Raw genomic sequence first — 83,851 nt, forward strand, 5'->3', positions numbered from 1 at the left:
AAACTCGACGGCTACACCCTCGTCCGCCGCCAGGGCTGGACCGACACCGCCCCCACCCTGCCTCCCCACCACTCCCGCTCCTGACCCACGCCGAGCATCGAGGTCGCGGCCAGGGTGCACCAGCACAGCCCGCTCACTGGAGCAGTGCGGCGTTTCCGGTGGGGCCGCCGAACCACGCCCACGTCATGAGCCGTCAGCCCGTCCACCGGCTCCGCGACACCACACATCATCTAGCCCGAACTCCTACCCTCCACTGCTGTGACCGATGACCCGGCAGCGAGCTTCACCCGCGCCCGCGCGACTGTGGCACCAACGGGGTGCACGGTGACGAGGAACCGTTGTGTCGGGACGGCTGGTGGGGATGGCCGCGGGCTTGGCGATGTTTCCGCTCTGATTCCCGAGCGGTGTGACGCGGCCGGTCGTAGGGCCACGTGGAACGGCCACGGTGGTCGCGGAACAGGCTGGTCATTTCAAAAGGGTGAACGGGAGACGGTCGGCCGCGTGTAGTTGCACTATCCGAAATTCGGGCCGTTTCTCACCTTCGGTGCGGCACGCAGACTGGCGGCGGTACGGACATCCGAGGAGTGAACATGCCCGACACCGACCAGCCCGACTACGACGTCATCGTGGTCGGGGCCGGATTCGCCGGTATCTACGCGATCCACAAGTTCCGCGACCAGTTGGGCCTGCGGGTCCATGCCTATGACGTCGCAGGCGACGTCGGCGGAACGTGGTACTGGAACCGGTACCCCGGGGCAAGGGTCGACATCGAGAGCGTGCACTACTCCTATTCCTTCTCGGACGAACTGCAGCAGGAGTGGCACTGGACCGAGCGGTACCCCGCTCAGGCCGAAATCCTGCGCTACCTGCAGCACGTCGCGGATCGGTTCGACGTACGCAAGGACATCAGCTTCAACACGCGGGTCGCTTCGGTGACGTGGGACGACCAGGCGGACCTCTGGCGGGTCGTGACCGACGATGGCCGGACCGCTGCCGCGCGGTACTTCGTCTCGGGCGCCGGCACCCTTTCCGTGCCCAAGAAGCCGGACTTTCCGGGGCTTGAGACATTCGCCGGGCAGGCGCTGCTGACAGGCGACTGGACCGAGGACGTCGACCTCGTCGGCAAACGCATCGGCGTCATCGGCACCGGCTCGACCGGCATCCAGGTGATCCAGGAAGTCGCCAAGTACGCCGGCGACCTCACCGTCTTCCAGCGCACTCCCAACTACGTCACGCCGGTCGGGAACTACCCGACCGACCCGGCGGAGGAGGCGGACGAGAAGGCGAGGTACGCCGAGATCCGGGAAGCGGCTCGCAACCACTTCCTCGGCGTCGCCTACGACGAAGTGCGGCCGTCGGCGAAAGCGGCCACTCCCGAGGAACGGGAGGCGGTCTTCAACGACCGCTGGAACCGGGGCGGGCTGCGGTTCTTCATCGACAGTTTCGCCGACCTGCTGGTGGACGCCGAGTCCAACGAACTGGCTGCCGAATTCATCCGCGCCAAGATCCGCGAGAAGGTCAAGGACCCGGAGAAGGCCGCCAAGCTGACGCCCACGGACTACCCGTACGGGACCAAGCGGCCGCCGCTGGAGATCGACTACTACGAGGCCTTCAACCGTGACAACGTGCACATCGTCGACGTCAAGGCGAACCCGATCGACTCGGTCGTCCCGGAAGGCGTCCGGCTGGCCGACGGCTCGGTCCACCCGCTCGACGTGCTCATCCTCGCCACGGGCTTCGACGTCCTCACCGGGCCGCTGCTGGCACTGGACATCACCGGCCGGCGGGGACTGCGGCTGGCCGACGCCTGGGCGGAGGGACCCCAGACCTACCTCGGACTGACCGTGCACGATTTCCCGAACCTGTTCATGGTCACCGGCCCGCAGAGCCCCTCGGTGCTGTACAACGCGGCCCTCGGCATCGAAGATCACATCAACTACATCAGCCGGATCATCGGCTACATGCGCGAACGCGGCCACACGGTCGTCGACCCGACGATGCAGGCACAGCGGCAGTGGGTGACCGAGACCAATGCGATCGGCGCCATGACCCTTGTGCCCAACACCCCGTCGTCGTACTACATGGGTGCGAACATCCCGGGTAAGCCCCGCAAGATTCTGCCGTACGGCGGCGGAGCCCCCCGCTACCGGGCGATCAGCGACAACGTCGAGCAGAACGGCTATCGCGGGTTCCGGTTCGCCGCCACGAGCAGCGACCTGGACTCCGCGAGCGGCGCACCCGCGCTCGACCCTTCGGTCGCCTTCCTCGTGGAGGCCCTCAAACAGCAGGGTTACGCCGGTTTCCGTCACGCCGGTGTCGACGGCACACGAGCGGTAGTGGAGTCCTTCGCCGACCTGCAGGCGCCGAAGAAGGAGGTCGCCGAGATCTCCGACCACGCCTATGGTCCCGATCCCGCGCACAAGCTGCGGATCTACAACCCCGAGCCGGATGCGACGGGCCTACCCGTGGTGGCCTACGTCCACGGCGGCGGCTTCGTCGGCGGCAGCCTCGAAGTCGCGGACGAGGTCGCCCGCGATCTCGCCGTCCGCACCGGCGCCGTCGTCGTGTCCGTGACCTACCGGCGCGCGCCGGAACACCGTTTCCCCGCCGCGCACGACGACGTCTATGCGGCGGTGCGCTGGACGGTCGACAACATCGCCGAGCATGGAGGCGACCCCGCACGCCTCGCGCTGGCGGGAGACTCCGCCGGCGGCAATCTGGCGGCCGGAGCGGCGCTACGCGCAGTCCAGGATCGTGTGCCGCTGAGCGCGCTGCTGCTGATCTACCCGCTGGTGAACGCCACCATCGCGACGCCGTCACGCGAGCGGTTCGCTACCGGCTACCTGATCGAACTCGATGATCTGGCCTGGTGCGGCGAGCAGTACATGAGCTGCGACGACGACCTCCGCGACCCGCGGCTGGCACTCGACACGGCCGACCTGGCCGGGCTGCCGCCCACGTTCATCATCACCAACGAGCTCGACACCCTGCGGGACGAGGCCGAGCTGCTCGGCGAACTGCTGACCGAGGCCGGCGTCGATGTGGCGACACGGCGGTTCGACGGCCTCGCGCACGGCGTGTACTGGACATCCTTGGCCGTCTCACGCAGCGCGGAGCAGCGCGCCGCCGCGGCGGAATTCCTCATGGCGCATCTCGCGCCCGCCGAATCGTCACCCGCCGGTGCCGCCTCGAACGTCTGACCGCTTCCACCGGAGGTACGCGCGTGTACTACGCCCTGACGGTCCAGGACTTCCTCGACCGAGCCGAGCACGTCTACCCGGACCGAACTGGAATGGTGGACGAACCGGATCAGCCCGCTTCGCCGCTGCCGGCGCTCACATACCGGGAAATAGCCGAGCACGCTCGCGCGCAGGCGGCGTTCCTCGACTCGCTGGATGTGCCGGTCGGCGGGCGGGTCGCCGTCATCTCGCAGAATTCATCGCGGCTGTTCACGTCGTTTTTCGGCGTTCCGGCATACGGGCGCGTTCTCGTGCCGATCAACTTCCGCCTGGCGCAACCGGAGATCGAGTACATCGTGAGTCACTGCGGGGCGGACGTTGTCTACGCCGACCCGTCGCTGAAGGACGCGCTCGATACGCTGGACGTCAAGCACAGGTTCCTGCTGGGCGACGACGAATCGATGTTCCTGCACGGCGTCGAACCACGGCCCTGGGAAAGGCCCGATGAAGCGGCCACCGCCTCGATCAACTACACCTCGGGCACCACGGCCCGGCCCAAGGGCGTCCAACTGACCCATCGGAACCTCTGGCTGAACGCCGTGGTGTTCGGCATGCACACGACCATCAGCGATCGCGACGTGTACCTGCATACCCTGCCGATGTTCCACTGCAACGGATAGGGCATGCCGTTCGCCATCACCGGAGTCGGAGCCAAGCACGTCGCGCTGCGGAAGATCGACGGCAACGAGATTCTGCGTCGCGTCGAAGAGCATGGCGTGACCCTCATGTGCGCCGCGCCCGCGGTGCTGAACGCGATCATCGACGCGCTTCCGGCCTGGGAGGGCGAGGTCCCGGGACGTGGTCGGGTTCGGGTCGTCAGTGCCGGGGCGCCCCCGCCGACCAGGACCATTCAACGGGTCATCGATGACCTGGGCTGGGAGTTCCTCCAGATCTACGGCCTGACCGAGACGTCGCCCCTGCTCACGATCAACCGCGGCCGGGCCGAGTGGGACGGGCTGCCGTCGATCGAGCGGGCCAGGAGGCTCGCCCGCGCGGGTGTTCCGGCGTTGGGCGTGCGGATCAAGGTCGACGCTAGCGGGGAGTTGCTCGCCGCCACGAACCACAACCTGGACGGCTACTGGAACCAGCCGGAGGAGACCGCGCGGGCACAGACGGACGGCTGGTTCCACACCGGCGACGGGGGAGCCATCGACGACGAGGGCTACGTCGTCATCAGCGATCGGAAGAAGGACGTCATCATCAGCGGCGGCGAGAACGTCAGCTCAATCGAGGTCGAGGACGCGCTGATGTCGCACCCCGCCGTGCGGGAGGTCGCCGTCATCGGTATTCCGGACGACACGTGGGGCGAGCTGGTTACGGCACTCGTGATGACCGACGGCTCGGAGGTGGCGGCGGAGGATCTGATCGCGCACTGCCGTACCCGGCTCGCCGGCTACAAGTGCCCGAAGCGGATCGACTTCGTCGACCACCTTGCGCGGACCGCCACCGGCAAGCTGCAGAAGTTCAAGCTACGCGAGCCCTATTGGGCGGGGCGCACCCGCAAGGTCAACTGAGCCGGCCGGGATTGGACGTGGCCCGCGTCTGAACGACCATCCGCCGTTGCTTCATCTGAAGTCGTGAGTCTCGCATCCCCGCAGGCAGGAGGCGATTCTCAGTCTGAACGGATGATTCGCCAGAAAGGATCGACCGAGATGACGAAGACCACGAGTTCCACCACCGGATACCGCAGTCCCTCGCCGGAAGTGGGGGTCGCCGAGCGGTACACCTCGCCGGAATACCTGGGTCTGGAGTATGAGCGGCTCTGGCCCTACGTCTGGCAGCTCGCCTGCCACGTCGACGAGGTCCCGCACAGCGGGGACTACCTCGAGTACGAAGTCGGCCGCGAGTCGATTCTGATCGTTCGGCTTACCGACGGCCGGCTCAAGGCGTTCCACAACGCCTGCCAACACCGCGGGATGCGGCTCAAGACGGGCTGCGGCAACGCCACCGAACTGCGCTGCCGCTCCCACGCGTGGTGCTGGAACCTCGACGGATCGCTGAAGGAGGTCACCGATCCGCAGGACTTCGACCCGGCCGCGATCGACCCCAGCCGGATCGGACTTCCGGAGGTCCAGGTCGACACCTGGGCCGGGCTCGTCTTCGTCAACATGGACGGTGCCGCGCCACCCCTGCGCGACTTCCTCGGGGTCGTACCGGAAAAGGTCGCGCACTTCCGGATGGGCGAGATGAAGCTGCTCTCAAAGGTCACGACCAAGATCGCCTGCAACTGGAAGCTGGCGCACGAGGCGTTCATCGAGACCTATCACGCGATAGGCACGCACCCGCAGGCGCTTCGCTACGTGGACGATACGTCACTCGAATACGAGCAGCACGGCATCCACGGCATGCACCGCTTCGGGCCACAGGCGATGGGTACGCCCAGCAAGCGTCTCGACGCGGACGATCTCGACCGCGGTGACGTCCTTCTCGCAGCAGTGGCGGAACTTGCCTCCGCCAATCTCTACAGCGACGAGGACGTCGCGGCGATGCGCGCGCTGGTCCCCGTTGTGAACGCGCTGCCCGAGGACGCCTCGATGACCGAGTTCTTCGCGAATCTGCGTCGCGAAGAGGCGATCGCCAACGGCATCGATCTCTCGGCGTACAGCGATCGCGACATCGCACTTGGACCGCTGTGGAATCTGTTCCCGAACATCACGATTCCCTGCAACGCGGGCAACATCCTGGTCTTCAGATGGCGTCCGGACGGCCAGAACCCGGAGTCGTGCTACTGGGACAAGTACGAGCTCAAGTTCGTCGGTGAGGGCCGGGAGGCGCCAGAGCCCAGCTTCGTCCAGGTCGACGACTGGCGCGATTATGAGCACTGGGGGGTCGTGTTGGAGCAGGACCTGACCAACCTCCCGATCTGGCAGTTGGGCGTCCGCACGCGGGGATTCTCCGGTCCGATCTGGGGTCGCCCCGACGGCAACGTCGCGAACATGCACCGAGTCTTGGGCGAGTACCTTGCGAAGGAGCGCTGACGGGCTGCCGGTGCCGTCGCTGACCGTTCGGGTGGAGCCGTCCGGCATCGCCTTCGAGGCGGAACCCGGCGAGACCGTCATGCACGCCGCCGTGCGCCAGGGTCACCGATGGCCGACGCTGTGCCACGGCGAGGGAAGCTGCACGATCTGCCACTTCGAGGTGATCGGTGAGGCGGCGGGGCTGGCCCCGCCTTCGGCGACCGAGAGCGATGCCCTGCGGCACTGCGGGGCATCGCGGTGGTGTGCGGGTGAGGTGCGGCTCGCCTGCCAGGCGAGGGTTCTCGGCGACGTCGTCGTCCGCAAGAAGGGCGTCCGGCCGTTGAACGCCCCGGGGGAGTTCAAGCCGTGAGCCCGCGGCCGGTCAGCGAGCGGTCCAGCCACCGTCGACGGCGATCACCTGACCGGTGATGAACGTGCCGGCGTCGCTGGCGAGGAGCAGTAGCGTTCCCAGCAGCTCGTTCGGGTCGCCAGTGCGCCCCATCGGCGTGTTGCGCGTGACGTAGTCGTTGCCCGGTCCGTCCATGAGCTCGGTGGTCAGCTCGCTGGGGAAGAAGCCGGGTGCGATCGCGTTGACCCGGACGCCGCGCCGCGCCCACTGGACGGCCAGTTCGCGGGTGAGGCTGATGATGGCCCCTTTGGACGCGCAGTAGCTCGCCAACCGGTTGGGGCTCGCGGCCACCAGACCCAGAATCGATGCGATGTTGATGACGCTCCCCCGGCCGGCGTCGAGCATCGGCCGGGCGAGCAGCTGGGTGAGCTTGAAGGTGCCGTGAACATTGACGTCCATGACGTACCGGAAGTCCGGCATCGACTCGTCCTCGGCGCGGCCCGGCACGCTCGTCCCCGCGTTGTTCACGAGGATGTCCAGGGCGCCGACCTCGCCGTTGATCCGAGCCGCAGCTTCGGCGACGGAACCCTCGTCGGAGACGTCGCACGCGACTGCGGTGAGGCCGGGGTGCCGGGCACACAGGTCGTTCAGCCTGTCCACCCGGCGCGCCGCGACGTAGACCGATGCCCCGGCGTGTCGCAGCGCGATCGCGAAGTTCACGCCGAGGCCACTCGACGCTCCGGTGACGAGAGCGGTCCTCCCCGCCAGATCGAAGAGGTCCGCCGGGCCTGGAACCTTTGTGTCGGCGACGGTGTCGCGCCGGGCGGTGGTCACTGGGCGGCCCCGGCGAGCACTCGTGCCGCGGTCTTGACCCACAGGTCCGCCGACAGCCCGGCAAGCATCATTTCCGGCGCCCTTCGTTCGGCCTTCAACTCTTCCCGTCCGGCGATCAGCGCTCGGGTGGCGAGCGCGGCGTTGTCAGCGGCGGCACGGAACGGGTCGTCGCTGCCGGTGAAGGAGCCCGTCCGGAGGAACGCGGCATATCCGTGAGTGACCGCCGCGACACCGACGACCAGTCGCAGTGTCAGTTGCGGGGACGTGCCTTCGAGCGCGCGCGCGGGGACGACGAACGCTTCGACGACTGGGAGCAGTGCCTCGGCGAGTTCGACGTTGCCCGGAAAGAAGACTTCCTTGGCGTACAGGGTGTCGAACAAGGCCGGGTACTCGGCGGCGAACCGCACGTATCCCCGGGCCAGCAGCGCGAGATGATCGACGGGATCCGTCCGCTCGTCGGCAGCCGGCCTCAGGAGCGTGGCGAGGGTTTCGCAGCCCCGCACCGCGACGGCGGTGAGCAGCGCGCCACGGTCGGCGAAGTGCCGGTAGGGAGCGCCTCCCGTGACGTTCAGCCGCCGGCATGCCTCCGCCATGGAGAACCCGGATACCCCGGATGTTCCGATCATCTCGATGGCGACGTCGATGAGGGCGCCGCGCAGGTTGCCATGGTGGTAAGCCCCGCGTTTGGACTCGGCTAGTGCGCGTCGCGCCCTCCCTGACTTGGCCACCCGACAATGTTACCGACGCCCCGCGCCCGTTCTGGTGCTCGTTATAGCCATCTGAAAACCGGGGCCATCCGGCCCAGAACGTTTGCTTGTGGGCAATGTAAATCCCTCTTACACTTCGATGTACGCCAAATGTGAGAACCATCAACATGGTGAGCGTCGGAGGCGACGATGACGAGTGACAATCAGTCGATGGTGCGTTCTCTCCAGCGGGGACTGCGGCTGATGAACGCGGTCGGAGAGCAGGGCCCGGTGCATGCCAAGCAGCTTGCGCGCTACACGGGCGTCCCCCTGGCGACCGTCTATCACCTTCTTCGTACGCTGCTGCACGACAAATACGTTGTCCGGCTCGGAGACGGCTCGTACGTGCTCGGTCCGGCGCTCCACGCCGTCGGCGGTGGCGGCGCCCGGTCCGCGGTCGCCGCCGTGGACGCGAACCGATGCGAGACCTGATCCTGAAGACCGGGACCGCCGGGACGGCAGGCGACGATGCCGACGACGAGGGGGCGGGGCGGGGCCTCACACTCATCCAGAGCCTGCAACGTGGATTGCGCCTGGTCGAGGCCGTCGCGGAGCAGGGGCCGATGACGGCCCGGACCCTGAGCAAGGCCACCGGGCTCGGCCTGCCCACGACCTACCACCTGCTACGTACGCTGGTGTACGAGGGTTACCTGGGGCGGCTTGCCAGCGGCCTCTACGCGCTGGGCCCCCAATTTCGTTCCACCGCCGAACTCGAGCGTCAGGCTCGTATCGTGCGTGTGTTGAGGGAGACGACTTCGCAGTTGCGGGACCTGACCAACGCCACCGCCGTAGTCGCCGAGTTGGACGGTCGAGACGTCCTCTTGTCGCACCTGTCGCTAAGCCGGAAGGGCCCCGCCCCGGATCTGTGGGTGGGCATGCGCCTGCCGATACACGCCACGGCGGTCGGCAAGGCCGTCCTGGGGCAGCTGGATCCGGTGCGCCGCGACGAACTGCTCACCGCACCGCTCGCGCGATTCACGGCGCGCACGGTAGCGGACCCGCTGCTGCTCATGCGGGAGGCGGCCGGCTCGCCGATGGCCCACAGCCATGATCAGTACCGCTACGGCATCTCGTGCGTCGCCCTGCCGCTGCGCGGTCTGCGGTCGCCGTCCGCGCTGTCCATCTGCTTCCACTCCGGCCTGACGCCGCGCCGTCGGCTGCGGCTCGAAAAGGCGCTGGTGGAGACTGTTGAGGACCTCACCTGCCTGTCCGGCCCGGGGACGGTGTGACGGGCGTAGCCGGAAGCGCGATGATCCTGGGCGCCCTCTAGTCCCGGCCGGCCGCCCGTCCGGGGCGCCACGACGTCACCAGTACGCCGGCGCTGCCGAAGCCTCCGCCCAGGAAGGCGATGCCCAGGCCGGCCCAGCCATCGACATGGAACCCCACCGCGTGGTCGACGGACCAGCGACCCGAGCCGAGCGCGCCGAGCGCCGCCGAGGCGAGTGCGATCATCAGCACGTACTCATAGCCCTCTCCTGGCCGGAAGATGAAGAACCCGTTGCGCAGGTGGTTGGCGATCAGGGCAACGCCCATCGTCCCGACGACGGCCGCCGCCGCCAGCGGCGTGAGGGCGCCGAGCACCAGCAGCAGTCCCGCTCCCACCTCCGTCGTCGTTGCCGTCGCGGCGTGCAGCCTTCCAGGACGGATGCCGATGGACTCGAACCACCGTGCGGTGCCGGCCAGGCGGCCTCCGCCGAAGGCGTGATTGAGTCCGTGCGCCAGCATGGTTCCGCCGATCGCCAGTCGCAGAATCGCCGTACCGAGATCGACTTCGATCATTTCAGTGCCTCCACCCGTCCCCGCGGCTGTTCCGGGTAGATCGTCGCGTCACCGATTCCTGCCGGGAAGCGCGGCGTTTTCACATGACGGGTCGGCGGTGCCGGACGGCGAGGCGGAGCGTGCCGGCGTCGAGCCGGCGATCGTCATCTGAGATCTGGCCACTTGCCGGTCCTCTCAAGCGCGGCGCATTTTTGGTCGCAGCGCGAATGGCCGCCGTCGCGGCGATCGAACGCGGCGGCGATCACGATGCGCGCCGTGCTGACAATGACCCGAGGGAAAGGGGAGCGCGCGAATGCGGCCGGGTGAGAGCTTCGAGTGCGTCTCGTGCGACGCCATGGTTGTCGTGATCGGTGCCGCCACGGCGGACGGCGTGCTGGTGTGCTGCGGTATGCGCATGCGTACGGCGCGGCCGGTCCCCTGCAGCGCCCGGCTCGATACCGCCTCCGAACATGGAGTGGTCGCCGGTGTCCGGTACGCCGATCCGGTCTCCGGGCTAAGGGTGCGCTGTACCAAGAGCGGAAAGGGTCCGTTCGAGTTCGGATATCGCCGGCTCGTCACCGGGGCGACTCGTGCGCCGGCGCCACCGGAATGGGCCGAGGCCGACATTTCAGAAGGTGCGCCGGACGTTGTGCAGGAATCTGAAATGGCGTATCTGGAACGCCTACTCCACTAGGGCGAGGTTGGTGCTAGCAGCCTTCACGGGAGGATCACGATGAGCGCACGTCCCACCGACCACGACCGGGTCACGGTCGTTGAGTTGCTACGGCGGTGCGTGGAGAACGACCCTCACCGAACGTTCCTCGACCTCAACGGTGAGACCTACTCGTACGCCGACGTCTGGCAGCGCGCGCAGGATATGGCCGGTGGGTTGGCCGCGCTCGGCGTCAGCGCCGGACAGACCATCGTCAGCATGCAGGACACGCACATCGATGCCGTGGCGTCGTGGTTCGGCGCCAACCTGCTCGGCGCGGTGTGGGTGGGCACGAACACCGCCCTGCGGGGTGAGTTCCTTCGCCACGTCGTGACCGATGCCGGCTCCGCCGTGGTGATCTGCGAACAGGACCATGTCGAGCGGTTCACCGCGATCTCCGACCGGCTGCCCGGGGTGGCCCGGGTGCTGCACCGTGGCGAGCCGCTCGGCTGGCGGCGGGACGGCCTGCGCATCGAGCCCCTGGCCGACCACCTGCGGGCGCTCACCGCACCGGTGTACGCCCCGACCCCCGACGATCTCACCTGTCTCACCTACACCGGGGGAACGACCGGGCCGTCCAAGGGCTGCATGATCAGCCACGGGTACGCCGTCAACATCGCCCGGCGCGGCCTGGTCCAGACGCAGCGCACCTCCGCGGAGGTGAACTGGAGTCCGCTGCCGATGTTCCACCTCAACGTCCTGTCCATGACGATCATCTCCACGATGCTCGTGCGGGGCACGGCGGCACTCGCCCCGCGCTTCTCCGTGTCCGGGTTCTGGCCGGAGATCGAACGGACCGGTGCGCGAGTGGTGAACATGATCGGCGCCATGCCCGTGATGATCGCCCAGCAGCCCGACACCCCCGAGATGCGGCGGTGCTACGGGCAGATCCGCATGGTCCACTGCGTCCCGTTCTCGCCCGCCTTGCAGGAGGTCTGGCGCGAGCGATTCGGTGTCACGACCCCGGGATCGAAGGGGTACGGCATGACCGAGGTCTTCCCGATGACATTCCAGCCCGCGCAGGACGACTCACCTGCCGCGAGCGCCGGGCGCACCAACGAGACCGACTTCGAGGTGCGCATCGTCGATGAGAGCGACAACGAGCTGCCAGTGGGTGAGGTAGGTGAGGTGGTGTGCCGGCCACGTCGCCCGAACGTGATGTTCAAGGGCTACTGGCGACGCCCGGAGGCCACACTCGACGCGACCCGGAACCTGTGGTTCCACTCCGGTGACCTGGGGAGGTTCGACGAGAACGGCTACTTCTACTTCGTCGACCGCAAGCACGACTACCTGCGCCGCCGCGGCGAGAACATCTCCAGTAAGGAGGTCGAGGCCGCCTACGCCGCACATCCGGACATCCGGCAGGTCGCGGTGCACGCCGTCCGGTCCGAACTCTCCGAGGACGACCTGAAGGTCACCGCGGTGCGGGCAGCGGGATCGGACCTGAGCGCCGAAGAACTCTTCGAGTGGTCCAAGGAGCGCGTGCCGTACTTCGCGCTTCCGCGCTACATCGAATTCCGTGACGAACTCCCACTCAGCCCGACCGGGCACGTGCGGAAGAACCTGCTGCGCGACCAGGGATGCACACCCGCGACGTGGGACCGCGAGCTCGCCGACGTGACCTGGGAGCGGCGGTGACCGCCTCCGTCCGCGACCGGTGCGCCATCACCGGGGTCGGCACCACGGACTTCAGCCGCGAGTCCGGTCGCTCGGTGCTCACCCTCGCCGCGCAAGCGTCGCTCGGCGCGATCCGGGACGCCGGCCTGGCCCCGTCCGACATCGACGGCATCGTGCGCTGCGAGATGGACGAAGCCCTGCACGCGGACGTCGCCGCCGCCCTGGGCATGCCCAACGTCGCGTTCTGGGCGTCCGGCGGCTGGGCGGGCGCGGCGCCCTGCGGGATGGTCGGGCTGGCCGTCGACGCGATCCTCGCGGGGCGCGCGACCAACGTGCTGGTGTTCCGCTCGCTGAACGGACGGTCGGGCAGGCGATTCGGCCAGGGCTGGGCCGCCGGCGCCAGCGTCGGCGGCCGCGGCGCCTACCTTGAGTACCTGATGCCATACGGCCTGGTCTCGCCCGGCATGGCGTACGCGATGTTCGCCCGCCGTCACATGATCGAGTTCGGGACGACCGCCGAGCACCTGGGCCATATCGCCCTGGCCTGCCACGCACGCGCGAACGAGAACCCGGCCGCGCAGCGGTACGGCCACCCGCTGACGATGGCCGGGTATCTGGACGCGCGAATGATCGCGGACCCGCTGCGCCTGTACGACTTCTGCCTGGAGACCGATGGCGCCGCGGCGGTGGTCGTCACTTCCGCCGAGCGGGCGCAGGACGGCCCCAAGCGCGCGGTGCTCATCCGCGCGGTGACACAGGGCGATCTCCCCGAGCCCCGGCTGGGCGGTCTCTGGGGGAATCTGCTGAGCGGCCCGCTGATCAACCAAGGCGGAGCACTGGCGCGGCGGCTGTACCGCGACGCGGGCCTGGGACCGGCGGACATCGACGTCGCCCAGATCTACGACTGCTTCACCATCACCGTCCTGATGCAGTTGGAGGACTACGGCTTCTGCGCCCCGGGCGAAGGTGGTCCGTTCGCAGCCGGCGGAGCACTGGAACCCGGCGGATCGCTACCGCTCAATACGTCCGGCGGAAATCTCGCGGACGGCTACGTCCACGGCATGAGCCACGTCGTCGAAGGGGTTCGGCAATTGCGCGGCGAATCCACGGCACCCGTTCCCGGCGCGGAGACCTGCCTCGTCACATCGGGAATCCCCGGCCCGGGCTCGAGCGCGCTCATCCTGCGCGCGGGCTGACCTACAGAAGGGACGAGTGTGCCCACTCCGGTTTTCATACTCGGCGGATGGCAGTCGGACTTCGCCCAGAAGGCGCCCGGCGGTGACGTCTACCCGCTGATCGAGTCCGCGACGTTCGAGACGCTCGACGACGCGGGAATCGCGCCCGCGGAAGTCGATGTCATCCACGTCGGGAACTTCGCGGGCGAACTGTTCAACTTCCAGGGGCAGATGGGCGGCCTGGTCACCGCGGTCCATCAGGACCTGGCCGGCAAACCCGCCTCGCGGCACGAGGCCGCCTGTGCCTCGGGCAGCATGGCCGTCCTCGCCGCGATGTCGGACCTTGAGAGCGGCCGCTACGGCACCGCGCTCGTCCTCGGCGCCGAGGTACTCCGCAGCGTCCCCGGGCCCGAAGCGGGCGTTCGACTGGGATGCGCCGCCTGGACGGGCCGCGAGATCGTGGACGAGCCGTTCCCCTGGCCGAGCATGTTCGACCGCGTCGCGGTCGAGTACGAGCACCGGTACGGGCTCGACCACCGGCACCTCGGTCGCATCGCGGAGATCAACGTGGGCAACGCCCGGCGCAACGGCAACGCGCAGACGCGGGCGTGGGAATTCGCAGAAGGCTCCTTTCGTGCCGACGACGAATTGAATCCCCGTGTCGGCGCCATTCTGCGCAAGCAGGACTGCGGCCGGATCACGGACGGGTCGGCCGGGGTGGTCCTGGCGTCCGAGAGGGCCGCCGGCGAATGGGCCCGAGCGCGGGGCATCGCGCTGGAGTCCGTGCCGCGCATCCAGGGCTGGGGGCACCGCACCGGCACGATGCTGCTGGAGGACAAGCTGGCCGCCGGCGTCCGCGCGGAGTACCTCTTCCCTCACCTGCGCACGGCGATCGTCGACTCCTTCCGCGGAGCCGGTATCTCCGGTCCGTACGAACTCGACGCCATCGAGACCCACGACTGCTTCTCGATATCCGAGTATGTCGCCCTCGACCACTTCGGGGTCACCCCTCCCGGCAAGGCCTGGCAGGCGGTCGAGGACGGCACGATCGAGCCGGGCGGCCGCCTGCCCGTCAACCCCGGCGGCGGGCTGCTGGGACTGGGGCATCCCGTCGGCGCCACCGGCGTGCGCATGCTCCTCGACGGCGCCAGGCAGGTCGGCGGCCGGGCCGGTGACCACCAGGTTCCCGGCGCCCGGCGGGTCGGTCTGCTGAACCTCGGCGGTTCCGTCACCACCGTCGCCGCGTTCGTCGTCGGTGTCTGAAAAGCCTTTTGCGGTGGGCGGTCTTGCTTCATCTGAATTCGTGAGTCTCGTCTGATGCCACGACACCGGGAATTCTGGGAAATGTAGTTCTGACTGTGGAGGTTGTGATGAGTGTCCCGCTCATTATCGACACTGACACGCACGTGAACGAGCCGCGTGATCTGTGGACCAGCCGGATGTCCCGCGATCGATGGGGCGACCTGATCCCCGAGGTGCGCTGGATCGAGGACCGGCAGGGCGAATACTGGTGCATGGCAGGCAAACCGCTGTTCACCGTCGGCACCTGCATCATGGAGCCGGATGAGAACGGGCGGCCGATCCGCTCGCCGCGGTTCCCGGACTACGCGCAGACCTACGAGCAGATGCACCCGTCCGCCTACGACGCGACCGAGCGGCTGAAGGTCCTGGACTCCTACGGAATCCAGGCCGCCGCGCTGTTCCCGAACCTCGGCTTCGTGGGGCCGAACATCTTCGCGGCGGCCGGCTCCGACGCGCTCGAATTCCAGACCGCCGCGCTGCGGGCGTACAACGACTTCCTGCTCGACTGGTGCGGTGCGGACCCGGACCGCCTGCTCTCGCTGGCGCTGATCCCGTACTGGGACGTCGACGCCGCGGTCGCCGAGATCGAGCGCTGCGCGGCGCTCGGGCACAAGGGCCTGGTCTCGACCGGCAAGCCGCAGGAGCACGGCCAGCCGCTGTTCGTGGACCCGTACTGGGACCGGATGTGGGCGGCGGCCCAGGACGTCGGCCTGTCCATCAGCTTCCACGTCGGCGGCGGCGATCTGAGCCGGCACCTGAATCCGGAGCGCATCGAGAAGGAAGGTTGGCGGGCGACGCTGGCGCGACTGACCACGAGCTTCTTCATGGAGAGCGGAATCGGAGTCGCCGACCTGCTGATGTCCGGCGTGCTGGCCCGGTTCCCCCGGCTGAGGTTCGTGTCGGTGGAGAGCGCGATCGGGTGGATCCCCTTCCTGCTGGAGTCGCTCGATTTCCACTACAAGAAGTACGAGCCGTGGGTCGAGCGGCCCGAGTTCGCCGCCAGTGACCTGCTGCCCAGCGACTACTTCCGCCGGCAGGTGTTCGCGAACTTCTGGTACGAGAAATTGCAGCCCTGGCACGTGGAGGCGATAGGCACCGACAACCTGCTCTTCGAGACGGACTATCCGCACCAGACGTGTCTCGCCGGTGACGAGATCACCGAGGCGATCGACAACAGCCTCGGCGGCCTCCCCGAGGCGGATCGCGAGAAAGTCCTCTGGCGCAACGCCGCGTCGCTGTACAACCTCGATGTCGCCAAGCTCGAAGCGCTGAACACGCCGTGACGTCCGCGCCGCTGCCGGTGGTCGATGATCCGGACACCGGCGGGTTCTGGGCGGCGGCGCGGCGCGGCGAGATCGCGGTCTGTCGTTGCGCGCGGTGCGGTGAGCTCATCCAGTTGCCGCGCGGCATCTGCCACCGCTGCCACAGCACCCGCGTCGAATGGGAGGCGGTCGCGCCACGAGCTCGGCTTGTGGCGTGGACCGTCGCCGAACATCAGGTGCACCCGGCGTTCCCGGTGCCCTACACGGTCGTCCTCGTGGAATTGCGGGACGTGCCGCGGGTCCGACTGGCCGGCTACCTTCCCGGCCGTCCCGCGCTTGTGGCGGATATGGCGATGCGGGCTGTCTTCCGCGACGGCGCACCAGGCGTGTCGCTGGTCGACTGGGTTCCCGAAGCCGCTGACACCATTTGAATTCCGGCCGCTTGTCGGCCCGAGCGGCGGGCGTTTTAGTAGCGCTAGGAATCAGCCAACGAATTGGCGCGTGGATAGGGGCATGCCGTGATTTTCGATTTCGATCAGCATCTCTTCGAGTACCCGCAGATGTGGGTCGACCACACCGCACCGGACGAGCGCGATCTGGCGCTGACGGTGGAGCGGGACGAGCTGGGCTTCCCGTGGGTCTTCTCGCGCGCGGCCAATCAGCGGATCTACATTTACGCGAAGACCGTCCCGGAGGACGGTTTCGCCTCCCATGTCACCCCCTGGCAGCGCTGGAAGGACCACCTGTCGCCGGAGACGGACTACCTCGCCGACGTCCCGGAGGATCTGCAGTACCCGGGCGCGCGAGTGGGGAAGCTCGACGAGCAGGGAGTCGACAAGGCGCTGCTGCTGCCGCACTTCGGCTTCCTCTGGGGCCGCCAGCTCGGTGGCCGGCTCGACATCGTTCGGGCCAACCTGTCGGCGTGGAACAGGTGGGCTGCCAGCGTCAAGCAGGAGGGCGGCGAGCGGCTGGAGCCGACCGGACACGTCACGTTGCGCGGCGGCGACCCGGCCTGGCTGGAGAACGAACTGGTCCACCTGGCCCGCAACGGCGTCCGGTTCGCGCTGATCTCCTACGGGCTGGTGGACGGCCGGCGCATGTCGCACCCGGACCACGACCGTGCCTGGAAGGCCTTCGTCGACAACGGGATCATCCCCGTGTTCCACATCCAGGACGGCGACGTGCGCGCCTCCGGCCTGCCGGAGGGGTGGTTCGAGGCCGACGGTGACGCGCTGTTCGGCCCGCTGGATTTCGTCTTCAGCCACCTCGGCGTCCAGGTCGCCGTGGCCGACCTGATCCTCGGCGGCGTCTTCGACCGCTTCCCCTCGCTGAGGTTCGTCACCGTCGAGCTGACCGCCGGGTGGATCAACCCGTTGATCTCCGGCGGAACCGGCATCCCCGGCAGCGTCGGCGGCGTGGTGAACGGCCCCGGCCTGGACGTGTCGTACCGCGTGGAGGGCTTCTTCCGCCGTAACACGGTGACGTTGAAGAGGGCGCCCAGCGAGTACCTGTACGAGCACTTCCGCTCGACGGTGAACCCCGTGGAACCGCTCGCCGACTACGTCGAATCGGGCCTCGGCGGCAACATCCTGTTCGGCGGCGACTACCCGCACAGCGAGGGCTTCCTCAAGGCGGTCGACACCTTCCAGCCCGCGGTCGCCGACCTCACGGAGGAGCAGAAGTCGAAATTCTTCGGCGGGACCGCGGCGGCCCTGCTCACCGCGCCCTGACCAGTTCGCGATCAACCGTCCCGGGTATCCGGTCCGACAGATGTGGAGATCCAATGAGCAACATCGGAATCGTCAAGGCGTTCCTCGACGGCATGCACAAGCCGATCACACAGGTGCCCGACCACCTGCGCGCCTCCTTGGCCGAGGACGCCGAGTGGGGCAACAGCGGCTTCCCGCCGGCCGTCGGCATCGAGGACATCGTCGGCAAGCACGAAGCGAGCCAGCGGGTCTTCGGCGACTACGTGATGGACGTCCAGCTGCTCAACATCGCCGCCGACGGTGACGTCGTCTTCACCGAGCGGATCGATGTCGGCCGGACCCAGGCCGGCGAGGAGATCCTCACCGTCCCCGTCGTCGGCGTCTTCGTCGTGCGCGACGGCAAGATCGCGCGCTGGACCGACTACTTCGACCCGGCCGGCCTGCTCGAACACCTCGCCACGCTCCCGGACGTCGAGAGCTACTTCACCGGCAAGTCCGCTCCGGCCTCCTGACCGGCCGACGCACCGGGTCTTAGGAGGCGGTTCAGTGAGTGACCTGCTGATTGACGGACGACTGCGGCGCGCGACCGGGGGCCGCAGCTACCCCAACGTGAACCCGGCGACCGAGGAGCCGATCGGCGAGGCCGCCGACGCCGCGGCGGAGGATCTCGACGCCGCCGTCGGCGCGGCACGACGCGCCTTCGACGCGACGGACTGGTCGACGAACGCCGACTTCCGCGCGCGGTGCCTCCGCCAGTTGCGGGAGGCGCTGCACAAGGAGAAGGAGACGCTGCGAACGGTCACCGTCCAGGAGGCCGGCGTGCCCGTCGCGCTGACGCGTTCGATCTGGCTCGACACAGTTCTCGACGCCCCGGCGTACTGGGCGGATCTCGCGGTGAACTACCCCTATGAACGGGACCTCGGCGTGGGGGACACCTTCGCCGGCGTGCCGGCCCGGCGCAAGATCCTCCGGGAGCCGGTCGGGGTGGTCGCCGCGATCACGCCCTGGAACTACCCGCTGCCGCTGAACCTCTTCAAGCTGGTCGGCGCGCTCGCCGCGGGGTGCACCGTGGTGCTCAAGCCGGCTCCGGACACACCCTGGTCCGGGACGGAACTGGGAAGGCTGGTCGCGGAGCACACCGACATCCCGGCCGGCGTCGTCAACGTGATCTCGGGGCGCGACCCCGGTCTCGGTGCGGGGCTGGTCGCCGATCCGCGGGTCGACATGGTCACCTTCACCGGCTCGACGGCCACCGGCCGCACGATCATGGCCTCCGCGGCCGAACAGCTCAAGCGAGTATGCCTGGAGCTGGGCGGCAAGTCGGCGAACATCGTCCTGGACGACGCGGACTTCCCCGCCGTCGTCGGTGCGGCGGTCTCGGTGTGCGCGCATGCCGGTCAGGGCTGCGCGCTGCCGACCCGGATGCTGCTGCCGCGCAGCAGGTACGACGAGGGCGTGTCCATCGCCACGGCCTCGTTCGAATCGGTCAGCGCCGGCGATCCCACCGACCCGGCCGTGATCGTCGGGCCGCTGATCAACGCGGCCCAGCGGGAACGCGTACTCGGTTACATCGAGAAGGGGAAGTCCGAAGCGCGGCTCGTCGTCGGCGGCACGCCGTCTCCGCGGCCGAAGGGGTACTACGTCGAGCCGACCCTGTTCGCCGACGTCGACCCTAAGGCGGTCATCGCCCAGGAGGAGATCTTCGGCCCTGTCCTGTCGCTGATTCCCTACGAGGATGACGACGACGCGGTCAGAATCGCCAACGACAGCGTCTATGGCCTCTCCGGCAGCGTCCACAGCGCGGACCTCGACCGGGCGACCGCTGTCGCGCACCGTATCCGCGCGGGCACCATCAGCGTCAACGACGGTGTCTGGTTCGCGCCCGACGCCCCGTTCGGCGGATACAAGCAGAGCGGGCTCGGCCGCGAGTTCGGCGACGAGGGCTTCGGCGAGTTCCTCGAGACCAAGACCCTCGGCCTGCCGGCCTGACCGCAGAACCGCCGCCCTCGGCGCCTTCGCATCGAAGCGCCGAGGGCGGCGCCATGTTCAGTCGTCCGCGAGCGAGACGAACAACAGCCGCGCGCGTCCGCCGGACGCGGTCGCGCGATGACCGCTGCCTTCCGTGTCGGCGGCGAGGACGACGTCCCCAGGACCCATGCGCCGGGTGCTGCCGTCGCGCGCCTCGATCTCGATCTGGCCGCTGAGCACCACCACGTACTGGCGGCACGGCGCCCGGTGCCAGCCGCTTGCGCGCGCCTCCGCCGGTATCTCCACGAAGGTCGCCGCGACGGCCCGCTCGGGAGCGGTGGAGAGCAACGCCGCCTCACCCTCCACGAGCCCGGCGGCCTGCATCGGCTTGACCGTGTCCACCAGGCGAGATCCGCCCGTCGCGTCCGTCTCGCAGTGGGTGATCCGGAAAAGGTTCTCGGTCGGCACAGCGGCTCCTGTCCATCGGGGGATGTTCGATTCGAGTGAATCCGGCGCGCCCGTCGGCAGACAGAGAGACCTTTTCAGAACGGTGAATCGATCTGCGCGCTGCCCATTCCGAACTGTGCCGGATGGGGAATTCCGTTCAGGGCCGTGAGGGAATGCCGATGGCCTCGGTCCAGGCGAGGATGTGGTCGTCGAAGCCGGTGAAGTTGCCCCGACGGATCACGCCGGACTGATCGATGTGCCGCTCACCGGAGAGTCCGAAACGGCTCAGGACGTCCACCACGGACGGCCGGGCCACACCGGCGAGCCCGGCGGACAGGCATCGGGAGAGGTCGGCGACTCGGCGGCTCGGCTCCACGGCGACGAGCCGACAGCCCGCCGGACCATACGTGTGCCGGTCGTGGTTCCACACTTCGATCGGAGACGCGCCGTCGTCGCCGTAGGGCGTCACGGCGGTCTCGACCACCGCGCCGCCCAGGACCCCGGCGCGGTCGGCGTAGGCCGCCGCGAGGCGGAGCGCCGCGATCGTGATCCACGCGATGGCGCCCTCTCCGATCGCCCAGACCGGGACGCCATCGACGGGATTCTCACGGAACCCGCCGGCGGCGAGCGCGATGAGCGCTGAGCCGTCCGCATGGAACTCGCACCGGTACCGTGCGCCCGGTGCGTCGGACGACGGCGCCGACGCCGACGCCGACGCCGACGCCGACGAGAAGACCACTCGATCCGCTTGCACGAGCGGGGGCTCGTCCGCGATGGGGACGGGTCCCGGCCAGGAGGCGACCTGGTCCCGTGCCCAGTCCCGCAGCCGTGCCGAGCCCGCGTCGTCGAACGAGCCGTGCGCATCGCGGACGGGGGCCGTGACCAGGAGGAGCCAGGGCACGTCGGTGCTGAGCGCCGCGCTCGCGACGAGCCGCCGCACGCGCTCGTGCCCCCGCCGCACGGCGGAGCCGGTCATCCGGCCGCCCCGGCCGGAGCGGCTTCGGGGGACGCCGCGGGTTCCGTCATGCCTTCGGGCTCCGCACGGCGATCGCGTCGAGCTCGACGCGGGCGCCGTACGGCAGTTCCGCGACGGCGACGCACGTGCGGGCGGGCAGCGGTTCCGGGAGCGACCGCTGGTACACCTCGTCCATGGCGCCGCGGTCGGACATGGACACCAGGTAGACGGTGATCTTCACGACGTCCTCAAGGCCGAGCCCCGCCGAGGCGAGTCGGGTCCTCAGGTTCGAGAAGGCCTGCCGGGTCTGGCCGGCGACGCCGCCGGCGACGAGCGCGTCGCCGGCCAGCCCCAGTTGTCCGGAGATGAAGACGAACCCGTTCGGGGTCTCGCGGACCGGGCTGTACGGGTGCCGCGCCTGCGCGGGGCCGGTGGGGGCCGAGGCCGTCATGGGTCCTCCTTGCGGGGATGGGTGAACCGGTGGATCAGAGGTGGCTGAGGGAGGAGGTCTCCCTGTCGGCGGGGGCTCGGCCGGGCATCCTGCGGACCAGGAGCACCGCCGGGATCGCCGCCAGCACGAACACGCCGCCGACGTTGGCGATGTAGGCGTAGATGCCGGTCGCCGAGTTGACCGTCTCGCCGTCGGCGACGACGGCCGTCCCGCCGAGGATGGCGGATCCGACGAAGTTCATCGTCACCGAGGCGATGGCGACCATGACCATGACCAGGCCGGAGACGGTGGCCTGCCGTTCCCGCGGGGCGAGGACCGATGCCAGGTTGAACCCGGAGGTCACGAGATTGCCGGCGGTCAGGCTCAGCAGGAACGAGGCCGGCACGGCGACGGCGAGGTTGCCCGGGCCGTCGCCGAGGTACATCAGCGCGGTGCCGGTCGTCCCGGTCAGGATGCCCACCGCGAGGCACCACGCCGGGCCGACGCGGGTGGCGATGGCCCCGGCGCCGACGCCGCCCAGTGCGATGCCGATGGACGGGACGCCGAACATCAGCCCGAGGGCGAGGGGGCTTTCGAGCCCGTATCCCAGCCCGTCGTCGGGGGACGTCTCCACGAGGATGCTGAACAGTTGCAGCACGCTCTGGTAGGCGCCCGTGCCCATGACGACCACGAGCAGCCCGAGCCCGAGCGTGCGGGAGATGCCCCGGATGTCGATGATGGGTTCACGTCCGCGGCTCAGAACGGCGAACCAGTACACCAGGGCGGCGAGGCCGGCCGCGAGCACCAGGAGCGACACCGCGCCCGCCCAGCCGAAGACCTGGCCGAGGCTGATGTAGCCGAGGACGCCCGCCATGCCGCCGCCGAGGACGAGCGCGCCCCGGACGTCCACCGTGCCGGGTGTCCGGCGCCGCGTGTCGGGAACGACCAGGCGGGTCAACAGCGCGGCGGCGACCGCGAACGACGCCGAGATCACGAAGACGGACCGCCAGCCGAACACCTCGATCGCCGGCTCCAGGACGAACGGGGTCACGATGCCGAAGACGGCCGACCCGGCCGTCACGACGCCCGTGACGACCATCGAGAACTTCGGTACGCAGAGGTCGCGGATGATGGCGATCGACAGGAACAGCGCCGCCACCGCGGCGCCCTGCAGGAGGCGTCCCAGCACGAACACGGCGAGGTGCGGTGCGGCCAGGCACACGACCCCGCCGAGCGCGGCGACGAGCAGCGTGATCACGAGCACCCGGCGCTTGCCGTGGACGTCCGCGCTCTTCCCCAGCAGCGGTGACCACATGGCGCCCGCGAGCATGGCGCTCGAACCGATCCAGGCGAACTGGTTGGTGTCGAAGGCCCGCGCCAGGTGGGGGAGGACAAAGGTCGGCGCCGCGACCACGCTGTCGACCATGACGTTGACGAGGATGAGGATCGCGACATAGGAGACGACCCTGAGCGTCCATCCGCTGTGGATCGCCCCGGTATCCCGGCTGTCCGTGGTGGTTGAGTCGAGATCGGTCATGCGTGTTGTCTCTCTGCGTTGAGTCCACCGGCGGTGGGGTCACCGAGACGGCTGGCGCGCACGACGCCCTGCTGGGCGACGAGGGTGATCCGAGTGGGGTCGCTGAGCGCGCGGATGTCGCTGAGCGGGTCCGCCGCGCACAGCACGACGTCGGCGAGGCGGCCCGGCCGCAGGACGCCCAGCCGGTCGTCCACGCCGAGCAGCCGGGCGCTGGTCGCGGTGGCGGCGCGGATGGCGTCCATCGGCGACATTCCGAGCTCGACCAGGCACCAGAGCTCGAACGGGTTCTCGCCGTGCGGCGTGATGCCGGCGTCGGTGCCCACGGCGATCTGCACCTTCCGCTCGATCGCGCGGGCGATGTTCTCCTTGGCGATCGCGTTCCAGCGCAGCTTCTTCTGATAGCGCCACGGCGTGGTCGCGGCGGGGTCGAGCGGCTGGAAGACCGCGGACAGGGTCGGCACGAGGAACGCGCCGCGCTCGCCGAGGAGGTCGCAGCCCTCGTCGTCGATCCCGAAGCCGTGCTCGATCGAACGGACTCCGCCGCGGAGGGCGGAGAGGATCCCGGCGCGGCCCTGGGCGTGCGAGGCGACGGTGCGGCCGCCGTGGCGCCTCGCCTCGTCGACGACGGCCCGGATCTCCTCGGCCAGCAGGTCCTCGTCGTCGGGATCGTCGTGCGCGCTGCTGATGCCGCCGCTCGTGCAGATCTTGATCACGTCGGCGCCGGCGCGCAGCAGCTCGCGCACCGCGACCCGCGCCTCGGTCACGCCGTCCGCGACGACGCACGAGTCGAGGTCGAGTGCCCTGCCGCTCGGCAGCGTCGTGTCCGCGTGGCCGCCGGTGTGGCCGATGACGGCGATCGCGGTCTGGATCCGCGGGCCGGCCACGCGTCCGCGGGCGACCGCTTCGCGATACCCGGCCGGGAGCGCGCCGAGGTCGCGGACCGACGTGACGCCCGAAAGGAGCGTGCGCTCCAGGCGATCGACCGTGTCCAGGGTGGTGAGCACCGGATCGCTCATCAGCGCCACATCGACGATCGACCGGTCGGAGGGCATGCCGAGATGGGTGTGGCAGTCGAAGAGCCCGGGCAGCAGGGTGCCGCCCTCGCCGTCGATCTCGGGCACGCCCGGCCGGGCCGGTGGAGCTCCCGCGGCGGGTCCGGCATAGGTGACGCGACCCGCGTCGTCTGATTCGAGCACCGCGTCCTCGACCACCTCGTCGCTCAAACCGTCGATGAGGCGGACGCGACGGATCCGCAGGGCGGCGGCTTCGGCGGTCTGCATGGCGCGATCGGCCCTCCAAGGCATCGGTCCAGATGGTGGCGACGCTAGAGTTGTCCTTCACAATCGGCCGCAAATCGCAGGAAATCTCTCCTAGCGATGTCATCCATGCAGGAAAGGGATCCTCGTGGCCGTCACCGATTTCGACGAGCTCGACCTGGCGATCGTCGACGCGGTGCGCACCGCACCCCGCGCCAGCTGGCGCGATCTGGGGTCGGCGCTCGGTGTCAATCCCTCGACCGTGAGCCGGCGGTGGTCGCGCATGGAGTCGTCGGGCACCGCCTGGGTCACGGCACATCCGTCCGGCGGCGCCATGCCCGTGTGCGCCCTCGTCGAGATCGATTGTGAGCCCGGCCGGTCGATGGACGTGGCGCGTGATCTCGCCATGGACCGGGAGGCGGCGTCGATCAAGGTGATGAGCGGCCCCCGCGACCTGGTGGTGCTCGCCCAGGCGGTGAGCCTCCAGGCACTGTCGGGCTACCTGCTCGGCCTGGTGCCCCGCATCGCGGGCATCGCCCGCGTCCGCAGCCACATCCTCACGCGATCGACGCTCGAGGTGAGCAGCTGGCGGGACGGCTCCCTCAACCCCGAGCAGCAGCGTCGGCTGGGGTCGCCGCCGGCGGCCGGCGCCGCGAAGGCCGACGCGCTGGACGCTACCGACCGCCTGATCCTCGCCGCGCTGCACGCGAACGGGCGGATGTCGCTGGAGGGGATCGCGGGGTTCGCCGGTGTCGGCGCGCTCGCCGTGCGGCGCCGGCTCACGCGCATGCGCAACGGCGGGCTGGTGACCCTGCGCTGCGACGTGTCGCGCGAGCTGTCCGGCCGGTCGGTATGGGCCACGTACTTCGGATCCCTCGACGTCCAGGACCTGCGATCGGCCGAGCAGCGCATCCGTGTCCTCCCGGGCGTGCGGGCGGCGAGCTTCACGGCGGGTCCGTTCAACCTCGTGGTCGACGCGTGGCTGCACTCCACCGCCGAGGTGCACGATCTCGAATGGCGCATGGGTCGGGAACTGCCGGAACTGCGGGTCCTGGACCGCTCGGTCGTCCTGCGGGTCACGAAGCTGCTCGGGCGCGTGCTCGACGCCGATGGCCGGGCGGTCGGGGTCGTGCCGCTGCTGCCGGACGATCCTCAGGCGTAGGCGCGGAGGAACACGTCGACCCCGCGGTCCACGAGGCGGAGGACCTCGGTCTCGTCGGCGTCGGCGTCGAGCGCGTGCAGGGCGAGTTCGACCGTGAGGGCGGTGAAGTGCCGCGCGGCGAGCTCCGGCTCGTCGGCATGGAGCCCTCCGGCGGCGGCGAGCTCGGCGAACCGGGCGGCGAGCATCCGCTCGGGGCGGTCGCTCGTGGAGAGCGCGAGTCGCGGAGCGGCGCGCTCCGACGCGAGCCGGCGGAACGTCACGTAGTCCGATGAGGGGAAGGTGCCCGTGACGACGCGCCGCGCGAAGGCCGAGAGCGCCTCCCGCAGGTCGCGGCCGGGCTGCAGTTCCTCCTCGAGCGCGGTGCCTACGGTGCGGACCAGGGACGCGTGGACGCGCTCGACCACGCGGAGGTAGACGGCGCTCTTCTCCCCGAAGTGGTCGTACACGGTGCGCTTCGAGACCCCGGCGCGGGCCGCGATCACGTCCATGCTCGCCCGCTCGTAGCCGTCCGCCAGGAAGCGCTCCTCGGCCGCGTCGAGGATGGCGGCGCGCTTCGCCTCGGACCGCCGGCGCCGGCCCGGCGTCTGGACCTCGGCGATGGCTCTGGGCATGCCGGTAGCGTAGCGACCCAGAAAGCACACTGGCCAGTGTGCTTTACTGGCCGTCGGGACGTGCGTTCCCGGCTGATCACGACAGGGAGGCCCGATGGCGATCGATCTCCGCGAGCACTGGGAGGGGTACCTCGCCCCGTCCGCGTTCGAGGACTACTCAAGGAGGTACGCCGACTTCTTCAGGATGCGGCGCGAGGACGGCGTCATCGAGGTCCGCCTGCACACGGACGACGGGCCGTACGTGCACACGCACGCCGCGCACAACGTCTGGCCGCGCGTCTGGCAGGAGATCGGCAACGACCAGGAGAACCAGGTCCTGATCATCACGGGCACGGGCGACAGGTGGATGACCGGCGACCCCAAGGGCCACAACCCCAGGCCGGCCTCCGACCTGGACCCGGACCTCGTCTATCAGCGCCTGTACGACGGCTGGAAGGTCGTCGAGAGCTTCGTCGGCAACATCGACATCCCGACGATCGCCGCCGTCAACGGTCCCGGCGTGCACACCGAGTTCGCGATCCTCTCCGACATCACGCTCGCCGCGCCCGACGCCGATTTCATGGACCCGCACTTCTGGCTCGGCACCGCACCCGGCGACGGCCAGGCGCTGGCGCTCCAGGCGCTCATGGGGCCGAAGCGGGCCGCCTACCACATCTACGGAGCCAAGCCGATCCCCGCGGACAAGGCGCTCGAATGGGGCGTCGTGAGCGACGTCCTCCCGCGCGAGCGGTTGCTCGACCGTGCCTGGGAGATCGCGCGATTCATCATGCGGCGTCCGCGCTTCGCGCGCTGGGCCGCGCACAACATCCTCTCCCGGCCGCTGAAGAAGGCCGTGGCCGAGGACTTCGGCTTCCATATGCCGCACCAGATGCTGGCCACCGTGGCGAGCAAGACGGTGGTTCCCAACCCGGACTTGTTCAACGACTCCGAAGCCCGCAAGATCTTCTGACCGGAGCCGGCGAATTGAACACCACGCCATCCTCGCGAGCGTCCGCGACGGTCACGGCCCGCGACATCGTCCAAGCGCGAGCCCGGATCGCCGACGGTGCCGTCCGCACACCGCTGCTCGCGGCGCCGTGGGCTCCGGGGGAGCTTCACCTGAAGGCCGAGAGCCTCCAGCCGATGGGCGCCTTCAAGATCCGCGGCGCGCTCAACGCGGTCCGCCGGCTCCGCCCGGAGGCGCGGGCGCGAGGGGTGATCACTCATTCGAGCGGCAATCACGGCCAAGCCGTCGCGTGGGCCGCGCGGGCGGCCGGAGTCGAGGCGGTCGTCGTCATGCCGGATGCCGCGGCAGAGGTCAAGGCGAACGCGACCAGGGAGCTCGGCGCCGACGTGATCTTCGTCCCCGGAGCCCGCCGCGAGGCGGTCGCCGAGACGGTGCGGGCCGAACGCGGGATGGTCCTGATCCCGCCCTACGACCATCCCGACGTGATCGCCGGACAGGGGACGGTCGCCCTGGAGATCCTCGACGAGCTCGACTCCGTCGACACGGTGCTGGTGCCGATCGGCGGGGGCGGGCTGATCTCGGGGATCGGGGTGGCGGTCAAGTGGGCGTCGCCCGGCACGCGTGTGATCGGCGTGGAGCCGGAGTCGGCCGCCGACGCACGCGACTCCCTCGCGGCCGGGCACCGGATCGAGTGGAAGACGGAGGACACCTGCCGCACCATCGCCGATGGGACGCGGACACCGGTCGTCGGGGAGGTCACGTTTCCGCTCATCCAGGCGACGGTCGACGAGATCGTCACGGTGAGCGAGGACGAGATCCTCGCCGCGGTCGCGGTGCTCGCCCGCCGCTCCCGTCTCGTCACCGAGCCGAGCGGCGCCCTCAGCGTCGCCGCCCACCTCGCGGAGCCCGGCAGATTCGGACGGACCGTCGCGATCCTGTCCGGCGGCAACATCGACCCCGCTCTCCTCGCCCGCGCCCTCGCCCTTCCCTCCTGAAAGGAGTCGCACGCAGATGACCTACGCAGAGGCCGTCGCCGACGGCATCTGGGCGGCAGGAGCCGTACGGGTCGGGTACATCCCCTCCGTGACGGTGGCGCCCATCATCACGGCGCTGGTCGCCCACGACGGCGGCGCGGACGGGGTCTCACCGCGAGTCACCCCGCTCTCCCGTGAGGAGGAGGCCGTGGGCGTGATGGGAGCGGTCGCCTTCACCGGCGGTCTCGGCGCCGTGGTGATGCAGGACAACGGCTTCGGCAACGCCCTCACGGCCCTGACCACGTTCGCGCTCTCGTACCACCTCCCGCTCCTGGTCTTCGCGAACACGCGCGGGGGCCTCGGCGAGTACAACTCGATGATCCACTCCATCAGCCGGCCCATGCCCGCGGTCCTGCGGGCCGTCGGGCTGCCCGTCATCGAGCTCGACCGGCGGAGCGGTGCGGACGACTGGCGCGACACCGTCCAGGAGGCCGGTGTCCACGCCGTCATGACCTATCAGCCCGTCGTCGTCCTGGGTTCTTTCTGGAACACCGATGGAAAGGTCGCGTGATGAAGCGGATCGAAGCGCTCGGCGCCCTCGCGGACCTGACGGACCGGCATCCCGTCGTCGTCACCTGCGCGGCGACGAGCCGCGAGCTCGCGTCGGTCAAGGACGGCGACAACCACCTCTACCTGCTCGACTCCATGGGCCTCGTCGGCTCCGTGGCCACGGGCCTCGCGCTGAGCCTCGACCCCGCCCTGCCCAAGGTCGTCGGCGTCGAGGGCGACGGCTCGCTGCTCATGAACCCGAACGTCCTCCCCACGGGCGGATACCTCGCCCCGGACAACCTCCTGCTCGTACTGCTCGACAACGGCGTGTACGGCTCGACCGGCGCCCTGCCGACCTACTCGTCGAAGATCGACCTCGTCCGGCTGGCCGGCGCCTCCGGGTGGACGACCCGAACGGCGGACACGGTCGGCGGGCTCAGGGACGCGTTCGCGGAACTGCTCACGGTGAAGGGGCCGGCGTTCCTGTACGGCCGCATCGAGAAAGGCAACGCGCAGGGCGTCGCCAAGCTCCTCGTCGACCCCGTCTCGATCACGGGCCGGTTCTCCCGCTGGCTGCGGGAGCAGCATGCCGCTGGGGAGGCGGCAAGGTGATCCGGGAGGGAATCGCCACCGTCGACCCGTCGACCGGTGCGGAACTGGACTTCTACCCGTACATGACGTCCAAGGACGTCGACCGGATCATCGGCGCCGCCTTCGCCTCACGCTGGGGCCGGTCGAGCGTCGAGGACCGGATCGCCGCCATCCGCCGTCTCGGCGACATCCTGGCGGCACGACGCGACGCGCTGGCCACCCTCATCACGCTTGAGATGGGCAAGCCCGTCCGGCAGGCGCGGGCCGAGATCGACAAGTGCGTCCTGGCCTGCCGCTACTACGCCGCGGAACTGCGGGAGATCCTCGAGCCGGAGACCTTCGACGTCGACGGTGACACCGCCATCGTGCGCGTCGTGCCGCTCGGGGTCGTGTTCGCCATCCTGCCGTGGAACTACCCGTGGTGGCAGGTGATACGGGCGATGCTCCCCGCGATCGCGGCGGGCGACACCGTGGTCCTCAAACACGCGGAGTCGGTCACGGGGAACGCGCTGGCCGTCCAAGAGGTCTTCCAGACCGCGTTCGGCGCCGACGTGCTGCAGACGGTCGTCGTCGACGGCGCCACGGCGTCGGACATCATCGACGATCCCCGCATCGCCGCGGTCACCTTCACCGGCAGCGACCGGGTCGGCTCGATCGTCGGCGCCCGTGCGGGCGCCGCGCTCAAGAAGTGCGTGCTCGAACTCGGCGGCTCCGATCCGTTCATCGTGCTCGCCGACGCCGACGTCCCCGCCGCGGCGGCCGCTGCCGTGCGGTCGCGCTTCCTCAACAACGGGCAGAGCTGCATCGCCGCCAAACGGATCCTGGTCCACCGCGACGTGCGCGACGCCTTCGTGGACGCGCTCGTGCCCCATGTCCACGAGCTGAGAGTCGGCGACCCGGCGGAGGACACGACCGACATCGGACCGCTCGCCCGGCGGGACCTGCGCGACTCGCTACGCCGACAGCGCGACCGAGCGCTGGCGGCCGGCGGCCGCGTGCTCGCCGAGACGGACGCGCCCGAGCCCGGTCCGGGCGCGTGGTTCTCGCCCTCGATCATCGAAGTGGACGAACGCGACTCGATCCTGCTCACCGATGAGACGTTCGGCCCGCTGGGCGCCCTCACGACCGGTGCCGACGACGACGAACTCCTCGCCATCGCGAACTCCTCGCGCTATGGCCTGAGCAGCAGCCTGTGGAGCACCGACGATGCTCACGCCGCCGCCGTGAGCGCCGGAATCCACGCGGGAGCCGTCTTCGTCAACACGATCTCCGCGACCGACCCGCGCCTCCCGACGGGAGGCGTCAAGGCCAGCGGGTACGGACGCGAACTCGGCAGATGGGGCGTCCACGAACTGGCGAACCTCCAAGCCCTGCGCGTGCACGCCTGAAACCGAACCGTCCGCCACCGCGGTCGAGCAAGATCTGATACTCGGTGCCGGAGACGCCGAGGTGACGATCGCCGACCCGCCCCTGCTCGTCGTAGTGAGGCGGCGTCCGGCGCGGTCTGCGGTGGCGAAACAGAGCCGCGTGGCGGTTGTGGTGGTACCCCCTACCGGATTCGAACCGGCGCTACCGCCTTGAAAGGGCGGCGTCCTAGGCCGCTAGACGAAGGGGGCCCGGTGGTGGCGGGGACGGCCGCCACTCGACCTGGCCAAGTGTAGAGGACGGGGCGGGGCGGCGCGCAAACGGTTACCTGGGTTGGGTGGTGCGGGGGGACGGCGGGGGTGACGAGGGGGTCCGGGACGGCCAGTCGGACGGGAACTGCGACGGGAACGGCGAGGTCGGCGACGCGGGCGGGGACGGGGCGGGCGGGGACGGCTTGATGGCGCGGTCCGGCTTCGGTTCGAGGTGGCGTTCGATCTGGGCGGAGGTGAGGCCGAGGCCGCCGAGGCGGAGGTCGTCCCAGCCCTGGAGGCGGTGGGTGGCGCGGCTGAAGTAGAGGACGGAGAGCTCGATGGGGGTGGGTTCCTCGTGTTCGAGGCCGCGGAGGCCGGCGCCGCCGGTGGAGCCCTGGACGAAGAGCCGCGTGCCGGTGGGGAGCAGCTTGGTGGAGCGGGCGTGGGCGTGGCCGGAGAGGATGAGGGGCGTCATGCCGGAGAAGGACTCGCCCTCGGACGGGTCGTGGACGACGACCAGGTCCGGGGTGGTGCCGGAGGCGCGGAGGCGGTCGGCGACGACGAGGCCCTGGGCGCGCATCTGGTCGGCGCCGACGAAGTCGTCGCGGGTGCTCTTGTCGGGGGTGAAGCGGGGGTCGCCGATGCCGAAGATGCGCAGGCCCTTGACGTCGCGGGTGGCGTCGTCCAGGACGACGGCGTTCTTGTTCTTGGCGACGGCCCGCTGGGAGGACTTGGAGTCGTGGTTCCCGCGGACGTAGACGTAGGGGACCTTCAGGCTGGAGATCTCGCCGGCGAAGCGGTCCTCGGCCTTGCTGCCGTGGTCCATGAGGTCGCCGCTGTCGACGATGAGGTCGATCTTGAACTGGGTGGTGACCGACTTCATGACGTTCCAGGCGGCCGGGTTGAGGTGGATGTCGGAGACGGACAGCACGCGGATGGTGGACGGGTCCGGCTCGTAGGTCGGGAGGGTGGACGCGGCCGCGTAGAGCTGGGAGACGTTCCCGACGAGGTGGGCGAGCTGCGCGCGGTAGGCGGAGAACCGCTCGTAGACGTTGCGGGTGTCGCCGAAGATCTGCGGGGCGTTGCCGAGCAGGCCGGTGTAGCGGGGCTCGGCGACGGACTGCGGGTTGAAGGTCGTCCAGGTCAGGAGGGTGACGGCGACGAGCCCGAGGGCGGCGGAGCCGAGGCCGACCAGGGCGCGCCGCCAGGAGCGGAAGAGGAGGAGGGCGGCGACGAACCCGGCGAGCAGCGCGAACAGGACGGCGCGGATGAGCAGGTCGGTCAGGCCCTCCCGGAGCTGGACGGCGATCTGGTCGGTGAGCCGGTCCACCTCGGAGCCGTTCTCGATCAGCTTCTGCGCCTGCTCGGGACGGACGTCGGTCAGGCTCGCCTCCAGCGACACCGGGCCCCAGTGGGTGTCGAGGCGGAGGGAGCCGAGCGGCGGCAGTTCGAGGGTCGTCCCGCCGTGCAGGGACGGGTGGAGGCTGAGCTGGACGTCGGTGGGCCCGACCGGGGTGACGGCGCGCCCGCCGAGCAGGAGGCCGACGTAGCCGCCCGCGAGGCCGACGGCGACGACGAGGAGGAGCCGCGCCCAGCGGCCCGTGACGACGGGCCGGACGCGCCGCGCCGCCGGGGCGCCGACGGCGCGGACGCGGGCCGTGCCGGGGGCGGCGAGCCCGCGCAGGCGGCGCCAGGCTCGGACGGCGCCGCGACGGGGGGTCGCGAGGGCGGTGGTCAGCGCGGCGGGGGCCTTCGGCACGTCTGTCCCTTCTGTCGAGCAGAATCGTCGGTGTGATGGAGTTGTCGCGCGATGAGTTCGAGGACCTGGTCTCCGAGGCCCTCGACACCATCCCGTCCGAGCTGACCGCGCACATGCGCAACGTCGTCATCGTCGTCGAGGACGACGCCCCTGAGCGCGGGCTGCTCGGGCTGTACCAAGGGGTACCCCTTACCGAACGCGGAGACTGGTACGGCGGCGTCCTGCCCGATCACATTTCCATCTACCGCAATGAGATTCTCCGAATTTGCGACACCCCGGACGACGTGGTGGAAGAGGTTCGCATCACGGTCGTCCATGAGATCGCCCATCATTTCGGCATCGATGATCGGCGGCTCCATGACCTCGGATATTGATCCCTTTCGTCCGGCCTGAGCGGGCCCGTTGGATGGAAACGGGTCATGCCGGGCCATGATTTGCGCACTGTAGGTCACATAACTGCCACGCAGCGTGAGTTAATAGGGACGTCGCCCGAAGGCGGGGCGGCGGAACTGGAGCATGCGTGGCGGAAAGGCAGACCGGTCGGCATCGTCGTCCGCCGGAGGAGCAGGCGACCTACCGCGAGGTCTTCGCGGTGGGCGAGTTCCGTGCTCTCTGGCTGGCGCAGGCGCTGTCGTTCGTCGGCGACCAGCTCGCGCAGGTCGCGCTGGCCGTCCTGGTGTACGACCACACGAAGTCCGCGCTGCTCACGGCCGTAGTGTACGCGCTGACGTACCTGCCCCCGATCGTCGGCGGACCGGTGCTGTCCGGGCTCGCCGACCTGTTCCCGCGGCGCACCGTGATGATCGTGTGCGACGTGCTGCGGGCCGGGCTGGTCGGGTTCATGGCGCTCGTGGCGATGCCGGTGGGCGTGCTGTCCGCCCTGGTGTTCGTGACGGTCCTGCTGGGCACGCCGTTCACCGCCGCCCGCGCGGCCGTCCTGCCGGACGTCCTGGAGGGCGACCGCTACGTCGCGGGCACGGCGATCAACAACATCACCCACCAGGGCACGCAGATGCTCGGCTTCCTCGCGGGCGGCGCGGTCGTCGCCGCCGTCGGCACCCACGGGGCGCTCGGCCTGGACGCGGTGACCTTCGGGGCGTCCGCGCTCATCCTGGTCGGCGGGCTGCGCCGGCGGTCGCCGTCGGTCCGGCGGGAGCGGGAGGCGCTGCGGCTGTGGCGCGGGACGCGCGACGGCGTCCGCCTGGTCTTCGGCGACCCGGTGCTGCGGTCGCTGGTGCTGTTCGCGTGGCTGTGCGCGTTCTACGTCGTCCCCGAGGGCCTCGCGGCGCCGTACGCGGCGACGTTCGAGGACAGCGACGAGCGCGCGGTCACGGTGGGCCTGCTGCTGTCGGCGATGCCGACGGGGATGGTCGTCGGGGCGTTCCTGTTCAGCCGGTTCGTCCGTCCGGCGAACCGGCTGCACGCGATGGGCTGGATGTCGATGCTCGCCTGCCTGCCGCTGGTCGGCGCGGGCGCGCACCCGCCGCTGTGGGGCGTGGTGGTGCTGTGGGCGCTGTCCGGCGTCGGCAGCGCCTACCAGCTCGCGGCGAACGCCGCGTTCGTGGCCGCGGTCCCGGCGTCCGGACGGGGCCGCGCGTTCGGCCTCGCCCAGTCTGGCATCCTCGCCGGCCAGGGCCTCGGCATCCTCGTCGGCGGCGCCGCGGCCCAACTCCTCGGCCCGGAGACGGTGGTGGCGCTCGCGGGAGCCCTCGGCCTCTCGGCCGCCGCGATGCTCACCCTGATCTGGAACCAACTCCGCGGCGCCGTCATCACCGCCCCCCGAGACCGCACCGACCCCCTCGTCGTCGCCGCGCCCCCATCAGGCGGCGACGAGCTGTCGGGCGTCAGCGGGTCGGCGCCGGCTCCCTGAGCCATCCTCCGGTCAGGCGTGGGTGCGGTTTTTGTTTACGGCGTCTTTGGTCTTCTGCATGGCGTCCTGGACCTTCGGGGAGTCGCTCGCCTTCTGGACGAGGTCCTCGGCGATCGACTTCTGGGCGCCCTCCTCGGGGATCAGGATCCAGGCGATCGCGTAGAGGGCGACGCCGGCGCCGCCGAACAGGGTGAAGACGCCGAGGCCGAGCCGGACGAGGTTGGCGTCCACGCCGAGGAACTCGGCGGCGCCGGAGCAGACGCCCGCGATCATGCGGCCTTCGCGGGTGCGGCGGAGCTTCCTGTCGGTGGTGGTGTCCTTGTTCATGTCCATGCCTCGATGATGCCCAGCCTCGGAGGTGTGTGACATCCGGATTCGCCCTGATTCGTCCCTGAGTGGGTCTCTGGAGGGTCAGGGGCGGGCCCCGTCGTAGGCTCGGGGGAGCCGACAGGAGGAGGCCCCGCCATGGACGTGCTGCGCGTCGACGACCGGCTCACGGACGAGGAGCGGCTCGTCCGCGACACGGTCCGGGCGTTCGCGGCGGAGGCGGTCGCGCCGCGGGTGGCGGAGTGGTTCGAGCAGGGGACGTTCCCCGTCCGGGAATTGGCCCCCGAGCTGGGCAAACTCGGGCTGCTCGGGATGCACCTGACGGGCTACGGCTGCGCCGGGACGGGGGCCGTGGCGTACGGGGTCGCGTGCCGGGAGCTGGAGGCGGCGGATTCCGGGCTGCGCAGCTTCGTGTCCGTGCAGGGGTCGCTGGCGATGACGGCCATCCACAGGTACGGGTCCGAGGAGCAGAAGGGCGAGTGGCTGCCGAGGATGGCGGCGGGGGAGGCGCTCGGCTGCTTCGGGCTGACCGAGCCCGACCGCGGCTCCGACCCGGCCGACATGCGCACGCGGGCGCGCCGGGACGGCTCCGACTGGGTCCTGGACGGCGCCAAGATGTGGATCACGAACGGGTCGGTCGCGGACGTCGCGGTCGTGTGGGCGCGGACCGACGACGGGATCCGCGGGTTCCTCGTCCCGAAGGGGACGCCCGGGTTCACCGCCGGGGACGTCCACCGGAAGATGTCGCTGCGGGCGTCGATCACGTCGGAGCTCGTCCTGGACGGCGTGCGCGTTCCGGGTGATGCGGTGCTGCCCGGCGTGAAGGGGCTGAAAGGGCCGCTGGGGTGCCTTACGGAGGCGCGGTACGGGATCGTCTGGGGCGCCGTCGGGGCGGGGCGCGCCTGCTATGAGGCGGCCGTCGACTACGCCAGGACGCGCGAGCAGTTCGGGAGGCCCATCGGCGCGTTCCAGCTCACCCAGGAGAAGCTCGCGTGGATGGAGGTGGCCCTGGGGCAGGCCGGGCTCGTCGCGCTCCACATCGGGCGGCTCAAGGAGGAGGGCGGCGCCACCCCGCAGCAGGTGTCGTTCGGCAAGCTCGCGAACGTCCGCGCGGCGCTGGACGTCGCGCGCGAGGCCCGCACCGTCCTCGGCGCCAACGGGATCACGCTCGAATACCCGGTGATCAGGCACATGAACAACCTGGAGAGCGTCCTCACCTACGAGGGCACGCAGGAGATCCACCTGCTCACCCTGGGCAAGGCCGTGACCGGGCTGGACGCGTTCCGTTAAGCGAAGCTTGAACCCGCTGCGTAGGGTTATTGACTGGACGACCCTTCCGGCCTGGGCAACACTCCAGGTCACACCACCAGTCCAGGTCAAGCGATCTAACCAGAGGGAGCGGCATGAGAATCGGGATCGTCGGCGCCACCGGCCAGGTAGGGGCCAAGATGATCGAGATCCTGGCCGAACGCGGATTCCCGGTCGACGAGCTGCGGCTGTTCGCCTCCGCCCGGTCGGCGGGGCGCAGGCTGCCCTGGGACGGCGCGGAGGTCACCGTGGAGGACGCGGCGACCGCCGACTACTCCGGGCTCGACATCGTGCTGTTCTCGGCGGGCAAGACGACGTCCAGGGAGCTGGCGCCGAAGGTCGCCGCCGCGGGCGCGGTCGTGATCGACAACTCCTCCGGCTGGCGGATGGACCCGGACGTCCCGCTCGTCGTCGCCGAGGTCAACCCGCACGCCGCCGCGGACCGCCCGAAGGGGATCATCGCGAACCCGAACTGCACGACGATGGCCGCGATGCCCGTGCTGCGCCCGCTGCACGCCGAGGCCGGGCTGACCGCGCTCGTCGTGTCGACCTACCAGGCGGTGTCGGGCAGCGGCCTCGCCGGGGTCGCCGAGCTGCACGACCAGGCGGCGAAGACCGTCCAGGGCGCCGACCGGCTCACCCACTCCGGGACGGCCGTCGAGTTCCCCGAGCCGTCGGTCTACGTGCGGCCGATCGCGTTCAACGTCCTGCCGATGGCCGGGTCGATCGTGGACGACGGCCGCGCCGAGACCGACGAGGAGCAGAAGCTCCGCAACGAGAGCCGCAAGATCCTCGGCATCCCGGACCTGAAGGTGTCCGGGACGTGCGTGCGCGTCCCGGTGTTCACCGGGCACTCGCTGCAGGTGAACGCGCGGTTCGAGCGCCCGATCGGGCCGGAGCGGGCGAGCGAGCTGCTCGCCGGGGCGCCGGGGGTCGTGCTCTCCGACGTCCCGACGCCGCTCCAGGCCGCCGGGCAGGACCCGACGTACGTGGGCCGCATCCGCCGCGACGAGACCGTGGAGAACGGGCTCGCCCTGTTCTGCGCGGGCGACAACCTGCGCAAGGGGGCGGCGCTCAACACCGTCCAGATCGCCGAGCTGGTCGCCGCCGAGTAGGCGGAGGCCCTCAGGCGGAGCGGCGGGCGCCGCGGACCTCAAGGCTGTCGAGGAGGGCGGCGGTGCTGCGCGCGACCTCCTCGACCGCCCGGTCGAACGCCTCGGCGTTGTGGGCGGCGGGCGCGCGGAACCCGGAGATCTTGCGGACGTACTGGAGCGCGGCGGCCCGGACGTCCTCGTCGGTCACGTCCTCGCTGAAGGGCGGGCGGAGCGTCTTGATACTTCGGCACATGCTCCCATTGTGACTCCCGCCTCGGACGTTTCACGCCGGTCCGGTTCGCGCCCCGGCCGGTTCACGCCGGGCGCCGGACCGGGCGCCCGGCGTGGTTACCGGAAAGTCAGGGCCACGGCGCCGGCGGAGCGGCCGGCGCCGTGGCCCGGCGGGGGGCGGGGCCCCGATGGGGCGGCGGGGGGCACGGGCCGGGCCGAGATTCGTCCCGTGCGGCCGCCGGTTGTCAGCCCGGGGGATGGGGGGATGGGCTGTCCCAAAAAGAACACCGTGGCGGCCGGTACCCTGTCAACGAATCCATTCGCCACTGTATTTTCAAGGTTGTGAACGGAGCCTGTTGAAACTCTGAAAAAGGCTCCTGAGCTGCGCCGTCTCCGGCCCTACTTGGTGATCTTGAAGTTGTCCAGTCCGGCCTCGACGAGGCTCGCGGCGCCCGCGTCGGCGGCCTCGGCGACGATTCGGACGCTCTGTCCGGCGTAACCGGAGACATCCGCCGTCTGGGTCTGCCAGGCCCCCGCGCGGTTGGCCGCCGCGCCGGACTGGTCGAGCACGGTCGTGGACCCGTTCGGCCCCACGATCCGCACGCGGAGGTGGTCGTCCGCCCCGCTGTTGTTCAGGTGGGCGAAGAGCCAGGAGAACGAGAGCGTCCTCGCCTCGGCGGGCAGCGCGAGCGCCGACGACTGGACGGTGGTGACGCCGCCGTCGAGGTCGTTCGCCCCGGCGTCGGCCCCGGCGGCCGCGCCGGTCACGAGCGCGCCGCTGCCGCCCGCGGCGGCAAGTTGCAGGCCGGTGCCCGAGTAGGACGTCGGCTGCGGCGTGCCGCGCTCCCAGGCGCCCGCCGTGGCGGTGTCGGTGCCGGACGGGTTGACCGTCCAGCCGGTCGGGGCCTCAAGGTCGTCGGAGTACACGACCTCGCCGGGCGGCTCCTGCGTGCCGCCCGCGCCCGCGAGCGTCCAGACGGCGTAGGCGATGGCGTCGGAGTTGCGGTCCAGCGCGGTGTCGTTGATGTTGGACGTCGTGTCGCACGACGAGTGGTAGCAGCGGTCGAACGGCGTGTTGGCCTGGCCGCCCCACTTCTGCGCCTCGGCGGCCGTCTTGTAGTCCTCGGCGCCGGTGAACAGGCCGCCCGCCGCGATGCCGACGTCGATGAACGGGCCGTAGTCGGAGCGCCCGTCGAACGCCGTGTCCTCGACCGGCACGTTGATCTTGGCGAAGTAGTCGCGCAGCACCTTCTCGATCTCGGCGGACCCGGCCGGGCCGCCGCCGCCGCTCGTCCCGTCGCCGTCGTAGGCGAAGTAGCCGGGGTTCGGGGAGCCGACCATGTCGAAGTTCAGGTAGCCCTTGATCTTCGACCGCTCGGCGGCGGGCAGGCTGCTGACGTAGCGGCTCGACCCGATCAGGCCGAGCTCCTCGGCGCCCCACCAGCCGAACCGGAGGTGCTTCCGCGGCTGGAGCTTCTCCCGCGCGACGGCGAGCGCGACCTCAAGGTTCGCGGCCGAGCCGGACCCGTTGTCGTTGATGCCGGGCCCCGCGTTGACGCTGTCGAGGTGCGCGCCGGTCATCAGGACGTTGCTCGCGTCCCCGCCCGGCCAGTCGGCGATCAGGTTGTAGCCGGTGGCCCCGTTGTAGCTGAACGACTGGACGGACGTCTGGTAGCCGGCGGCGTCCAGCTTGCCCTTCACGTAGTCGATCGACGCCTTGAAGCCCGCGCGCCCGTGGGCGCGGTTGCCGCCGTTGGCGCTCGCGATGCTCTGCAGTTGCGACAGGTGCGCCTTGACGTTCGCGAGCGGGATGTCCGGCGCGGCGGCCGTCGCGGTGGAAGGGGCGGGCGGGGACGCCGCGGCGGCGGCGCCGGACAGCAGGGCGGTCGCCGCCAGGGCGGTTGCCCCGACGATCGCCGTCATGCGCGTTCTCATGTGTTCTCCTGGGAGGGATGCGGCCCGCGACGGGGGAGCGGGCCCCGTCGCGGGCCGCGGGCAGGGGGCGGTCAGGAACTGGTGACGGTGATGTCGTCGAGCCCGGCCTCGACGAGGCTCGCGGCGCCCGCGTCGGCGGCCTCCACGAGGATGCGGACGGACTGCCCGGCGTAGGGCGACAGGCGGTCGGCCGCGCCGCCCGCCGGGGCGAGCTGGAGGGTGGTGCCCGAGTAGCTCGTCGGCTCGGGGGCGCCGCGCTCCCGCGCGCCCGCCGTGGCGGTGTCGGTCCCGTTCGGGTGGACCGTCCAGCCCTGGCCGGACTCGGAGTCGTCCGAGTAGACCGGGCTGGGGGTCCCGGAGCCGACCGTCAGGGTGTAGGTGGCCGTCCGGTCGACGGACGCGCCGTCCGCGAGGACGGTCAGCTTGTAGGTGCCGTTAGCGGTTCCGGCCGGGACGGTCACGGTCATCGTGGCCGACTGCCCCGCCGTGACGGTGCTCGGCGTGAACGTGGCCGTCGGGCCCGCCGGGCTGCTCGTCGCCGACAGCGCGACCTGCTGCGCGCCGCCGCCGGTGACCTGCGTGGTGACGGTGGCGGTCGCCGTCCCGCCCGCGGTGGCGCGGCCGGACCCGGCGCTCAGCGCGAGGGAGAAGTCGTTCTGCTGGGTTCCGCACGACGCCTCGCCGCTCTGCGCCGGGACGTTCACCGCGTCCCACGCGGCCTTGACGGCGTTGCACTCGGTCGCGGAGCCGGGGAACGCCTGCAGCGCGGCGTTGATCGTCTGGACGCGCGCCGTGGCGTGGCTCCAGTTCGTCACCTTCCGGTTCAGGCCGCCCATGAAGACCTGCCCGGCCTTCTGGATGCCGATGCCGGTGACGGTCTTGCCGTTGCAGGTCGGGCTCCTCGGGTTCCCGTTGGTCGGGTTCGAGCCCTCGGCCAGCAGGTAGAACCAGTGGTTCTGCGGACCGGCCGCCGAGTGCACCTCGGTGCGCGGGATCTGCGATGAGTAGCAGTTCGGGTCGTTCAGCGCGCCCGGGTCGTACATGTTGCGGATCGGGCCCTGGCCGACGAGGTCGACCTCCTCGCCCACCAGGTAGTCCGGCGGGTCGAGGTTCGCGGGCTCGTTCAAGAAGTGCTCGGTCAGCGCGCCGAAGATGTCGCCCGCCGACTCGTTCAGCCCGCCCTTCTCGTTGCCGTTCCCGCCGCTGTCGCCGCCGGGCGTCGTGGTGAAGACGGCGTGGCCGTTCTCGTGGCCGACGATGTCCGTGGACGTCGCCTGCCTGTTGCCGGCCGAGTTGTGGCCGAAGCTCGTGTAGCTGCCGTTCCAGAACGCGTTGGCGTCGTTCAGGCCGACGCGGAGCGGGAACCCCCGGCCACCGCCGTCGATGCCCTTGCGGCCGAGCCACTGGCCCAGCATGTCCCATTCGTTCTGGACGGCGTACATGGCGTCGACGCAGGCGGTCTCCAGGTCGGTGCCGCTGCCGTTGCCCCAGGCGCTGTCGGGGCCCGTGAAGGGGGCGCCGTTCTGGCCGCCGCACTGGACGCCGGGCCGCTTCGGGTCCGTCATCGTCGTCGGGGCGGTGCTGAGGTCGACGGTGGCGTGGTAGAAGCTGCGGTCGTCGGCGACGTCCCTGACCTCGTCCCACGTCCGGACGACCTTGCCGCTCTTCGCGTCGACGAGGACGTGGAGCTTCGTCGGCGCGTTGTTCTTCCTCGCTCCGGTGACGACGGTCTCGTAGACGAGGCGTCCGGCCCCGTCGGCGAGGACGCTCAGCCGCGGCGCGCCGGTGCTCTCGACCTTGGCGACCTCGGCCCTGGACGTCTTCGCCGCCGCGGCGGCGGAGACCGCGGCCCTGGTCCCGAGGCTCAGCTTCGCGGACTGGCCGACCGACGTGCTCAGCACGCCGCCGCTCGCGTTGGTGGTGACGACGAAGTCGCCGCCGATGACGGGCAGGCCGCGGTAGGTCCGGGTGTAGGCGACGTGCTGGAGGCCCTGCCGCTCGGACGTGACGCCCAGCCGGACGACCCGCTCCTCGGCCGTCTTTTTGAACGCCGCCGGCTTCGCCGCTACCAGCCGGTCGGCGGACGCGGCGGCGACGGCGCGGGGGTCGGGCTTGGCGGGGGACGCCGGAGCGGTGCGGGGCGGGGCGCCGGCGGCGGGTGCGGACATCGCCACGGCGAGGCCGGCGGACAACGCCGCCGCCCCGATCGCGGTCTGGTGTCTCACGGGGGTGCTCCTTTACCAGGTGCCGGGCATGGCGCGGCGCCCGGAGGTCCGCGTGGGAACGCTCCGCGTGGGGGCCGCCGCCCGTCCGGCGGGGGGATGGGGGTACTCATCCGGATGAGCTGACCCGAAGTGCACCTCTAATTGTTAAAAGTGTCAATGAATCCATTTGGTGCTGGATTTTCAATTCCGCCGGAACTGTCAAATGGAATCTCGGAAAGAGGGGCGCTGAGCAGCGCGGACGGGCCGGGCCGATCGTGGATCGGCCCGGCCCGTCCGGTGCCCGCCGGATCGGCGCCGCCGCCCGGGAACCATCGCGGGGCGGCGCGCGTTGGGTTGCCCTCCCCGGGGTGGGGCGTCAGGGGGCGATGGCGCGGCAGAGCCAGGCGAGGGCGAGGGGGTAGCGGTAGTCGATGCCGCCGTGGCCCGCGTCGAACAGCTCGAAGCGGATCACGTCGTCCTTGACGCCCGCGTCCAGCAGTGCCTGGCGGAACGCCTCCGCGCCGACGTCGAGGAACCACTCGTCGCGGGTGCCGCCGTCGATCCAGATCGCGCGCTGCCCGCGCATCGCGTCGGCGTGGGCGGGCACCATGCGGACCGGGTCCCAGGCGAGCCAGCGCTCCCAGACGTCCTGCCGCAGGACGCCGGTGACGGGGTCGAACGGCAGCTCCGGCGTGCCGTCCTCGCGCGCGGAGTAGCAGACGGCCATGCCGAGGACGTTGAGCAGCTCCATGTCCTCGGGCTTCGTGAACGAGGTGCGGGAATTGAAGTCGGCCCACCAGCGCCAGATGTCGCCGTCGTACTTGCGCAGGTGCCGGACGCATTTCGGGAACTCGGGCAGGTAGCAGTACTCGAACAGCGCGTCGCCCGCGTGCGTCGCGAGCGCGCCGAACAGGTCGGGCCGCAGCATCGGGGTGATCATCGCGCCGTAGCCGCCGCTGGACTTGCCGCTGATCGCGCGGTGCTCGGGGGCGTCGAGGGTGCGGTAGCGGGCGTCCACCCAGGGGACGACCTCGTCGCAGATGTAGGAGTGGTAGCGGCCGGTGCCCGGCGAGTCGACGAACTGGCTGCCGCCGTGCGCCGTCCAGGCGTCGACGAACACGACGACCGCGGGCGGGGCCTCGCCGGAGGCGAACACCGCGTCCGCCGTCTCCGGGAACGGCTGCCGGTACGGCATCCGGTTGCGCCAGATGCCGACGTGCCCGGTGAACCCGGTGATCACGTACACGGTGGGGTAGCGGCGGTCCGGCTCGTCGTCGTAGCCCGGCGGGACGTACACGAGCACGGGCCGCTCGTGCGGGTCGTTCAGCGGGTTGCCGCGCAGCAGCTCGCTGCTGACGACGTGCTCCTCCAGGCGTCCGGCGAACTCGATCGACCACGGCAGCATCGGGGTACCCCCTCGTCGGTGATGATCACTTCGACGGTACCCCGAGATGGACCGCGCCACTGTCGGACGCGGATGTCACAATCGGGCGGTCGAGCCGGTCCCCTGGGGGAGGGAAAGGAACCAACCATGACCGATGACGCCGCCGCCGTCCTGCGCGCCCTGCACGTGCCCGGCGACCCGCTGCTGCTGCCGAACGTCTGGGACGCGGCGAGCGCCGCCGCCGTCCAGGAACTCGGGTTCCCCGCGCTCGCCACGGCGAGCGCGGCGGTCTCCGCGATGCTCGGCTACCCCGACCAGGAGGGCGCGCCCGCCGAGGAGATGTTCGCCGCCGCCGGTCGCGTCATCCGCGCCGCGTCCGTGCCCGTGACGGTGGACGCCGAGGCCGGGTACGGCCTGCCGCCCGCCGAACTGGTCGAGCGCCTGCTCGCCATCGGCGCCGCGGGCTGCAACCTGGAGGACTCCCGCGCCGGTGCGCTGGTCGAGCCGGAGGCGCAGGCCGAGTACCTCGCCGCCGTCCGCGCCGCCGCCGGGGACGCCCTGGTGATCAACGCCCGGATCGACACGTTCGTCACCCGGGCGCCGGACGCGCTGGACGCCGCGATCGCGCGCGGACGGCTGTACGCCGAGGCCGGGGCCGACTGCCTGTACCCGATCACCGCGCCGTTCGAGGTCCTCCCGGACCTGGTCAAGGGCCTGCCGGGGCCGGTCAACGCGAACAACCGGCCGGGCGTGACACCGTCCGACCTGGCCGCCGCGGGCGCCGCCCGGATCTCCTACGGCCCGCTCCCGTACCGCCGCGCCCTGGACGCCCTGAAGGAGTTCGCGACCCGCGTCAAGTCAGGCGAGGACCCGCACGCCTGACCCGGTCAGCGGCGCGCGGTGATGCGGGTGGGCAGCGCGGCGAAGCCGCGGTCGTTGGACGAGCGGACCCGCACCGCCGCGGCGGCGTCGATCTCGTAGTCCGCGACGACGCTCGTGATCTCGTCCAGCGCGATCCGCGCCTCCAGCCGTCCGAGGTTCGCGCCGAGGCAGTGGTGGCGGCCGTTGCCGAACGCGAGCGACGCGCCGGTGTCGCGGTCGAGGTCGAAGCCCTCCGGGTCGGGGAAGACCTCCGGGTCGCGGTTGGCGGCGCCGACGAGCAGGAGGACGCGCGAGTCCGCCGGGATCGTCGTGCCGTGCAGCTCGACGTCCTCGGTGGTGGTGCGGGCGAGCGCCTGGGACGGCGGGTCCCAGCGCAGGGTCTCCTCGATCCAGTCGGCGGTCCGCCCGCCGAGCGCCTCCTCGCGCTGCTCGGGGTGCAGCCAGGCGGCGTGCCAGGCGTTGCCGAGCGTCAGCATCGTCGTCTCGATCCCGGCGCCGACCAGCAGGATCAGGACGCCGACGATCTCCTCGGGGGTGAGCCGGTCGTTGCCCTCGGCGGCGTCGAGCAGGCCGGACAGCAGGTCGTCCGCGCGGCGCCTGGACCGCTCGATCGTCAGCTCGGTGTAGTAGCCGACGAGCGCGCCGATCGCCTGCAGCGCCTCCGGCGGCAGGTCGCCGCCCGCGTCGTCCTCGGCCCGGTACATGATCGCCATGCCCAGCTCGCGGACCTTGTCGCGGTCGGACTCGGGCACACCGACCAGCTCGGATATCACGTCCGTGGGGAAGCGCCCGGCGACGTCCCTCATCAGGTCGAACGTGCCGCCCTCCAGGTGCGGCCGGACGCACTCGCGGGCGATCTCCCGGATCCGCGGCTCCAGCTCCCGGACGCGCTTCTGCGTGAACGCCCGGGACACGAGCCCGCGCATCCGGGTGTGCTTCGGCGGGTCCATCGCGACGAACGAGAAGAACCGCTCCGCGTCGGGCCCCCAGAACGCCGGTTCGATCCGCAGGCCGTTCCGGCTGGAGAAACGCGCCGAGTCCTTCAGCGCGGCGACCACGTCCGCGTGCCGCGACAACGCCCAGAAGTCGTCCTCGTCGTTGCGGTACACCGGTGACTTCTCGCGCAGCCGCGAATACACCGGGTAAGGGTCGTCCTGAATCGCGAAGTCGAACGGACTGTAGAAGAGGTCCACTGCTGCCTTCCGGGTCGTCGCCGCCTTGTGGAACGATCCTTTACCGTCGCGCAACGGTTCGCCCACCATTTCACAGCACCCGCACCGGTGGCCCACCCCGGACGTGCGGAACGGCCGTCCGCCCTGCACAATGGGCTGTTGTGATCTCCATTTCCGGCGCGGGGGCGCGGCGGACGACGAATCGAGGTGGGGTGTGGAGGTTCCGCCGGGGATAGACCCGACGAAGGCGCATCCGTCCCGCCGGTACAACTACTGGCTCGGCGGCAAGGACAATTTCGCCGTCGACCGCGAGTCCGCGGAGACCGTCGCCTCGGCCTTCCCGACCGTCCGGCTCTCGGCCCGCGAGAACCGCGCGTTCCTGAAGCGGGTCGTTACCTTTCTGGCCGGTGAAGCGGGCGTTCACCAGTTCCTCGACATCGGCACCGGGCTGCCGTCGGCCGGGAATGTGCACGAGGTCGCGCAGGCCATCGAGCCGACGTCGCGCATCGTCTACGTCGACAACGACCCGGTGGTGCTCGTTCACGCCCGCGCGCTGCTGACCAGCGATCCAGCCGGGCGGACCGCCTATATCGAGGCCGACCTCCGCGACCCGGAGAAGATCCTCGCCGACACCGACCTCGCGAGCACCCTGGACCTGTCGCGGCCGGTCGCGCTGATGCTGGTCGCGACCATGCACTTCGTCACCGACGAGCACGACCCGTACGGGATCGTCCGGCGGCTGCTGTCGGCGCTGCCGTCCGGCAGTCACCTGGTCATGACGCACGCGACGAACGACCATCTGACGCCCGAGCAGTACGCGGAGAACGTGGAGGCGAACGAGCGCAGCGGCGTCCCGTTCCGGCTGCGCAGCACGGAGGAGTTCACCCGGTTCTTCGACGGGCTCGACCTGCTGCCGCCCGGGATCACGTCGGTGGTCGACTGGCGCCCGGAGATCCCGGCGGAGGAGCGGCCGTCCGTCGAGGACGTGTCCATGCTCTGCGCGGTCGCCCGCGTCCCCTGACCCGGTCTCCCGGCTCATCCGCGCGCGTCGTTCACCGCCCGGACGAGTTCCTCCACGTCGGCGGACGTGGTGCGGTGGCTGATGACGCAGGCGCGGAGCGCGGGACGTCCGGCCAGCTCGACCGGGCTGATCCAGGCCCGCCCTCCCTCGACGACCGTCCGCGCGAGCGCGTCGTGGCGCGCCCGCGTGCCGTCGCCGGGGTCGGCGAAGCAGACGACCGGGAACGGGCTGTCGTTGACGATCTCCCACCCCGTTTCGGCGAGCCGCGCGCGGAGGAGATCGGCCAGCTCGGCGTCGCGGTCGAGCTGCTCGGCGTATCCGGCGCGGCCCGCGACGGCCAGGCCGAGGAACAGCTTCAGCCCGATGAACCGCCGCGACCACTGCATGCCGGACGTGTACGGGTCGACGGTGTCGGGGACGTCCGCGGGCATGTAGGACGTCGTCACCCGGAACGTCTCAGCGAGGCCCGCCGCGTCCGTGCAGAGGAACGCGCCCGCGCCCATCGGGACGCTCAGCCACTTGTGCGCGTCCACCGTGATCGAGTCGGCGCGCTCGATCCCGGCGAGGGCTGGCCGCAGCCGGTCCGACAGGGCGGCCGCGCCGCCGTACGCGGCGTCCACGTGCAGCCGCAGGCCCTGGTCGCGGCACAGGTCGGCGAGGTCGGGCAGCGGGTCGACGGCTCCGGCGGCGGTCGTCCCGGCGGTCGCGACGACGAGGAACGGCAGGTCGCCGCCCGCCCGGTCGGCGGCCACCATCCCGGCGAGCCGGGCAACGTCGAGCCGCAGGCCGGGCCCGGTCGGGACGAGCCGCACGGCGTCCCGCCCGAGCCCGGTCGCGTGCGCGATCTTCAACCAGGCGAGGTGGCTCTCCGCCGACGCGTACATGACCGGACGTCCGGGCAGGGCGCGCAGGCCGTCCGTCCCGTAGCGGGGCCAGGTCCGGGTCAGCGCGAGCAGCACGGCGGTGTGGTTCGCCTCCGCGCCGCCGCTGGTGAACGACCCGGCGACCGCCTCCGCCGGATAGCCGAGCCGCCCGCCGAGGAAGCGCAGCAGGTGCGCCTCGATCTCGGCGGCGGCGGGCGCGTGCGACCACGCGGCGAGCTGCGGGTTGAACGCCGCCGCGAGCGTCTCGCCGACGACGCCGAGCGGCGTCGGCGCCGGGTTGAACAGGCCGAAGTAGCGCGGGTGCGCGGTGTGGACGGTCGCCGTCCGCAGCAGCTCCGCGACCGCGTCGAGCACCTCCTCGGCGGGCGCCGGGCGAGCGAAGTCGTAACCGCCGATCACGGTTCGCAGGTGTGCGAGGTCGACCGGCGGGCTCACCGCGCGCCCGGCGACGCCCGCGCGCTCGTCCTCGATCAGCGCGACGGCGCGCCGCCACAGCTCGTCCGCCGCGGGGCGGGACGGGCCGAACGACGCCCGTCCGACGGGAAAGGGCTCCATGGTCCGACTCTCGCGTGCGCGCATGGCCGTCCCCAAGTGGCAGGAGCGACCATCAGCGCTAAATTAGTGACATGCCGCACCGCCTGGCCGTCGCCGTCACCGACGGGGTGCCCATCTTCGAGCTGGCCATCCCGTGCGAGGTGTTCGGCTACGCGCGGCCGGGGCTCGCGGCCTCCTGGTACGACTTCCAGCTCTGCGCCCCTGCCGGGACGCGCACCGCCGCCGGGTTCGCCCCGGACGCCGCCGCCGGGCTCGACGCGCTGGCCGAGGCCGACACCGTCGTGATCCCCGCGTGCGCCAACCTGCTCGACGACCCGCCGCCCGACCTGGTCGAGGCCGTCCGCGAGGCGCACCGCGACGGCGCCCGGATGGTGTCGCTGTGCACGGGCGCGTTCGTCCTCGCCGCCGCCGGGATCCTGGACGGGCGCCCCGCCACCACCCACTGGATGCACGCCGGGCAGCTCGCCGCGCGCTACCCGAAGGTCCAGGTCGACCCGAGCGTGCTCTACATCGACGACGGCGACGTCCTGACCAGCGCGGGCACGGCGGCCGGGCTCGACCTGTGTCTGCACATCGTCCGCGCCGACCACGGCGCGGCGGTCGCGAGCGCGCTGGCCAAGCGGCTCGTCATGCCCGCGCACCGGCCGGGCGGGCAGGCGCAGTACATCGAGGCGGCGACCGCCGTCCGGGACGCCGACGACCTCGGCCCGCTCCTCGACTGGGCGCGCGAGCGCCTGCACGAGCCGCTCACCATCGCCGCCCTCGCGCGCCATGCCGGGCTGACGCCCCGCACGCTGATCCGCCGCTTCCACGCCGCGACCGGCACGACCCCGATGGCCTGGCTGCGCGGCATCCGCGTCGACTACGCACGGGAGTTGCTGGAGACGACGTCGCTGCCCGTCGACCGGATCGCCGAGCGCTCGGGCCTCGGCAGCCCCGCGAACCTCCGCCATCACTTCACGCGCGCCGTCGGCGTCCCTCCGACGGCCTACCGGCGGGCGTTCGCGGCCGACGCGGACCGCTGATTTTCACTGGTCCAGTCGCCATGCTGGACCGGTTCAGACTGTATGACACCGTTGAAATTCAACTCTTGCACACCGCCTGAGGTGCGGTTATTGTCACGACAATTTGTATAGTTTCCTAACTATTTGAAGGGACAGGATTGCCGTGGCCGCAAGCCGCTCCCCACTCCGGGCGATCCTCACCGGGTGTAGCGCCATACTCCTGATGCTCGGCATCACGGCGGTGCTGACGACACCCGCCAACGCCGCCGGGCCGACCGCCGCCTGCCATACCGTCCAAGAATGGGGCGGTGGGGCACAGTACGGCTGCACCATCACCAACGGTGGCAGCGCCTCCATGTCGAACTGGAAGCTGGAGTTCGACCTCGCCTCCAACGTGAAGATGGGCTCCTACTGGGACGCCTCGCTCGCCAGCTCGGGAAGCCACCACACGTTCACCAGCCGGGAGTACAACGGCACGGTCGCGCCCGGCGCGACCGCGACGTTCGGCTTCCTCGTCTCCTTCACCGGCACGCTGACCGAGCCGCAGAACTGCCTGCTGGACGGCCAGCCGTGCGGCGGCGGCACCGTGGACGCCCCGCCGAGCGCGCCCGCCAACCTCCGCACCACCGAGGTCACGTCGACCTCCGTCTCCCTCGCCTGGGACGGCGCGACCGACGACAAGGGCGTCAAGAACTACGACGTGCTGAACGGGACCGCCGTCGCCGCGACCGTCACCGGCACCACCGCCACGATCAGCGGGCTCAAGGCCGGGACGCGCTACACCTTCAGCGTCGTCGCCCGCGACACCGCCGACCAGCTCTCCGAGGCCGCCCAGGGCGTCACCGTCACGACCCCCGGCAACGGTGAGGACACCCCGCCGTCCAAGCCCGCCGACCTGAAGATCACCGAGACGACCAACGACTCGGTGTCGCTCTCCTGGGGCGCCGCGACCGACGACCACGGCGTCACCGGCTACGACGTGCTGCAGAACGGCTCGGTCGTCCAGTCGGTGACCGGCACCACCGCCAAGGTCTCCGGCCTGACGGCGGGCAGCTACAAGTTCGCGGTCCGCGCCAAGGACGCCACCGGCCAGGTCTCCGAGCTGAGCAACGAGGTCACCGCCAAGATCGGTTCCGGCAGCGCCGGCTGCCGTCCGGACGGCCTCTACCAGACGCCCGGCGTCACGCCGCCGTACTGCGACGCCTACGACAACGACGGCCGCGAGAAGATGGGCGACGGCCACCCGCGCCGCGCCATCGGCTACTTCACGAGCTGGCGGACCGGCAAGAACGGCGCGCCGCGCTACCTCGCGAGCGACATCCCGTGGGACAAGGTCACCCACATCAACTACGCGTTCGCGCACATCGACGGCCAGAACAAGGTCTCGGTCGGCAACGACGGGCCGAACAACCCGGCGACCGGGATGGAGTGGCCGGACGTGAAGGGCGCGGAGATGGACCCCGCGCTCCCGTACAAGGGCCACTTCAACCTGCTCAACAAGTTCAAGAAGCAGCACCCGAACGTCAAGACGCTGATCTCGATCGGCGGCTGGGCGGAGACCGGCGGCTACCTCGACGACAACGGCAAGCGCGTCGCGTCCGGCGGCTTCTACACGCTCACCGACAGCCAGGACAAGATCAACACCTTCGCCGACTCGGTCGTGGCGTTCCTGCGCAAGTACGGCTTCAACGGCGCGGACATCGACTACGAGTACGCGACGTCGATGAAGTTCGCCGGGCACCCGGACGACTTCACGTTCTCCAACGCGCGGCGCGCGAAGCTGATGGCCGGCTACGTGTCGCTCATGAAGACGCTGCGCGAGAAGCTGGACGCGGCGAGCGCCGCCGACGGCAAGTACTACATGCTGACCGCCGCCACGTCGGCGTCCGGCTGGATCCTGCGCGGTCATGACACCTACCAGGTCACCCCGTACCTGGACTACGCCAACCTCATGACCTACGACCTGCACGGTTCGTGGAACCACTTCGTCGGTCCGAACGCCGCGCTGTACGACGACGGCAAGGACAACGAGCAGGTCGAAGGCGGCGTCTACAACGCCTACGGAATGGGCTACCTGAACACCGACTGGGCGTACCACTACTTCCGCGGTTCGATGCCCGCCGGACGCATCAACATCGGCGTGCCGTTCTACACCCGCGGATGGCGCGACGTCACCGGCGGCACGAACGGCCTGTGGGGCAAGGCGGCGCTGCCGGACCAGACGAAGTGCCCGCCCGGCACCGGCAAGGACGTCGGCTCCACGACGCCCTGCGGAAACGGCGCCATCGGGCTCGACAACCTCTGGCACGACGATGACGCGGCAGGCGTGGAGCAGGCGTCGGGCAGCAACCCGATGTGGCACGCCAAGAACCTCGAAAAGGGAATCCAGGGCGACGACTACATCGGCGCCTACGGCCTCGACCCGGCGAAGGACCCGGACGACCGCCTCACCGGCACCTACACCCGCCAGTACGACAACACGCTGAAGTCGCCGTGGCTGTGGAACAGCACCAAGAAGGTGTTCCTGTCCACCGAGGACGACCAGTCCATCGCGGCCAAGGCGCAGTACGTGGCGGACAAGGGCATCGGCGGAGTCATGATCTGGGAGCTCGCCGGAGACTACGCCTGGGACCCCGCCCGCAACGGCGGCAAGGGCGAGTACTTCATGGGCCAGACGCTGATCTCGGCGATCAACGACAAGTTGAAGACCGCGGCTCCGTACCAGAACCGCAAGTCGGATCACACGATGCCCACCGAGGTGCTCGACGTGAAGGTGGCGCTGACCAACTTCCCGGTCGGCGACGCCAACTACCCCATCACGCCGAAGATGACCATCACCAACAACTCGGGCCAGACCATTCCGGGCGGCGCCACGTTCAAGTTCGACTACGGCACGTCCGCGCCGTCGTCGATGACGCAGCAGACCGGGTGGACGCTCTCCGTCCAGGCGGGTCACACCGGCAACAACGTCGGCGGCCTGAAGGGCGACTTCCACAGGGCGACGCTCACCGTTCCGAGCTACACGAGCATTCCGAACGGCGGCACCGCCACGGTCGCGCTGAGTTACCAGCTTCCGATATCGACACCGTCGAACTTCGTGCTGACGTTCGGCGGCAAGTCCTACGCGCTCGCGCAGGACTACCCAGTAACCGCGTCAGTAGGCGGCACACACCGCTGACCTGAGCGGCTCCATATAAAGGCAGGGCGTATGCCACCACCCGGCATACGCCCTGCCCAGCCGTTTCCGGCCCCGAGTTTCCCGGCCTGAGAACTGGAGAGTGTGCGGTGGATCGTGCGAGAAGCCGGATGGCGGCGGTGCTGCTGGCGGCCGCGCTGGGCATCGGGGCCGGCGGGTGCGGCGACTCCGGCGGAGGCCGGACGGGGGCGCGGGAGACGCCCTCCTATGCCACCCTCGCGGACGTGCCGGAGAGCCTTTCCCTGGACGGTTCGACGGTCACGGTCGGGAATCCCTCCGCGCTCGTTCTCGTCCATTTGTACGAGGATCCGCGCTGCCCGACCTGCAAGGCGTTCGAATCGATCGGCGGCGGGCCGGTGCTGCGCGACTGGGTCGTGCAGGGCAAGGCGAGGGCCGACTACACGATGGCCTCGTTCCTGGACGGACGATTGGGCGGCCACGGCTCCGAGAAGGCCGTCAACGCCCTGCGCGCGGCGTTCGAGCAAAAGAAGTTCGCCGAATACCACGACGTCCTCTACCGATACCAGCCCGAGGAGACCGTGGACGGCTTCACCACCGAGCGCCTCCTCGAACTGGCGAGCAAGGTCGAGGGGCTGCGCGGACCGGCCTTCGACTCCGCCGTGAAGACGATGAAGTACCGGGCGTTCGTCGACACGGCGCAGGCGGCGTACGTGCGGGCCGGGCGCAAGGGCGGAAAGGGCCCCGGCACCCCGACCCTGGAGATCGGCGGAGTCAGGGTCCCGGACGAAAGCTACAACTCCCTCTTCGACAAGACCGCGTTCACCCAGATACTCACCAGGGTGCACGAAGTAATGGCGCGGGAGACTAAGTCAGCGCGTGCCTGATCGCCGCGCCCACCGGCGCCGACGGGTCGATGGGACCGGCCGAGTGGAGCGGCGGTTGCCCGAGGAAACGCGGGACCGTGCCGTGATGCGGTTGGCCCGCGTGGACCACGAACGGGTGGCAGAGATAGACGGTGCCCGCCGGGCCGGTGGCGTAGGCCGTGGGGCGGTCGGCGCTCGCGGCCTCCGCGCGGCTCGCCAGTTCGCGGGCGTCCAGGCCGTCTTCGCCCTCCGGTTCCAGGAGGCGCGCCACGTCCAGATGGGAGCCGATCCGGAGGCGGGTGGGCGCGTCCTTCTCGGTCACGTCCGAGAAGAGGAAGAGCATCAAAAGCGCGCGGTCCTTTGAATGGACGTTCGCGCGCCAGGAAAGGTAGTCGGTCGGCGACGAGTCGGGACCGGCGAAACTGACGTCCACGTGCCAGTTGTCCACGACGGCCGGTTCTCCGCCGGGAAACCGGATGACGAACCCGCCGAGGCCGGTGCGCGGCGTCCAGCGGCCCTCGCCGACGAGCGCGTCGAACGCGGCGCGCAGCGTCGGCGTGTCGGCGGCGGCCGTGAACGGCGCCTGCCCGTAGCCCGGCCGCGTCGCGATGGGCCCCGGCCAGCTCGACGGATCGTCAGGGTCGGCGCCGAGGTCGTTCCAGATGATGGCGCGGCACTCGTCGGCCAGCTCGCGGGGGAAGGCGTCCTCGACCCGGACGAAGCCGTGCTCGATGAAGGCGTCCACGTCGATCATGGACCCACTCTGGCCTGGCCCGCGTTCGGCGGTCCAACGATTTTCGGCGCTCAGAACACGGGAGTGCCGTCGCGGACAAGCCTCCAGTTCTCCACATGGAAGGTCGCCGGGTCGATGGTCCCCGCCTTGGACGCGTACTCGACGATGGCCTCGCGAATGGCGACCTGCGCGTTGTAGACGACCGGCGCCGCCGTGATGTTCGGGAATCCGCCGCCGCCCGACTGGCGGTAGTTGTTCACCGCCACCACGAACCGCTGGTCGTCCGCGACGGGCTTCCCGTCATAGGCGAGAGCGGCGACGCGCGAGCCCTCCGCCTTGGCGATGTCCACGTCGTACGTGACGCCGGAGAGCTGGTCGTAGTTGTAGTCGGGACGGTTGTTCGCGTTCGTCCACGACGCGGGATCGACGGGCGCGCCCGCCGCGACCTGCTTGAAGTACCGCGCGGAGTATTCGAGGTACGCCTTGATCTGAGAGCCGGTCAACACGCTGGCCAGAAGCGTGTTGTCGTAGATGTAGAGCCCGGCGATGTCCCTGATGGTGACCTTTCCGGCGGGGAACGTCGCGGAACGGCTGAACGGCGCGGCTATCGACAGGACCGGGAGGGCGGCGTTTTCCGTCCCGGCGATGGCGGCCTTCACCGTCGCCGTCTGGACGAGGTGGATGTAGTCCAGGATCGCCGTGTCCTTCCAGCAGGACTCGGCCGCCGACATCTCCTCCGTGGAAGTGGCGACCTCCTTGTTCACATAGGCGACGACGGCGTCGTGCTGCTTCTTGACGAGCGTGACGAGTTCCGGGTCCTCCTGGACGGTGTTCGTGTTCACCGACGTCGCGGATTTCCCGGTCACCTTCCAGCGGCCCCGCTCGTGTGTGAGCGTGAGGTCGAAGACGGAGAGCCGCTGCCCCCAGCATTTCGGCTCGCTCATCACGACCGTCCGGCCGGTGGCCTTGTTGGTGACGAAGCGCTCCGGAATGTCGAGGTGCGCGTGCCCGAACAGGATGGCGTCGATGCCCGGCACCTGCTCGGCGACCAGCGCGGCGGCGTTCTCCACGGGCAGGTCGCCGGTGTAGGACGAGGTGCCGCTGTCCCCGGAGTGCGCGCTGACGATCACGACGTCCGCGCCCTGGCGGCGGATCACCGGCACCCACCGCCGCGCGGTCGCGACCAGGTCGAGGAAGTCGAGCCTGCCGGAGACGTTGCCCCGGTCCCAGATCGCGACGCCCGGGTTCGTGAGCCCGAGCAGGCCGACCGTGATCGGCGGGAACCCGCGGACGCGCATCCGCTTCAGCGCGTACGGCCGGAAGGCGGGACGCCGCGTCCCCGCGTGGACGGCGTTCGCGGCCAGCACGGGCGCGCGCATCTGCCGGATCCAGGCGTCGAGGAACGGCAGGCCGTAGTTGAATTCGTGGTTGCCGAGGGCCACCGCGTCGTAGCCGATGGCGTTCATCTGCCCCGCCATCGGGTGGAGGGCGCCGGTGTCGGTGATCGGCTCGACCGACGCGTAGTAGAAGCCGAGCGGCGTGCCCTGGATCGTGTCCCCGGCGTCGAACAGGAGGGTGCGCTCCCGCCCCCGCGCGGCGCGGATCTGGTTGACCAGGCTCGACACGCGCGCGAGGCCGACGACGTTCCCGTCGCGGTCGCTGTACGCGGCGTCCCGGTAGTAGTCCCAGTCGACGGCGTGGCTGTGGAGGTCGGACGTGCCCATGACGGTGATCGTCACCGTCCGGCCGCCCGGCGCGGCGTCCGCCCGGCCGGGCCAGCCCGCGAGGGCGAGGGCGCCCGCGGCGGTCAGCCCGCCGAGGACCCGCCTCCGGTCGACGTCGGGAACGTGGCAGGAACACCAGCGCGGCTGCATATCGGACCGTTCCTTCCGCAGGGGACGGGAGAACGATAAGGCCGCCGCCCAGGGCCGGGACTGGTGAAATCTTCCGATCCTCAGGGGAGATCGTTGGCAGTCCGCGCCAAACCGGACATCCCCTCCGCCCGGCGTCCGCCGGACCGAAACCACGGTGTGGGCTTCATCACAAAGAGCGGTGAACCGCCCTGGAGATCACTCTTGAAGCGCCTTCTCCCTTTTCGGGGCTGTTGCCGGGTATAGCGATTCGTGCTCATCTATTTACAGCGATGTCCGGTTGTGGACGCTCCCGCCGGTCCGCACCGTACGGCCAGCCCGCCAGCCAGCCGCCCGCCAGCCGACAAGCCACCCCGCCAACCGCCAACCGCCACCAGCCACCGACGACGCACGCCACCGACGACGACGCACACAGCGACAGCGGAGGTCCGGATGCGCAAGGAGACGCTGGAGAGCTTCGTCCTCGGGGACGTCCTCCGGTCACAGGCGCAGGTTCACCGACGGCAGACGTTCCTCAAGTTCCGCGACGGCGAGGTCACCTACGGCGAGGTGGACGACGCCGCCGACCGCATGGCCCGCGCCCTGTCGGCCGCCGGGATCGGGCGCGGCGACCATGTCGGCCTGATGCTGCCGAACTGCGCCGACTTCGTCCACCTGGTGTTCGCGCTGGCGCGGATCGGCGCCGTCGCCGTGCCGATCAACATCGCCTACCGGGGGGAGCTGCTGCGGCACGTCCTGGACAGCTCCGACTCGTCCTGGCTGATCGTCGACGGGCCGTACGCGGAGCGGCTGACCGAGCTCGCGGCGCGGCTGCCGAAGCTCGGCGGCGTGTTCGTCCGGGACGCGGCCGGGAGCGGCGTGCTGCTCGACCGGCTCGGCAAGCCCGCCCGCGAGCTGACCGCGCTGCCGGACGACGCCGACGGCGACCGCCGCGTCGACCTCGACATCCGCTTCGGCGACCTCCAGGCGATCATGTACACGTCCGGGACGACGGGCCCGTCCAAGGGCGCGATGGTGCCGCACGCGCTCGCGCTGACCTGCGCCTACGACTCGCTCGACTTCCTCGACCGGTGGGGCAAGACGATCTACTGCCCGCTGCCGCTGTTCCACGCCGCCGCGCTCTGGGACGGGATGCTGTCCGCCCTCCTCGGCGGCGGCTCGATCGCGATCGTGGAGCGCTTCAGCGCGTCGCGGTTCTGGGACGACGTCCGCCGCTTCGACGCCCGGGTGTGCATGAGCGTGTTCTCGATGATCCCGATCCTGCTGAACCGTCCGCCCACGTCACGGGACCGCGACCACCGGTTGGAGACGTTCTACATGGGCAAGTCCAACCTGGACGAGCCCATGCGGGAGCGGTTCGGCGTCCGGTCGGTGGAGACGTACACGAGCACCGAGGCGGGCATCGCGACCGGCAGCCCGTACGGGGAGTGGCGCGTCGGCTCCTGCGGGCAGGCCCACGACGAGCGGTTCCACGTCGCGGTCGTGGACGAGCACGACCGCGAGGTCGGCGCGGGCGAGCCGGGCGAGCTGGTGCTCCGGCCGAAGCAGCCCTTCGTCCTGACGACCGGCTACTACGGGAACTGGGAGGCGACGACCCACTGCTTCCGGAACATGTGGTTCCACACCGGAGATCGGGTATGGCGCGATGACGACGGTTACTTCTACTTCCTTGACCGGATGAAGGACGCCATCCGCCGGCGCGGCGAGAACATCTCGGCCTTCGACCTGGAGACGGAGATCAACCAGCACCCGGCGGTCCTGGAGTGCGCCGCGATCGGCGTGCCCTCGGAACTGGAGGACGAGGACATCAAGGTGTCGATCGTGGTGCAACCGGACACCGGCATGGACCCGGCCGAGCTGATCGCCTACTGCGAGGAGCGGCTGCCGCGGTCGATGGTGCCGCGCTACGTCGAGTTCGTGGACGCGCTGCCGCGCACGCCCACCGACAAGGTCGCCAAGTACAAGCTGCGGGCGCAGGGCGAGCACGGCGTGACAGAGACGACCTGGGACCGGGAGGCGGACGGCCGGTGAACTGGGACGACACGCCGCAGCAGGCCGCCTTCCGGGCGGAGGTCCGCGCCTTCATCGAGGACGAGTTCCCGGCGGGCTACCGTCCGGCGGGCGACGAGGAGCAGAGCCTCGAACCCGAGGACGTCGCGGGATACAACTGGCCCGTCGACCGCGTCGCCGACGACCCGGAACGCCGGGAGGGCGCCCGCGCGTGGGCGGCGGCGCTCGCCGCGCGCGGCTGGATCGCGCCGCACTGGCCGCAGGAGTTCGGCGGGGCCGGGCTGTCGGCGCTGGAGGAGTTCGTCCTGCACGAGGAGATGATGCGGGCGCGGGTGCCGACCGTGAACGGCATCGGCGCGTTCCTCCTCGGCCCGACCCTGCTCGTCCACGGGACGGACGAGCAGAAGGCCGCGCACCTGCCGCCGATCGCGAAGGGCGAGGCGACGTGGGCGCAGGGCTTCTCCGAGCCGGGTTCCGGCTCCGACCTGGCGTCGCTGCGGACGCGGGCCGTCCGCGACGGCGACGAGTACGTGGTCGACGGCCAGAAGGTGTGGACGTCCCTCGGCCAGTACGCCGACTGGCTGTTCGTGCTCGTCCGCACCGACCCCGACGCCGAGAGGCCCCACCGCGGCATCACGTTCTTGCTCATCAAGGCGGACGCGCCGGGCGTGACGATCCGCCCCATCGAGGACCTGCGCGGCGCCGCGCCGTTCTGCGAGATCTTCTTCGAGGGCGTCCGGGTGCCGGTGGCGAACCGGGTCGGGGACGAGAACCGCGGCTGGTACGTGGCGATGTCCGCGCTCGGGTTCGAGCGGGCCGGGATCGGCGCGACGATCAAGTACGAGCAGGCCCTCGCCGAACTGGTCGCCTACCTGCGCACCCCGGACGGCCGCCGCCACGCCCGCGTCACGCCCGCACTCCGGCAGGAGATCGCGCGCCGCAAAACGGAGATCCGCGTCCTTTACAACCTCGCCCGCTACACGGTGTCGCGGCAGGCGGCGGGCGCGGAGCCCGACTTCGAGGCGTCCGTCAACCAGCTCTTCGGCGCCGAGCTGCACCAGCGCCTCGCCCGGACCGGCGCCCGCGCGTTCGGCCGGTCCGCCGCGCTCTGGCAGCGCGCCGACGCGCCGCTGGCCGCCCTGTTCACCCACATGCGCCGCGACTCGGTGGCGTCCACCTTCCTCGGCGGCACCACCGAGATCCAGCGCAACGTCATCGCCACCCGGGGCCTGAGCCTGCCCCGCTGACCGACCCACCGGAGGAGCGACCCGCATGCCGGACGAGAACTCGTACGAGACCGTCGACCTGCAGATCGAGGAACGCGTCGCCTGGCTGACGCTGAACCGCCCGGAGAAGCTCAACGCGCTGACCCCGACGACGATGACCGAACTGCGCGACATCTTCACCCGCGTCGACGACGACGAGGACGTGTGCGTCGTGGTGCTGCGCGGCGCGGGCGAGCGCGCGTTCTGCGCCGGGATGGACCTCGGCTGGTCGGAGAAGCTGACCCCGCGCGAGCGGATCGAGCAGGGACGGCTCGGCGAGAAGACGTTCGCGATGATGGAGCGGCTGTCGGTCCCGGTGATCGCGGCCGTGCACGGCTACGCGGTCGGCGGCGGCCTGGAGCTGGCGCTCGCGGCCGACTTCATCATCGCCTCGGACAACGCGAAGATGGGGCTCGTCGAGATCACGCTGTCGGCGCGGCCGCCGTACCGGCCGAAGATGACCGAGGACGGCGACCCCGACCAGCCCGAGTTCGGCGGCTCCGCGCCCGGCTGGGGCGGCGTGAAGCGGCTCCCGGAGCGCATCGGGAAGGCCCGCGCGAAGGAACTGCTGTTCACCGGGGCGCGCATCGACGCCGAGCGGGCGCTGCGACTGGGCCTGGTCAACGACGTCTACCCGGCCGACGAGTTCGACAAGCGGATCGGCGAGCTGGCCGAGCGGATCGCCGCGATGAACCGCTACAACCTGCGTCTCGTCAAGGAACTGGTCACGTACGGCTACGACTGGATCGAGCCCCACCCGAGCTAGGAGGACACCGTGCAGATCTACCGCATCGATCACGTCGCGCAGGTGACTCCCGACCTGGACGCCCAGGTCGAGTTGCTGGAGCGGCTGTTCGGGTTCCGGCGCGTCCGGGCCTGGGACAACCCGGCCGAGGGCGTGCGCGGCGCCCGCCTGGAGATCCCCGGCAGCCGGGGACAGGCGTGGGAGGTGCTCGCGCCCGCCGGAGACGGCTCGGCGTTGCGGACCTTCCTGGACGAGCATGGCGGGCGTCCCGGCCTGCACCACGTCGGCGCGGAGGTGCCCGACCTGGAGGCCGTCCGCGCCGAGCTGGAGTCGCGCGACGTCAAGCCGACCGACGGGGTGCGCGGACGCTGGCTGGAGGCGTCGCTGACCCCGCCCGAGCACGGCCCCGGCGTCCTGTGGCGGCTGCGCGGCCCCGGCAGCCTCGACATGTGCGGCGACACTCCCGGTTCGGTGGCCGAGCCGGGCACCCCGGACGGCCCGAACCTCGGCGTCGTCGCGCTCGACCACATCTGCCAGGCGTTCCCCGACCGGGACGTCCTCGCCGCCTGGTACCGCGACCTCGCCGGGTTCGTGCAGGTCTGGCGGACGCCCGAGGACGAGCACCCGGACATGGCGGACCTCGTCCTGAACATCCCCGGCTCCGCGATCTGCTGGGAGGTGATCATGCCGCGCGGGGAGGACTCGTTCATCGACCGGTTCCTGGAGCGCAGCGGGCCCGCCGCCCACCACGTCACCTTCGAGGTCGACGACTGGGACAGGGCGCTCGCCGCCTGCGACCACCACGGCACGCCCACCTTCGACGACGAGGAGGGCGTCACCGACGGCGCGGCCTGGAAGCACACGTTCATCCACCCGAAGCACACCGGCGGCATCCTCGTCCAGTTGTTCTGGGAGGAACGGCCGGGCGTGTGGGTCCGCTCCGACAAGATCCCGCCGTCATGGACCTGAGTCTCAGCGAGGACCAGGAGCTCATCGCCTCCACGGCCCGCGAGCTGCTGGAGTCGCGGGCGGCGACGGCGGGCGCGCGGGCCGTGGCGGGCGACCCCGCCGGGTACTCGGCCGCGCTGTGGAAGGAGATGGTCGACCTCGGCTGGACGGGCCTCGCGTTCCCCGAGGAGTCCGGCGGCGTCGGCGGCGACTTCCTCGACGTGTGCCTGCTGTTCGAGCAGCTCGGGTACGCGCTGGTCCCGAGCCCGCTGCTGGCGTCGGTGGCGTGCGCCGGGATGCCGGTCGCCCGCTTCGGGACGGCCGAGCAGAAGGAGCGGTGGCTCGGCGCGATCGCCGAAGGGCGCGTCGTGACGGCGGCGCCGCTGCCGTGGGACCGTCCCGGCGAAGGACCGGTCGCCGCGCCCGACGGCGACGGGTTCGTGCTGACCGGGACGGCGACGTTCGTGCCGTTCGCCGCGTCCGCCGAGAGCCTGCTCGTGGCGGCGCGGCTCGACGGCGGCGAACCGCGGGCGTTCTGGGTGGACGCGTCGGCCGTGACGGTCCGTCCGCTGGACACGGTGGGGCTCGACCGGCCGTGCCATGTCGAGCTGGCGGGCGTCCGCGCGGACGACGCGCTCGGCTCGGAGGCCGTCGAGGCCATGGCGAGGTTCGGCGCGGCGGCCGTGTGCGCGGAGATGGTGGGCGGGGCGCAGCGCGTCCTCGACCTGACGGTCGCGTACGCGACGGAGCGGGAGCAGTTCGGCAAGCCGATCGGGTCGTTCCAGGCCGTCCAGCACCACTGCGCGGACATGGCCATCGACGTGCTGGGCTCGCGGTTCATCGCCTACGAGGCCGCCTGGCTGCTGTCGTCCGGACGCGACGCCGCCGAGGAGGTGGCGATGGCGAAGGCGTGGGTGAGCGAGGCGTACGAGCGGGTGTGCGCGCTCGGCCACCAGGTGCACGGCGCGATCGGCTTCACCGCCGAGCACGACCTGCACCTGTTCTCGCGGCACGCCGCGTCCGCCGCGCTGGCGTTCGGCGACGGCGACCGGCACTACGACGCGCTCGCCGCCGCCCTCGACGTCCAGGACACGTGACGGGGCGTCACTGGACGCCGGGCGGTTTCGCGCCCGGCTGCCAGCCCGCGTCGAACTTCTCCCGGACGGCCGGGAACCCGTGCAGGACCCGCTTCGCCTCGCCGGGAAGGGCGCTGGTGGCGGCGTAGCCGATGGCGAACGGCAGGCCGATGACGGCGAGCGCCATGAACAGGACGCCGAGCCCGCTCCCGGCGGAGATGCGGGCGCAGGCGAGGGCGAACACCGCGGCGTCCGCGCCGAGGGCGAGGGCCCAGACCTTGGCGCGGCGCTTCCGGTGCGCGGACGCGCAGCCCGCGCAGCGCGGCACCGTGATCGTCAGCTTCCGCCAGGTGATCCGGGTCGTGTAGTGCGGGGTCATCTCGCGCTTGACGTCGCCGTGCATCGGCACCTCGACCCCGCTGCGGTCGCCGCTCGGTTGGTCCCCGCAGAACCAGCAGGTGCCGTAGACCAGGTTGTCCCGGACGATCCTGAGGTTCTCCGCGACGTCCGCCCTGACGTTCGGGGAGTCCGCCATGGCCTCGGCGCGTTCGAGGACGCCCTCCGCCGGTCCCCAGTCCTCGGTCTCGTTGATGTAGCGGACGGCGCAGCGCATCACGGTGCCCGCGACCTCGTCGCGCAGCCCGGCGAGGACGGGATGCCCGGCGGGCAGCACGGCGGCGAGCCCGGCGAACACCGGCTCGGCCCGCTCGGCGAGGCGCACCGCCTCCCCGTACCCGGTCTCCGGGTCGGCGGACGCGCGGTCGAGGGCGTCGTCGCCGGACGACCTGAGCCGGGACGCCTCCGGCGCGGCGGCCGCGGACAGCGCGGCGTCCACCGCCTCCGCGTCGAACCCGGCGCCGCGCATCAGCCGGACATGGGCGGCGGCCTGGTCGTGCGCGCCCGAACTCGCCGCCCGCACGGCCAGCGCCGCGCTCACCGCAAGGACGGCGGCGGGCAGGCGTTCGCGCAGCTCGTCGGCCATGTCGGGGGTGACGCGTGGATCGGCGGCGGCGCGCGCGCGGGCGGCGACCAGGTCCCAGAAGGCGTCGGTGTCGAGGACGGCCCGCCAGCCGCGCAGCGCGCCGTCCCAGCGCTCGTCGCCGAGGTCGCCTGAGTCGAGCGCGCGGGCGTGGGCGAGGACGGCGAGGTTGTGCGCGGCGACGGCGGCCGGACGTCCCGGCCCCGGCTCGGACCAGAGCCGCTCGGCGTCCTCGGCCCGGCCCTCGCGGAGCGCGTCGAGGGCCTCGTCGCCGTTCGCGCGCGACGGCCAGAACCAGAACAGCTCGTCCGCCAGCCGGAGCAGCGGGTCGCGGAGCCGCTGGAACGCCTCCTGGACGGCGTCGGCGCCCGGCGGCGGATCCAGCGGGAGGAGCGGGGAGCCCGGGGAGGAGCCGTCCCCGAACCTGGCCCTGACCCGCAGTTCCTCGGCCCGCCTGCGGATGTCGCGGTCGGTGGCGTCCACGGGGAGGCCGGTGACGCGGAAGGGGTTGTCCCGGTAGAGGTCCGGGCCGATCCCGGCGAAGAGCGCGGTGCCGGTGGCGGTCATGGCGCGACCGCCGCGGAGATGCGCAGGCTGACCGTGCGGTTGCGCGGGTCGTCGGGCGCGGCGCGGTCCGGGAACGGCGGCAGCGCCCCGGCGAGGGTGGACGTCGAGAAGCGGACGGCCGGGATCCCGGCGGCCGCGCTCAGCACCTCGCGGACGACCGCCGCGCGCAGCAGCCCCAGCTCGGCGTTGCTCGCGTACCCGCCGCCGGGCCGGACGGCCGTCCGGTCGGTGTGCCCGATCACCGCGACGGCGAGCCGCCCGGCCTCGGGCCGCAGCAGTTCGCCCAGCTCCCGCAGCGTGGCCCGGCCGCGCCGGGTGAGCGTCGCGTCGCGGCCGAACAGGCCCCGCTCGAACGTGACGGCCAGCTCGCCGTCCCGGCGGACGGCCCGCACGCCCGGGGCCCGTAGGCGCAACCCGTCCAGCGGATCCGGCGCGGGCGACAGGGAGGGGGTGGCCGTGGCCGGGGGAGCGGCCACGACCACCCGTCCGGTGTCGTCGGCGCGGTCGAGCCACAGGTCGGCGAGCATGGCGAGGGCCAGCAGCGCCGCCAGCGCGCCGCCCGCCCGGACCGCCGCCCGCGCCAGGCGGACCCGTCCGGGCCGGGCCGCCCGCGCCCGGATCTCGGCGATCCGGCGGCGTCCCTCGGCGGCGGACCGGTCGCCGGGGGCGAGCGCGGCGGCCTCCGCCCAGCAGCGGTCGGCCTCGTCCAGGCGGCCCTGCTGCGCGTGGATCCGCGCCCGCAGATCCAGGACCGCCGCGCCGTGCTCGCCGTCGAGCAGTTCCTCCGCCTCGGTGTAGCGTCCCGCGCGGGCCAGCGTCCGCGCCTGGGCGAGCGCCGCCTCCCGGACGGCGAGCCGCGCGGCCGGTGCCGGTGCCGGTTTCAGGGCGCTCACCGGCCGAGCCTGACCGTGCTGAGCGGGTCGAGCCGCGTCCGCTCGGGCAGCAGGTCGAGCAGCGCCGAGTTCACCCGGCGCAGCGCGGCGGCGTCGTTCGCGTCGGCGGCGCGCCGCCCCGTGCCGATCAGGTGCGCGGCCTCGCGCTGGTCGCTCATCTCCGGACGCATCGAGCACAGCCGGTCGAAGAGCAGGAACGGCAGCTCGCCGGAGTAGTCCAGTACCTGGATCAGCACCCGGCGCAGCTCGGAGGTGCGCTGCCGCAGCAGGTCCGCGTCGTGCGCGGCCACCGCCTCCTGGAGCGCCTCCTCGGCGCGCCGCAGCGCCGACCGGTGGCTCTCCTCCCCGGCGTCCTGGACGACCTCCCGCACCGTCGGCAGCAGTTCGTTCGCCTCCGCGACCAGGGCGGGCCACTCGATCTCGTCCTCGACCTCGTCGACGGAGGCGCGCAGGTCCATCAGGCGGCGGCCCGCGGCGGCGGCCGCGTCGGGGTCGGCGGACGCCGCGTCGACCTCGGCGTCCAGGGTCAGCACGACGCGCTCGGCGTCGATCCGCGCCAGCACGCCGCCGCCGCGCGGATCGCCCAGCTCGTCCGCCTTCCGGCGCACCTCGGCGAGGCGCTCCTTCTCGGCGGCGACCTCGCGGGCCAGCTCGGCCGGGTCGGGCGGGGCCTCGGTCCGCAGGTCGAGGACGCAGTCGAACTCCTCGTCCAGCATCGGGACGTAGGCGCGGGCGACGACCGTCCGGGACTCGTCGACCGTGACGGTCAGCTCGACCGCGCTGCCCTCGGGGACGTCCCGGGCGACCTGGTCGGGCCGCACCTCGATGCGGCCGACGCGGCGGTTGCGGTTGGCGCGGGCGTGCTCGCCCTCCAGCACCGGAATCCGGATCATGCCCTGCCCGCCGCCGCCCCGGCTGACCGCGACCGTCGTGCGCAGCCGCGCCCGGCGGCGGGCGGGCAGCGGCGTGCCCTTCCGGAACAGCCGCTCGACCTTGTTGCCGTCCAGTCCGACGCCGATGGAGTGGGTGAGGGGCGGCTGCGTGTCCACGCCCCCGACCGTGTAGGTCAGCGTGTCCGGGGTGACGGGACGCCGCGCGCCGGTCGCGTCGGTCAGCTCGATCCGGAAGGCGTTGGCGCGGCCCTTCTCGGCCCACAGCGTCGTCGTGAACGTGCCGTCCGCCGACAGCGGGATCCGGCCGCTGCGCCACGGCGGCCTCGTCCCGTCGTTGACGAACTCGACCGAGCAGCCCGCGGTGTCGGCGCCGGTCACGCGGCCGCCGACGAACGGCTCGATCTCCGGGCCCATCGGCCGGTACTCCAGCTCGACCGCGTACTGGCCGCTCGGCGGCGGGGGACCGGCGAGCGCGGGGTCGAGGCGCTGCGCGCCCGCGAACACGGCGGCGCCGCGCGCCACGACGGTGATCGGGTCCTGGCTCCAGTCCAGCGGGACGCCGAGCCCGGCCCGCGGATCGGCGAGCCGTTCCCGCAGGTAGGGGGCCAGCGTGGGGCCGCCGACGAGCAGCGCCCGCTCGATGTCGCCCGGCCCGAGCCCGCTGTCGGCGAGCGCCTTGCGGCACAGGTTGACCGTCCGGACGACGAACGGCTCCGCCAGCCGCTCCACCTCCGCGCGCGTCAGGTCGTAGAAGAACTCGAACGGCCGGTCGGCGTCGTCGTGCAGCTCGACGACGATCTCGGTGGACGCGGTCCGGGAGAGCTGGATCTTCGCCGCCTCCGCCGCCAGCTTCAGCTTGCTGACGTGCCGCCGCCGCGCCGGGTTGCCGCGCCGCAGGTCGCTGACCGGGTGCTCGCGGACCACCGCCGGGATCAGCAGCTCCTCCACCACCGCCCAGTCGACCTGCTTGCCGCCGAGGTTGTTGTCCCCGCGGTGGTCGACGACCGTCAGCTCGCCGTCCCGGATCCGGACCACGGCGGCGTCGAACGTCCCGCCGCCGAAGTCGTACACCAGCCAGAACGCGTCGTCGTCCGCCGCCTGGAAGCCGTGCGCGAGCGCCGCCGCCGTCGGCTCCTGGAGCAGCGGCGCCTGGACGAGCCCGGCCCGCTCGGCGGCGGCGCGGGTCGCGTCGCAGGCGCTCAGCTCGAACGCCGCCGGGACGGTGATCACGGCCGCCTCGACCTCCGCGCCGAGGTGCTTCGCGGCGTCCTGGCGCAGCGAGCGCAGCACCTCGGCCGACAGCTCCTCCGGCGCCATCGACCGTCCGGTCGCGGCGAACACCTTCGGCGGGACGGCGATGCCCATCTGGAGCTTGAACTCCACGCAGGTGTTGTCGGGGTCCTCCTCGCTGCGCTGCTTGGCGGCCCGGCCGACCGAGACGCGGCCCTGCCTGTCCACCCGCACCGCCGACGGGGTGACGTCGGACTGCTCCGCGTCGTTCTTGACGATCCGCGGCTCGACGCCGTCGAGGACGGCGATCGCGCTGTTGGTGGTGCCGAGGTCGATTCCGACGTCGATCGTTGTCCTGGTCATCGTGTGCGCGTTTCCCTCATCGCTTCAGCGGGCGTGCCGGGCGTGCCGACGATCACCTCGGCGAGCTGGATCGAACGGCTCCCCAGGTACACGCCGGGCCGGACGGTCTCGATGACCTGCTCCCGGACGAGCCCCGGGGTGGGCTGGTAGGCGGCGACCGACATCGCGAGGCCCGGGTCGAACGGCTCGCCCGCGTGGTCCTTGATCTCGACGCCGCCGTCGGCGAGCGCGTCCCACGCCGTCTCGACGTGGTGGACGACCGCGCGGGGCGGGTCGTCCATCCGGGCGACGCGGGCGCGGAGCCGCCACACGCAGGTCGCGACGTCCGCCAGCTCGTCCTCGGGGAAGCCGCCGCCCGGCGCCGGCGCGGAGGTCGCGGCGGGTTCGGCGACGGCGGCGCGGGCGAGCGCGGCGAGCGCGTCCGCGGACCACGCGGACGGCTCGATCCGGAACTCGCGCGGATGCCGCCATTGCCGGAGCGCCGCCCCCGCCCTCGCTGCGACACGCCCCATGTCCGTGAGCCCTTCCGCCCGGCTGCCCCTGTGCGTGGCAACCGTGCCAGGCCGGCGCCGGGACCCCTCCCGGCGCCGTTCCGAAACGCGCGACGCCCGGCCGGGTTCGTCCCGGCCGGGCGCCTTTCAGTACGTCCCTACGGATAGACCGAATAGACCATCCGCTTCCCCGGATGCTCGCCCAGCGTCCAGATGGTGCCGAGCGTCGGGCTGTTGGGGTCGGTGCCGCCCTGCCAGTGCGACAGGTCCTCCGGGCCGATGGCGAGGTCCTGTTCCTTCGCCGTCGACAAGGTGACGGTGGACGGCGTCGCCGGGTCGGTCGTGTAGAGCGTTCCGGCGCCCGTCTCCCCGTGGCTGCGGCTGAGGTACCAGCGGCCGTTGAACCTCAGCGCGCCCTGGACGTTGCTGACCGGCAGCTTGTGCGCCTCGTCGGCGTTCCAGGAGTACTCCGGGTCGAGGATCAGCTCGCCGCTGGTGGTGAAGGCATTCGCGATGGGCCAGGCGGCGACCCGCCCCTTGGCCGTCTGGTCGCCGTCGCAGTACTCGCCCGCGATCACGTGGTCGGCGCCGCTGCGGTCGAGGGAGACGTAGGAGAAGTTGGGCGACCCGTCGGACGGGCTGCACGTGGTGCCGGTCGGGGCCGTCCGGGTCCAGGAGCCGACCTGCGGCATGATGTAGCGGTAGCCGTACCCGTAGTAGGTGTCGCCGACCTTGCCGACCCAGTCCGGGTTCGACGTCGTCCCGTTCGTGGACGCGCCCAGGTCGTAGATGCGGCGCATGTCGAACATCCGGTACCCGCGGTCGGTGTCCGCCACGAACAGGTGGTTGCCGTACCAGAGGATGCCGCCCGCGTGCAGCGGCTTGCTGTAGTCGGGGCTGGACGGGTCCTCCGACACGCGGATGGTGTCGTAGTCGCCGTTGGCCCGCGGATACACCAGCAGGACGTGCCGGTAAGCCCCGGTGTAGGGGTTGATGAAGCTGATCCGGACGCCCTTGACGGGGTTCTTGGTGCCTCCGGCGTGGTCGTACCAACTCACCAGGACGGGCTGGTACCCGTCGCCCCACACCCGGTCGCCCTGCATGTCGGCGACCGTGGTGATGCCCTGCGGGTACCACTCGGTGGTGTTGTTGTCGCCGCTGTTCCAGCAGACGCTCCGCTGGATGGCGACGGAGCTCCCGGACGCCAGCGCGGCGGGCTGGCAGGCGGACCCGACCGCGACCGGCCGCGTCGTGTCCTTCCGGTTCAGGTCGTTCATGATGGTGGTGACGGTGCCCTTCACCAGCGGAAGGGCGTCGGCGCGGTCCCGGAGGTCGGACCCGTAGGCGTTGGGGCGGAGCGCGAAGTTGGCGAGCGACAGCTCGTCGGCGGAGGCGGGGGCCTCCAGCGCGGCGACGAGCGGGGCGGCGAGGGCGAGGGCGGCGATTAAGGCGAGACTGCGACGACGGCGACGGCGCATGCGCACTCCTCACGGCCGGGTCCGCGGCAGTGCGACCCAGGGGGCGCGGACCTCCGACCAAGATCTTTTGTATGGCGACTGAAACATGACACGGATATCCGGATTAAGCCATACCGAGTATGCGTCAAAGTGATCAACCTCACATGCCCCCCACCGCGTGACAAGTAGGTTTGCCGAATGGACGTGGTAGTCGCCGTCGCCGCGACGTTGCTGGTGACGTGGGTTCCGGTGCTGGCGTGGCGGTGGTGGCGGCGGGGCCGCGGCGACGACCTCGGCGGGCCCGCGCGGCGGGCGACGTTCGAGACGCTGCACACCGCGTCCCGGGCCACGCCCGCGTTCCGCGCCGGGCTGACCAGGCAGGGCGCGCAGAAGGCGGCCCGGCATCTGCGGGCGCTGCTCGGCTGCGCCGCCCTCGCCATCACCGACGGGGAGCGGCTGCTCGCCTGGGACGGCGAGCACGACCACCACTCCGCCGGGAGCCCGGGGCACGCGGAGGCGACGCTCGCGACCGGCCGCACGCAGGTGCACGACGTCCCGTGCGACCGGCTCGACTGCCCGATCCGCCGCGTCGTGGTCGTGCCGCTCGCCACCGACGACCGCGTGGTCGGGACGCTCGCCGCCTACGGCGAGGACGTCCCGGCGGGCCTCATCCGCGCCGCCGAGGAGGTCGCGCAATGGGTGGACGCGCAACTCGAACTCGCCGAACTCGACCATTCCAGGACGATGCTCATGGAGGCCGAGATGCGGGCGCTCCGCGCGCAGATCTCGCCCCATTTCATCTACAACTCGCTGACCACGATCGCGTCCTTCGTCAGGTCGGATCCGGAGCGGGCGCGGGAACTCCTGCTCGAATTCGCGGGGTTCACGCGCTACTCGTTCCGGCGGCACGGGGACTTCACGACGCTCGCCGAGGAACTGCGCTCGATCGACCGCTATCTGCTGCTCCAGCGCGCGAGATTCGGGGAGCAGTTGCGGGTCACGCTGCGGATAGCGCCCGAGGTGCTGCCCGTCGCCGTCCCGTTCCTGTCGCTTCAGCCGCTGGTGGAGAACGCCGTCCGGCACGGGCTGCAGGACAGGTCCGAGCCCGGCCTCATCACGATCGTCGCCGAGGACGCCGGGTCCGACTGCGTGATCAGCGTGGAGGACGACGGCATCGGCATGGAGCCCGAGGACGTCCGGCGGCTGCTCGCCGGGGAGGGGCGCGGCGGGAGCGACGACGGCGAGACCGCCGGGATCGGGCTCGCCAACGTCGACGGGCGGCTCCGCCAGGTGTACGGCGACGAGTACGGCCTCGCCGTCGAGACCGGACCGGGCGCCGGGACGAAGGTCACCGTCCGGGTTCCGAAGTATCGTCCTGGTGTCACCGCCTCCTGACCTATTGACTCGGCGGACGTCCGTTGACTGAAATGTGGCGAGCGCTTTGGGAAGGACGGTGCGGTGGGCCTGCGTGTCCTCGCGGTCGATGACGAGGCTCCCGCGCTGGACGACCTCGTCCACCTGCTGCGTGCCGACCCCCGGATCGGCGAGATCCACACCGCCCGGGACGGCGCCGACGCCCTCCGCAAACTCGACCGGGCCCTCGCGGACGGACGTCCCATCGCCGCCGTCTTCCTCGACATCCGCATGCCGGGCCTGGACGGCACCGTCCTCGGCCGCGTCCTCGCCCAGTTCGCCCGCGCCCCGCAGATCGTGTTCGTCACCGCCTACGAGGGGCACGCCGTCGACGCGTTCGAGATCAAGGCGACGGACTACATCCTGAAGCCGGTGCGGCCCGAGCGGCTCCGCGAGGCGATCCGGCGGGTGTCGGAGTCCGCCGAGCTGGACGACGAGGCGCCGCCCGCCGTCCCGGCCGAGCCGGAGCCGATGCCCGTCGAGCTGGGCGGTGTCATCCGGTTCGTCACGCCGTCCGAAGTGCTGTACGTGGAGGCGCAGGGCGACTACGCGCGGCTGCACACGTCCGGCGGCAGCCACCTGGTGCGGATCCCGCTGGCCGCGCTGAGCGAGCGGTGGACGGGCGCCGGGTTCGTCCGGGTGCACCGCAGCCACCTGGTCGCGCTGTCGGCGATCAAGGAGCTGCGGCTCGACTCGGGCCGCTGCACCGTCCTCGTCGGCGACGCGGAGCTGCCGGTGAGCAGGCGGCACGTCCGGGAACTGCGCGACCTGCTGGTCCGCAGGGCGAGGCGGACCCCCTGACCGCGCACGGCCCCCGGCCGGAGGGCGCGCGGCGACCGGACGACCCGAAGCGGCCGGGCGGGATCGCGCCCGGGCGGGTGCTCGTCACCGGGCCGCGGACGCGGGCCGTCCGGCGCCCCCGCTACCCGGTCACGCGCGAGATCGACGAGCAGACCGGGCTCGGCGAGGCGTACATGCGGTCGCTGATCCGCACGCAGCTGCGCCTCGCGGCCGGGCTGTGCCTGGTGCTCGGCGCCGTGGCGTTCGGGCTGCCGCTGCTGTTCGAGGTGTCCCCGGCCGTCCGCGAGCAGGAGGTGCTCGGCGCGCCGCTGCCGTGGGTGCTGCTCGGCGGGCTGATCTACCCGTGGTTCGTCGGCTGCGGCTGGTGGTACGTCCGGCAGGCGGAGCGCAACGAGGACGACTTCGCCGAGCTCGTCGACCGCTCGGAACGCTCCGCCGCGGAGGAGCGGTGAGCGCGGCCTACGGGCTGGCGGGCGTCGTGCTGGTCGTCGTCGCGACCGTGCTGATCGGCGTGCTCGGGGTGCGCATCTCGCGGACGACGTCCGACTTCTACGTCGCGTCCCGGACGGTGACGCCGCTGCGCAACGCGTCCGCGATCGGCGGCGAGTACCTGTCGGCGGCGTCGTTCCTCGGCATCGCGGGCCTGATCCTCGCCTACGGCGCGGACATGCTGTGGCTCCCCGTCGGCTGGACGGGCGGCTACCTCGTCCTGCTGGTGCTCGTATCGGCGCCGCTGCGCCGCTCCGGCGCGTACACGCTGCCCGACTTCGCCGAGGCGCGGCTCGAATCCATGGCGGTGCGGCGGGTCGCGAGCGTGCTCGTCGTGCTGATCAGCTGGCTGTACCTGCTGCCGCAGTTCCAGTCCGCCGGGCTCGTCCTGCGGACGGTGACGGGCGCGCCGGTATGGGCGGGCGGCATCCTGATCGCGGTCGTCGTCGCGGTGAACGTGCTGGTCGGCGGGATGCGCAGCGTGACGCTCGTCCAGGCGTTCCAGTACTGGATGAAGCTGACCGCGCTCGCCGTCCCGCTGGTGTTCCTGCTGCTGGCGTGGCGGTACGACGGCGCGCCCGGCCTGTCGTCGGACGTCCCGCCCCGCTTCGACGACCGCACCACGGTCAGCGTCGGGCTGGCCGTCACCGTGAACGTGACCGCGCCCGTCCAGGTCGTCGTGGACGGCCGGGTCGACGGCCGCGACCACCGCGCCGACCCGCTGGTGCTGGCCCCCGGCGAGCACCGCATCGAGGAGGACACCGACGTCACGTTCCCGGCGGGCGCCGACGTCCCGCACGTCCGCGGCAGCCCTGTCAGCACCGACCGCGAATGGATGCTGCCCCTGGACGGCCGCGACCATTCCCTCTACGGCACGTACTCGCTGATCCTCGCCACGTTCCTCGGGACGATGGGCCTGCCGCACGTCCTCGTCCGCTTCTACACGAACCCGGACGGCCGCGCCGCCCGCCGCACCACCGTGATGGTCCTGTCACTGCTCGGCGCGTTCTACCTGCTGCCCGCGCTGTACGGGGTGCTCGGCCGCCTCTACACGCCCGAGCTGCTGATGACGGGACGCGCCGACGCCGTCGTCCTCACCCTGCCCGGACGGCTCATCGGCGGCCTCGGCGGCGACCTGCTCGGCGCGCTCGTCACCGGCGGCGCGGTCGCCGCGTTCCTGTCCACGTCGTCGGGGATCACCGTGTCCGTCGCGGGCGTGCTGGCGCAGGACATCCTGCGCGGCGGCGTCCGCTCGTTCCGGGCCGGGACGCTGCTCGCGCTCGTCGTCCCGCTGGCCCTCGCGATCACGGCCCGCTCGCTCGCCGTCGCCGACGTCGTCGGGCTGGCGTTCGCGGTGGCCGCGTCGACGTTCTGCCCGCTGCTCGTCCTCGGCGTGTGGTGGCGGCGGCTGACCGTGCCGGGCGCGTTCGCCGGGCTCGTCGCGGGCGGACTGCTCGCCGGGACCGCCGTGATCGTCACCATCGCCGCCGGACCGCCCGGCGGCCTCGCGGGCGCGCTGCTCGCCGAGCCCGCCGCCTGGACGGTCCCCATCGCGTTCACCGTCATGATCGTCGTGTCCTGGTGCACGCCGGGCCGGGTGCCGCCGGGGGTGGCGCGCATGATGGTGCGCCTGCACACGCCCGAGTCGCTCGACGTCGACCGGGGCACCTGGCGTCCGCGACGGGTCTGAGCAGGGCCTCGGGGGCCTCCGATCGGGGCCCGTTCGGGCCGACCGTTCATCGTGCCAGACGGACCGCTCATCGACGCGGCGCGCAGGCCGCCGACGATGAATGGCTGCTGACCGCAGCCCCGGGGCGGAACACTCGCCCGGCCCCTGGACCGTCCTTACGGTGGCGCGTGACCGGGGTCACAACACAGGAGGGTGGTCGTGTCCTTCGAAAAGAACGCCTCCGGCACCGTTTACGAACGGTTCCAGAGCAGTGCGGAGTTCCAGGATCTTCGCCGCAGATTCCGCCGATTCGCATTCCCGATGACCGCCGCCTTCCTCGCCTGGTACCTGCTCTACGTCGTCATGTCCGGATGGGCGCGCGGCTTCATGGGCAAGGAGCTGGTCGGCTCCATCAACGTCGCGCTGGTGTTCGGCCTGCTCCAGTTCGTGTCGACGTTCCTCATCGCCTGGCTGTACGCGCGGCACGCCGACCGCAGCCTGGACCCGGCCGCCGACCGCATCCGCGCCGCCGTCGAAGCCTCCTCCGGCTCCGGTGACGCCGACGCCCCCGAGACGGAGGTGGCCCGATGAGTGACGAGACTCTGTCGATCACACTTTTCCTGGTCTTCGTCGCCATCACGCTCATCATCACCGTGTGGGCGAGCCGGCACACCAAGGACGCCACCGACTTCTACGCGGGCGGACGCTCCTTCTCCGGCGCGCAGAACGGCCTCGCGATCGGCGGCGACTACATGTCCGCCGCGTCGTTCCTCGGCATCGCCGGGCTCATCGCCCTGAACGGCTACGACGGGTTCCTGTACTCGATCGGGTTCCTCGTCGCGTGGCTCGTCGCGCTGCTGCTCGTCGCCGAACTGCTGCGCAACTCCGGCCGGTTCACGATGGCGGACGTGCTGGCGTTCCGGATGAGCCCGCGTCCCGTCCGCACCGCCGCCGGCGTCTCCACCATCGTCGTGTCGATCTTCTACCTGCTGGCGCAGATGGTCGGCGCGGGCGCGCTCGTCTCGCTGCTGTTCGGGTTCAGCAGCGACTTCGCGAAGGGCGCCACGATCGCGCTGGTCGGCGTCCTGATGATCGTGTACGTGGTGTTCGGCGGGATGAAGGGCACCACCTGGGTGCAGATCGTCAAGGCCGTCCTGCTGATGACCGGCGCCATCCTCATCACGCTGCTCGTCCTCGGCCACTTCAACTTCAACCTGTCGTCCCTGCTGGACGACGCCGCCGGGCAGAGCGGCAAGGGCAGCGCGTTCCTGGAGCCCGGCCTGCGCTACGGCACCGAGGCGCAGGGCCTTGAGGGCAAGCTCGACCTGATCAGCCTGGGGCTCGCGCTCGTCCTCGGGACGGCCGGGCTGCCGCACATCCTGATCCGCTTCTACACCGTCCCGACGTCCCGCGACGCCCGCAAGTCGGTGCTCTGGGGCATCGGCATCATCGGCGTGTTCTACCTGCTGACCCTCGTCCTCGGGTTCGGCGCCGCCGCGCTCGTCGGCAGCAAGGCGATCGCCAAGGAGAACCCGGCGGGCAACACCGCCGCGCCGCAGCTCGCCGAGAAGATCGGCGACATCGTGTTCGGCAGCGCGGGCGGCACCATCCTGCTCGCGGTCATCGCGGCGGTCGCGTTCGCGACGATCCTCGCCGTCGTGTCCGGGCTGACGCTCGCGTCGTCGTCGTCCTTCTCGCACGACCTGTACGCGCACGTGTTCCGCAAGGGCAAGGCCACCGAGCGGGACGAGGTCCGCGTCGCGCGCATCTCCGCGTTCGTGATCGGCGCGGTCGCGATCGTCCTCGGCATCTACGCGCAGCGCCTGAACGTCGCGTTCCTCGTCGCCCTCGCGTTCGCGGTCGCCGCGTCCGGGAACCTGCCCGCGATCCTCTACAGCCTGTTCTGGAAGCGGTTCAACACCACGGGCGCCGTCGCCGCGATCTACGGCGGCCTCGGCTCCGCGATCTTCCTGGTCGCGTTCTCCCCGGTCGTCTCCGGCTCACCGAAGGCCCTGTTCACCGACGTGGACTTCCACTGGTTCCCGCTGGAGAACCCGGGGATCATCTCCATCCCGTTCGGCTTCCTGTGCGGCTTCTTCGGCACCCTCCTCAGCAAGGAGCACAACGCCGAGAAGTACGCCGAGATCGAGGTCCGCTCCCTCACCGGAGCGGGCGCGGAGGCAGCCACCGATCATTGAGCCCTTCCCGTCCACCGTGTGCCCGGAGCCTGCCCCGCACAGGCTCCGGAGACGCGAAGGCTCAATGACCCCCCGCGCGGGCACCCCCACCCAGCGCGGCCCGGCCCCGTCCCCCACCCCTGGGGACGGGGCCGCCCCCTACCTGGAGTTGCAAGGCCGAGGCACCCTCAGCGTGGCAACGTTGAGTAAAGAGATGACAACTCACGGTGGTCAAGGGTAGCCTGGGGCCGCCCGCGTCGGGGCGACGGGTGTCAACGGCTCACGTTGACACCGGTAGCTGACGTCTCATAACATCGAGTCATTATTCCCCGCCGTCCTCCGGGACTGGCGGGGCTTTTTCTTGGAGAGCATTAGTGCGAGAGCGTGTCGCTCTGTTCTTGGATTATCAGAACATCCACCTTGTCGGACACGGCCTCTTCGAGAACTACGGCACCCCGCCCACTGTTGCGTCCCTGACCCTGCCCGCGTCGCCGCCATCATCGAGCAACGGCGGTCCCGGCCGAGTGAGGTCACGGCGATCCGCGTCTACCGGGGCAGGCCCGACCCCAACCACCAGCCCACACCGACGTCGGCCAATGACGCCCAGGCCGCGCGGTGGTCCCGTGACCCGCGAGTCCAAGTGATCCGTCGCCAGCTCAACTACCGAGGCTGGCCCGACGCTCCGCCGCGAGAGAAGGACATCGACGTCGCCATCGCCGTCGACCTCATGCACCTCGCGCTACGCGGCCAGTACGACGCACTCGTGCTCTTCTCCGGGGACACGGATCTTCTGCCCGCCATCGAGGTGATCAAGCAGCTTCGACTGTGCCATACGGAAGTGGCCTGCTGGGCAGGCCACAAGCCGCTGCGACTCCCCGACTCGCAACTTCCGTACTGTCATTTCCTCAATAGGAATGACTGGAACGGTGTTATTGAGGATTGGCGCGACTTCACCTCCTGAGTTTCGTCCAGGTGGGGACGGCGCGGCGGGTGGGGGGACGGCGCGCCGGTCCTGGTTTAGGGGGTTGCGCCGAGGGTTGTGGCGACGCGGGCGGCTGCGGTTTCGGGGTCGGGGCCGAGGCGGGTGTCTTTGTGGGGGCCGTTGTGCCAGGTGTAGGACGTGCCGTCCCAGCGGATGAGCCAGGGACCCGCGTCGCGGTAGGTGACGATGACGCGGGTGAGGCCCGCCTCCTCGTCCTGGACGGGCGCCGCCGCGATCTGCGGGGCACACCTGCGGACGGCCGCGTGGAGCCGTTCAGCGGGCCCGAAGTCGTCGAACATGTCCACTCCGATGGTCAGGTGGCGATGAGGCCGTGGACGGCGGCGCGTAGCCACCCGTCATCTCTTTCCCGCCGATGCCGTGCGCGCCACTCGGGGCCGTGGTGATCTGGGCGCGCGAGTACCTCGGCCGATGAGGCTGGACGTTCCGCCGCGCGCTCAACTCGCCGAGCCGGTCGGCGCTCGGCGTCGGTCACTGGTCGCTCCGGCGCAGATAGCCGATGATGACGACGGCGGCGTCGGTGACGCGTCCGGCCTCGGCGATCGGCTCGTTCCAGGACGTGAAGAACCACGGCCGCCCGCCGTCCTCGGGGCGCGTGCGGCAGGTGATGACGTCGGACGGGCTGGGGACGTCCTCGCAGCAGCCGGGCCTACCGGCGTCCTCGACGCGCAGCCCGCGCGAGGTGAGTCGAACGTCCAGCCTCCGCGCCGACAGGTGCGCGCCCAACGCCGCGAGCCGGTCATCGGAGAACACACGATCAGCCATGGGTCGTACCTGCCTTCCGGCCAAGGCCCCGGCCAACGCCGCCGGGGCCGCCTTCGGTGGACGTCCTCCATGCATTTGGGAAATATCGCCGCGCAGTGCGGTCGAGTCGCGCATTGCGGACATCATTATGGTGGTGCGTCCATTGATCGCCGTGGAGCGAGAAGTGGTTCTGGGCATTCCTTCCCGTGTGCGGTTACGGGCTCTAGAGTTGGATAGGCGAGAGTGTCCTGCCAGCCGCATTGGCTCCGTTGTGAAGATTTGTGAAGAGAAAGGCCCGTCATGCACGGTGATCCGGGGCTCGGGGCGTTGTTGCGGAAAATGCGGCAAGCTCGCGGGCTCACTCTCGCCGTGCTCGCCCGCAGAGCCGGCTGCTCCGTGTCGCTGCTATCGCAGATCGAGACCGGTTCTCGCGTCTTGAAGCCCCAGTTGGCCGCGCGACTCGACGCTGCCTTCGGTGGCGGCGGGACGGTGTCCGTACTTGCGGCCGGTGCCTACCCTGGAGATCCGGAGCACCAGAACGGCCCGAATGACGGGGAATTCATCCTGGTGCGCGTCCCTCAGCGAGGATCGACCGTGCCTGTTTCGCGTCGTGAACTCCTGGCCGCGCTCGGCGTCGGCGCGCTGTCCGGCAGCATGCTCGGCGGGCTCCAGCGCGCGGCCGAGACGATCAGTCCTGATGAGGAATTGCTGGCCGAGCTTGACGACACCCTCGTTGGGCTCCAATCGGCCGGCCGAGTCCTGCCGCCTGGTCAACTCGTCGGCCCGTTGACCGGACAGATCGCTCTCATCGACGCCGTCCGTCGCCGGGCCCCGGCCGCTTTACGACCGGCGTTCACCCTTCTCCAGACTCGCGGGGCGGAGTTCGTGTCGTGGATGGCCGAAGAATCCGGCGATCTTCCCTCCGCTCTCTACTGGGCCGACCGAGTGCAGCAGTGGGCGGACGCCTTGGGATGGCCCTCGATGGTCGGCTATGCCCACGTCCGCCGCTCCATGCTCGCCATCAGTTACGCGTCCGACGGCGTAGCCGCCGTCGAACAAGCCGACCAAGCCCTCCATGTTCATGGCGCCGCACCGCGCGTCAAGGCGATGGCCGCCAAGCAGATGGCGTTCGGCCTCGCGCTCATGGGTCGGCCCGACGCGAGCAGACGCGCTCTCGACGCGACTCTTGCCCACCTCGCCGCGGCCGGTACCGGCGACGATGGAGGACGCACCGTCGGCCAGCGGAGTGTGGGCGACGCGGATCTCTGGGCCATTTACAAGGCCACCTGCGACGTTTACCTGGGAGGCGGCACAACGGTGATCGACACGCTTGAGCCGCGGATGGACGGGATCGCCGCCAGGTCGAAACGTACTCACGCGATCACCTCCGCGAAGTGCGCGCAGGCGTACGCCAACGCCGGAGAGCCCGGGTTGGCCTGCGCGACGGTTTTCGAGGTGATCGGGGACGCGGTGGCGCTTGATTCCCAATCCGCACGTGCCGAACTGCGGCGCGTTCTTCCCACCTTGGACCGCTGGCCACGCCGTTCGGACGTCCAAGAGGTTCGGCACCGGCTCGCCGGTCTGCTGTGAGGTCAGCGCAGACGGCGGGGCTCCAACGCCGTCTCGGCGACGCCGCCGTCGGCTTGCCGCTCGATTCGGTAGGCGCGCGCGTTTTTCCGGTCTGAGATGACCTCGACCAGCTCGGTGTTCTGGTAGACCAGCCCGGTGCCCGCGTCCGTGGCGAAACTGACGGGTGGGAGTTCGCCGGCGGCGACTCGGCTCTGAAAGTCCTCGCGCCGATGTTCGTAGTGGACGGCGTTGCCGTACGGAAGGAAGCCCAGCCCCGCGGCGGGCCGCACTTCGGGCCCGAAGGAATCGGTGGTTCCGGCTTCGTGCCAGCACAGTGATCCCGCTGACTCCCCGGCGAGCACCACGCCTGCCTCCCAGCTTTCCCGGAGTGCTTCGTCCAGGCCGTGGGCGCGCCATACCGCCACGAGATTGACCAGGCTGCCGCGATCGACCCAAATCACGTCCTGGGCGAGGAGGTGGGCGCGCACGTCCTCCACGTTGGGCTTGTCGAACAAGGCCAGATGGGAGGCTTGGATCTCATTCCCTGAAAACGCTTGGTAGAAGCGGTCGATCGTCGATGCCTGGTCGCCCCCGGCCGTCGCGATGAAGCACAACCTCGGTGAGGCGGCCGCCCCGGACAACTCGAACAGAAAGGGGAAGACCGGGCCAGGCGTCCACGCGGCTCCGCGCCGACGGAAGCCCATGCTGGTCGCCACGATCGTCGGGATGTCGACGGGCATGTGCCGATGATGCCATGTAAAGGCCGAGGCAGCGTGCCGGTCGGCGGGTGGTGGGTTCGGTTATGTGTCGGGTTGGGTTTGTTCGGCTTCTAGTTGGGTGGCTAGGGCCGCGCGTTCGGATTGGTGGCGGTGGAGGAGGGGCGCGCTGTAGGTCGTCCAGGCTTCTTCTTGGGCCTTGGTCATTTGGGCGTTGTGGAGTTCGGATTCCACGTCCGGGTGGGACTCCAGGAACTCTGTGAACAGTTGGCCCATTTCTATGCTGTGGCGTCGGTTGAGGGCGATGCGGCGGGGGTCCATTCTGCTCGGGGGTGGGTCTTCGGCCAGTGCTAGTTGGTCGTAGACGACCAGGGCCGTGCGGGTTGGGTCGCTTGGTGGGTGGACTCTTAGTGTGTGGTGGGGGTTCGGCTCGTCGTCGACAATGATTACGGTCTTGGTTCCGGGTGGGAGGTCGGCGGGCCAATTGGTTTCGTCGGTGGGTTCGGCTACGAGGACGTGGGCGAGTTTTCCGCGCAGGCCCTTCGCGTTGTAGGGCAGCGGCTTTCGTGGTTCTTCCTCGTTCATGGGCGGCCTCTTTCCTGTTTTCCGGGATTCTATTAGGGGCGGAAAGGGGCGTGCGGTTCGGCGGGGGAGGTTGCATGATGGGGGGATGAGCGATGATCGGCTGGAGGAGGACGGTCGGTGGCGGACGCTGCCGCCGCGGACCCCGTTGGACGAGTTGGTGGCCGGGCAGGAGGTTCCGCCCAAGCCCCAGGTGATCGCGGACCCGAGCAGTACGGAGGTGGACGAGGCGCTGAGGTATCCGGTCTGACCTGGCGGTCCAGCACCCTCCGTGTTGCGAGTCAGTTGCATTTGCGTATTAGATGCAACAAGCGACATGGGGAGGGTGGTGCACGGCGTGCGGGGCGAGAGCACTCGGCGTGGGTTCCTCGGGCTGGCCGGCGGCGCGGCGGGGGCGGTCCTGCTCGGCTCGTGCGCGAGCGGTGAGGACGGCGGGGCGACGACCCCGCGCAAGGGCGGGACGGTCCGCGCCGTCTTCCCGGGCGCGGGCGCCAAGGAGACGCTCGACCCGCACGCGCAGCGCCAGTTCGTCGACATCGCCCGGCACAAGGCCGTGTTCGACAAGCTCGTCGAGCTGGACGGGACGCTCCGCCCCGTCCCGCGCCTGGCGACCCGCTGGGAGACGAACGAGGAAGCCACGGTCTGGCGCTTCGAGCTGAGGGACGCCGCGTTCCACGACGGCCACCGCCTGGACGCGGACGACGTCCTCTACAGCCTGGCCCGCATCCTCGCCCCGGACGCCGCCGACCACAAGGCGAAGTCGTCCCTGTCGATCATCGACCTGCGCCGGTCGCGCGCCCTCTCGGGCGGACGGGGCGTCGAGCTCGTCCTCAAGCGCCCGAACGCCGAACTGCCGTCGCTGCTCGCCATGACCGGGACGGCGATCGTGCGGCGCGGCTACCGCGACCCGTCCCGTCCGATCGGGACTGGACCGTTCCAGTTCCGCTCCTTCACCGCCGGGCGGACGTTCACCGCCCGCCGGTTCGACGACCACTGGGCCGGGCCGCCGCACGTGGACGAACTGCGCATCCTGTCCGCCGAGACGGAGGCGCGGGCCAACGCCGTGCAGGCGGGCGAAGTCGAGTACGCGCACGAGATGTCGCCGACGTTCGCCCGCGTCGTCCGAGGCGGTTCCAAGGTGCGGATCGTCGCGACGCCGGGCAGCGGCGCCGAGGGGTTCGCCCTGAAGACCGACCGCCCGCCCTTCGACGACCCGGACGCGGCGATGGCGATGAAACTGCTCGCCGACCGCGAGAAACTCGTGAGCACCGTCCTCGGCGGAAAGGGCGAACTCGGGAACGACATCTTCGGCCGGGGGTTCGAGTACTACCCGGAGAACGTCCCGCAGCGCGGACGGGACGTCGAGGAGGCCCGCCGCCTGCTCCGCAAGTCCGGGGCGCTGAACAAGGAAATCACCTTCTACACCGCCACCATCGCGGACACCTTCGTCGACTCGGCCCACATGTTCGCCGAGCAGGCAGCGGAGGCGGGGCTGCGCATCAAGGTGACGACCGGCCCGCCGGAGAGCTATTTCACCGACATGCTGAAGACGGGAACGATCGGCAGCCACCGCAGCGGCGCGATGCCCATTCCCACCTATCTCAGCGAGCGGTTCCTCTCCGACTCCCCGCAGAATGCCACCGCCTGGCACCGTCCCGACTTCGACAAGCAGTTCGTCAAGGCGCAGTCGGAGACCGACGAGAAGAAGCGCACCGAGCTTTACCGCGACGTCCAGCTCCGCCTCCGCGACACCGGCGGGCTCGTCCTCTGGGGCCATCCCGATTGGCTGAACGCGGTTTCGGCGAGGCTGCACGGCGTCAAGCCCGCGCCGCCCAACACGCTCGAATGGGCGCGGTTCGACACCGTATGGCTCGGGTGACCGGTGGCGCGGCACGCACTGCGGCGGGTGTCGCTCGCGGTCGTCCAGCTCGCGGCGCTGGCCGTCCTGATCTTCCTGCTGACCGCGCTGCTGCCGGGCGACGCGGCCGAGGTCGCGTTCAACGAGCAGGCGAGCCTGGAGCAGGTCGCGCGGCTCAGGACGCAGCTCGGGCTGGACCGCCCGATCGCCGACCGGTTCGCCGACTGGGCGGGCGCGCTGCTGTCCGGCGACCTCGGGACGTCGCTGATCGGCGGCGAGCCGGTCGGCGGCATCGTCGCCCGCTCGCTCGCGACGACCGCGCTGCTCGCCTGCGTCACGGCCGTGCTGCTCGTGCCGCTCGCGCTCGTCCTCGGGCTGGTCATGGGCCTGCGGGAGGGCGGCCGACTGGACCGCGCGCTGTCGGCCGGAATGCTCGCGCTGAACTCCGTCCCCGACTTCGTGCTGGCGCTCGTCGCGGTCGCGGTGTTCGCGCTGCGGCTCGGCTGGTTCCCCTCCACCTGGCTGGACGCGGGCGCGGCCGACCTGCTGACCCGGCCCGGCCTGCTCGTCCTGCCGGTCGCCGTGCTCCTCGCCCGGACGGTGTGCCTGCTCGCCCGCCAGTTCCGCGCCGGGACGATCGCCGCCCTGAACGCCGACTACGTCGTCCAGGCGCGGCGGCTCGGCGTGCCGCGCGGACGGCTCGTGCTGCGGCACGTCCTGCCGAACGCGGCGGTGCCGGGCGTCCAGGAACTCGCCCGGACCGGCGACCAGCTCCTCGGCGGCGTGCTGATCGTCGAGGCGGTCTTCGCGATCCCCGGCAGCGCGACCGCGCTGGTGGACGCGGTGCAGGGCCGCGACGTGCCGGTCGTCCAGGCGCTGACGCTGCTGCTCGCGGCGGTCGCGCTCGCGTTCAACGTCGCGGCCGACCTGGTCAGCCACCGGCTGGCGCCGCGCACGGAGGTGCTCCGGTGACGCGCCGCCCCTCGGTCGGGACGGCGGCGGCCGCGCTGCTGGTCGCGGTCCCGCTGGCGGTCGCCGTGCTGGGACCGCTCCTCGCGGACGCGGTCACCCCGCCCGACGGCGCGCCCTACACGCTCGGCGCCGGGCACCCGCTCGGCACCGACCGGCTCGGCCGCGACGTCCTCGGCCTGCTCCTGCGCGGCGGTCCGAGCGCGCTCGGCGTCGCGTGCTGCGCCGTCGCGCTCGGCCACCTCGCGGGCGCGCCGCTCGGCCTCGCCGCCGCCGCGACCCGGCACCGCTGGCTGGACGAGCTGCTCATGCGCCCGGTCGAGCTCCTGCTCCCGATTCCGTCACTGCTCGTCATTAGTGTCGTCGGGGTCGGCTGGCGCGGGCATCCGGAGGCGATCGCGCTGGCGGTCGGGGCGCTGAACGTCCCGGCGGTGGCGCGGCTCGTGCGGGCGGCGGCGCTCGACGCGGCGAGCGGGCCGGTGGCGGAGGCGATGCGGATGCAGGGCGAGTCGCGGGCCCGCGTCCTGTTCGGCCATGTCGGACGCGCCGTCCTGCCGGTCGCCGCCGCCGACGCGGGCACCCGCGTCGGCGCCGCCGTGTTCACCGTCGCCGCCGCGAACTTCCTCGGCCTCGGCCTCGAACCGACCTCGCCCGACTGGGGCGTGACGATCGCGGGCGGCCGGGAGGCGCTGCTCGTCCAGCCGTGGGCGGTGTGCGCGCCCGCCGCGCTGCTCGTCATGTTCACGGTCGGGCTGAACCTGCTGGCCGACCGGCTGCTGCGGAGCCGACGATGATCGAGGTCCGGGGGCTCACGGCGCGGGCGGGCGGCTCCGTGCTGCTGGACGGCGTCGACCTCACCGTCCCGGCGGGCGGCGTGACGGCGCTGGTCGGGCCGTCCGGCAGCGGCAAGACGACCACGGCGCTCGCGCTGCTCGGCGAGGCGGCGCCGGGCGTTCGACTTCGCGGCTCGGTCAGGGTAGGCGGCGTCGCCGTGGTGGACGAGACGGGCGTCACCCGCGAGGCCGCGACGCTGCGCGGACGGACGGTCGCCTACATGCCGCAGCATCCCGGCAGCGCGCTGAACCCGGCCCGCCGGACGGGCGCCGTCCTCCGCGAGCTGGCCGCGCTGCACCGGCCCGGATCGGCGCAGGGCGAGGTCGCGGCGGCGGCGCTCGACCAGGCGCGGCTGCCGTCCGGCCGGGACGTGCTGCGCCGCTTCCCGCACCAGTTCTCCGGCGGGCAGCGGCAACGGGTCGCGCTCGCGCAGGCGCTGGCCTGCGGGCCGCGCGCCCTCGTCCTGGACGAGCCCGGAACCGGCCTCGACGCCGTGACCCGGATGGGCGTCGCCGACCGGATCGCCGCGCTCGCCCGCGACGGCATGGCCGTCCTGCTGCTCAGCCACGACCACGACCTGGTCCGGACGCTGGCCGAGCACGTCGTCCTCCTCGCGGACGGACGGGTCGTCGGGCAGGGCACTCCCGCCGAAACGCTTCCCGTCCGGCCGGTGCCGCCGTGGGAGGGGAGTGCAGCGGGGGAGCCCCGGCTGACCGTCGACGGGCTCAGCGCATGGCTGCGTCCCGGACGCCGTGGCGAAGTGCTCCACGACATCGCCTTCTCGCTGGCCGAAGGGGAGTGCGTCGCGGTCGTCGGGACGTCCGGGAGCGGCAAGACGACGCTGGCCCGCTGCGTCGCGGGCCTGCACGAACGCCGCACCGGACGCATCGCGCTCGACGGCGCCGACCTGCCGCCGCACCGCCGCCGCGACATGACGCGGAAGCGCCGCGTGCAGTACGTGTGGCAGGAGGTCCGCGGCTCGTTCGACGACCGGCGGACCGTCCTCGACCAGGTCGCCCGGACGGCCGTCCGGCTGCGCGGGCTGTCCCGCGCCGCCGCGCGGGACGAGGCGGCCGACCTGCTCGCCCGGCTCGGCGTCCCGGCGGCGACGGCGCGCCGGACGCCCGCCGCGCTGTCCGGCGGCGAACTGCAGCGCG

General features: G+C 71.2%; 76 protein-coding genes, 1 tRNA gene and 1 pseudogene. 49 read left to right on the forward strand and 29 right to left on the reverse strand.

All coding sequences use genetic code 11. The features are described 5' to 3' along the window. Positions 1-590 precede the first annotated feature (590 nt). From ACH01S_RS44650 to ACH01S_RS30985, 5 genes and pseudogenes are all read left to right on the forward strand, one after another. Entirely contained in the window at positions 591-3,200 is a 2,610-nt protein-coding gene (locus ACH01S_RS44650) for a flavin-containing monooxygenase (RefSeq protein ID WP_067899914.1), read from the forward strand. A gap of 23 nt (positions 3,201-3,223) precedes the next feature. After that, positions 3,224-4,309, forward strand: a pseudogene (locus ACH01S_RS46225) (AMP-binding protein); the annotation flags it as partial. Beyond that, on the forward strand, positions 4,283-4,753 hold the full coding sequence (locus tag ACH01S_RS46860; protein ID WP_342787072.1) for an AMP-binding enzyme: 471 nt from the start codon (positions 4,283-4,285) through the stop codon (positions 4,751-4,753). The pseudogene ACH01S_RS46225 and the gene ACH01S_RS46860, both read left to right, overlap by 27 nt. Before the next feature lie 138 nt (positions 4,754-4,891). Next, complete coding sequence (locus ACH01S_RS30980; protein WP_067899728.1) at positions 4,892-6,217, forward strand: aromatic ring-hydroxylating oxygenase subunit alpha; 1,326 nt, start codon at positions 4,892-4,894, stop codon at positions 6,215-6,217. Then, positions 6,201-6,566 carry a 2Fe-2S iron-sulfur cluster-binding protein gene (locus ACH01S_RS30985; RefSeq protein ID WP_218010458.1) on the forward strand — a complete coding sequence of 122 codons (366 nt, stop codon included), beginning with the start codon at positions 6,201-6,203 and terminating at the stop codon, positions 6,564-6,566. Before ACH01S_RS30980 ends, ACH01S_RS30985 begins: the two co-directional genes overlap by 17 nt. Before the next feature lie 12 nt (positions 6,567-6,578). On the opposite strand, the gene ACH01S_RS30990 is transcribed toward ACH01S_RS30985, so the two are convergent. Together ACH01S_RS30990 and ACH01S_RS30995 are read right to left on the reverse strand one after the other, a co-directional pair. Beyond that, the gene (locus ACH01S_RS30990; RefSeq protein WP_067899732.1) at positions 6,579-7,379 is read right to left on the reverse strand and encodes an SDR family oxidoreductase; all 801 of its coding nucleotides are present in this window, start codon (positions 7,377-7,379) and stop codon (positions 6,579-6,581) included. After that, positions 7,376-8,107 (reverse strand): TetR/AcrR family transcriptional regulator, encoded by a 732-nt coding sequence (locus tag ACH01S_RS30995; RefSeq protein WP_148344525.1) that lies wholly within the window; start codon positions 8,105-8,107, stop codon positions 7,376-7,378. The genes ACH01S_RS30990 and ACH01S_RS30995 overlap by 4 nt, the downstream gene beginning before the upstream one ends. A gap of 168 nt (positions 8,108-8,275) precedes the next feature. Between ACH01S_RS30995 and ACH01S_RS31000 the strand changes: the two genes are divergently transcribed. Both ACH01S_RS31000 and ACH01S_RS31005 read left to right on the forward strand, forming a co-directional pair. Then, positions 8,276-8,557, forward strand: coding sequence for a helix-turn-helix domain-containing protein (locus ACH01S_RS31000; RefSeq protein WP_148344524.1), 282 nt, complete (start codon positions 8,276-8,278; stop codon positions 8,555-8,557). Further along, complete coding sequence (locus ACH01S_RS31005) at positions 8,545-9,354, forward strand: IclR family transcriptional regulator (RefSeq protein WP_067899740.1); 810 nt, start codon at positions 8,545-8,547, stop codon at positions 9,352-9,354. Before ACH01S_RS31000 ends, ACH01S_RS31005 begins: the two co-directional genes overlap by 13 nt. 37 nt (positions 9,355-9,391) lie before the next feature. Here the strand turns inward: ACH01S_RS31005 and ACH01S_RS31010 are convergent, their stop codons facing one another. Next, positions 9,392-9,904: a DoxX family protein gene (locus tag ACH01S_RS31010; protein WP_067899743.1), complete on the reverse strand. Its 513-nt coding sequence runs from the start codon at positions 9,902-9,904 to the stop codon at positions 9,392-9,394. 292 nt (positions 9,905-10,196) lie between these two features. On the opposite strand from ACH01S_RS31010, the gene ACH01S_RS31015 reads away from it, so the two are divergent. The 9 genes from ACH01S_RS31015 to ACH01S_RS31055 all read left to right on the forward strand — a co-directional run bounded on the left by ACH01S_RS31015 (position 10,197) and on the right by ACH01S_RS31055 (position 19,649). After that, positions 10,197-10,577: a hypothetical protein gene (locus tag ACH01S_RS31015; protein ID WP_067899746.1), complete on the forward strand. Its 381-nt coding sequence runs from the start codon at positions 10,197-10,199 to the stop codon at positions 10,575-10,577. 39 nt (positions 10,578-10,616) lie between these two features. Then, entirely contained in the window at positions 10,617-12,233 is a 1,617-nt protein-coding gene (locus ACH01S_RS31020; RefSeq protein WP_067899748.1) for an AMP-binding protein, read from the forward strand. Continuing rightward, the gene (locus tag ACH01S_RS31025; protein WP_174564927.1) at positions 12,230-13,408 is read left to right on the forward strand and encodes a thiolase C-terminal domain-containing protein; all 1,179 of its coding nucleotides are present in this window, start codon (positions 12,230-12,232) and stop codon (positions 13,406-13,408) included. Before ACH01S_RS31020 ends, ACH01S_RS31025 begins: the two co-directional genes overlap by 4 nt. 18 nt (positions 13,409-13,426) lie before the next feature. Further along, positions 13,427-14,650, forward strand: coding sequence for an acetyl-CoA acetyltransferase (locus tag ACH01S_RS31030; RefSeq protein ID WP_067899750.1), 1,224 nt, complete (start codon positions 13,427-13,429; stop codon positions 14,648-14,650). Positions 14,651-14,826: 176 nt separating this feature from the next. Then, complete coding sequence (locus ACH01S_RS31035; protein ID WP_169809389.1) at positions 14,827-15,972, forward strand: amidohydrolase family protein; 1,146 nt, start codon at positions 14,827-14,829, stop codon at positions 15,970-15,972. Beyond that, positions 15,969-16,382, forward strand: a complete 414-nt coding sequence (locus ACH01S_RS31040) for a Zn-ribbon domain-containing OB-fold protein (RefSeq protein WP_067899755.1) — start codon at positions 15,969-15,971, stop codon at positions 16,380-16,382. The genes ACH01S_RS31035 and ACH01S_RS31040 overlap by 4 nt, the downstream gene beginning before the upstream one ends. Before the next feature lie 87 nt (positions 16,383-16,469). After that, positions 16,470-17,681: an amidohydrolase family protein gene (locus tag ACH01S_RS31045; protein ID WP_067899758.1), complete on the forward strand. Its 1,212-nt coding sequence runs from the start codon at positions 16,470-16,472 to the stop codon at positions 17,679-17,681. Between the two features lie 53 nt (positions 17,682-17,734). Further along, entirely contained in the window at positions 17,735-18,172 is a 438-nt protein-coding gene (locus ACH01S_RS46235) for a limonene-1,2-epoxide hydrolase family protein (protein WP_067899760.1), read from the forward strand. A gap of 34 nt (positions 18,173-18,206) precedes the next feature. Beyond that, complete coding sequence (locus ACH01S_RS31055; RefSeq protein ID WP_067899763.1) at positions 18,207-19,649, forward strand: aldehyde dehydrogenase family protein; 1,443 nt, start codon at positions 18,207-18,209, stop codon at positions 19,647-19,649. Between the two features lie 57 nt (positions 19,650-19,706). On the opposite strand, the gene ACH01S_RS31060 is transcribed toward ACH01S_RS31055, so the two are convergent. The 5 genes from ACH01S_RS31060 to ACH01S_RS31080 form a co-directional block, all read right to left on the reverse strand. Continuing rightward, positions 19,707-20,096 carry a cupin domain-containing protein gene (locus tag ACH01S_RS31060; protein ID WP_067899766.1) on the reverse strand — a complete coding sequence of 130 codons (390 nt, stop codon included), beginning with the start codon at positions 20,094-20,096 and terminating at the stop codon, positions 19,707-19,709. A gap of 136 nt (positions 20,097-20,232) precedes the next feature. After that, on the reverse strand, positions 20,233-21,051 hold the full coding sequence (locus ACH01S_RS31065) for a hypothetical protein (RefSeq protein WP_067899769.1): 819 nt from the start codon (positions 21,049-21,051) through the stop codon (positions 20,233-20,235). Positions 21,052-21,097: 46 nt separating this feature from the next. Continuing rightward, a complete protein-coding gene (locus ACH01S_RS31070) occupies positions 21,098-21,481 on the reverse strand; it encodes a RidA family protein (RefSeq protein WP_067899773.1) in 384 nt (127 codons plus the stop codon). Between the two features lie 34 nt (positions 21,482-21,515). Beyond that, on the reverse strand, positions 21,516-22,997 hold the full coding sequence (locus ACH01S_RS31075) for an MFS transporter (protein WP_067899776.1): 1,482 nt from the start codon (positions 22,995-22,997) through the stop codon (positions 21,516-21,518). Further along, positions 22,994-24,277, reverse strand: coding sequence for a metal-dependent hydrolase family protein (locus ACH01S_RS31080; RefSeq protein WP_067899778.1), 1,284 nt, complete (start codon positions 24,275-24,277; stop codon positions 22,994-22,996). Before ACH01S_RS31080 ends, ACH01S_RS31075 begins: the two co-directional genes overlap by 4 nt. Positions 24,278-24,401: 124 nt before the next feature. Between ACH01S_RS31080 and ACH01S_RS31085 the strand changes: the two genes are divergently transcribed. Next, positions 24,402-25,415 carry an Lrp/AsnC family transcriptional regulator gene (locus ACH01S_RS31085; protein ID WP_083981341.1) on the forward strand — a complete coding sequence of 338 codons (1,014 nt, stop codon included), beginning with the start codon at positions 24,402-24,404 and terminating at the stop codon, positions 25,413-25,415. Here the strand turns inward: ACH01S_RS31085 and ACH01S_RS31090 are convergent. After that, positions 25,406-26,026 carry a TetR/AcrR family transcriptional regulator gene (locus ACH01S_RS31090; RefSeq protein WP_067899784.1) on the reverse strand — a complete coding sequence of 207 codons (621 nt, stop codon included), beginning with the start codon at positions 26,024-26,026 and terminating at the stop codon, positions 25,406-25,408. The genes ACH01S_RS31085 and ACH01S_RS31090 overlap by 10 nt on opposite strands. 94 nt (positions 26,027-26,120) lie before the next feature. Here ACH01S_RS31090 and ACH01S_RS31095 point away from each other — a divergent pair, with 94 nt between their 5' ends. Genes ACH01S_RS31095 through ACH01S_RS31115 form a run of 5 tightly spaced genes read left to right on the forward strand, consistent with a single transcriptional unit; the run spans position 26,121 to position 30,474 of the window. Beyond that, on the forward strand, positions 26,121-26,975 hold the full coding sequence (locus tag ACH01S_RS31095) for an enoyl-CoA hydratase/isomerase family protein (protein ID WP_067899787.1): 855 nt from the start codon (positions 26,121-26,123) through the stop codon (positions 26,973-26,975). Between the two features lie 14 nt (positions 26,976-26,989). Beyond that, positions 26,990-27,967, forward strand: a complete 978-nt coding sequence (locus ACH01S_RS31100) for a threonine ammonia-lyase (RefSeq protein WP_067899790.1) — start codon at positions 26,990-26,992, stop codon at positions 27,965-27,967. Between the two features lie 16 nt (positions 27,968-27,983). After that, positions 27,984-28,517 (forward strand): thiamine pyrophosphate-binding protein, encoded by a 534-nt coding sequence (locus tag ACH01S_RS31105; protein WP_067899792.1) that lies wholly within the window; start codon positions 27,984-27,986, stop codon positions 28,515-28,517. After that, positions 28,517-29,107, forward strand: a complete 591-nt coding sequence (locus ACH01S_RS31110; protein ID WP_067899795.1) for a thiamine pyrophosphate-dependent enzyme — start codon at positions 28,517-28,519, stop codon at positions 29,105-29,107. Before ACH01S_RS31105 ends, ACH01S_RS31110 begins: the two co-directional genes overlap by 1 nt. Then, positions 29,104-30,474 carry an aldehyde dehydrogenase family protein gene (locus tag ACH01S_RS31115; protein ID WP_218010459.1) on the forward strand — a complete coding sequence of 457 codons (1,371 nt, stop codon included), beginning with the start codon at positions 29,104-29,106 and terminating at the stop codon, positions 30,472-30,474. The genes ACH01S_RS31110 and ACH01S_RS31115 overlap by 4 nt, the downstream gene beginning before the upstream one ends. 152 nt (positions 30,475-30,626) lie before the next feature. Here the strand turns inward: ACH01S_RS31115 and ACH01S_RS31120 are convergent. Continuing rightward, positions 30,627-30,702, reverse strand: a tRNA-Glu gene (locus tag ACH01S_RS31120). Positions 30,703-30,775: 73 nt separating this feature from the next. Beyond that, entirely contained in the window at positions 30,776-32,461 is a 1,686-nt protein-coding gene (locus ACH01S_RS31125; protein WP_246236849.1) for a metallophosphoesterase family protein, read from the reverse strand. A gap of 32 nt (positions 32,462-32,493) precedes the next feature. Between ACH01S_RS31125 and ACH01S_RS31130 the strand changes: the two genes are divergently transcribed. Further along, a complete protein-coding gene (locus ACH01S_RS31130) occupies positions 32,494-32,835 on the forward strand; it encodes a metallopeptidase family protein (protein ID WP_067899798.1) in 342 nt (113 codons plus the stop codon). Positions 32,836-32,981: 146 nt separating this feature from the next. Beyond that, complete coding sequence (locus ACH01S_RS31135) at positions 32,982-34,331, forward strand: MFS transporter (RefSeq protein WP_067899800.1); 1,350 nt, start codon at positions 32,982-32,984, stop codon at positions 34,329-34,331. 12 nt (positions 34,332-34,343) lie between these two features. Here the strand turns inward: ACH01S_RS31135 and ACH01S_RS31140 are convergent, their stop codons facing one another. Further along, the gene (locus ACH01S_RS31140) at positions 34,344-34,664 is read right to left on the reverse strand and encodes a PspC domain-containing protein (RefSeq protein ID WP_067899803.1); all 321 of its coding nucleotides are present in this window, start codon (positions 34,662-34,664) and stop codon (positions 34,344-34,346) included. A 132-nt stretch (positions 34,665-34,796) separates the two neighbouring features. Between ACH01S_RS31140 and ACH01S_RS31145 the strand changes: the two genes are divergently transcribed. Both ACH01S_RS31145 and ACH01S_RS31150 read left to right on the forward strand, forming a co-directional pair. Further along, positions 34,797-35,948: an acyl-CoA dehydrogenase family protein gene (locus tag ACH01S_RS31145; protein WP_067899806.1), complete on the forward strand. Its 1,152-nt coding sequence runs from the start codon at positions 34,797-34,799 to the stop codon at positions 35,946-35,948. 113 nt (positions 35,949-36,061) lie between these two features. Continuing rightward, on the forward strand, positions 36,062-37,081 hold the full coding sequence (locus ACH01S_RS31150) for an aspartate-semialdehyde dehydrogenase (RefSeq protein ID WP_067899809.1): 1,020 nt from the start codon (positions 36,062-36,064) through the stop codon (positions 37,079-37,081). Between the two features lie 10 nt (positions 37,082-37,091). Here ACH01S_RS31150 and ACH01S_RS31155 read toward each other — a convergent pair whose 3' ends face one another. The 4 genes from ACH01S_RS31155 to ACH01S_RS31170 form a co-directional block, all read right to left on the reverse strand. Then, on the reverse strand, positions 37,092-37,313 hold the full coding sequence (locus ACH01S_RS31155; protein WP_067899812.1) for a DUF2277 domain-containing protein: 222 nt from the start codon (positions 37,311-37,313) through the stop codon (positions 37,092-37,094). Positions 37,314-37,690: 377 nt separating this feature from the next. Then, the gene (locus ACH01S_RS31160; protein WP_067899815.1) at positions 37,691-39,226 is read right to left on the reverse strand and encodes a M28 family peptidase; all 1,536 of its coding nucleotides are present in this window, start codon (positions 39,224-39,226) and stop codon (positions 37,691-37,693) included. 71 nt (positions 39,227-39,297) lie between these two features. Continuing rightward, the gene (locus ACH01S_RS31165) at positions 39,298-41,451 is read right to left on the reverse strand and encodes a M4 family metallopeptidase (protein ID WP_067899817.1); all 2,154 of its coding nucleotides are present in this window, start codon (positions 41,449-41,451) and stop codon (positions 39,298-39,300) included. A 355-nt stretch (positions 41,452-41,806) separates the two neighbouring features. Next, positions 41,807-42,835, reverse strand: coding sequence for an alpha/beta hydrolase (locus ACH01S_RS31170; protein ID WP_067899821.1), 1,029 nt, complete (start codon positions 42,833-42,835; stop codon positions 41,807-41,809). Between the two features lie 126 nt (positions 42,836-42,961). On the opposite strand from ACH01S_RS31170, the gene ACH01S_RS31175 reads away from it, so the two are divergent. Then, positions 42,962-43,696, forward strand: a complete 735-nt coding sequence (locus tag ACH01S_RS31175) for an isocitrate lyase/PEP mutase family protein (protein ID WP_067899824.1) — start codon at positions 42,962-42,964, stop codon at positions 43,694-43,696. Positions 43,697-43,701: 5 nt separating this feature from the next. On the opposite strand, the gene ACH01S_RS31180 is transcribed toward ACH01S_RS31175, so the two are convergent. After that, positions 43,702-44,943, reverse strand: a complete 1,242-nt coding sequence (locus ACH01S_RS31180) for a cytochrome P450 (RefSeq protein ID WP_246236847.1) — start codon at positions 44,941-44,943, stop codon at positions 43,702-43,704. A gap of 139 nt (positions 44,944-45,082) precedes the next feature. Here ACH01S_RS31180 and ACH01S_RS31185 point away from each other — a divergent pair, with 139 nt between their 5' ends. After that, on the forward strand, positions 45,083-45,889 hold the full coding sequence (locus tag ACH01S_RS31185) for an SAM-dependent methyltransferase (protein ID WP_067899831.1): 807 nt from the start codon (positions 45,083-45,085) through the stop codon (positions 45,887-45,889). Between the two features lie 14 nt (positions 45,890-45,903). Here ACH01S_RS31185 and ACH01S_RS31190 read toward each other — a convergent pair whose 3' ends face one another. After that, positions 45,904-47,328 carry a pyridoxal phosphate-dependent decarboxylase family protein gene (locus ACH01S_RS31190; protein WP_067899833.1) on the reverse strand — a complete coding sequence of 475 codons (1,425 nt, stop codon included), beginning with the start codon at positions 47,326-47,328 and terminating at the stop codon, positions 45,904-45,906. A gap of 71 nt (positions 47,329-47,399) precedes the next feature. Here ACH01S_RS31190 and ACH01S_RS31195 point away from each other — a divergent pair, with 71 nt between their 5' ends. The 3 genes from ACH01S_RS31195 to ACH01S_RS31205 all read left to right on the forward strand — a co-directional run bounded on the left by ACH01S_RS31195 (position 47,400) and on the right by ACH01S_RS31205 (position 52,373). Then, positions 47,400-48,353 carry a GlxA family transcriptional regulator gene (locus ACH01S_RS31195; RefSeq protein ID WP_067899835.1) on the forward strand — a complete coding sequence of 318 codons (954 nt, stop codon included), beginning with the start codon at positions 47,400-47,402 and terminating at the stop codon, positions 48,351-48,353. A 202-nt stretch (positions 48,354-48,555) separates the two neighbouring features. After that, the gene (locus tag ACH01S_RS31200; protein ID WP_083981346.1) at positions 48,556-51,510 is read left to right on the forward strand and encodes a glycosyl hydrolase family 18 protein; all 2,955 of its coding nucleotides are present in this window, start codon (positions 48,556-48,558) and stop codon (positions 51,508-51,510) included. 107 nt (positions 51,511-51,617) lie between these two features. Beyond that, complete coding sequence (locus ACH01S_RS31205) at positions 51,618-52,373, forward strand: DsbA family protein (protein ID WP_218010460.1); 756 nt, start codon at positions 51,618-51,620, stop codon at positions 52,371-52,373. On the opposite strand, the gene ACH01S_RS31210 is transcribed toward ACH01S_RS31205, so the two are convergent. Beyond that, entirely contained in the window at positions 52,354-53,106 is a 753-nt protein-coding gene (locus ACH01S_RS31210; protein ID WP_067899841.1) for a phytanoyl-CoA dioxygenase family protein, read from the reverse strand. The two genes, ACH01S_RS31205 and ACH01S_RS31210, sit on opposite strands and share 20 nt — an antisense overlap. A 50-nt stretch (positions 53,107-53,156) precedes the next feature. Then, the gene (locus tag ACH01S_RS31215) at positions 53,157-54,959 is read right to left on the reverse strand and encodes a bifunctional metallophosphatase/5'-nucleotidase (protein ID WP_067899844.1); all 1,803 of its coding nucleotides are present in this window, start codon (positions 54,957-54,959) and stop codon (positions 53,157-53,159) included. Positions 54,960-55,388: 429 nt separating this feature from the next. Between ACH01S_RS31215 and ACH01S_RS31220 the strand changes: the two genes are divergently transcribed. The 5 genes from ACH01S_RS31220 to ACH01S_RS31240 are packed head-to-tail and all read left to right on the forward strand — an operon-like array spanning position 55,389 to position 61,021. Continuing rightward, positions 55,389-56,987, forward strand: a complete 1,599-nt coding sequence (locus tag ACH01S_RS31220) for an AMP-binding protein (RefSeq protein WP_067899848.1) — start codon at positions 55,389-55,391, stop codon at positions 56,985-56,987. Further along, the gene (locus ACH01S_RS31225; protein ID WP_067899852.1) at positions 56,984-58,213 is read left to right on the forward strand and encodes an acyl-CoA dehydrogenase family protein; all 1,230 of its coding nucleotides are present in this window, start codon (positions 56,984-56,986) and stop codon (positions 58,211-58,213) included. Before ACH01S_RS31220 ends, ACH01S_RS31225 begins: the two co-directional genes overlap by 4 nt. 25 nt (positions 58,214-58,238) lie before the next feature. Further along, positions 58,239-58,997, forward strand: coding sequence for an enoyl-CoA hydratase/isomerase family protein (locus tag ACH01S_RS31230; protein ID WP_067899855.1), 759 nt, complete (start codon positions 58,239-58,241; stop codon positions 58,995-58,997). 9 nt (positions 58,998-59,006) lie between these two features. Further along, positions 59,007-59,945 carry a VOC family protein gene (locus ACH01S_RS31235; protein ID WP_067899858.1) on the forward strand — a complete coding sequence of 313 codons (939 nt, stop codon included), beginning with the start codon at positions 59,007-59,009 and terminating at the stop codon, positions 59,943-59,945. Next, positions 59,936-61,021: an acyl-CoA dehydrogenase family protein gene (locus ACH01S_RS31240; RefSeq protein WP_067899861.1), complete on the forward strand. Its 1,086-nt coding sequence runs from the start codon at positions 59,936-59,938 to the stop codon at positions 61,019-61,021. Before ACH01S_RS31235 ends, ACH01S_RS31240 begins: the two co-directional genes overlap by 10 nt. A 7-nt stretch (positions 61,022-61,028) precedes the next feature. Here ACH01S_RS31240 and ACH01S_RS31245 read toward each other — a convergent pair whose 3' ends face one another. From ACH01S_RS31245 to ACH01S_RS31265, 5 genes are all read right to left on the reverse strand, one after another. Then, positions 61,029-62,546: a hypothetical protein gene (locus tag ACH01S_RS31245; RefSeq protein ID WP_067899863.1), complete on the reverse strand. Its 1,518-nt coding sequence runs from the start codon at positions 62,544-62,546 to the stop codon at positions 61,029-61,031. Then, on the reverse strand, positions 62,543-63,439 hold the full coding sequence (locus tag ACH01S_RS31250) for an OmpA family protein (protein ID WP_067899865.1): 897 nt from the start codon (positions 63,437-63,439) through the stop codon (positions 62,543-62,545). Before ACH01S_RS31250 ends, ACH01S_RS31245 begins: the two co-directional genes overlap by 4 nt. Beyond that, positions 63,436-65,925 (reverse strand): Hsp70 family protein, encoded by a 2,490-nt coding sequence (locus tag ACH01S_RS31255; protein WP_067899868.1) that lies wholly within the window; start codon positions 65,923-65,925, stop codon positions 63,436-63,438. The genes ACH01S_RS31250 and ACH01S_RS31255 overlap by 4 nt, the downstream gene beginning before the upstream one ends. Continuing rightward, complete coding sequence (locus ACH01S_RS31260; RefSeq protein ID WP_067899871.1) at positions 65,922-66,437, reverse strand: nucleotide exchange factor GrpE; 516 nt, start codon at positions 66,435-66,437, stop codon at positions 65,922-65,924. Before ACH01S_RS31260 ends, ACH01S_RS31255 begins: the two co-directional genes overlap by 4 nt. Before the next feature lie 137 nt (positions 66,438-66,574). Beyond that, positions 66,575-67,894, reverse strand: coding sequence for a hypothetical protein (locus ACH01S_RS31265; RefSeq protein ID WP_083981347.1), 1,320 nt, complete (start codon positions 67,892-67,894; stop codon positions 66,575-66,577). 177 nt (positions 67,895-68,071) lie between these two features. On the opposite strand from ACH01S_RS31265, the gene ACH01S_RS31270 reads away from it, so the two are divergent. The 7 genes from ACH01S_RS31270 to ACH01S_RS42760 all read left to right on the forward strand — a co-directional run bounded on the left by ACH01S_RS31270 (position 68,072) and on the right by ACH01S_RS42760 (position 75,383). Continuing rightward, on the forward strand, positions 68,072-69,268 hold the full coding sequence (locus tag ACH01S_RS31270; RefSeq protein ID WP_067899873.1) for a histidine kinase: 1,197 nt from the start codon (positions 68,072-68,074) through the stop codon (positions 69,266-69,268). 63 nt (positions 69,269-69,331) lie between these two features. After that, complete coding sequence (locus ACH01S_RS31275; RefSeq protein WP_083981348.1) at positions 69,332-70,087, forward strand: LytR/AlgR family response regulator transcription factor; 756 nt, start codon at positions 69,332-69,334, stop codon at positions 70,085-70,087. Between the two features lie 77 nt (positions 70,088-70,164). Then, the gene (locus ACH01S_RS31280; protein ID WP_246236845.1) at positions 70,165-70,539 is read left to right on the forward strand and encodes a DUF485 domain-containing protein; all 375 of its coding nucleotides are present in this window, start codon (positions 70,165-70,167) and stop codon (positions 70,537-70,539) included. Beyond that, positions 70,536-72,266 (forward strand): sodium/solute symporter, encoded by a 1,731-nt coding sequence (locus ACH01S_RS31285; protein ID WP_067899876.1) that lies wholly within the window; start codon positions 70,536-70,538, stop codon positions 72,264-72,266. Before ACH01S_RS31280 ends, ACH01S_RS31285 begins: the two co-directional genes overlap by 4 nt. A gap of 198 nt (positions 72,267-72,464) precedes the next feature. Further along, positions 72,465-72,836, forward strand: a complete 372-nt coding sequence (locus ACH01S_RS31290) for a DUF485 domain-containing protein (RefSeq protein ID WP_067899878.1) — start codon at positions 72,465-72,467, stop codon at positions 72,834-72,836. Further along, positions 72,833-74,443 carry a monocarboxylic acid transporter gene (locus ACH01S_RS31295; RefSeq protein ID WP_067899881.1) on the forward strand — a complete coding sequence of 537 codons (1,611 nt, stop codon included), beginning with the start codon at positions 72,833-72,835 and terminating at the stop codon, positions 74,441-74,443. The genes ACH01S_RS31290 and ACH01S_RS31295 overlap by 4 nt, the downstream gene beginning before the upstream one ends. Before the next feature lie 340 nt (positions 74,444-74,783). After that, entirely contained in the window at positions 74,784-75,383 is a 600-nt protein-coding gene (locus ACH01S_RS42760) for an NYN domain-containing protein (RefSeq protein WP_218010461.1), read from the forward strand. Between the two features lie 56 nt (positions 75,384-75,439). On the opposite strand, the gene ACH01S_RS31305 is transcribed toward ACH01S_RS42760, so the two are convergent. Both ACH01S_RS31305 and ACH01S_RS31310 read right to left on the reverse strand, forming a co-directional pair. Then, complete coding sequence (locus ACH01S_RS31305; protein ID WP_067899887.1) at positions 75,440-75,703, reverse strand: hypothetical protein; 264 nt, start codon at positions 75,701-75,703, stop codon at positions 75,440-75,442. A 190-nt stretch (positions 75,704-75,893) separates the two neighbouring features. Beyond that, the gene (locus ACH01S_RS31310; protein ID WP_148344521.1) at positions 75,894-76,187 is read right to left on the reverse strand and encodes a hypothetical protein; all 294 of its coding nucleotides are present in this window, start codon (positions 76,185-76,187) and stop codon (positions 75,894-75,896) included. Positions 76,188-76,466: 279 nt separating this feature from the next. Between ACH01S_RS31310 and ACH01S_RS31315 the strand changes: the two genes are divergently transcribed. Beyond that, entirely contained in the window at positions 76,467-77,756 is a 1,290-nt protein-coding gene (locus ACH01S_RS31315) for a helix-turn-helix domain-containing protein (RefSeq protein WP_067899893.1), read from the forward strand. Between the two features lie 2 nt (positions 77,757-77,758). Here the strand turns inward: ACH01S_RS31315 and ACH01S_RS31320 are convergent, their stop codons facing one another. Beyond that, the gene (locus tag ACH01S_RS31320; RefSeq protein ID WP_067899896.1) at positions 77,759-78,475 is read right to left on the reverse strand and encodes a Type 1 glutamine amidotransferase-like domain-containing protein; all 717 of its coding nucleotides are present in this window, start codon (positions 78,473-78,475) and stop codon (positions 77,759-77,761) included. Positions 78,476-78,535: 60 nt separating this feature from the next. Next, complete coding sequence (locus tag ACH01S_RS44925) at positions 78,536-79,036, reverse strand: DUF7161 family protein (RefSeq protein ID WP_174564928.1); 501 nt, start codon at positions 79,034-79,036, stop codon at positions 78,536-78,538. 85 nt (positions 79,037-79,121) lie between these two features. Between ACH01S_RS44925 and ACH01S_RS43935 the strand changes: the two genes are divergently transcribed. The 5 genes from ACH01S_RS43935 to ACH01S_RS46570 all read left to right on the forward strand — a co-directional run. After that, positions 79,122-79,283 carry a hypothetical protein gene (locus ACH01S_RS43935; protein ID WP_157406335.1) on the forward strand — a complete coding sequence of 54 codons (162 nt, stop codon included), beginning with the start codon at positions 79,122-79,124 and terminating at the stop codon, positions 79,281-79,283. 78 nt (positions 79,284-79,361) lie between these two features. Next, complete coding sequence (locus ACH01S_RS31330; RefSeq protein WP_218010462.1) at positions 79,362-80,912, forward strand: ABC transporter substrate-binding protein; 1,551 nt, start codon at positions 79,362-79,364, stop codon at positions 80,910-80,912. Between the two features lie 3 nt (positions 80,913-80,915). Beyond that, a complete protein-coding gene (locus tag ACH01S_RS31335) occupies positions 80,916-81,863 on the forward strand; it encodes an ABC transporter permease (protein WP_067899905.1) in 948 nt (315 codons plus the stop codon). After that, positions 81,860-82,654 carry an ABC transporter permease gene (locus ACH01S_RS31340; protein WP_067899908.1) on the forward strand — a complete coding sequence of 265 codons (795 nt, stop codon included), beginning with the start codon at positions 81,860-81,862 and terminating at the stop codon, positions 82,652-82,654. The genes ACH01S_RS31335 and ACH01S_RS31340 overlap by 4 nt, the downstream gene beginning before the upstream one ends. Then, a partial coding sequence (locus ACH01S_RS46570; protein ID WP_067899911.1) for an ABC transporter ATP-binding protein occupies positions 82,651-83,851 on the forward strand: 1,201 nt, incomplete at its 3' end. The genes ACH01S_RS31340 and ACH01S_RS46570, both read left to right, overlap by 4 nt.

The sequence above is a fragment of the Actinomadura chibensis NBRC 106107 genome (genome assembly GCF_001552135.1).
Lineage (GTDB): Bacteria > Actinomycetota > Actinomycetes > Streptosporangiales > Streptosporangiaceae > Spirillospora > Spirillospora chibensis.

Excerpts from the sequence above, each read along its gene's own strand:
- ACH01S_RS44650 (WP_067899914.1), top strand. The coding sequence starts at position 591 with ATGCCCGACACCGACCAGCCCGACTACGACGTCATCGTGGTCGGGGCC.
- ACH01S_RS30980 (WP_067899728.1), top strand. The coding sequence starts at position 4,892 with ATGACGAAGACCACGAGTTCCACCACCGGATACCGCAGTCCCTCGCCG.
- ACH01S_RS31000 (WP_148344524.1), top strand. The coding sequence starts at position 8,276 with ATGACGAGTGACAATCAGTCGATGGTGCGTTCTCTCCAGCGGGGACTG.
- ACH01S_RS31005 (WP_067899740.1), top strand. The coding sequence starts at position 8,545 with ATGCGAGACCTGATCCTGAAGACCGGGACCGCCGGGACGGCAGGCGAC.
- ACH01S_RS31010 (WP_067899743.1), bottom strand. The coding sequence starts at position 9,904 with ATGATCGAAGTCGATCTCGGTACGGCGATTCTGCGACTGGCGATCGGC.
- ACH01S_RS31015 (WP_067899746.1), top strand. The coding sequence starts at position 10,197 with ATGCGGCCGGGTGAGAGCTTCGAGTGCGTCTCGTGCGACGCCATGGTT.
- ACH01S_RS31020 (WP_067899748.1), top strand. The coding sequence starts at position 10,617 with ATGAGCGCACGTCCCACCGACCACGACCGGGTCACGGTCGTTGAGTTG.
- ACH01S_RS31035 (WP_169809389.1), top strand. The coding sequence starts at position 14,827 with ATGTCCCGCGATCGATGGGGCGACCTGATCCCCGAGGTGCGCTGGATC.
- ACH01S_RS46235 (WP_067899760.1), top strand. The coding sequence starts at position 17,735 with ATGAGCAACATCGGAATCGTCAAGGCGTTCCTCGACGGCATGCACAAG.
- ACH01S_RS31065 (WP_067899769.1), bottom strand. The coding sequence starts at position 21,051 with ATGACCGGCTCCGCCGTGCGGCGGGGGCACGAGCGCGTGCGGCGGCTC.
- ACH01S_RS31070 (WP_067899773.1), bottom strand. The coding sequence starts at position 21,481 with ATGACGGCCTCGGCCCCCACCGGCCCCGCGCAGGCGCGGCACCCGTAC.
- ACH01S_RS31075 (WP_067899776.1), bottom strand. The coding sequence starts at position 22,997 with ATGACCGATCTCGACTCAACCACCACGGACAGCCGGGATACCGGGGCG.
- ACH01S_RS31080 (WP_067899778.1), bottom strand. The coding sequence starts at position 24,277 with ATGCAGACCGCCGAAGCCGCCGCCCTGCGGATCCGTCGCGTCCGCCTC.
- ACH01S_RS31090 (WP_067899784.1), bottom strand. The coding sequence starts at position 26,026 with ATGCCCAGAGCCATCGCCGAGGTCCAGACGCCGGGCCGGCGCCGGCGG.
- ACH01S_RS31095 (WP_067899787.1), top strand. The coding sequence starts at position 26,121 with ATGGCGATCGATCTCCGCGAGCACTGGGAGGGGTACCTCGCCCCGTCC.
- ACH01S_RS31105 (WP_067899792.1), top strand. The coding sequence starts at position 27,984 with ATGACCTACGCAGAGGCCGTCGCCGACGGCATCTGGGCGGCAGGAGCC.
- ACH01S_RS31110 (WP_067899795.1), top strand. The coding sequence starts at position 28,517 with ATGAAGCGGATCGAAGCGCTCGGCGCCCTCGCGGACCTGACGGACCGG.
- ACH01S_RS31140 (WP_067899803.1), bottom strand. The coding sequence starts at position 34,664 with ATGGACATGAACAAGGACACCACCACCGACAGGAAGCTCCGCCGCACC.
- ACH01S_RS31145 (WP_067899806.1), top strand. The coding sequence starts at position 34,797 with ATGGACGTGCTGCGCGTCGACGACCGGCTCACGGACGAGGAGCGGCTC.
- ACH01S_RS31150 (WP_067899809.1), top strand. The coding sequence starts at position 36,062 with ATGAGAATCGGGATCGTCGGCGCCACCGGCCAGGTAGGGGCCAAGATG.
- ACH01S_RS31155 (WP_067899812.1), bottom strand. The coding sequence starts at position 37,313 with ATGTGCCGAAGTATCAAGACGCTCCGCCCGCCCTTCAGCGAGGACGTG.
- ACH01S_RS31160 (WP_067899815.1), bottom strand. The coding sequence starts at position 39,226 with ATGAGAACGCGCATGACGGCGATCGTCGGGGCAACCGCCCTGGCGGCG.
- ACH01S_RS31170 (WP_067899821.1), bottom strand. The coding sequence starts at position 42,835 with ATGCTGCCGTGGTCGATCGAGTTCGCCGGACGCCTGGAGGAGCACGTC.
- ACH01S_RS31175 (WP_067899824.1), top strand. The coding sequence starts at position 42,962 with ATGACCGATGACGCCGCCGCCGTCCTGCGCGCCCTGCACGTGCCCGGC.
- ACH01S_RS31190 (WP_067899833.1), bottom strand. The coding sequence starts at position 47,328 with ATGGAGCCCTTTCCCGTCGGACGGGCGTCGTTCGGCCCGTCCCGCCCC.
- ACH01S_RS31195 (WP_067899835.1), top strand. The coding sequence starts at position 47,400 with ATGCCGCACCGCCTGGCCGTCGCCGTCACCGACGGGGTGCCCATCTTC.
- ACH01S_RS31200 (WP_083981346.1), top strand. The coding sequence starts at position 48,556 with ATGCTCGGCATCACGGCGGTGCTGACGACACCCGCCAACGCCGCCGGG.
- ACH01S_RS31210 (WP_067899841.1), bottom strand. The coding sequence starts at position 53,106 with ATGATCGACGTGGACGCCTTCATCGAGCACGGCTTCGTCCGGGTCGAG.
- ACH01S_RS31215 (WP_067899844.1), bottom strand. The coding sequence starts at position 54,959 with ATGCAGCCGCGCTGGTGTTCCTGCCACGTTCCCGACGTCGACCGGAGG.
- ACH01S_RS31220 (WP_067899848.1), top strand. The coding sequence starts at position 55,389 with ATGCGCAAGGAGACGCTGGAGAGCTTCGTCCTCGGGGACGTCCTCCGG.
- ACH01S_RS31230 (WP_067899855.1), top strand. The coding sequence starts at position 58,239 with ATGCCGGACGAGAACTCGTACGAGACCGTCGACCTGCAGATCGAGGAA.
- ACH01S_RS31240 (WP_067899861.1), top strand. The coding sequence starts at position 59,936 with ATGGACCTGAGTCTCAGCGAGGACCAGGAGCTCATCGCCTCCACGGCC.
- ACH01S_RS31245 (WP_067899863.1), bottom strand. The coding sequence starts at position 62,546 with ATGACCGCCACCGGCACCGCGCTCTTCGCCGGGATCGGCCCGGACCTC.
- ACH01S_RS31255 (WP_067899868.1), bottom strand. The coding sequence starts at position 65,925 with ATGACCAGGACAACGATCGACGTCGGAATCGACCTCGGCACCACCAAC.
- ACH01S_RS31260 (WP_067899871.1), bottom strand. The coding sequence starts at position 66,437 with ATGGGGCGTGTCGCAGCGAGGGCGGGGGCGGCGCTCCGGCAATGGCGG.
- ACH01S_RS31265 (WP_083981347.1), bottom strand. The coding sequence starts at position 67,894 with ATGCGCCGTCGCCGTCGTCGCAGTCTCGCCTTAATCGCCGCCCTCGCC.
- ACH01S_RS31270 (WP_067899873.1), top strand. The coding sequence starts at position 68,072 with ATGGACGTGGTAGTCGCCGTCGCCGCGACGTTGCTGGTGACGTGGGTT.
- ACH01S_RS31295 (WP_067899881.1), top strand. The coding sequence starts at position 72,833 with ATGAGTGACGAGACTCTGTCGATCACACTTTTCCTGGTCTTCGTCGCC.
- ACH01S_RS31305 (WP_067899887.1), bottom strand. The coding sequence starts at position 75,703 with ATGTTCGACGACTTCGGGCCCGCTGAACGGCTCCACGCGGCCGTCCGC.
- ACH01S_RS31310 (WP_148344521.1), bottom strand. The coding sequence starts at position 76,187 with ATGGCTGATCGTGTGTTCTCCGATGACCGGCTCGCGGCGTTGGGCGCG.
- ACH01S_RS31315 (WP_067899893.1), top strand. The coding sequence starts at position 76,467 with ATGCACGGTGATCCGGGGCTCGGGGCGTTGTTGCGGAAAATGCGGCAA.
- ACH01S_RS31320 (WP_067899896.1), bottom strand. The coding sequence starts at position 78,475 with ATGCCCGTCGACATCCCGACGATCGTGGCGACCAGCATGGGCTTCCGT.
- ACH01S_RS44925 (WP_174564928.1), bottom strand. The coding sequence starts at position 79,036 with ATGAACGAGGAAGAACCACGAAAGCCGCTGCCCTACAACGCGAAGGGC.
- ACH01S_RS43935 (WP_157406335.1), top strand. The coding sequence starts at position 79,122 with ATGAGCGATGATCGGCTGGAGGAGGACGGTCGGTGGCGGACGCTGCCG.